The 114,023-nt window shown below is 71.7% G+C and carries 100 protein-coding genes, 1 tRNA gene and 1 pseudogene (1 of these 102 running past the window's edge); 53 read left to right on the top strand and 49 right to left on the bottom strand.

Annotation, left to right across the window (positions count from 1 at the left end; all coding sequences use genetic code 11):
* The 3 genes from ABZ848_RS19160 to ABZ848_RS19150 form a co-directional block, all read left to right on the top strand.
* Positions 1 to 4 carry the 3' end of an ABC transporter ATP-binding protein gene (locus ABZ848_RS19160; protein ID WP_360833164.1) on the top strand. It extends 722 nt beyond the left edge of the window, so the window shows 4 of its 726 coding nt (coding positions 723-726); its start codon lies beyond the left edge, outside the window; its stop codon occupies positions 2 to 4.
* Between the two features lie 115 nt (positions 5 to 119).
* On the top strand, positions 120 to 1,466 hold the full coding sequence (locus ABZ848_RS19155) for an LLM class flavin-dependent oxidoreductase (RefSeq protein WP_360833162.1): 1,347 nt from the start codon (positions 120 to 122) through the stop codon (positions 1,464 to 1,466).
* 12 nt (positions 1,467 to 1,478) lie between these two features.
* The gene (locus tag ABZ848_RS19150; protein WP_360833160.1) at positions 1,479 to 2,375 is read left to right on the top strand and encodes a TauD/TfdA family dioxygenase; all 897 of its coding nucleotides are present in this window, start codon (positions 1,479 to 1,481) and stop codon (positions 2,373 to 2,375) included.
* 110 nt (positions 2,376 to 2,485) lie between these two features.
* Here the strand turns inward: ABZ848_RS19150 and ABZ848_RS19145 are convergent, their stop codons facing one another.
* From ABZ848_RS19145 to ABZ848_RS19135, 3 genes are all read right to left on the bottom strand, one after another.
* Positions 2,486 to 3,262, bottom strand: a complete 777-nt coding sequence (locus ABZ848_RS19145) for an SAM-dependent methyltransferase (protein WP_360833158.1) — start codon at positions 3,260 to 3,262, stop codon at positions 2,486 to 2,488.
* A gap of 12 nt (positions 3,263 to 3,274) precedes the next feature.
* Positions 3,275 to 3,898, bottom strand: a complete 624-nt coding sequence (locus ABZ848_RS19140; protein WP_360833156.1) for a histidine phosphatase family protein — start codon at positions 3,896 to 3,898, stop codon at positions 3,275 to 3,277.
* 213 nt (positions 3,899 to 4,111) lie between these two features.
* A complete protein-coding gene (locus ABZ848_RS19135) occupies positions 4,112 to 5,626 on the bottom strand; it encodes an FGGY family carbohydrate kinase (RefSeq protein WP_360833154.1) in 1,515 nt (504 codons plus the stop codon).
* Positions 5,627 to 5,748: 122 nt separating this feature from the next.
* Here ABZ848_RS19135 and ABZ848_RS19130 point away from each other — a divergent pair, with 122 nt between their 5' ends.
* The 4 genes from ABZ848_RS19130 to ABZ848_RS19115 all read left to right on the top strand — a co-directional run bounded on the left by ABZ848_RS19130 (position 5,749) and on the right by ABZ848_RS19115 (position 9,518).
* Complete coding sequence (locus ABZ848_RS19130; RefSeq protein WP_360833152.1) at positions 5,749 to 6,561, top strand: DeoR/GlpR family DNA-binding transcription regulator; 813 nt, start codon at positions 5,749 to 5,751, stop codon at positions 6,559 to 6,561.
* A gap of 121 nt (positions 6,562 to 6,682) precedes the next feature.
* Positions 6,683 to 7,729, top strand: coding sequence for a 2-hydroxyacid dehydrogenase (locus ABZ848_RS19125; RefSeq protein WP_360833150.1), 1,047 nt, complete (start codon positions 6,683 to 6,685; stop codon positions 7,727 to 7,729).
* 13 nt (positions 7,730 to 7,742) lie between these two features.
* Positions 7,743 to 9,164, top strand: a complete 1,422-nt coding sequence (locus ABZ848_RS19120) for an FGGY-family carbohydrate kinase (RefSeq protein WP_360833148.1) — start codon at positions 7,743 to 7,745, stop codon at positions 9,162 to 9,164.
* Between the two features lie 132 nt (positions 9,165 to 9,296).
* Complete coding sequence (locus ABZ848_RS19115) at positions 9,297 to 9,518, top strand: hypothetical protein (RefSeq protein WP_360833146.1); 222 nt, start codon at positions 9,297 to 9,299, stop codon at positions 9,516 to 9,518.
* Between the two features lie 9 nt (positions 9,519 to 9,527).
* Here the strand turns inward: ABZ848_RS19115 and ABZ848_RS19110 are convergent, their stop codons facing one another.
* Positions 9,528 to 10,190 carry a DsbA family protein gene (locus tag ABZ848_RS19110; RefSeq protein ID WP_360833144.1) on the bottom strand — a complete coding sequence of 221 codons (663 nt, stop codon included), beginning with the start codon at positions 10,188 to 10,190 and terminating at the stop codon, positions 9,528 to 9,530.
* A gap of 139 nt (positions 10,191 to 10,329) precedes the next feature.
* On the opposite strand from ABZ848_RS19110, the gene pepN (ABZ848_RS19105) reads away from it, so the two are divergent.
* On the top strand, positions 10,330 to 12,906 hold the full coding sequence (gene pepN / locus ABZ848_RS19105) for an aminopeptidase N (RefSeq protein WP_360833142.1): 2,577 nt from the start codon (positions 10,330 to 10,332) through the stop codon (positions 12,904 to 12,906).
* 188 nt (positions 12,907 to 13,094) lie between these two features.
* Positions 13,095 to 14,141, top strand: a complete 1,047-nt coding sequence (locus tag ABZ848_RS19100; protein ID WP_360833140.1) for a hypothetical protein — start codon at positions 13,095 to 13,097, stop codon at positions 14,139 to 14,141.
* A gap of 86 nt (positions 14,142 to 14,227) precedes the next feature.
* Here ABZ848_RS19100 and ABZ848_RS19095 read toward each other — a convergent pair whose 3' ends face one another.
* From ABZ848_RS19095 to ABZ848_RS19065, 7 genes are all read right to left on the bottom strand, one after another.
* The gene (locus ABZ848_RS19095) at positions 14,228 to 15,415 is read right to left on the bottom strand and encodes a glycosyltransferase (RefSeq protein ID WP_360833530.1); all 1,188 of its coding nucleotides are present in this window, start codon (positions 15,413 to 15,415) and stop codon (positions 14,228 to 14,230) included.
* Positions 15,416 to 15,797: 382 nt separating this feature from the next.
* Entirely contained in the window at positions 15,798 to 17,558 is a 1,761-nt protein-coding gene (locus ABZ848_RS19090) for a TIGR03767 family metallophosphoesterase (protein WP_360833138.1), read from the bottom strand.
* A gap of 211 nt (positions 17,559 to 17,769) precedes the next feature.
* Complete coding sequence (locus ABZ848_RS19085; protein ID WP_360833136.1) at positions 17,770 to 18,609, bottom strand: hypothetical protein; 840 nt, start codon at positions 18,607 to 18,609, stop codon at positions 17,770 to 17,772.
* A 53-nt stretch (positions 18,610 to 18,662) separates the two neighbouring features.
* Positions 18,663 to 19,040, bottom strand: coding sequence for a hypothetical protein (locus ABZ848_RS19080; protein ID WP_360833134.1), 378 nt, complete (start codon positions 19,038 to 19,040; stop codon positions 18,663 to 18,665).
* A gap of 112 nt (positions 19,041 to 19,152) precedes the next feature.
* Positions 19,153 to 19,608: an NUDIX hydrolase gene (locus ABZ848_RS19075; protein ID WP_360833132.1), complete on the bottom strand. Its 456-nt coding sequence runs from the start codon at positions 19,606 to 19,608 to the stop codon at positions 19,153 to 19,155.
* A 9-nt stretch (positions 19,609 to 19,617) separates the two neighbouring features.
* Entirely contained in the window at positions 19,618 to 20,505 is an 888-nt protein-coding gene (locus ABZ848_RS19070; RefSeq protein WP_360833130.1) for a pyridoxamine 5'-phosphate oxidase family protein, read from the bottom strand.
* A gap of 2 nt (positions 20,506 to 20,507) precedes the next feature.
* Positions 20,508 to 20,951, bottom strand: a complete 444-nt coding sequence (locus ABZ848_RS19065) for a VOC family protein (RefSeq protein ID WP_360833128.1) — start codon at positions 20,949 to 20,951, stop codon at positions 20,508 to 20,510.
* 118 nt (positions 20,952 to 21,069) lie between these two features.
* Here ABZ848_RS19065 and ABZ848_RS19060 point away from each other — a divergent pair, with 118 nt between their 5' ends.
* Both ABZ848_RS19060 and ABZ848_RS19055 read left to right on the top strand, forming a co-directional pair.
* Entirely contained in the window at positions 21,070 to 21,612 is a 543-nt protein-coding gene (locus ABZ848_RS19060) for a CGNR zinc finger domain-containing protein (RefSeq protein WP_360833126.1), read from the top strand.
* A 174-nt stretch (positions 21,613 to 21,786) separates the two neighbouring features.
* Positions 21,787 to 25,068 (top strand): S8 family serine peptidase, encoded by a 3,282-nt coding sequence (locus ABZ848_RS19055; RefSeq protein ID WP_360833124.1) that lies wholly within the window; start codon positions 21,787 to 21,789, stop codon positions 25,066 to 25,068.
* A 52-nt stretch (positions 25,069 to 25,120) separates the two neighbouring features.
* Here the strand turns inward: ABZ848_RS19055 and ABZ848_RS19050 are convergent, their stop codons facing one another.
* Positions 25,121 to 25,891, bottom strand: coding sequence for a hypothetical protein (locus tag ABZ848_RS19050; protein ID WP_360833122.1), 771 nt, complete (start codon positions 25,889 to 25,891; stop codon positions 25,121 to 25,123).
* 1 nt (position 25,892) lies between these two features.
* Complete coding sequence (locus tag ABZ848_RS19045) at positions 25,893 to 26,420, bottom strand: sigma-70 family RNA polymerase sigma factor (protein ID WP_360833119.1); 528 nt, start codon at positions 26,418 to 26,420, stop codon at positions 25,893 to 25,895.
* A gap of 209 nt (positions 26,421 to 26,629) precedes the next feature.
* On the opposite strand from ABZ848_RS19045, the gene ABZ848_RS19040 reads away from it, so the two are divergent.
* Positions 26,630 to 27,649, top strand: coding sequence for an aspartate-semialdehyde dehydrogenase (locus ABZ848_RS19040; protein WP_360833117.1), 1,020 nt, complete (start codon positions 26,630 to 26,632; stop codon positions 27,647 to 27,649).
* On the opposite strand, the gene ABZ848_RS19035 is transcribed toward ABZ848_RS19040, so the two are convergent.
* On the bottom strand, positions 27,646 to 28,119 hold the full coding sequence (locus tag ABZ848_RS19035) for a DUF1203 domain-containing protein (RefSeq protein ID WP_360833114.1): 474 nt from the start codon (positions 28,117 to 28,119) through the stop codon (positions 27,646 to 27,648). The two genes, ABZ848_RS19040 and ABZ848_RS19035, sit on opposite strands and share 4 nt — an antisense overlap.
* Positions 28,120 to 28,277: 158 nt before the next feature.
* Here ABZ848_RS19035 and pepN (ABZ848_RS19030) point away from each other — a divergent pair, with 158 nt between their 5' ends.
* Positions 28,278 to 30,848: an aminopeptidase N gene (gene pepN, locus ABZ848_RS19030; RefSeq protein WP_360833111.1), complete on the top strand. Its 2,571-nt coding sequence runs from the start codon at positions 28,278 to 28,280 to the stop codon at positions 30,846 to 30,848.
* Between the two features lie 61 nt (positions 30,849 to 30,909).
* Here pepN (ABZ848_RS19030) and ABZ848_RS19025 read toward each other — a convergent pair whose 3' ends face one another.
* The 3 genes from ABZ848_RS19025 to ABZ848_RS19015 all read right to left on the bottom strand — a co-directional run bounded on the left by ABZ848_RS19025 (position 30,910) and on the right by ABZ848_RS19015 (position 34,036).
* Positions 30,910 to 31,668 carry an SDR family oxidoreductase gene (locus ABZ848_RS19025; RefSeq protein WP_360833108.1) on the bottom strand — a complete coding sequence of 253 codons (759 nt, stop codon included), beginning with the start codon at positions 31,666 to 31,668 and terminating at the stop codon, positions 30,910 to 30,912.
* A 75-nt stretch (positions 31,669 to 31,743) separates the two neighbouring features.
* On the bottom strand, positions 31,744 to 33,090 hold the full coding sequence (locus tag ABZ848_RS19020; protein ID WP_360833105.1) for a sigma-70 family RNA polymerase sigma factor: 1,347 nt from the start codon (positions 33,088 to 33,090) through the stop codon (positions 31,744 to 31,746).
* A gap of 58 nt (positions 33,091 to 33,148) precedes the next feature.
* Entirely contained in the window at positions 33,149 to 34,036 is an 888-nt protein-coding gene (locus ABZ848_RS19015) for a LysR substrate-binding domain-containing protein (protein WP_360833102.1), read from the bottom strand.
* Between the two features lie 134 nt (positions 34,037 to 34,170).
* Here ABZ848_RS19015 and ABZ848_RS19010 point away from each other — a divergent pair, with 134 nt between their 5' ends.
* Positions 34,171 to 35,076, top strand: coding sequence for an SDR family oxidoreductase (locus ABZ848_RS19010; protein ID WP_360833099.1), 906 nt, complete (start codon positions 34,171 to 34,173; stop codon positions 35,074 to 35,076).
* 139 nt (positions 35,077 to 35,215) lie between these two features.
* On the opposite strand, the gene ABZ848_RS19005 is transcribed toward ABZ848_RS19010, so the two are convergent.
* The 3 genes from ABZ848_RS19005 to ABZ848_RS18995 form a co-directional block, all read right to left on the bottom strand.
* Entirely contained in the window at positions 35,216 to 36,337 is a 1,122-nt protein-coding gene (locus ABZ848_RS19005) for a LysR family transcriptional regulator (RefSeq protein ID WP_360833096.1), read from the bottom strand.
* A gap of 94 nt (positions 36,338 to 36,431) precedes the next feature.
* Complete coding sequence (locus ABZ848_RS19000; RefSeq protein WP_360833528.1) at positions 36,432 to 37,301, bottom strand: DMT family transporter; 870 nt, start codon at positions 37,299 to 37,301, stop codon at positions 36,432 to 36,434.
* Between the two features lie 94 nt (positions 37,302 to 37,395).
* On the bottom strand, positions 37,396 to 38,349 hold the full coding sequence (locus tag ABZ848_RS18995) for an EamA family transporter (protein WP_360833093.1): 954 nt from the start codon (positions 38,347 to 38,349) through the stop codon (positions 37,396 to 37,398).
* 153 nt (positions 38,350 to 38,502) lie between these two features.
* On the opposite strand from ABZ848_RS18995, the gene ABZ848_RS18990 reads away from it, so the two are divergent.
* The gene (locus ABZ848_RS18990; protein ID WP_360833090.1) at positions 38,503 to 39,012 is read left to right on the top strand and encodes a MarR family transcriptional regulator; all 510 of its coding nucleotides are present in this window, start codon (positions 38,503 to 38,505) and stop codon (positions 39,010 to 39,012) included.
* Between the two features lie 32 nt (positions 39,013 to 39,044).
* Here the strand turns inward: ABZ848_RS18990 and ABZ848_RS18985 are convergent, their stop codons facing one another.
* Positions 39,045 to 40,502 (bottom strand): FAD-dependent monooxygenase, encoded by a 1,458-nt coding sequence (locus ABZ848_RS18985; protein WP_360833087.1) that lies wholly within the window; start codon positions 40,500 to 40,502, stop codon positions 39,045 to 39,047.
* A 161-nt stretch (positions 40,503 to 40,663) separates the two neighbouring features.
* Between ABZ848_RS18985 and ABZ848_RS18980 the strand changes: the two genes are divergently transcribed.
* Complete coding sequence (locus ABZ848_RS18980) at positions 40,664 to 41,293, top strand: TetR family transcriptional regulator (RefSeq protein ID WP_360833084.1); 630 nt, start codon at positions 40,664 to 40,666, stop codon at positions 41,291 to 41,293.
* 83 nt (positions 41,294 to 41,376) lie between these two features.
* Here the strand turns inward: ABZ848_RS18980 and ABZ848_RS18975 are convergent, their stop codons facing one another.
* The 3 genes from ABZ848_RS18975 to ABZ848_RS18965 all read right to left on the bottom strand — a co-directional run bounded on the left by ABZ848_RS18975 (position 41,377) and on the right by ABZ848_RS18965 (position 44,012).
* Entirely contained in the window at positions 41,377 to 41,628 is a 252-nt protein-coding gene (locus tag ABZ848_RS18975; protein WP_360833081.1) for a hypothetical protein, read from the bottom strand.
* Positions 41,629 to 41,738: 110 nt separating this feature from the next.
* Positions 41,739 to 43,823 carry a 4-alpha-glucanotransferase gene (gene malQ, locus ABZ848_RS18970; RefSeq protein WP_360833078.1) on the bottom strand — a complete coding sequence of 695 codons (2,085 nt, stop codon included), beginning with the start codon at positions 43,821 to 43,823 and terminating at the stop codon, positions 41,739 to 41,741.
* On the bottom strand, positions 43,824 to 44,012 hold the full coding sequence (locus ABZ848_RS18965; RefSeq protein ID WP_360833526.1) for a hypothetical protein: 189 nt from the start codon (positions 44,010 to 44,012) through the stop codon (positions 43,824 to 43,826).
* Positions 44,013 to 44,238: 226 nt separating this feature from the next.
* Here ABZ848_RS18965 and ABZ848_RS18960 point away from each other — a divergent pair, with 226 nt between their 5' ends.
* From ABZ848_RS18960 to ABZ848_RS18950, 3 genes are read left to right on the top strand one after another with little or no spacing between them, the layout of a single operon-like run.
* Positions 44,239 to 44,772, top strand: a complete 534-nt coding sequence (locus tag ABZ848_RS18960) for a PadR family transcriptional regulator (protein ID WP_242758989.1) — start codon at positions 44,239 to 44,241, stop codon at positions 44,770 to 44,772.
* Positions 44,769 to 45,467, top strand: a complete 699-nt coding sequence (locus tag ABZ848_RS18955) for an ABC transporter ATP-binding protein (protein ID WP_360833074.1) — start codon at positions 44,769 to 44,771, stop codon at positions 45,465 to 45,467. Before ABZ848_RS18960 ends, ABZ848_RS18955 begins: the two co-directional genes overlap by 4 nt.
* Positions 45,464 to 46,888 (top strand): FtsX-like permease family protein, encoded by a 1,425-nt coding sequence (locus ABZ848_RS18950; protein WP_360833071.1) that lies wholly within the window; start codon positions 45,464 to 45,466, stop codon positions 46,886 to 46,888. The genes ABZ848_RS18955 and ABZ848_RS18950 overlap by 4 nt, the downstream gene beginning before the upstream one ends.
* A 91-nt stretch (positions 46,889 to 46,979) precedes the next feature.
* Here ABZ848_RS18950 and ABZ848_RS18945 read toward each other — a convergent pair whose 3' ends face one another.
* Complete coding sequence (locus ABZ848_RS18945) at positions 46,980 to 47,516, bottom strand: HNH endonuclease (RefSeq protein WP_030609777.1); 537 nt, start codon at positions 47,514 to 47,516, stop codon at positions 46,980 to 46,982.
* A 332-nt stretch (positions 47,517 to 47,848) separates the two neighbouring features.
* Here ABZ848_RS18945 and ABZ848_RS18940 point away from each other — a divergent pair, with 332 nt between their 5' ends.
* Entirely contained in the window at positions 47,849 to 48,955 is a 1,107-nt protein-coding gene (locus tag ABZ848_RS18940) for a mechanosensitive ion channel family protein (protein ID WP_360833068.1), read from the top strand.
* 134 nt (positions 48,956 to 49,089) lie between these two features.
* Entirely contained in the window at positions 49,090 to 49,713 is a 624-nt protein-coding gene (locus ABZ848_RS18935; RefSeq protein WP_360833065.1) for a Uma2 family endonuclease, read from the top strand.
* A gap of 7 nt (positions 49,714 to 49,720) precedes the next feature.
* On the opposite strand, the gene ABZ848_RS18930 is transcribed toward ABZ848_RS18935, so the two are convergent.
* Positions 49,721 to 50,329, bottom strand: coding sequence for a hypothetical protein (locus ABZ848_RS18930; protein WP_360833062.1), 609 nt, complete (start codon positions 50,327 to 50,329; stop codon positions 49,721 to 49,723).
* A gap of 147 nt (positions 50,330 to 50,476) precedes the next feature.
* On the opposite strand from ABZ848_RS18930, the gene ABZ848_RS18925 reads away from it, so the two are divergent.
* The 14 genes from ABZ848_RS18925 (at position 50,477) to ABZ848_RS18860 (ending at position 69,358) form a co-directional block, all read left to right on the top strand.
* On the top strand, positions 50,477 to 51,331 hold the full coding sequence (locus ABZ848_RS18925; protein WP_360833059.1) for a hypothetical protein: 855 nt from the start codon (positions 50,477 to 50,479) through the stop codon (positions 51,329 to 51,331).
* A gap of 214 nt (positions 51,332 to 51,545) precedes the next feature.
* Positions 51,546 to 52,757, top strand: a complete 1,212-nt coding sequence (locus tag ABZ848_RS18920) for an ROK family transcriptional regulator (protein ID WP_360833056.1) — start codon at positions 51,546 to 51,548, stop codon at positions 52,755 to 52,757.
* A gap of 163 nt (positions 52,758 to 52,920) precedes the next feature.
* Positions 52,921 to 54,282 (top strand): ABC transporter substrate-binding protein, encoded by a 1,362-nt coding sequence (locus tag ABZ848_RS18915; RefSeq protein ID WP_360833053.1) that lies wholly within the window; start codon positions 52,921 to 52,923, stop codon positions 54,280 to 54,282.
* 7 nt (positions 54,283 to 54,289) lie between these two features.
* Complete coding sequence (locus tag ABZ848_RS18910) at positions 54,290 to 55,231, top strand: sugar ABC transporter permease (protein WP_360833050.1); 942 nt, start codon at positions 54,290 to 54,292, stop codon at positions 55,229 to 55,231.
* Positions 55,232 to 55,233: 2 nt separating this feature from the next.
* Positions 55,234 to 56,127 (top strand): carbohydrate ABC transporter permease, encoded by an 894-nt coding sequence (locus tag ABZ848_RS18905; protein WP_360833047.1) that lies wholly within the window; start codon positions 55,234 to 55,236, stop codon positions 56,125 to 56,127.
* 6 nt (positions 56,128 to 56,133) lie between these two features.
* Positions 56,134 to 57,399, top strand: coding sequence for a 6-phospho-beta-glucosidase (locus ABZ848_RS18900; protein WP_360833044.1), 1,266 nt, complete (start codon positions 56,134 to 56,136; stop codon positions 57,397 to 57,399).
* Entirely contained in the window at positions 57,390 to 58,361 is a 972-nt protein-coding gene (locus ABZ848_RS18895; protein ID WP_360833041.1) for a BadF/BadG/BcrA/BcrD ATPase family protein, read from the top strand. The genes ABZ848_RS18900 and ABZ848_RS18895 overlap by 10 nt, the downstream gene beginning before the upstream one ends.
* A 207-nt stretch (positions 58,362 to 58,568) precedes the next feature.
* On the top strand, positions 58,569 to 60,023 hold the full coding sequence (locus ABZ848_RS18890) for a hypothetical protein (protein ID WP_360833038.1): 1,455 nt from the start codon (positions 58,569 to 58,571) through the stop codon (positions 60,021 to 60,023).
* 14 nt (positions 60,024 to 60,037) lie between these two features.
* A complete protein-coding gene (locus ABZ848_RS18885; protein WP_360833035.1) occupies positions 60,038 to 61,075 on the top strand; it encodes a glutamate ABC transporter substrate-binding protein in 1,038 nt (345 codons plus the stop codon).
* A 55-nt stretch (positions 61,076 to 61,130) separates the two neighbouring features.
* Positions 61,131 to 62,465 carry a hypothetical protein gene (locus ABZ848_RS18880; RefSeq protein WP_242758972.1) on the top strand — a complete coding sequence of 445 codons (1,335 nt, stop codon included), beginning with the start codon at positions 61,131 to 61,133 and terminating at the stop codon, positions 62,463 to 62,465.
* Between the two features lie 22 nt (positions 62,466 to 62,487).
* Positions 62,488 to 64,992, top strand: a complete 2,505-nt coding sequence (locus tag ABZ848_RS18875) for a tetratricopeptide repeat protein (RefSeq protein ID WP_360833031.1) — start codon at positions 62,488 to 62,490, stop codon at positions 64,990 to 64,992.
* Complete coding sequence (locus ABZ848_RS18870) at positions 64,993 to 66,312, top strand: PP2C family serine/threonine-protein phosphatase (RefSeq protein ID WP_360833028.1); 1,320 nt, start codon at positions 64,993 to 64,995, stop codon at positions 66,310 to 66,312.
* 101 nt (positions 66,313 to 66,413) lie between these two features.
* Positions 66,414 to 67,760 carry a VWA domain-containing protein gene (locus ABZ848_RS18865; RefSeq protein WP_360833026.1) on the top strand — a complete coding sequence of 449 codons (1,347 nt, stop codon included), beginning with the start codon at positions 66,414 to 66,416 and terminating at the stop codon, positions 67,758 to 67,760.
* 50 nt (positions 67,761 to 67,810) lie between these two features.
* The gene (locus ABZ848_RS18860) at positions 67,811 to 69,358 is read left to right on the top strand and encodes an FHA domain-containing protein (protein ID WP_360833023.1); all 1,548 of its coding nucleotides are present in this window, start codon (positions 67,811 to 67,813) and stop codon (positions 69,356 to 69,358) included.
* A 26-nt stretch (positions 69,359 to 69,384) separates the two neighbouring features.
* Here ABZ848_RS18860 and ABZ848_RS18855 read toward each other — a convergent pair whose 3' ends face one another.
* Positions 69,385 to 70,368 (bottom strand): methyltransferase domain-containing protein, encoded by a 984-nt coding sequence (locus tag ABZ848_RS18855; RefSeq protein WP_360833020.1) that lies wholly within the window; start codon positions 70,366 to 70,368, stop codon positions 69,385 to 69,387.
* Positions 70,369 to 70,489: 121 nt separating this feature from the next.
* Here ABZ848_RS18855 and ABZ848_RS18850 point away from each other — a divergent pair, with 121 nt between their 5' ends.
* The 4 genes from ABZ848_RS18850 (at position 70,490) to ABZ848_RS18835 (ending at position 78,049) form a co-directional block, all read left to right on the top strand.
* Positions 70,490 to 70,903 (top strand): globin, encoded by a 414-nt coding sequence (locus ABZ848_RS18850; RefSeq protein WP_360833017.1) that lies wholly within the window; start codon positions 70,490 to 70,492, stop codon positions 70,901 to 70,903.
* A gap of 172 nt (positions 70,904 to 71,075) precedes the next feature.
* Positions 71,076 to 74,324 (top strand): FtsX-like permease family protein, encoded by a 3,249-nt coding sequence (locus tag ABZ848_RS18845; protein ID WP_360833014.1) that lies wholly within the window; start codon positions 71,076 to 71,078, stop codon positions 74,322 to 74,324.
* 1 nt (position 74,325) lies between these two features.
* Positions 74,326 to 77,031 carry an ABC transporter permease gene (locus ABZ848_RS18840; RefSeq protein WP_360833011.1) on the top strand — a complete coding sequence of 902 codons (2,706 nt, stop codon included), beginning with the start codon at positions 74,326 to 74,328 and terminating at the stop codon, positions 77,029 to 77,031.
* A 40-nt stretch (positions 77,032 to 77,071) separates the two neighbouring features.
* Positions 77,072 to 78,049, top strand: a complete 978-nt coding sequence (locus tag ABZ848_RS18835) for an ABC transporter ATP-binding protein (protein WP_360833008.1) — start codon at positions 77,072 to 77,074, stop codon at positions 78,047 to 78,049.
* A 31-nt stretch (positions 78,050 to 78,080) separates the two neighbouring features.
* Here the strand turns inward: ABZ848_RS18835 and ABZ848_RS18830 are convergent, their stop codons facing one another.
* From ABZ848_RS18830 to ABZ848_RS18805, 6 genes are all read right to left on the bottom strand, one after another.
* Positions 78,081 to 78,746 carry a hypothetical protein gene (locus tag ABZ848_RS18830; protein ID WP_360833005.1) on the bottom strand — a complete coding sequence of 222 codons (666 nt, stop codon included), beginning with the start codon at positions 78,744 to 78,746 and terminating at the stop codon, positions 78,081 to 78,083.
* Complete coding sequence (locus tag ABZ848_RS18825) at positions 78,743 to 79,156, bottom strand: thioesterase family protein (protein ID WP_360833002.1); 414 nt, start codon at positions 79,154 to 79,156, stop codon at positions 78,743 to 78,745. The genes ABZ848_RS18830 and ABZ848_RS18825 overlap by 4 nt, the downstream gene beginning before the upstream one ends.
* A gap of 2 nt (positions 79,157 to 79,158) precedes the next feature.
* Positions 79,159 to 80,823: an energy-dependent translational throttle protein EttA gene (ettA, locus tag ABZ848_RS18820; RefSeq protein WP_360832999.1), complete on the bottom strand. Its 1,665-nt coding sequence runs from the start codon at positions 80,821 to 80,823 to the stop codon at positions 79,159 to 79,161.
* Between the two features lie 145 nt (positions 80,824 to 80,968).
* Positions 80,969 to 81,283: a hypothetical protein gene (locus ABZ848_RS18815; RefSeq protein ID WP_360832996.1), complete on the bottom strand. Its 315-nt coding sequence runs from the start codon at positions 81,281 to 81,283 to the stop codon at positions 80,969 to 80,971.
* A 232-nt stretch (positions 81,284 to 81,515) separates the two neighbouring features.
* A complete protein-coding gene (locus ABZ848_RS18810) occupies positions 81,516 to 82,349 on the bottom strand; it encodes a helix-turn-helix domain-containing protein (RefSeq protein WP_360832993.1) in 834 nt (277 codons plus the stop codon).
* Positions 82,350 to 82,353: 4 nt separating this feature from the next.
* A complete protein-coding gene (locus ABZ848_RS18805; protein ID WP_360832990.1) occupies positions 82,354 to 83,052 on the bottom strand; it encodes a TetR/AcrR family transcriptional regulator C-terminal domain-containing protein in 699 nt (232 codons plus the stop codon).
* 133 nt (positions 83,053 to 83,185) lie between these two features.
* Between ABZ848_RS18805 and ABZ848_RS18800 the strand changes: the two genes are divergently transcribed.
* Positions 83,186 to 84,349, top strand: coding sequence for an NAD(P)/FAD-dependent oxidoreductase (locus ABZ848_RS18800; RefSeq protein WP_360832986.1), 1,164 nt, complete (start codon positions 83,186 to 83,188; stop codon positions 84,347 to 84,349).
* Positions 84,350 to 84,445: 96 nt separating this feature from the next.
* On the opposite strand, the gene ABZ848_RS18795 is transcribed toward ABZ848_RS18800, so the two are convergent.
* The 5 genes from ABZ848_RS18795 to ABZ848_RS18775 form a co-directional block, all read right to left on the bottom strand.
* Positions 84,446 to 84,817, bottom strand: coding sequence for a hypothetical protein (locus tag ABZ848_RS18795; protein WP_360832983.1), 372 nt, complete (start codon positions 84,815 to 84,817; stop codon positions 84,446 to 84,448).
* A gap of 106 nt (positions 84,818 to 84,923) precedes the next feature.
* Complete coding sequence (locus ABZ848_RS18790) at positions 84,924 to 86,357, bottom strand: Cys-Gln thioester bond-forming surface protein (RefSeq protein WP_360833524.1); 1,434 nt, start codon at positions 86,355 to 86,357, stop codon at positions 84,924 to 84,926.
* A gap of 320 nt (positions 86,358 to 86,677) precedes the next feature.
* On the bottom strand, positions 86,678 to 87,151 hold the full coding sequence (locus ABZ848_RS18785) for a single-stranded DNA-binding protein (protein WP_360832980.1): 474 nt from the start codon (positions 87,149 to 87,151) through the stop codon (positions 86,678 to 86,680).
* Positions 87,152 to 87,352: 201 nt separating this feature from the next.
* Entirely contained in the window at positions 87,353 to 89,389 is a 2,037-nt protein-coding gene (locus ABZ848_RS18780; protein ID WP_360832973.1) for a YfjP family GTPase, read from the bottom strand.
* Between the two features lie 3 nt (positions 89,390 to 89,392).
* A complete protein-coding gene (locus ABZ848_RS18775; RefSeq protein WP_360832970.1) occupies positions 89,393 to 91,000 on the bottom strand; it encodes a dynamin family protein in 1,608 nt (535 codons plus the stop codon).
* Between the two features lie 321 nt (positions 91,001 to 91,321).
* On the opposite strand from ABZ848_RS18775, the gene ABZ848_RS18770 reads away from it, so the two are divergent.
* Positions 91,322 to 91,394 (top strand) — tRNA-Arg (locus tag ABZ848_RS18770).
* Here the strand turns inward: ABZ848_RS18770 and ABZ848_RS18765 are convergent.
* The 6 genes and pseudogenes from ABZ848_RS18765 to ABZ848_RS18740 all read right to left on the bottom strand — a co-directional run bounded on the left by ABZ848_RS18765 (position 91,356) and on the right by ABZ848_RS18740 (position 96,513).
* Complete coding sequence (locus ABZ848_RS18765) at positions 91,356 to 92,684, bottom strand: recombinase family protein (RefSeq protein ID WP_360833522.1); 1,329 nt, start codon at positions 92,682 to 92,684, stop codon at positions 91,356 to 91,358. The two genes, ABZ848_RS18770 and ABZ848_RS18765, sit on opposite strands and share 39 nt — an antisense overlap.
* Before the next feature lie 582 nt (positions 92,685 to 93,266).
* Complete coding sequence (locus tag ABZ848_RS18760) at positions 93,267 to 93,563, bottom strand: hypothetical protein (RefSeq protein ID WP_360832967.1); 297 nt, start codon at positions 93,561 to 93,563, stop codon at positions 93,267 to 93,269.
* 253 nt (positions 93,564 to 93,816) lie between these two features.
* Positions 93,817 to 94,266: a hypothetical protein gene (locus tag ABZ848_RS18755; RefSeq protein ID WP_360832964.1), complete on the bottom strand. Its 450-nt coding sequence runs from the start codon at positions 94,264 to 94,266 to the stop codon at positions 93,817 to 93,819.
* Between the two features lie 91 nt (positions 94,267 to 94,357).
* Positions 94,358 to 94,864 (bottom strand): annotated as a pseudogene (locus ABZ848_RS18750) (DNA cytosine methyltransferase); the annotation flags it as partial.
* Positions 94,851 to 95,819 (bottom strand): DNA methyltransferase, encoded by a 969-nt coding sequence (locus ABZ848_RS18745; protein ID WP_360832961.1) that lies wholly within the window; start codon positions 95,817 to 95,819, stop codon positions 94,851 to 94,853. The gene ABZ848_RS18745 and the pseudogene ABZ848_RS18750, both read right to left, overlap by 14 nt.
* Before the next feature lie 22 nt (positions 95,820 to 95,841).
* Positions 95,842 to 96,513 carry a hypothetical protein gene (locus ABZ848_RS18740; RefSeq protein WP_360832958.1) on the bottom strand — a complete coding sequence of 224 codons (672 nt, stop codon included), beginning with the start codon at positions 96,511 to 96,513 and terminating at the stop codon, positions 95,842 to 95,844.
* Positions 96,514 to 96,981: 468 nt separating this feature from the next.
* Here ABZ848_RS18740 and ABZ848_RS18735 point away from each other — a divergent pair, with 468 nt between their 5' ends.
* The 10 genes from ABZ848_RS18735 to ABZ848_RS18690 all read left to right on the top strand — a co-directional run bounded on the left by ABZ848_RS18735 (position 96,982) and on the right by ABZ848_RS18690 (position 109,747).
* Positions 96,982 to 97,770, top strand: coding sequence for a hypothetical protein (locus ABZ848_RS18735; RefSeq protein WP_360832955.1), 789 nt, complete (start codon positions 96,982 to 96,984; stop codon positions 97,768 to 97,770).
* A 334-nt stretch (positions 97,771 to 98,104) separates the two neighbouring features.
* A complete protein-coding gene (locus ABZ848_RS18730; RefSeq protein WP_360832952.1) occupies positions 98,105 to 98,470 on the top strand; it encodes a pilin in 366 nt (121 codons plus the stop codon).
* A gap of 314 nt (positions 98,471 to 98,784) precedes the next feature.
* Positions 98,785 to 100,395 carry a hypothetical protein gene (locus tag ABZ848_RS18725; RefSeq protein ID WP_360832949.1) on the top strand — a complete coding sequence of 537 codons (1,611 nt, stop codon included), beginning with the start codon at positions 98,785 to 98,787 and terminating at the stop codon, positions 100,393 to 100,395.
* A 6-nt stretch (positions 100,396 to 100,401) separates the two neighbouring features.
* The gene (locus ABZ848_RS18720) at positions 100,402 to 101,352 is read left to right on the top strand and encodes a PrgI family protein (RefSeq protein WP_360832946.1); all 951 of its coding nucleotides are present in this window, start codon (positions 100,402 to 100,404) and stop codon (positions 101,350 to 101,352) included.
* Complete coding sequence (locus tag ABZ848_RS18715) at positions 101,349 to 103,205, top strand: conjugal transfer protein TraC (protein WP_360832944.1); 1,857 nt, start codon at positions 101,349 to 101,351, stop codon at positions 103,203 to 103,205. The genes ABZ848_RS18720 and ABZ848_RS18715 overlap by 4 nt, the downstream gene beginning before the upstream one ends.
* Positions 103,193 to 105,607 carry a DUF87 domain-containing protein gene (locus tag ABZ848_RS18710; protein WP_360832941.1) on the top strand — a complete coding sequence of 805 codons (2,415 nt, stop codon included), beginning with the start codon at positions 103,193 to 103,195 and terminating at the stop codon, positions 105,605 to 105,607. Before ABZ848_RS18715 ends, ABZ848_RS18710 begins: the two co-directional genes overlap by 13 nt.
* 45 nt (positions 105,608 to 105,652) lie before the next feature.
* The gene (locus tag ABZ848_RS18705; RefSeq protein WP_360832938.1) at positions 105,653 to 106,642 is read left to right on the top strand and encodes a replication-relaxation family protein; all 990 of its coding nucleotides are present in this window, start codon (positions 105,653 to 105,655) and stop codon (positions 106,640 to 106,642) included.
* The gene (locus tag ABZ848_RS18700) at positions 106,639 to 107,577 is read left to right on the top strand and encodes a bifunctional lytic transglycosylase/C40 family peptidase (RefSeq protein WP_360832935.1); all 939 of its coding nucleotides are present in this window, start codon (positions 106,639 to 106,641) and stop codon (positions 107,575 to 107,577) included. Before ABZ848_RS18705 ends, ABZ848_RS18700 begins: the two co-directional genes overlap by 4 nt.
* Positions 107,574 to 108,458 carry an extensin gene (locus ABZ848_RS18695; RefSeq protein ID WP_360832932.1) on the top strand — a complete coding sequence of 295 codons (885 nt, stop codon included), beginning with the start codon at positions 107,574 to 107,576 and terminating at the stop codon, positions 108,456 to 108,458. Before ABZ848_RS18700 ends, ABZ848_RS18695 begins: the two co-directional genes overlap by 4 nt.
* A gap of 416 nt (positions 108,459 to 108,874) precedes the next feature.
* Positions 108,875 to 109,747, top strand: a complete 873-nt coding sequence (locus ABZ848_RS18690) for a helix-turn-helix domain-containing protein (RefSeq protein WP_360832929.1) — start codon at positions 108,875 to 108,877, stop codon at positions 109,745 to 109,747.
* Positions 109,748 to 110,006: 259 nt separating this feature from the next.
* Here ABZ848_RS18690 and ABZ848_RS18685 read toward each other — a convergent pair whose 3' ends face one another.
* A complete protein-coding gene (locus ABZ848_RS18685; protein ID WP_360832926.1) occupies positions 110,007 to 110,363 on the bottom strand; it encodes an SH3 domain-containing protein in 357 nt (118 codons plus the stop codon).
* 417 nt (positions 110,364 to 110,780) lie between these two features.
* On the opposite strand from ABZ848_RS18685, the gene ABZ848_RS18680 reads away from it, so the two are divergent.
* Both ABZ848_RS18680 and ABZ848_RS18675 read left to right on the top strand, forming a co-directional pair.
* Positions 110,781 to 110,999 (top strand): hypothetical protein, encoded by a 219-nt coding sequence (locus ABZ848_RS18680; protein ID WP_360832922.1) that lies wholly within the window; start codon positions 110,781 to 110,783, stop codon positions 110,997 to 110,999.
* A 213-nt stretch (positions 111,000 to 111,212) separates the two neighbouring features.
* Positions 111,213 to 111,575, top strand: a complete 363-nt coding sequence (locus ABZ848_RS18675) for a hypothetical protein (protein WP_360832919.1) — start codon at positions 111,213 to 111,215, stop codon at positions 111,573 to 111,575.
* Between the two features lie 39 nt (positions 111,576 to 111,614).
* Here ABZ848_RS18675 and ABZ848_RS18670 read toward each other — a convergent pair whose 3' ends face one another.
* The 4 genes from ABZ848_RS18670 to ABZ848_RS18655 form a co-directional block, all read right to left on the bottom strand.
* On the bottom strand, positions 111,615 to 112,016 hold the full coding sequence (locus ABZ848_RS18670) for a hypothetical protein (RefSeq protein ID WP_360832916.1): 402 nt from the start codon (positions 112,014 to 112,016) through the stop codon (positions 111,615 to 111,617).
* A complete protein-coding gene (locus ABZ848_RS18665; RefSeq protein ID WP_360832913.1) occupies positions 112,013 to 112,384 on the bottom strand; it encodes a hypothetical protein in 372 nt (123 codons plus the stop codon). The genes ABZ848_RS18670 and ABZ848_RS18665 overlap by 4 nt, the downstream gene beginning before the upstream one ends.
* 590 nt (positions 112,385 to 112,974) lie before the next feature.
* Positions 112,975 to 113,370: a hypothetical protein gene (locus ABZ848_RS18660; protein ID WP_360832910.1), complete on the bottom strand. Its 396-nt coding sequence runs from the start codon at positions 113,368 to 113,370 to the stop codon at positions 112,975 to 112,977.
* A gap of 41 nt (positions 113,371 to 113,411) precedes the next feature.
* The gene (locus ABZ848_RS18655; protein WP_360832907.1) at positions 113,412 to 113,888 is read right to left on the bottom strand and encodes a hypothetical protein; all 477 of its coding nucleotides are present in this window, start codon (positions 113,886 to 113,888) and stop codon (positions 113,412 to 113,414) included.
* Positions 113,889 to 114,023 lie beyond the last annotated feature (135 nt).

The following is a 114,023-nucleotide window of genomic DNA, read 5'->3' as shown; positions in this document are numbered from 1 at the left end:
GTGACCGCGCCCCTGGGGGCTGCCGCCCCCAGACCCCCGCTTCGGCCTGAACGGCCTCGTCCTCAAACGCCGGACGGGCTGAGTTGCCCGAACCGACGCCCGGAAGCAAAGGACCACGCATGACCCGCCGGCTGCACCTCAACGCCTTCCTCATGAACACCGGTCACCACGAGGCCTCCTGGCGGCTCCCCGAGAGTGACCCCTACGCCCATGTCGAGCTCGGTCACTACGTCAAGCTCGCCCGGACCGCCGAACGCGGCACCTTCGACTCGCTGTTCCTCGCCGACGGGCCCCAGCTGTGGGGCAGTGTCGCGCAGCGGCCCGCCGGTGCCCTCGAACCGCTCACCCTGCTGACCGCGCTGGCGACCGCCACCGAGCACATCGGTCTCATCGCCACCGCGTCGACCTCCTACAACTCCCCCTACAACCTGGCCCGCAAGTTCGCCTCGCTGGACATCATCAGCGGTGGCCGGGCCGGCTGGAACATCGTCACCACGGCGGGCGCGGAGGCCGCCCGGAACTTCGGTCTCGACGCCGAGCCCGCGCACGCCGAGCGGTACGCCCGGGCCGGCGAGTTCCTGGACGTCGCCCTCAAGCTCTGGGACAGCTGGGAGGACGACGCGATCCTCGGCGACAAGGAGACCGGCGTCTGGGGCGACGACACGAAGATCCACCCGCCCCGGCACCGGGGGACGTACTTCAGTGTCGAGGGCGCCCTCAACGTGCCCCGCTCACCGCAGGGTTACCCGCTGCTCGTGCAGGCCGGCTCCAGCGAGGACGGCAGGAACTTCGCCGCCCGGTACGCGGAGGCCGTCTTCACCGCCCAGCAGACCCTCGCCGACGCGCAGGCCTTCTACACCGACCTCAAGTCCCGTACGGCGGCGGCCGGTCGGGACCCCGGGCACATCAAGGTGCTGCCCGGGATCGTGCCGGTCGTCGGGTCGACCGAGGCCGAGGCGCGGGCGAACGAGCAGGTGCTGGAGGACCACATCGTGCACCGGCACGGGGTGGCCAACCTGGAGCGGCTGCTGCAACTGCCGCCGGGGACCCTGGAGTTGGATGCCGGGCTTCCCGCCGACCTGCCGCCGGAGAGCGCCGTCGAGGGCGCCAAGAGCCGGTACACGCTGATCGTGGAGCTGGCCCGGCGCGAGCGCCTCACCGTCCGGCAGCTCATCGGGCGGCTCGGCGGCGGGCGCGGCCATCTCACCTTCGCCGGTACGCCCGAGCAGGTCGCCGACGCCATCGAGACCTGGTTCACCCAGGGCGCCGCCGACGGCTTCAACATCATGCCCGCCGTGCTCCCTTCGGGCCTGGAGACCTTCGTCGACCAGGTCGTGCCGATCCTGCGCCGCCGGGGTCTGCTCCGCACGGAGTACGGACCCCGCCAGACCCTGCGGGAGCGCTACGGCCTTCCCCGCCCCGCCAACCAGTACGTCCCGTCCGCCGATCAGCCCGCCCTCGTCTGAAAGGACCCGCACATGTCCGGCATCGAGATCCAGAAGGTCACCGCCAACATCGGCGCCCGCGTCTCGGGCGTCGACATCTCCAAGCCGCTCGGCGAGGAGACCGCCGCCGCGATCCGGGAGGCGCTCAACGTCCACAAGGCGCTCGTCTTCGACGACGTGAACCTGGACGACGAGTCCCAGCAGGCCTTCGTCCGCCACTTCGGCGACGTCACCACCGCCCACCCCACCGTCTCCTCCGTCGACGGCGTCCCGAACGTGCTGCCCGTCGACAGCGAGCGCGGCCGGGCCGCCAACCACTGGCACACCGACGTCACGTTCATCCTCAACCCGCCGCAGGCCAGCACCCTGCGCTCGATCACGATCCCGCCGTACGGCGGCGAGACCCTGATCGCCAGCTCGGCCGCCGCCTACCGCCAACTCCCTGAGTCCCTGCGCTCGTTGGCGGACACGCTGTGGGCCGAGCACACCAACGACTACGACTACGCCGTACCGGACGAGGAGGTCGACGAGGAACAGGCCGCCCAGCGGGCCCAGTTCACGTCCATCAGGTACCGCACGGTCCACCCGGTCGTGCGGGTGCATCCGCTGACCGGGGAACGCGGGCTGTTCATCGGCGGGTTCGCGCAGCGGATCGTGGGGCTGTCGCCGGGCGAGGGGCGGAAGATCCTCGACCTTCTCCAGGCGTACGTCACCCGGCCGGAGAACATCCTGCGCCACCGCTGGTCGGAGAACCAGCTCGTGCTGTTCGACAACCGCATCACCCAGCACTACGCCGTCGACAACTACGACGGCCTGGCGCGCCGGCTGCACCGGGTGACCGTCGCCGGTGACATCCCGGTCGGCATCGAGGGCAAGGAGAGCTACTCCATCGAGGGGGACGCCTCGCACTACACGACGGTGGCCGCGTAGCCGCACGGCCACGGTTCGTTCACGGCCTCTCCTGACACAGGGCGGCCTCTCCCGCTGCGCGGAGAGGCCGCCCTGCCCTTGACTTCGCCGGGCGGGCGGAATGACGGAAGCTACGGCTTGCGGGCCAGGCCGCCGTGCTGGCCGATCGGGATTGTGTCCGCGCCTGGTGCCGGGCGCCACCGGGGGACCGAGACCACGCCCGGTTCCACCAGGTCGAGGCCGTCGAAGAACGCCGCGATCTGGTCGACCGGGCGCAGGAAATACGGCACCGCGCCCGTCTCGTTGTACGCGTCCTGCGCCTGTTCGTAGGCCTGGTCCGTGCCACGGGAGCCGTCGTTGACGGAGAGGTAGCTGCCCGAGGGCAGGCCCGCGACCAGGCTGCGGACCAGGGCGCGGGCCTTTTCGTAGTCGGCCACGTGGCCGAGGATGCCGCTGAGGATCAGGGCCGTGGGCTGGGTGAGGTCGAGTGTCTTCGCGGCTGCCTGGAGGATGGCGTCCGGGTCGTGCAGGTTCAGGTCCTCGTACGCGGTCACGCCCTCCGGCGTGGACGTGAGCAGCGCGCGGGCGTGGGCCAGGACCAGCGGGTCGTTGTCGACGTAGACGATCTTCGCCTCGGGGGCGCTGCGCTGGGCGACCTCGTGGGTGTTGTCGACGGTGGGCAGGCCGGTGCCGACGTCCAGGAACTGACGTACGCCCGCCTCCTCCACCAGGTACCGGATGCTGCGGCCGAGGAAGGCGCGGCTGCTGCGGGCGATGGTGACGATGCCGGGGAAGACGGCGGTGTAGGCGTCGCCGGCCGCCTCGTCCACGGGGTAGTTGTCCTTGCCGCCCAGCCAGTAGTTCCAGATGCGGGCCGAGTGGGGTACCGAGGTGTCGATCTCCGTCATGTGCCCATGGTGCTACGGCATGTCGGGGTCGCAGGGCACATTGAGGGAGAGAAGTGCGGCGGATCCTCGCTCGTCGAGGCGGAGTTCGGTGATCGCCGCGTTCCGCAGTCGCGGGAACACTCTCCGGTACTCCGCGACCGGGATCCCGAGAAGGGTGCACAGCACCAGCCGCAGCAGGGTGTTGTGGGCGACGACCAGCACCCGCCCGCCGGAGTGTGCGGCGGCGATCCGGCGCAGCGCCCGGGTCCCCCGGGCGGCGGCGTCGAGGGGATTCTCGGCACGGGGGAAGGGATATGCCACCGGGTCCGCCCGGAACGCCTCGGCGGCGTCGGGGACATCGGCCGCGAACTCGGCGAGGGTACGACCCTCCATCACCCCGAAGTCGCACTCCCTGAGGCCGGGTTCGCGGTGCGCTTCGAGGCGCAGGGCGCGGCAGGCCGGGTCCGCGGTGGCGACCGCCCGCGAGAGGGGGGACGTCCACACCGCGTCGGGCCTCTGTGCGGCGGCCCACCGCCCGAGCGCCTGCGCCTGCTCCCTTCCCTCGTCGGTGAGCCCGATGTCGCTCACGCCGGCGTAGCGGTTCTCGGCGTGCCAGATGGTTTGGCCGTGGCGGGTCAGGAGGAGGGTGGTGGTCATCGCGCGGTCCGTTCGGGGGTGGGTCGGGGTCGGGGCGGTACGGCGAACCCGCCGCCTACGGTCTTGCCGTTTCTTCGAGGGGTGGGCCTGTCCTAATGCCATGTACGCGGCGGGTTGCGCCGTACCGCCCCGACCCGCTCCCGTGGTCCGGCGGGTGCGGGCCCGTGGCTCCGACCCACTCTGGCTCCGACCGGCCGCACGGCAAGTCCTCTGTCATGTCTCTGTGTCCCTGCTCAGGCGGGCGTGGGCGTGGGCCGCCACGGGGGGTGGTAGCCAGCCTCGGGTTGTGAGTTCGTCGATCAGGCGGGTGTATGGCTCGGCGAACAGGGCCGTGCGGTGGGGGTCGGGGGTGAGGGTGGTGGTGATGTGGACCATGCGTTCGGCCAGCTCGGGGAGGGGGCCTGCGCCCGTGCCGTGGGCGGCCAGGGCTGCCATGCCCAGGGCGGGGTCGGTTTGTTCTGGTACGTGGGCCTCGCGGGCCAGGATGTCCGTGCGCAGTTGGTTCCAGTACTCGCTGCGGGTCGCGCCGCCGGTGAAGGTGAGGGGGCCGTCCAGGGGGGCGCCCAGGTGGTCGAGGTAGTCCAGGCAGAGGCGTTCGGCGAAGGCCACGCCCTGGAGGAGGGCGGCCCACAGGTCGGCGTCGTTGTCTGTTTCACCGAGGAGGAGGGCGGACGCCGTCGGTGCGTGGAAGGGGAAGCGTTCCCCCGGTGAGAGGAGGGGGTACGTCACCGCGCCGGACGGCTCGTAGGACGCGGCGCGGGTGTCCATGGTGGCCGGGTCCGCGCCCGCGAAGGCCGCTGTGAGTACGCCGGCGCCCACGCTGGACGCGCCGCCGGGCAGCCAACTCCCGTCCGGTGCGCGGTGGTTGTAGACCACGCCCGTGGGGTCGTGGACGGGGGTCGTGGCCGCGCCCTTGAGGACCAGGGTCGTGCCGAGTACGGAGTTCCAGGAGCCGGGGCGCAGGGCCGCGGAGGCGATCTGGGCCGCGCAGCCGTCGGTCATGCCGGCGACGACCGGGGTGCGGGCCGGGATGCCGGTCGCCTCGGCGGCCTCCGGGGTGACCTCGCCGAGCGGGGTGCCGGGGCGTACGACATTGGGCAACAGGCCGTCGGGCAGGCCCAGTTGGGCGAGGGGTCCGTAGGGCCAGGTGCCGTGCTCCAGGTCGTAGCCCGTCTTGAGGGCGTGGCTGGAGTCGGTGGGTGGGACCTCGCCGGTGAGGCGGGCGACGATCACGTCGGGCTGGTGGGCCAGGCGGAAGGGGGTGGCGCGGACCAGGTGCAGATGGGGGCGGTGTGTGCGGGGGGTGGGGGCGGGGCGGTCGTATTCCTCCATCAGCCACAGTGCCTTCGGCAGTGCCCATGTGTTCTGGACCCGTAGGCCTGCGGCCCGGGCCTGTGCGGCCTCGTCCGAGGCGCGGCCGTCGTCGTACATGAGGGCGGGGCTCATCGGGCGGCCCAGCGTGTCCGTCAGGAGGACCGTGCCTGAGGTGCCGCACACGGCCAGGCCGCCGATCCGTGCGTGGTGCGGACCTTGGAGGGCTTGGCGGGTCGCCGTACAGACCCTGTCCCACCACTCACCCGGGTCCTGCTCGTGACGGTTCCCCTCGCGGCGGCTGGTGAGGGGGGCCGATCCGCGGCCCAGGATCGTTCCGTCGGCGGTTACCAGCAGGGCTCGGACGCTCTGGGTGCCCAGGTCGATCCCCAACCACGCCTCCCGCTCGTCCAGCATCCGCGCCTCCCGGGTATCGGTCGGGAATGAGAACTTCACAGTCCTTATTGATATTGACTCGCGGATATCGCCCGCGCGAGGGGTTGACGCGCAACTTCCGCCGTTACACCCTCGGCCACACGATGAACAGCAACGGTGGGGGTGTGCAGCAGGGGCCCGCGGTCCGTCGCGCCGCCATGGCCGAGAAGGTGCTGGCCGACGGTTCGGCCACCGCGGCGGAGCTCGCCGGGCGGTTCGGGGTGAGTCTGATGACCGTGCACCGGGATCTCGACGAGCTCGAACGGCAGGGGATCGTACGGAAGTTCAGAGGCGGGGTGACCGCGCAGCCGTCCGGGGTCTTCGAGTCCAACGTCCAGTACCGGCTGAAGACCATGCGGGCCGAGAAGGCCGCCGTCGCCGAGGAGGCGCTGAAGCTGATCGAGCCCGGCATGGCGGTCATGCTGGACGATTCGACGTCCGCGCTGGAGATAGCGCGCCGGCTGCGGCTGGGTGACGTGAGCCCGTTGACGGTCGTCACCAATTTCCTTGAAGCCATCAACCTCCTCGCCGACCAGCGGGGCATCCACCTGATCGCCCTCGGCGGCGACTACGACCCGCTGCACTCGTCCTTCCTCGGGGTCTCCTGCGTCGAGGCGATCGAGCAGCTGCGGGTGGACCTGTGCTTCGCGTCGACTTCGGCCGTGCGCGGGGGGTATGCGTACCACCAGGAACAGCACATCGTGTCGGTGAAGCGGGCGATGCTCGACGCCGCCGCCCGCAGCGTGCTGCTGATCGACCACACCAAGCTCGCCCGGACCGCCCTGCACCGGGTCGTCCCGCTCTCCCGCTTCGACCTGCTCCTCGTCGACGACGGGGCGTCGGCGGCGGCCCTGCGCGACCTGGACGAGCAGAACGTCGACTACCGCGTCTGCGTGACTTCGGCGAGCGAGCCATAGGAGCCATAAGGGTTATAGGGCCAGAGGAGGAGGGATCGCCGGTGACCCAGCTGGAGCATCGTGAGATCGCCGGGCGCGTCGGCCGCGTCGCCCTTCTCGTCGGGACGGGAGACTTCCTGCGATGAGCGAGATGCTGCGGATCGTGGCCGCCGGCGACCACTTCGTCCGGCCGAGGATGATCTCGGAGGCGATCTCCGGGGTCTGGCCCCGGGAGGGGTCCGGACGGGCCTTTCTGGTGCGGGAGTTGACGCTGGGCTGGCCGCTGGAACCCTTCGGGCCGGTCGCCGAGGTCGACGAGGCCAGCGGCACGGAGGACGAGCTGATCACCGCCCTCGCCGACGACCGCGAGGTCCTGGTCACCCAGATGGCCCCCGTGACCGAGCGCGTCCTGGAGGCCTCCCCCGCCCTGCGTCTGGTCGTCGTCTGCCGGGGTGGGCCCGTCAACGTCAACCTGGACGCGGCCAAGGTCAACGACGTGCGCGTCTGCTACGCGCCCGGGCGCAACGCCGCCGCCACCGCCGAGTTCACCGTCGGGCTGCTGCTCGCCGCGCTCCGCCGCATCCCGCAGGCCCACAACCTCCTCGCCGGGCAACGGAGTTGGCAGGGGGCGAGCTACTACACGTACGAACACAGCGGTCTGGAGCTGGAGGATCTGCCGGTCGGGCTCGTCGGGTACGGCGCGGTCGGCAGTCGGGTCGCCCGCGCGCTCTGTGCGTTCGGGGCGCAGGTGATGGTGTACGACCCCTATGTGCGCGGCGAGATCCACGGGCTGCGGGTCTCCTCGCTCGACGAGCTCCTGCGGCGGTCGCGGGTGGTCAGTCTGCACGCCCGGCTCACTCCGGAGACGCGGGGGCTCATCGGGTCCCGGGAGCTGGCGCTGTTGCCGGAGGGCGCGGTGGTGGTGAACGTGGCGCGGGGGCCGCTGCTGGACGAGGACGCGTTGTGCGACGCGCTGGAGAGCGGGCGGTTGTCGGGGGCGGCGCTGGACACGTACGAGCGGGAGCCGGTGCCGGCGGGGTCGAGGCTGTTCGCCCTGGCCGACCGGGTGGTGATGACACCGCATCTGGGGGGCGCCTCGCGGGCCGTCGCGGAGAAGGCGGCGCGGATCGCGGCGGAGGAAGTGGGGCGCTGGGCGCGCGGGGAGACGTTGGCGCACTGTCTGACCTGAGCCGGGAGGCGAGATGTACGTCGGTATCGATGTGGGCACGTCCACGGTGAAGGCCGCCGCGTTCGACGCCGGCGGCCGTGAACTCGCCGTGGCGGCACGGCCGGTGGGGCTCGCGCTGCACGGGGGTGTCGTCGAGCAGGACATGGAGGAGGTGTACTCGGCCGTCGTCGCCGTGCTCGGGGAGCTGACCACCCGGGTTCCGGGGCCCGTCGAGCTCGCCGGGCTGACCGGGCAGGGGGACGGGGTCTGGCTCGTCGACAAGGACGGGCTGCCGGTGCGGGCCGCGGCCTCCTGGATGGACGGGCGGGCCCACGAACTGCTCGACCAGTGGCTGGAGGACGGGACCTTCGAGGCGGTGTTCCGGCGGACCGGGAGCGCCATGTTCCCGGGGTGTCCGGGGCCGCTGCTCGCCTGGTTCGACCGCTACGAGCCGAAGGCCCTCGACGCCGCCGCGACCGCCCTGTACTGCAAGGACATGGTCTTCCGGCGGCTGACGGGGGCGCCCGCGACGACGGATGTGTCGGACGCGTCGATGCCGTTCCTGGATCCGCGGACACGGACGTACGACAACCGGGTGGTGGAGCTGCTGGGCCTCACCCACCGGCGCGGTCTGCTCGCGCCGATCGGGGATCCGGTCGCCGTCGCCGAGGCGCGCGGGGAGGGGCTGCCGGCCGGTACGCGGGTGGCGAACGGGCCGTACGACCTGCCGGCCTGCGCGCTCGGTGCCGGGGTGACCGTGCCGGGTGACGGTCTGCTGATCGTCGGGACCTGTCTCGCGAGTCTCGTCGCGACCACCGACCTCGATCTGAGCGGGGAGCCGGCCGGGCTGTACATCTCCACCGACCGGCCCGGGCACCGGCTGCGCGCGATGCCCGCGATGGTCGGCACGGCGGCCCTGGACTGGGTGCTGTCGACGACCGGCGTCCACCACGAGGAGGTCGACGCGCTGCTCGCCGACACCCCGCCCGGCGCGAACGGCGTGCGTGTGCTGCCGTACTTCGCGCCCTCCGGCGAGCGCGCGCCCTTCGTCGAACCCCGGCTGCGCGCCCAACTCACCGGTGTCTCCCTGGAGTCGACGAAGGGCGACCTGGTCCGCGCGACCTGCGAGGGCATCGGCTTCGCGGCCCGGCACTGTCTGGCGGCGGCGGGGCTGACGGGTTCGCTCGCGGTGTGCGGGGGCGGGACGCGGAGTCCGGTGTGGATGCGGCTGCTGGCCGATGTGCTGGGGCGTCCGCTGAGGGTCGTCGAGGGTGAAGTCGGGGCGCGGGGCGCGGTGTTGGCGGCTGCGGAGCGGTACGGGGTGCCGCTGGACGCGGGCGTGTGGACGAAGCCGACAACGGTGGTGGAGCCGGACGCGGCACGGGCGGCGTACTACACGAAGGCGTACGAGGACCATCTGGCCCGGCTGGCGCAGGCCCGCGAGCGGGCTCGATGAGGAAGGAAGCAGGCCGGCGGGCGGTGACGACCGGAATCCGCCCCGGCGGGACGGATTCCGGGCTCACGGCGTGAGCGCGCTGCACCTATGCTCCCGGTTCCGGCCATTTCGCGGCCCGGACGGGAGGTCCACATGTCCGACGAACTGCACTGTCCCAACTGCCCCAAGGGGAAGCTGTATCCGTTCCGCCGGGTGAACGCGGCGGAGGAGCGGCACATCGCGTCGGTCTACAAGAAGAAGGGCGCGCACGGCTTCTGGCGCTGCCAGGGCAAGACCGCGCTGGGGCAGTGCCTCTGGGTGCAGCCCTACTTCAACCAGTCGGACGGCTTCTCCCTGCCCGCGTCCTTCAGCTGACCGGCACGGTCACAGGTTGCTGAAGTCCGGCCCCTTGGTGCGGGTGCGCTTGATCTCGTAGAAGCCCGGGACCGAGGCGACCGCGACCGTGCCGTCCCAGAGGCGGGCCGCTTCCTCGCCCTTGGGGGCCGGGGTGACGACCGGGCCGAAGAAGGCGATCTGCTCGCCGTCGGGGCCGGGGACCGCGATGACCGGGGTGCCGACGTCCTGGCCGACCTTGTCGATGCCCTCCTTGTGGGAGGCACGCAGCTCGGCGTCGAACTCGAAGTCCTTCTGGTCGAAGTACTCGATCAGCTCGGCGGGCAGGCCGACGTCCGCCAGGGCGCCCTCGACGGCCTCGCGGGTGGGGCCCTGGCCCTCGTTGTGGATACGGGTGCCGAGCGCGGTGTACAGCGGGCCGAGGATGTCGGAGCCGTGCTTCTGCCAGGCCGCGGTGACCACCCGGATCGGCTGCCAGGCCTTGGTCTCAAGCAGCTCGCGGTACTGCTCGGGCAGCTCGTCGATCTTCGGCTCGTTGAGCACCGCGAGGCTCATGATGTGCCAGCGCACCTCGATGTTCCGGACCTTCTCCACTTCCAGGACCCAGCGGGAGGTCATCCAGGCCCAGGGGCACAGCGGGTCGAACCAGAAGTCGACGGGGGTCTTGCCGGAGGCGTTCGCGGTCTCGGACATGGGTCTCCTAGGAAAAGTGTTCGTTTCAACCGGCAACACCGGGCACCGCCGTCCCCATTCCCGGCTGCCCGATGTCAGGGGCACATGGCAGGATCGGGCCTGTCCAGACACCGAAACGCCAGCCGAGGGAGCATCGCCCGTGCCCGGTGAGAATCTGACCCGTGACGAGGCCCGGGAGCGGGCCGCCCTGCTGTCCGTCGACGGGTACGAGGTCTCCCTCGACCTGCGCTCGGCGGTCGGCGACGAGTCCGGGGACGGTCCGCGCACCTTCCGGTCCGTGACCACGATCCGCTTCCGGTGCAACGAACCGGGGGCGGCCAGCTTCGCGGACCTGATCGCGCCGAGCGTCACGGCGCTCTCGCTGAACGGCCGGGACCTCGACCCGGGCGCGGTCTTCGACGGCTCCCGGATCGCCCTGGAGGACCTGGCCGCCGACAACGAACTGATCGTCGACGCCCAGTGCGCCTACTCCCGCACCGGCGAGGGCATGCACCGCTTCGTCGACCCGGAGGACGGCGAGGTCTACCTCTACACCCAGTACGAGCCGGCCGACTCCCGCCGGGTCTTCGCCAACTTCGAGCAGCCGGACCTCAAGGCCCCGTTCCGCTTCGAGGTGCGCGCGCCGGAGGGCTGGACGGTGTGGAGCAACGGCGTCGGCGACCTGGCCGACGGCGTCTGGCGGTTCGCGGAGACGAAGCCGATCTCGACGTACATCACATGCGTCGTCGCGGGCCCGTACCACTACGTGACGGACTCGTACGAGCGTGTCCTCGACGACGGCGGCAAGCTGGAGATCCCGCTCGGCGCCCTGTGCCGCAAGGGTCTCGCGCCCTACTTCGACGCCGACGACGTCTTCCTCGTCACCAAGCAGGGCCTGGACTTCTTCCACGACAACTTCGACTACCCGTACCCCTTCGGGAAGTACGACCAGGCGTTCGTGCCGGAGTACAACCTCGGCGCGATGGAGAACCCGGGCCTGGTCACCTTCCGCGAGGAGTTCATCTTCCGCGGCAAGGTGACGCAGGCGTCCTACGAGGGCCGCGCCAACGTGATCCTGCACGAGATGGCGCACATGTGGTTCGGCGACCTGGTCACCATGGTGTGGTGGGACGACCTGTGGCTGAAGGAGTCCTTCGCGGACTTCATGGGCACCTTCGCGAACGTCGGCGCGACCCGCTTCAAGGACTCCTGGATCACCTTCGCCAACCGCCGCAAGGCCTGGGCGTACCGCGCCGACCAGTTGCCGTCGACGCATCCGATCACGGCCGACATCCGCGACCTCCAGGACGCCAAGCTCAACTTCGACGGCATCACGTACGCCAAGGGCGCGTCCGTACTGAAACAACTCGTCGCGTACGTCGGCCAGGACGCGTTCCTCGAAGGCGCGCGGCGCTACTTCAAGCGGCACGCTTACGGCAACACGCGCCTCGGTGACCTGCTGTCGGTCCTGGAGGAGACCAGCGGGCGGGACATGGGCGCGTGGTCCCGGTCGTGGCTCCAGACGGCCGGCGTCAACTCCCTCACCCCGCAGGTGCTGTTGGACGCGGACGGCAAGGTCGACGAGCTGGCCGTCGTACAGGAGGCGCCCGAGTCGCATCCTGAACTGCGGCCGCACCGGGTGGCGGTGGGCCTGTACCGGCGTACGCCCGAGGGCGCGCTGGAGCGGTACGCGCGGGCCGAGGCCGACGTCGACGGTCCCCGTACGGTGGTGGAGCAGCTGTCGGGCGCCGAGGCTCCGGAGCTGGTGCTGGTCAACGACGACGACCTCACGTACTGCAAGATCCGCTTCGACGCGGGTTCCCTGGAGACGCTGAAGGCGGCCCTCGGCGACATCACCGACCCGCTCGCCCGCGCGCTGTGCTGGTCGGCGCTGTGGAACATGACACGGGACGCGCTGCTGCCGGCGTCCGACTTCCTGGACCTGGTGATGCGTTTCGCGGGGCGCGAGACCAGCATCGGGGTACTGCAGATGGTGCACGCGTGGGCCGAGTCGGCGCTCGTGCACTACGCGACGCCCGAGTGGCGCGACCACGGCGCGGCGCTGCTCGCCGAGTGCGCCGAGCGGGAGCTGCTGGAGCGGGCCGAGCCGGGCAGCGAGCACCAGCTGGCGTGGGCCCGCTTCTTCGCGCGTACGGCCGAGGACCAGGCCGGCTTCGACACGCTGCGGGGTCTGCTGGACGGTACGACGGTCATCTCCGGCCTGGAGGTCGACCAGGAGCTGCGGTGGGCGTTCCTGGAGCCGCTCGTCGTGCACGGACTGGCGGACGAGGCGGAGCTGGCGGCCGAACTGGCCCGTGACGACACCGCGTCCGGCAAGCGGCACCAGGTCCGCTGCCTCGCCGGGCGGCTGTCGGCGGCGGTGAAGGCGCAGGGCTGGGCCCAGGTGGTGGAGTCGGACGCGCTGTCCAACGCGCTCGCGGAGGCGACGATCGCCGGGTGGGGACAGCCGACCCAGCGGGAGCTGCTGGCGCCGTACACGGAGAAGTATTTCGAGGCGATCGAGCGGGTGTGGTCGACGAGGTCGATCCAGACCGCGATGAACATCGTCTCGGGGCTGTTCCCCTCGCTGCAGGCCTCGCAGACGACCCTGGACGCGGCGGACGCGTGGCTCGCGGCCCACGAGGACGCGGCGCCGGCGCTGCGGCGGCTGGTCCTGGAGGGGCGGGACGACCTCGCGCGGGCGCTCCGGGCCCAGGCAGCCATGGCCAAGGCTTGATCGGTCGGTGACCGTTACGAAATTCGGTCAACAACACCCGTAACCCCTGGTCCAACCCGATCGGACCAGGGGTTTTCGGCGCCCTATCGGCACCCGAACACCCGTCCTTTAGTGCTGCCTTGTCCGTATTTGTCGACGGGCGTGTAACAGCGGTTAGGGGCCGCTCCGGGCGCGGAAAACCCCTCGACATGAACCACAACACCCCGCTCCCCCCGGCCTCTCCCCGCCCCCTGCGCCACCTCGCCGAGGTCCACCGCCGCGTGCTGACCACGGCCCAGCTCCGCTCGCACGGTGTCTCGTCGTCGGAGATGAACGAGCAGTGCCGCCCCGGCGGCCCCTGGCAGCAGATCCTCCCGGGCGTGTTCCTGCTCCACCCGGGACCGCCGACCAGCGAGGAGCGGCTGCACGCGGTGCTGATGTACGCGGCCAGGGAGTCGACGCCGGGTGTACCGGTCCAGCCCTCCGCGGACTCCCCGCACCGCGCGGTGTACGCGGAGGCGATGATCACGGGCCTCGCGGCTCTCACCCTCCACGGCTTCACTTCCGCACCCCCGCTCCTGTCCATCGAGAAGATCGACGTCCTGGTCCCGCGCCTGCGCCGCCTCCGCTCGACAGGCTGCGCCAGAATCGTCCGCACACCGGCGCTCCCGACTCCCCAGCAGGTGACGGGAGTTCCGATCGCCCCGGTGCCGCGCGCGCTGGCCGACGCGGTCGCCGAGCTCTCCGACGCGGGGGCGGTACGCCGGCTGCTGACCGAGGCGGTACGCGGCGGCCACTGCGAACCGGCTTCGGTGGTACGGGAGTTGAACGCGGCGAAACTGCTCAGCCGCCCGCACGTCGTGGACGCCGTCGACTCCCTCCTCGCCGAGGGCCGCGCGATCGCCGAGGACCGCCTCTACCGCATGGTCCACGACCACGGCCTGCCCGACCCGGTCTGGAACGTCGACCTGCGCCTGCCCGGCGGTCCCCACCTCGGCGGCCTCGACGCGTACTGGCCCGAACAGGCGGTGGCCGTGGAACTCGACACCCGCGCCCCCCGCCAGGACGAGGACGCGATGTGGTCGGAGTACGCCCGCAAGCGGGAGACCTTGGAGCGGCTCGGCATCACGGTCGTCTACATCACCCCGAAGAAGCTCCGCGACGGAATGGAGCAACAGGCGGCGGTCGTACGTACGGCACTCATGGCGTCCGGGGACCGCGACCCGGCCGCGTACGTCGTGGTGCTGCCCCGGTAGTGACGGACCGGGACGGACACCAGGAGGGGAGAGGAGGGACCGCCGGTCGGAGGGGGACCGGCGGTCCCTCCTCGCGTGCCCGGGGGCTACAGCGGCTCGGGCAGCGCCGGGGGCATGGTCGTGCGGAGGTGGATGCCGTCGATCAGGGCGGCGTAGGCCGCGATCATTCTCGTACGGCTGAAGCGTTCGCGGCTTGCTTCCAGGGCGGGGGCGAAGTCCGTGCGGGAGGCGACCGCCTCCGACCAGGCCGTCGCGATGGGCTCCGGGTCGGGCGGGGTGAGGAAGCCGTGGCCCGCGACGATCGCCGCGCTGTCGCCGACGTCCGTGGCCACCGGTACCGCGCCGCACATCATGCCCTCGACCAGGCAGAGCGGGGCCGCCTCGCCCCAGGAGGAGGTGAGGGCGACCACGTCGGCGGCGGCGTAGACGTGCTCCATGTCGTGGCGGACGCCGAGGCGGTGGAGACGGGACGTGAGGTGGCCGTGGTCGGGACCGAACGCGGCCTCGATGTCGGCGTCCAGGCCCGGGTTCGCGGCCGTCATGCCGGCGCCGCACATCAGGACGTGGCCCTCCGGCTCCCGCTCCAGCCAGGCCCGGGCGGAGCGCAGGAACAGCGGGACGTTCTTCATCGCGTCGTAGCGGGCGGCGAAGACGACCACCGGGGCGTCGGCGGGGATGCCGAGGGAGGTGCGCAGGGCCAGCCGGCGGGCCGGGTCGGGGTGGAACCGCTCCAGGTCGACGCCGTTCGGGATGACGTGCAGCAGCTCGGCCGGGATGCCGGCGGCCTGGTACGCGGCCCGGGTGGACTCGGCGCAGCACACGCACGCGACGACCGTGCCGTCGGCGATGGCCGCCTTGAGCTCGTCGAGGGCGCTGCCCTGGTTCTCCGGGTCGGAGCGGTGCAGGCAGACCACGACCGGGCGGCGCGGCAGACCCGACTGGTTGAGCAGCCGGAGGGGCTGTTCCTTGAGGGAGAGGATGACGTCCGCGTCGGCCGTGGCCCGCGCGGTATCGGCCAGCTCCGGGCCGGTGAAGACGGCCGGATCACCGCTTGCGGGGAAGACCCTCCCCAGGGAAGCGACACCCACCCCGGCCGCGGTCAGCGACCGGTAGCAGGCGTCGCTCTCCATGCGCTGCCGGGTGGCCTCCCGGTGCACCTCGCTGTGGATGCTCAGCACGCGATGATGCTGGCCACCCTCCTGAAGTCCCAGTACGACATCGCTATGGACGATCCGGGCCCCGCCGGAGAAGAAGCCCTCGTAGACCGAGAGCACGTGCAGTCCGCGCCTCGCACGCACACGACCACCCGCCTTGCACAAATCGAGCCATCCCCGTGAAGTGCGGGTTAGCCGATATGAGGCGGCATGAATATTGCGTACGGATTAACTCGGCGCTTCGTGTCGGAGTCTCCTCGATTACAGGCGCTACCCGGTGGTCATTTACCGCAGAATTCCGCCTCCATCACCGCCGCGTCATCCCCCGTCCAGTCCCCGTTGAAGTTGAACGCGAGGGGAGAGGAGTTGGCGGACGGCGATCCGGCCGCCGTCGTGGCCGTCGCTGCCGGTCCGGGAGGGGACAGACCGGGCCCACAGTGCCGGGGTTGAGACACTGTGGGCCCGTTGAGCGGGAATCAGGCTTTTCTGATCACCCTTTTGATCAGCCCTTTTTGAGGACCAGTTCCGTGTTGCGGTCATTGGCGTCGCCGCCGAGGACCTTGCTGGCGCCGGGCGCGTTGTAGGAGAGCTCCCGGTAGAGGGCGGCGAGGCCCGTCTGGGTGAGGTCGGAGAAGTCGGTGCGGTGCGGGGCCGCGGACTCGACCAGGGTGGTGAACAGGGACAGCGTGCCGTCCTTGTTGTCGGTGATCTCGATGACGCGCGCGAGCTGCGGGTAGTCGACGTGCGAGGCGGTGGAGATCTCCCAGAAGGAGCGGCCGTCGGGGGCCGAGTGCGGGGTGATGTCGTTGCGGTGGATGTGGCCGTTCACCCACGCGAGGACGTTGGCGTGGCTGCCGAGGAGGGCGACGACCTCCTCGCCGCCGTGCCGCCGCTCGTTCGGGCGGGCCGGGTCCACGTGGTTGGTGTTGTCCATCGTCTTGCTGGTGTGGTGGCTGAAGACGATGGCGTACGAGTCCTTGTTGTCCCGCAGCTGCTTGTCGAGCCACTTCAGCTGGGCGGTGCCGATGGAGCCCTCGTAGTGGCCGCCCGGGTCGGTGGTGTCGAGGCTGATGCCGATGACGTCGTCGGCGATGCGGAAGGTGTAGTACTGGGTGCCCGCGTCGAGGTTGGCGCTGGAGTAACCGTGGCCGACGGGGCCGACACCGCGGTAGGCCGGGTCGAGGTGGGCCTTGAGGTAGTCGGCCGGGGTGTACGGGGCGCGCTTGTCGTCCGGCGTGACCGAGCGCATGTCCCGGCTGTGCGCCTTGAGGAAGTCCCGGAAGGCGAGGCCCTTGGGGTCGTCGCCGGCGCTGATGTGGGCCTGGAGCTTCTTCGACTCGGCCGCGGAGACGGACATCAGCTTCCTGCCGCCGACGGCGTACTCGGCGAGCCAGGAGTCGCCGTGGCCGTAGCAGCCGAGGGGCATGGCGTCGTGGTTGCCGACGGTGGAGTACCAGGGCAGGTTGAGGCCGGGGCTGCGGACCTCGCGGATGGCGGCGGCGAGGAAGCCGTGCAGGTGCGGGAAGCCGAGCTGCTTGTCGCCGTCGCGGACGGCGGAGTCGGCCTGCCAGTAGAGCTTGAGCCCGCTGTTCTGGACACCTTCGTAGTGCCGAGGATCACCGGAGTTGGGCTGGATCCTTCCCCCGCTCATGATCTTCAGGAACCACTCCAGCTCGGACTTGGCGTTGTTGTCCGTGTTGTCGCCGGTGGTCATGGCGAAGTGGAGCGGGGAGCCGGTGACGGGGGCGCCGCGCAGGGCGTTGATCCGCTCGACCAGCGACACGGCGCCCTGCACGGTGAGCGCCTCGTGCGGGCGCCAGGAGTGCGGGTTGGTGGCGCGCAGGTACTCCAGGCGCATCGGGTGCTGGGCGTCGATCAGGTGCATGTCGGTGAGCTGCACGAAGGCCGCGAGTGCGGTACGGCGGCCGGCGCGGCCCGTCTTGGGGGCGGCGAGCTCGCTGCGCACGACGCGGGACCAGCCGGGGCCGTCGCCGAGCCGGCGGTACGGCGCGCTGGTGCGCGGGGCGGCGACCGTGGCGAGGGTGGTGCCCTTGGTGTACGGCGCGAGCGGGGCCGACTCGACCTGGCGGGAGTGCGCCACGGTGGCCTCGTGGGCCTCGCCGGCGGTGGTTGCGGCCTGGCTGTCGGTGGGCCGCAGCGCGTAGCCGATGCCTGCGGAGACGGCTGCGGCGCCGGTGGCGGCGAGGACGGTACGGCGGTTGATCGCCGGGGTGGCGGCGACGACAGAGCGTATGCGCGACATGGCGCGATCTCCCCGAGTGCGAACGCGTCGGCAGTGGGTCACGGGTCGTCGCTGTCGCGAACTTCCCGCTCGTACTGGATGCTTGGCACCGGGAATGACCTGCGCGTGAACGAGACGGCAACGCGCAGCGCCGATCACCGTACGTGGATCTAGGAGGCCCCTGTGCGCCCATGAGCGTGCTTCGGCCGGACGGGGGGCGGTTACGGAGTGTTCATTTTCGGGGGTAGGGGAGGGGTTCCGCGCCGGATTCGGCAAGATCACGGGACGGGCACTCCGCGTCCACCGGGCAGAAGGACTTCACCGCCACGTCGAGCGGTTCGCGCAACATCATGGAGGGCAACGACGCCGGGCCGCTGACCCGGATCGCGTGAAGGGTGCCGTCGACTGCCTCGAAACGGTGGTCGATCACTTCGCGGGGGCCCTTGTCCTCATCGTCGTAGCGATAGACGAGTTCGACCCAGGTGCTGCCCGAGTTGCGTTCCAGGACGCGGTAGCCGGGCTGCATTGCGAAACCGAAGCCGGGGTCGTTCTCGGCGACGTCCAGGGACTCGGCCGGAGTACTCTCGGCGACTTCGAAGATTTGCAGTTGGCGACCGTCGCCCGGGGCGTCGAAGTAGACCACCGCGCTTGCTTGTGCCTGCTTCTCCGAGCGGGCCCAGCCGTCGGGGACGACGATTGTGTATCGGGCTGTGTCCTTCGCCCTGTGGTAGCCGGCCACTGCCGGGCTGCCCGGAACCGGATCGGCCAGCCAGCCCGAGGTGCCGAGGGAGACACCCAGCGCCGTGGCCATCACGAGCACGGCCGCGAGGGCGAAGACCGCACTCCGCTGCCAACGCCCGGGTCCTGGTGGGGCTGCCGTGACATCGACCGTCGTGTCTAGGTCATAGAAGACCGTCGACACCGAGGGAACCTCCGCAACCCGCTGCTCCTCCTCGACAGCCTCACGGCGCCCCGGCACGGGAGCGGTCAGCGGCACATCGAGCAGGGAAGCCAGGTACCTCCGCCACAGTGTTCCGTCCCGACGTCGCCCCTGCTCGACCAGCCGGTCCAAGGACTCGGTGTCGGCGTCCGTCAGGGAGGCCCAGTACCGCCGTCCGAGCCCGCTCACGACTCGGTCGCCTCGGCTGTGACGTCCGCCTGCTCGGCGCCTTGGGATCCCCCGCCTGCCAGAGCTTGCAGAGTACGGGCGTTGCCCAACTGCTTCAGCAGTGTCGGAGCCGACGCACCCACCGCGACCGTGGCCAGTGCTCCGCTCAGCTGAGGGTGGAAGATGCAGCCGGCCCCCGCGCCGAGCGACAGACGCGTCAGGGCCGCCAGCAGGTCGGACAGGGGATCGACGAATTTGTCGAGCCGCGGTAACTCGTCCGGCGGCTTCCGGCCCTCCAGAGCACGGTGCCGTGCCGTCTGCCAGGCCGCGATACGCCCGTAGAAGACCAGGAACTCCACGACCAGGCCGCCCAGCGCACCGTATGCGATGGACATCGTCCACTCCATGGCCGTCCCCCTCGGCGATGGCGTCGTTCAGATCGACTCAGCATCCCAGATGGGCGATTGATCCGGGAGGGAGACGGCATGGAACCCATGAACCCCTTTGTCATTCTTCGACGGCCACCCGCCCGGTCACCGGCCGCTCCCGCCACAACGCCAGCGCCACGTCCACCAGCCCCACCCGGTTCAGGCTCTCCACCTCCCCCAGCGGATGCCACGCCGCCATGTCCGTCGAGCCGCCCACCTCGTGGCGGAGTTCGCCGCCCGTCACCCGGCCCTCGTAGACGAGCCGTACGCCATGGCGGTCGACCTCGCGGCCGAAGCGGTGGCGGGTGGTGAAGCGGATCGAGTTCACGCCGAGGAGGCCGGTGATCTCCACGTCATAGCCCGTCTCCTCCTTCAGCTCGCGAAGGACCGTGTCGTACGGGTCCTCCCCGTGCTCCATCCCGCCCCCCGGCAGGGTCCACTCCGGTCTGCCCTCGTCGTCGAACCCGCGGGCCAGCAGGAGTTGGTCGTCACGAACGCATACGGCGTAGGCCGCCACCCTCAATTTCCTTCGCACACGCGGACGTTAGTCCGCCGGGACCGGATTGGCAGGCGAGTATTCCGGAGCCGACCAGCGCAGCGGGAGCGCCGAGGGTGTCTCCAGCGCCTCCGTGAGAGTGAAGTGCACCCTTCGTGAGCCGTCCGCGCCGAACAGCGTCCTTGCCTCGCCGGTCAGCTGGAGCGTCGTACCCGTCGTCCAGTCCAGGAACAGCAGACCCGCCCGGGAGTCGGAGCGGATGTTGCCGAGGGTGAGGAACATGGAGTTGCCCGGGTAGTCCCGCCAGCTCAGGGTCCGGGATGAATCGACCCGTACGAAGCCCGGGTTGCCGCCCCTGTGGCTCACCTCCGCGCCACCCTCGTGCACCGTCGCGATGAAGAACGTGTCGGACGATGCCATGAACTCCCTTTGGCCTTGGGCCAGTTCAGTGCTGCGGCGGCCGGCTTCCACTCCCCTGCCCGGCACCATCTCGTACGACTGTCTCCTCTGGATGTACTTCGGGCAGTTCGAGAAGACCCTGTCCGCCGATATCGCCAATCCCCTTTCCGTCGGGCGGAGTCGGCCGTTCAGGCGCATGCGGCGGCGGGTGCGTGGGTCCAGTGCGATCGTGCCGATCTGCGTGCCGTCCGCCGTCAGCGCCGGCGCCAAGGGGTCGCCCGGCCGGACTCCGCCTGTCACCGACATCTGGTGCGATGTCGTCGCCCGCGCGAAGCCCGGCGGTCCCGTCATCGGCGACGCCCACACGCGTCCCGTCTCCGGATCCGCCGCGCCCAGTACCAGCAGCGGCTGGAGTTCCAGGAACGCCGCCGCGATCGGCTTGATCCCGTCTCCCATCGCCCTGCCCACATGGTCGGCCGCCTCGCGGACGCCCACCCGGTCCTGCAGCGCACGGGAACCCTCGTGATACACGGACATGGCTAGAAGAAACCGCAGGTCGGGGCCGACTCGTTCGGCACCGGCGCGCCCTCCGCACCGCTCGGCACCGAGATCTCCAGCCGCGTCCCGTCGGGGTCGTGGAAGAAGATGCCGCCCGACGCCGCGCCCTCCCGGTGGGCCACCACCCCCTCGTACGCGAAGTCGACGCCGTACGCCCGCAGCGCCTCCTCGTACCGCCGGACCCGGTCCATCGAGTCCGCCTCCAGGGCCAGGTGGTGCAGGCCGGCCCGGCCGCCGTCGTATCCACTCGTCGCCTGCTGCCAGAGCGTGAGGACCAGTCGCTCACCGTCGCCCAGGAACGCGTACCGCCGGCCCTCCTCCTTGCCCTCCCCCACGAGCACGAAGCCCAGGACGTCCCGGTAGAAGGCGAGCGAGCGGTCGAGGTCGGTGACGTTCAGGCCTGTGTGGCCGGTGCGCAAGGTCATGGGGATCCCTCTGTCGGATCGACGGTGCATGTAACCCTTAAAGTGAATATTAACGGTTAGCATTCGAGTGCGTCAACCGGTCACGTACCCTTGAGCGGTTAGCCGGAAGGAGATCCCCATGCCCGCCGCCCCCGACCCGCGCCCCCTCACCGGTGAGCCGCTCGCGCTCGACCTGCTCAACACGCGGTGGATGCAGGAGGGGGTCGTACAGGATCTGCTCCGTGACGTCGACGGGCTGGCCGTGTGGCTCGACGCCAATGGACTGGGGGGCGACCACACCCCGGACGAGCGGATGCTGCGGCACGCCCTCCAGGCGCGGGACGCGTTGAAGAAGGCCGTGGACGGGCCTCGGGTGGAGGGCGCCCGCGCCGTCGACGCCGTGCTCGGGCATGGCCGGATCCGGGCCACGCTCACCGTCGACGGGCCCGGCGAGCTGCCCGAGTTCGGCGACCCCGCCTGGGGGCCCGCCTGGCTCGCCGCCCGCAGCTATCTGGAGCTGCTCACCACGGCCCCGGACCGCATCCGCGGCTGCGCCCACGACTCCTGCATCCTGCACTTCTTCGACACGTCACGGAACGGCACGCGCCGCTGGTGCTCCATGGCCGCCTGCGGGAACCGGGCCAAGGCGTCCCGGCATTACGCGCGCTCGAAGGATGCGTGAACCAGCCCGCAACTGACGGGTGATTTGCCGGATTTCCCGCCCGATAACACCAAAGAGCACCGGGGGTTTTCCCCATACATCCATATCGTTTCGGTCAACACTTCCCAAACAACTGTCCCTTACGTAAAGCTGTGCGGTCGTTCACGCACGTTCCTTTACCTACAAGGGATGCCGATGACCCTCACCCCCCAGAGACGCGTGGCCCGAATAGCCGTGGCCGCCGGTCTCGTCGCCGCGCTCTCCGCGGCCGGGCCGATACCCATGGCCTTCTCCGCCGACGGCCCGTCCACCGCCGCCCCCACCGACGGCGGCGTCAAGTCCGCGCAGGACAAGCTCGGTTCGGACGACGCCGACCTGCTCGCCGAGGCCAAGGCCGCCGGCGACAAGAACGTCACGATGATGATCGCCACCGCCCCCGGCCAGACCGAGCAGGTCGCCGAGAAGCTGGACGCGGTCAAGGGCGGCTCGGTCGGCCGTACGTACGACAAGCTCGGTTACGTCCGTGCCACCGTCCCGACCGCGAAGGCGGACTCGGCCATCGCAGCCGCCGCGAAGCTCTCCTCCGTGCACGGCATCGACCTGCGGGAAGAGATACCCCTCGACGACCCGAGCGCCGCGAGCACCGCCAAGTCGGGCTCGACGACCGCGACTTACCCGGCTCCCGGCAAGAAGACGCCCGCCGCGAACCCGTACAACCCGTCCTTCGAGACGGGCGCCGTGGACTTCGTCGAGGACCACCCGAAGGCGGACGGCCGCGGTGTCACCATCGGCATCCTCGACTCCGGCGTGGACCTCGGGCACCCGGCCCTGCAGAAGACCACCACCGGTGAGCGGAAGATCGTCGACTGGGTGACGTCGACCGACCCGATCCTCGACGGCGACGCCACCTGGCGGCCGATGGTCACGAGCGTCTCCGGTCCGACCTTCACCTACGGCGGAAGGACCTGGACGGCGCCCGCCGGGTCGTACCAGGTCAGCACCTTCAGCGAGTCCGCCACCACGGGCGGCGACGCGAAGGGTGACGCCAACCGGGACGGCGACACGACCGACAAGTGGGGTGTCCTCTACGACGCCGCCGCCGGGACCGTCACCGTCGACCTCAACAACAACTACGACTTCTCCGACGACACGCCGATGAAGCCGTACAAGGACGGTTACCAGGTCGGCTACTTCGGCACCGACGACCCGTCCACCGACGTCGTGGAGCGCCAGCCGTTCGTCGTGCAGATCCGCAAGGACGTGCCGATGGACCCGTACGGCGGCGACTGGGTCGGCCAGAAGCGGGACTTCGTCAACATCGGCGTCATCGAGTCCGAGCACGGCACGCACGTCGCAGGCATCACCTCCGCCAACGGCCTGTTCGGCGGCAGGATGAACGGCGCGGCCCCGGGCGCGAAGATCGTCTCGTCCCGTGCCTGCACCTGGACCGGCGGCTGCACCAACGTCGCGCTCACCGAGGGCATGATCGACCTGGTCGTCAACCGCGGTGTCGACATCGTCAACATGTCGATCGGCGGTCTGCCGGCGCTGAACGACGGCAACAACGCGCGCGCCGAGCTCTACACGCGGCTCATCGACACCTACGGCGTGCAGCTGGTGATCTCGGCGGGCAACTCCGGCCCGGGTGCGAACACCATCGGCGACCCCGGTCTGGCCGACAAGGTGATCTCGGTCGGCGCCACCATCTCCAAGCAGACCTGGGCGTCCAACTACGGCTCGGTCGTGGAGAAGAAGTACGCGATGATGCCCTTCTCCTCGCGCGGTCCGCGTGAGGACGGCGGCTTCACGCCGACCCTGTCCGCGCCGGGCGCCGCGATCAACACCACCCAGACCTGGCTGCCGGGCTCCCCGGTCGCCGAGGCGGGCTACACGCTGCCGGCCGGCTACTCGATGCTCCAGGGCACCTCGATGGCGTCCCCGCAGGCCGCGGGCGCGAGCGCGCTGCTGCTCTCCGCCGCCAAGCAGAAGCACATCGAGCTGACGCCCGCCACCCTGCGCACGGCTCTCACCTCGACCGCCAAGCACATCAAGGGTGTTCAGGCGTACGAGGAGGGCGCGGGCCTCATCGACATCGTCGACGCCTGGGACTCGATCCGTGACGGCGCGACCGCCCACGACTACACCGTGAAGGCGCCGGTCGACACCGCGATCGACTACGCGCTGAAGACGCCGGGCTTCGGCACGGGCCTGTACGACCGCGAGGGCGGCCTCAAGTCCGGTGACAAGAAGACGTACGACGTCACCATCACCCGGACCTCCGGTTCGGACAAGGCCGTCTGGCACGAGCTGGGCTTCGAGAACAACGCCGGTGACACCTTCCGGATCGTCGGCAAGGGCTGGGTGAAGCTGCCGCTGAACCAGCCGGTCACCGTCAAGGTGCAGGCGAACCCCAGGTCTGCGGGCATCAAGAGCGCGATCCTCGATGTCGACGACCCGAGCACCGAGGGCGTCGACAAGCAGATCCTCACCACCGTCGTGGTCTCGGCGCCGGTGAAGTACACCTGGTCCGCGTCCGACTCCGTGCAGCGCAACAGCACGCAGTCGTACTTCGTGACCGTGCCGGAGGGCGCCAAGTCCCTGGAGGTCGCGATCAGCGGGCTCAAGGACAAGAGCCAGACCCGGTTCATCGCGATCCACCCGTACGGCGTCCCGGTCGACAACTCCGGTACCCCGTACTGCTACCCGAACTACCTGGACGGCAACGGCTGCCGCCCCGACGTGCGTTCGTACGCGGACCCGCAGGCCGGCGTCTGGGAGATCGAGGTCGAGTCGCGCCGCACCTCGCCGCTGCTCGACAACCCGTACAAGCTGAACCTCGCCGTCTACGGCGCGGCCTTCGACCCGGAGACCGTGACCGTCCCGGAGGCCAAGGTCGGCACCCCGGCCGCCGTCTCCTGGAAGGTGACGAACACGCTCGCCGCGATCGACGGCAAGCTGGCCGGCGGCCCGCTGGGCTCCGCCAAGTCGGCCCGCCCGACCATCAAGGAGGGCGAGACCCAGGTCACCACCGTCGAGGTGCCCGCGGGCGCCAAGTCCCTGGACGTCGCCATCGGCAACGTCTCGGACACCTCCGCCGACCTCGACCTGACGGTGAAGAACGCCGCCGGCACGGTCGTCGGCTCCTCCGCCGACGGCGACTCGGAGGAGGCGGTCTCCATCGCCTCGCCCGCCGCCGGTACGTACACCATCGAGGTCGCGGGCTACGCGGTCCCGGCCGGCTCCACCGCGTACGACTACCAGGACGTGTTCTTCTCCGCCGCCCTGGGCACCGTCACGGTCGACGAGTCGACCCCGGTGAAGCTCGGCACGGGCGCCTCGGCGACCGTCTCCGCGAACGTCACCGCCGCGGCGGCCGCTCCGGAGGGCCGTGAGTTCTTCGGCCAGGTCCAGCTGGTCAACGCGAACGGCACGGTCGCGGGCCTGGGCAGCGTGAAGATCGAGAAGGTCACGCCGTAGCGGATGGTGGTACGGCGATGAGGGCGGGCGTCCACAGGGCGCCCGCCCTTTCTCATTCGCAGGGCACGGAGGCCGCCTCGGGCAACGCCCGTGTCAGCGCGGCCCGTTCACGGGCGATGGGCTTCTCTCCGGTGAGGACGTAGTCCGGGGTGGACGCGTGGCGCGGTACGGCGACCAGGATGTGGTCGCCCTTGCGCAGGGGGGCGGCCAGGGCCTCCTCGTCGATCATCAGGGTCAGGTCCGGCTTCGTCTTCTCCGGCTTGTACGAGCGGGTCACGTGCAGGGTGATCCGTTCCTGGCCGGCGTCTCCCGCCATCTGCTCCACGGCCGTGACGTCCCCCTCCGCGACCAGGCGGGTGCAGGCGAGGTAGCCGGGGCTGGAGAAGGGCGAGCCCTGCGCGGAGTCCGCCGCCTTGCCACCCGCTTCCGCGCTGCTCGCGCTGGAGTCGTTGGCGCCCCCTCCGGCCTGGCCGACCAGCCAGATCATCCCGGAGAACACTCCCCCGACGGCGGCGACGGCCAGGCCCGCGAAGGCGAAGCGGCGCACGGCGCGCCGGTTGCGGGGCGCCCGGGGGGCCGTCCGCCGCGGATGCCGGCCGCGTGGCCGCCGTACCGGAGCCGTCGCCTCCAGCGCCCGCTCCTCGGCCAGCGCGTCACCGATGAGCCCGAGCTGCTCCCGCAGCAGCGCCACGTCGGCCTCGGCGGCGCGGTGTTCGGCGCGGAACGCCGCGTCGGCGCCGTCCGGCAGCGGCTCCCCCGTGATCGCGGCCATCAGCGCGTCGGGGCCGTCGTACTCCCCGTGGGTCTCGTGTCCGGCGGTCATCTCACACCACCTCGTCCTCGTGCAGGCGGGCGCGCAGGGCCCGTACCGCGGTGTGCAGCCTGCTCTTGACCGTGCCCTCGGGGACGCCCAGCTCCTCGGCGATCGAGCGGACCGGCAGATCGGCGTAGAAGCGCAGGACGAGGACCTGGCGCTGGGCGTCGGGCAGCTCGTCCAGGCCCTGGGCGACCGCCAGCGAGAGCACGCTGCTGTCCTCGCCCGACGGGTGCTCCAGCTGCCTCAGCGCCGCCAGGCGCTCGCCGATCCGCTCCTGGCGGCGCTTGGCGCGGTGCCAGTCCATGGCCAGGTTGGAGGCGACGACGGCCGCCCAGGCGGAGACGTCGCGCGGCGCCTCGTACCCCTTGGCCGCCCGCTCCAGGAGCCGCAGCCGGACCTGCTGCACCCCGTCCGGCAGGTCCGTCTGCGGCACCCCGCCCAGTGCGAGCACCGCCCGCACCCGGCGTTCCTGAGCCGCGTCCAGAGGATCCCCGTGATCGTCCTCCTGGGCCCGGCGGGCCTTTCTGCGCAGCACAAGCCACCCCCCTCACCGCGTTTCCTCTACGACGCTCCGGCGCACGGAAACGTTCGGCGATCACACCGGGAGTTTCACCGAGGCGTACGTCACACCCTCCGGCGTCCCATTCCTCGGGCATGGAGCGCAAAGAATTGGACAGGCGGACCCGGGTCGGCCGCATGATGGAAAAGCCGCAGACATACAGGGAACACCCAGAGGGAGTCGCCGTGAAGGTCGGAATCGTCGGAGCCACCGGTCAGGTCGGCACGGTCATGCGCAGGATCCTGGCCGAGCGGAACTTCCCGGTCACCGAGCTGCGTCTGTTCGCCTCGGCCCGTTCGGCGGGGACGGTCCTGGACGGCGTGACCGTCGAGGACGCGGCGACGGCCGACTACTCCGATCTGGACATCGTGCTCTTCTCCGCGGGCGGCGCGACCTCGAAGGCGCTGGCCGAGAAGGTCGCCGCGCAGGGTGCCGTCGTGATCGACAACTCCTCCGCCTGGCGCAAGGACCCCGAGGTCCCGCTGGTCGTCTCCGAGGTGAACCCGCACGCGATCGCCGACCGCCCCAAGGGCATCATCGCCAACCCGAACTGCACGACCATGGCCGCGATGCCGGTCCTGAAGGTCCTGCACGCCGAGGCCGGCCTCGAAGCGCTGGTCGCCACCACCTACCAGGCGGTGTCCGGCTCCGGCCTCGCGGGCGTGGCCGAGCTGCACGGCCAGGTGCAGAAGGTCGTCGCCGACGCGGACAAGCTGACGCACGACGGCGGCGCGGTCGACTTCCCCGAGCCCGGCGTCTACAAGCGCCCCATCGCCTTCAACGTGCTGCCCTTCGCGGGCAACCTCGTCGACGACGGTCTGAACGAGACCGACGAGGAGCAGAAGCTGCGCAACGAGTCCCGCAAGATCCTGGAGATCCCCGAGCTCAAGGTCTCCGGCACCTGCGTGCGCGTCCCGGTCTTCTCCGGGCACTCCCTCCAGATCAACGCCCGTTTCGTCCGCCCGATCTCCCCGGAGCGCGCGACCGAGCTGCTCGCGGAGGCCCCCGGCGTCGAGCTGTCCGACATCCCGACCCCGCTGCAGGCCGCCGGCCGGGACCCGTCCTACGTCGGCCGCATCCGCCGCGACGAGACGGTCGAGAACGGCCTCGCGCTGTTCGTCTCCAACGACAACCTCCGCAAGGGCGCGGCGCTGAACGCCGTACAGATCGCGGAGCTGGTGGCGGCCGAGCTGAAGCAGGCCTAGGGCCGGCGCACCTCGTAGAGGAAACAGCCGTACTCGACGGCCCGGACGTGGACGAGAGCCACATCCGGGTCGTCGAAGGCGTTCTTGAAGGCCGCGTCATCGGCCGCGTCGACCAGCTCGCCGCCGAGGATGCGGCCGTCGGCGGAGTAGCGGCGGACGGTGCGGTGGGCGTCGGGGAAGGGGTAGCCGTCGAGGTCGGGGCCCGGGCACTCGTCCGCGTGGACGAAGACGGGGCCCCGCTCGTCGTACGCCCCGGGCTCGGCACCCGTCTCGGCCGCCCACCGCCGCAGCGGCGCGTACGAGACGAGGGCGATCCGCTCGCCGGGCTCGCTGCGGCGCAGGCAGCAGCGGAGCGGGGCGCCGCCCTCGTCGTCGGCGAACGCGGCGAGCGGGCGGCCCGCGTCGTCGGCGGTGCGCAGTTCCTCGAGGGCGGACGGGGCGATGGGCCGTGCGGTGTAGGTCGTCGTCATGTGTTCCAGGCTGGCGCGTGCGGGCCCGGAGGACCGGCGGGAATCGGACATGGCGCTCCGGCCGCGCCGTTCGGTGATCCATCGGGAAAACCCTCGTCGCCCTCCCCACGGTCACGTGGAAGGATGGCCGAACCCACCCATAACGAGGAGATGACCGCGTGCCTGGCACAAACCTGACTCGCGAAGAGGCGCAGCAGCGGGCGAAGCTGCTCACCGTTGACTCGTACGAGATCGATCTCGACCTCTCCGGCGCGCAGGAGGGCGGTACCTACCGGTCCGTGACCACGGTGCGCTTCGACGTCACGGAGACCGGCGTCGAGTCCTTCATCGACCTGGTCGCGCCCACCGTCCACGAGGTGACCCTCAACGGCGACCCGCTCGACCCCGCCGAGGTCTTCGAGGACTCGCGGATCGCGCTGCCCGGCCTGCTGGAGGGCCGTAACGTCCTGCGGGTCGTCGCGGACTGCGCGTACACCAACACCGGTGAGGGACTGCACCGCTTCGTCGACCCGGTCGACCAACAGGCCTATCTCTACACCCAGTTCGAGGTCCCGGACGCCCGCCGCGTGTTCGCGTCCTTCGAGCAGCCGGATCTCAAGGCCACCTTCCAGTTCACCGTGAAGGCGCCGAGCGGCTGGACCGTCATCTCCAACTCGCCGACGCCCGAACCCAAGGACGACACCTGGGTCTTCGAGCCGACGCCGAGGATCTCCTCGTACATCACCGCGCTGATCGTGGGGCCGTACCACTCGGTCCACAGCGTGTACGAGAAGGACGGGCAGTCCGTGCCGCTCGGCATCTACTGCCGGCCCTCGCTCGCCGAGTACCTCGACTCGGACGCGATCTTCGAGGTCACGCGGCAGGGCTTCGAGTGGTTCCAGGAGAAGTTCGACTACGCGTACCCGTTCAAGAAGTACGACCAGCTGTTCGTGCCGGAGTTCAACGCGGGCGCGATGGAGAACGCGGGCGCGGTGACCATCCGCGACCAGTACGTCTTCCGCTCGAAGGTGACGGACGCGGCGTACGAGGTGCGCGCCGAGACCATCCTGCACGAGCTGGCGCACATGTGGTTCGGCGACCTGGTCACCATGGAGTGGTGGAACGACCTGTGGCTGAACGAGTCGTTCGCCACGTACACGTCGATCGCCTGCCAGTCGTACCACCCCGAGTCCCGCTGGCCGCACTCCTGGACGACGTTCGCCAACTCCATGAAGACGTGGGCCTACCGGCAGGACCAACTGCCCTCCACCCACCCGATCATGGCCGAGATCAACGACCTCGACGACGTCCTCGTCAACTTCGACGGCATCACGTACGCCAAGGGCGCGAGCGTCCTCAAGCAGCTCGTCGCGTACGTCGGCATGGACGAGTTCTTCGCGGGCGTGCAGGCCTACTTCAAGCGCCACGCGTTCGGCAACACGCGCCTGTCCGACCTGCTCGGCGCGCTGGAGGAGACCTCCGGGCGCGACCTGAAGAACTGGTCCGAGAAGTGGCTGCAGACGGCCGGCATCAACATCCTGCGCCCGGAGATCGAGACGGACGCGGACGGCGTCATCACCTCCTTCGCCATCCGCCAGGAGGCCCCGGCGCTTCCGGCGGGCGCGAAGGGCCAGCCGACTCTGCGCCCCCACCGCATCGCGGTCGGCCTGTACGAACTCGACGACGAGACCGGCAAGTTGGTGCGCGACGAGCGCGTCGAGCTGGACGTCGACGGTGAACTCACCGCCGTGGCCCAGCTGGTGGGCAAGCGGCGCCCGGCGGTCGTGCTCCTCAACGACGACGACCTGTCGTACGCCAAGGTCCGCCTGGACGAGCAGTCGCTGGCCTTCGTGACGGAGCACCTGGGCGACTTCGAGTCGTCCCTTCCCCGCGCCCTGTGCTGGGCCTCGGCCTGGGACATGACCCGGGACGCCGAACTCGCCACCCGCGACTACCTGTCCCTCGTCCTGTCGGGCATCGGCAAGGAGTCCGACATCGGTGTCGTGCAGTCGCTGCACCGCCAGGTCAAGCTCGCGATCGACCTGTACGCCGACCCGGCCGCCCGCGAGGCCCTGCTGACCCGCTGGACCGACGCGACGCTCGCGCACCTGCGCTCGGCCGAGGCCGGCAGCGACCACCAGCTGGCGTGGGCGCGGGCGTTCGCGGCGACGGCTCGTACGCCGGAGCAACTGGACCTGCTGGAGGCCCTGTTGGACGGGTCGCAGACGGTCGAGGGTCTGGCCGTCGACACCGAGCTGCGCTGGGCGTTCGTGCTGCGGCTCGCCGCTGTGGGCCGCTTCGACGAGGCGGAGATCGCCGCCGAGTACGAGCGGGACAAGACGGCCGCGGGTGAGCGGCACGCGGCCGGCGCCCGTGCCGCCCGCCCGACCGAGGAGGCGAAGGCGGAGGCCTGGGCCTCGGTCGTGGAGTCCGACAAGCTCCCGAACTCCCTCCAGGAGGCGGTCATCGGCGGCTTCGTCCAGACCGACCAGCGCGAGCTGCTCGCGCCGTACACGGACAAGTACTTCGCGGCGGTCAAGGGCATCTGGGACTCGCGCTCGCACGAGATGGCCCAGCAGATCGCCGTCGGCCTCTACCCGTCGATCCAGGTCTCCCAGGAGGTCCTCGACAAGACGGACGCCTGGCTGTCCGAGACCGACCCCAGCGCGGCCCTGCGCCGCCTGGTCTCGGAGTCCCGCGCGGGCGTGGAGCGCGCGCTGAAGGCCCAGGCGGCGGACGCACAGCAGTAGCCAGTCGTCCGTACGACGGCGAAGGGCGCCCGGAGTCACTCCGGGCGCCCTTCGTGCGTCCTCACCGCACGACCATCCCGCCGGTCACGTTGACGAACGTGCCGGTCAGGCCGGCCGCGTGGTCGGAGGCGGCGAAGACCGCGGTGGCGGCGACCTCGGCGAGGGTGGGGTTGCGGCGGGTCATGCGCATCGTGGCGAGCCCCTCGACGATGCCCTGGACGGCGGCCTCGTCGATCGCCGGGTTGACCGCGGACAGCTTCTCGACGGTGAACGTCTCGGGCACCCCGGCCGCCCACAGCCCCACGGCCCGCACCCCGCGCGGCCCCAGCTCGATCGCCAGATTCCGTACGAGGGTGTCGATCGCGGCATCGGCGGGCCCCGTCCCGCCCATCATCGGACTCCCGTGCGCGGAGCCGCTGTTGAGGGTGAGGATCACGCCGGAACCGCGCTCGGCCATGCGGCGGCCGGCGGCCCGGGCGGTGATGAAGTTGGCGCGGGCGCCGTTGATCACGGGCCGCAGGAAGTCGTCCACCGCCATGTCGGTGAGCGGGGCACCCTGCACATCGCCGCGGGTGACCAGGTTGAACGAGATGTCGACGTCCCCGACCCCGGCGAGGTGCTCCTCCATGGCCGTCTCGTCGAGCGCGTCGACGACCGCCACCTCGGCGTCCTTGATGTCCGCGGCCACCACGTCCAGCGTCTCGCGGGTGCGTCCGACGAGGTGGACGCGGGCACCCTCGGCGGCGAAGGCACGGGCGACCGCACCGCCGATCGAGCCGCCGGCGCCGTACACGATCGCGGTCTTGTCGGTGAGCAGCATGGTGTTCTCCTCAGTAGGGGTGTTCCGTGTCGGTCGGTCATACAGACGCACGGCACCCCGGTCACTCATCGGTGCTCACAGCCGCAGCGGCAGCCCGAAGGCCGGGAACAGGTGCGGCTCGAAGGACGTGATCTCCACGATCCGGTCGTCCGCGTCGAAGCGGAGCACGTCGAGGACCTGCGCGCGGTAGACGTTCGTACCGGGCCTGCGGACGTAACCCCCGGCCGCCAACTGGCCGTTGGCGCGGGCGGGCAGGTGGCGCCAGTGGCCGAAGAACATGGGGGACGCCGGGTCGAGGGTGGGCCGCAGGAACTCGACGAGGGCGTCCCGGCCGGTGAACCAGAAGGGGTTGGGCGGCATGGTGAGCCGGACGTCCTTGCCGAGCAGCTCGGTCATCGCGTCGAAGTCGAGCCGCTCGGCCGCGGTCATGTAGCCCTGCAGGACGGCCCGTTGGGCCTGGGTGGGTTCCCCGGCACTCCAGTCGGCGCGCTGCCCGGGCAGGTGGTCGCGCAGGGTGGGGCGGGCCCGCTGCAGGGCGCTGTTGGCGGAGGCCACGGTCAGGCCGAGGGCCTCGGCGGTCTCGGCGGCGCTCAGGCCGAGCACGTCCCGCAGGATCAGCACGGCGCGCTGGCGGGGCGGGAGATGCTGGATGGCGGCGAGGAAGACCAGCTCCAGGGTCTCCCGCGAGACGGCGGCGCTCTCCGGCTGCTCCTCCGCGGAGGGCAGTTCGTCGTCGGGGTAGGGCTGGAGCCAGGTGAGGCGGGCGGGGGGCTCGCCGGTGCCGTGGTTCATGCCGGGGATCGGCTCGTAGCGCTGGGGGCGGCGGGCGGTGCGGCGCTGGAAGTCGAGGCAGGCGTTGGTGGCGATGCGGTACAGCCAGGTACGGGCGCCGGCCCGCCCCTCGAACCCGTCCCGGCCCCGCCAGGCCCGCAGGAAGGTCTCCTGCACCAGGTCCTCGGCGTCGTCGTAGGAGCCGGTCATGCGGTAGCAGTGGACCTGGATCTCGCGGCGGTGGGACTCGGTGAGGGCGGCGAAGTCGGCTTCGGTGAGGGGGTTTGCCGTAACGGGTTTTCCTGTATCGGGGTTTTCCGTAACGGGTGTCGGCGTGACGGAATCGTTCGCACTGTCACGGGCGACCCGGGCGACCCTTCGCAGCCGGGCGACGGCGGCCGAGAGCTCGTTCACCCCGGAGTAGAGGACGGAGGCCGGCTGCGGCACGAGTTCCTTCACGCGCCTGCCGATGTCCTCGATGAGCCCCTCCACGCCGGACCCGGTCCCCTGCCGCTCCCGGTACGCCTTCTGCCGGCAGGCGGCCGAGCAGTACAGGGAGCTGCGGCCCTTGCGGCCGGTCCGCTCGGGGAGCGGTTTGCCGCAGCTGGCACAGACGTCGGCGACCACGGGCACCTCCGGAGGTCCGGGCATTGCGTCACGCGGGAACGGAGTGACGCTATCGCGGCACGGAGGCGGAGGGGAGCTCCGGTCAGGCCCGTTCGGACGGCCGGGTGAGGTGGGTGCGGGCGACCCTGCGGAACGCGGAGACCAGGCGGCTGCGGTCACCCGCGCGGGTGGCCAGGGCGACCTGGCTGGGCTCCACGCCGTGCAGCGGTACGGAGGTGAGGTCGGGGCGCAGCCGGGCGCCGGTCGGATCGGCCGTGATGACCAGGGCCTCCCCGGCGGCGACGACCTCGAACTTGTCCTCCAGGTCCCGGATCTCGGGGCCGTCGGGCACGGGTCGGCCGTCCGGCCGGGGCTCGATCCGCCAGAAGGCGGCCCAGGCGGGGTCGGCGCCGATGATCCGGGGCATCGGCTCGTCGGCGATGTCGTCGATGGTGACGGACTCCTTGCCGGCCAGGCGGTGATCGACGGGGACGACGACGGCCCGGGGCTCGTCGTAGAGGACGGTCACGTCCAACTGGTCGGTGGCGAAGGGGAGTCGGGTCACCGCGGCGTCCACGCGGCGTTCGAGCAGCGCGGTGCGGGCCTCGTCCCAGCGCAGGTGCATGCTGCGTACGTCGGCCTCCGGATGGCGGCGCCGCAGCTCGCGCACGGCCGCGGTGACGAACAGGCCGCTGGTGAAGCCGACGGTGAAGCGGCTGGGCTCGGCGGCGGCGCGGGCCTCGGCGGCGGCCTGCTCGGCGGAGCGCAGCAGGGCGCGGGCGCGGGGCAGGAAGGCCTCGCCGGCCTCGGTGAGCCGGGTGCCGCGCGGGGTGCGGTCCAGCAGCCGGGCGCCGACCTGCTGCTCCAGGCCGGCGATCTGCCGGCTCAGGGAGGGCTGGGTGATGTGCAGGGACTCGGCGGCGCGGCCGAAGTGCCGGTGCTCGGCGACGGCGGTGAAGTACCGGACCAGACGGAGGTCGAGGTCAGCCATGCCTCCAGGGTACTCACCCACCTGCGGTGATGCCTGAACCGTATTGCGGCATGCGGAAGAGGCTTTGGACGCGTCGACATCTGTCTCCGGATGATGGAGGCACACCCGATCCCCCTCCCTCGAAGGGCTTCACCATGCGTGTTTTCGTCACGGGCGCGACCGGTTTCATCGGTTCCGCCGTGGTCCGCGAACTTCTCGACGCCGGGCACCAGGTGACCGGTCTGGCCCGCTCCGACACGTCCGCGGCGGCGCTGACGGCCGCCGGGGTGGAGGTGCGGCGCGGGGATCTCGCCGATCCGGCCGGGCTCGCCGAGGGGGCGGCCGCGGCCGACGCCGTCGCCCATCTCGCCTTCATCCACGACTTCTCGGAGGACTTCGACTTCGCCGCCTCCGTCGCGGCCGACCTGCGGGCCATCGAGGCGATCGGGGCGGCGCTGGAGGGCTCGGACAAGCCCTTCGTGATCTCCTCGGGGGCGGCACTGCTCCAGGGTGGCGGACGGCTCGGCACCGAGGAGGACACGTCCGTGCCGGGGACCTTCGGGGCGGTCCGGGGGCGGAACGAGGATGTGGCCATCGCGCTGGCCGACCGCGGGGTGCGGTCGGCGGTGGTCCGCTTCGCGCCGACGGTGCACGGCCGGGGTGACCACGGCTTCATCCACATGCTGATCGGCATCGCCTGGGAGAAGGGCTTCGCGGCGTACGTCGGCGACGGCGCCAACCGCTGGCCGGCCGTACACCGCTCCGACGCGGCACGCCTGGTCCGGCTGGCCCTGGAGAACGCCCCGGCGGGCACCCGCCTGCACGCGGTGGGCGAGGAGGGCATCGCCTTCCGCGACATCGCCACAACCATCGGCAACCACCTCGGCCTGCCGACCCGCTCGATCACCCCCGAGGAGGCCCCACCCCACTTCGGCTGGCTGGCCCACGTGGCCGCCCTCGACGTCCCCACGTCCAACACCCTGACCCGCAAGTGGCTGAACTGGGACCCGACGGGCCCGGGCCTGCTGGAGGACTTGGAGGAGGGGCACTACTTCGGGTGACGCGGGCTCCGGCTGACGCGGGCTTCGGCTGACGCCGGCTGCGACTGACGTGGACTGCGGCTGGCCCGGCGCTTGTCCGACTCGGACTTCCGCTGCCCGGCGCTCGTCCGACCCGGACTTCCGCTCCCCGAATCGGGCGTTACGACGATCGACTCGCCGTCCCGACCCCCGCCGAGGCGACCGTCCGCAGCGCCTCCAGCACCCGCCCCACCGCCGCCCCTTCCTCGGCCCCCTTCCGCACGGCGGCCACGACATGCCGCCGGGGCCGGTCCACGGCCAGCTCCCGCATCACCACACCGCCTGCCCCGCGCGCCGCCTCGCCCGTCGGCCGCGGTGACCGGCCCTCCCCCGGCTCCCGGACGACCGCGTCCTCCCGCGACCAGCTCTTCCCCGGCTCCCGCCCGGCCGCGACCTCCCGCGACCAACCCTCGCCCGGCTCCCGCCCGGCCGCGGCCTCCCGCGACCAACCCTCGCCCAGCTCCCGCCCGGCCGCCCCCTCCCTCCCCGCCCCCACCATCCGCGGCACCAGCGCCACCCCCATCCCCGCCTCCACCATCGCCAGGATCGCCGTCCAGCCCGCCGCCGAGTGACCCTGTACGGGGCTGAAGCCCGCCGCCTCGCAAGCCGCGCGCGTGATGTCGGACCAGGGGCCGCTGCCGCCGAAGATCCACGGTTCCCCGGCGAGGTCGGCCAGGCGGAGCCCGTCGGCGCCGGCCAGGGCGTGGTCGTGGGGCAGCGCGACGTCGAGCGGGTCGGCCAGGAGCGGGACGCGCGTGAAGCGGGGGTCGGTGGCGGTGGGGGCCTGCGCGGCGAGGGAGAGCGCGAGGTCGACATCGCCCGCGGCGAGCAGCTCGTACGCCTCGCCGGCCTCCGCCTCCCGTACCCGCACGGTCACCCCCGGATGCGCCGCACGCAAGGCCCGTACCGCAGGAACCACCAGCACCGGTACGGCCGTCGAGAACGCACCGACCCGCACCTCCCCCACCTCACCCCGCGCATACGCCGCCAACTCCGCGTCCGCCCGCTCCAGTTGCTCGAACACGGCCTCCGCATGCCGCAGCACCAGCCGCGCCGCATCCGTCAACCGCACCCGCCGCCCCTGCGCCTCCAGCAACGGCACCCCGAGCTGCCGGGCAAGGTTGCTCAACTGCTGCGACACCGCCGAGGGCGTCATCCGCAGCGCCTCCGCGGTCGCGGTCACGGTCCCCCGCTCCCTGAGCGTCCGCAGAATCAGCAACTTCCGGATGTCCCACTCGACCATGGCGGCAACCTATACGGCGATCAACGGGCGGCCGTGGCAGGACCGCGACGGCGACCACGACCGCGGCCAAGACGGCGAATGTACGGCGGCCCGCTCACGCCCTCCCCGCCGCCCCCAACCCCACCCCGCCCAGAATCAGCCCCATGCACAGCGCCTGCCTCCACCCGACGCCCTCCCCCAGCACCGCCCACGACAGCAGCGCCACGCACACCGGCTGGAGGTAGTAGACGACTCCCGCGCGGGTCGGGCCGATCAGGGCGATCGCCTTGTTCCAGGCGAAGAACGCGACCGCCGAGGAGGCGACGCCGACGTAGAGGAGCGGCAGGACCGTGCCGGGCGTCGGGGTGAAGCCGCCCTGGGCCGTGAGGCTCACGGCCTGGGCCGGCAGCAGCAGGGCCGTGCCGAGGAGGAACGTCGTGAACAGGAAGGCCGTACCGCCGAGCTCGGCCGGCCGGCGCCGCAGCAGCGCGCTGTACGACCCGAAGCAGCAGGCCGCCGCGATCATCCACAGGTCGCCCGCCGCGAAGCCGGCCCCGCCGCCCACCAGCAGTACCACCCCCGCGCAGGCCGTCAGCAGCCCGGCCAACCGGCGCCCACCCAGCCGTACCCCCGCCGCCCGCTCGAAGCCGGCCATCAGCACCGGCGAAGCGGCCATGATCATGCCCATGTTGGCGGCGGGAGTCGTCAACCCCGCCTGATTCACCAGGGTGTTGTAGACAGTCACCCCGAGAAGCGAGGCGAGCATGACGAACCCGAGGTGACGCCGTATCAACTTCCGTTGCCGCCACGCCTGTCGGGCCCCGAACGGCGAAACCGCCACCAGCGCCACCACCCACCGCCAGAAGGCCTGCTGCACCGGCGGCACGCTGTCGTGCAGGGCCCGGGACGTGACGAAGCTGCCGGACCAGACGACGGTCGCGAAGGCGGCGAGGGCGAGTCCGAGGAGGGGTGCGTTGCGGGCGATGGCGTTGCGTGGGGCGGTGGCGGTCCGGTCGAGGACGGCGGTCACTTAGGTCCTTTCGGTGGGTGATCCCGGGGATCTCGGCATCCCGGTTCACCTACCGTCGCAGCGCCCCACCTGTCACGTCCATCGAATCTTTTCGACCATTCCTTTCAGCTGAACTGAACAGTCGACGGTGACCACCAGCCGCACCCGCCGCAGCCCCCGCCCTCAACTGCCCGGCCACCGTCGCCCCGAACGCCAGCCCCATGCCCACCAGTTGGACGGGCGTGAGCGACTGGCCGAGGGCCGCCCAGCCGACGACCGCCGCGGTCAGCGGGGAGAGCGGGCCGAGGAAGGTGACCTGCGTGGCGGTGAGACGGCCGATGCCGCGGAACCAGAGCCAGTAGGCGACGGCCGTGTTCGCGAGGGCGAGGTAGAGGTAGCCACCGAGGGCCCTGGCGTCCAGCGTGGGCGGCGCGCCCTCGGCCAGCAGGGCCAGCGGGGCGATGAGCAGGCCGCCCGCGGTCAGCTGCCAGCCGGTGAGGGCGAGGGGGCCCACGCCCTCGGGGCGGCCCCACTTCTTCGTCAGCACCGTGCCGGTCGACATCGAGGCGGCCGAGGCGAGCGCGGCCAGGACGCCGACGGGATCGAGCGCGCCGGCCGCCTTCAGTACGACGAGACTGACGCCGAACGCCGCCACGACCCCGGCGACCACCGCCCGCGCCGTCGGCCACTGCCCCAGCAGCAGCGCGGAGAGACCGACCACGAACAGCGGCCCGACCGAGCCGACGACGGCCGCCATCCCGCCGGGCAGGCGGTACGCGGACAGGAACAGCAGCGGGAAGAAGGCGCCGATGTTCAGCGCGCCGAGGACGGCCGACTTCCACCACCAGGCGCCCCGCGGCAGCACCCGGGCCACCGCCAGCAGCAGGAGCCCGGCGGGAAGTGCCCTGGTCAGCGCGGTGAACAGCGGACGGTCGGCCGGGAGGAACTCGGTCGTGACCGCGTAGGTGGTGCCCCAGGAGACGGGGGCGAGGGCGGTGAGCAGGACGGTCGCGGACCGGTTCATGACGGGCCCCTTCGAGAGAAAGCTTGGCGATAATTAGCTTAGCTCTAAGCTAATCAGCGTCAAGCCACTCAACACATAGCTACTCACCACCAAGCTGCTTACCGCCAAGCTGCTTTCTTGCAAGCGACCGGTCTCCGGGCGGATACTCGCCCCATGACCGCACACCCCAAGGACCCCGTCGACGCGATCGTGGAACAGTGGGCCGAGGTGCGGCCCGACCTCGACACGAAGGCGATGGAGGTCTTCGGGCGGATCTTCCGCCTCTCCCGCGCCATGGGCGACCGCATGGAGAAGGCGTACGCGCCCTTCGGGATCTCGCGCGGCGAGTTCGACGTCCTCGCCACCCTGCGCCGCTCCGGCGAGCCCTACACCCTCTCGCCCCGCCAGCTCTCGGCGACCCTGATGCTCACGACGGGCGGCATGACGGGCCGCCTGGACAAGCTGGAACGTGCGGACCTCCTCCGCCGCTCCCCCGACCCGCACGACCGCCGCGGCCTCCAAGTCACCCTCACCGAAAAGGGACTGCGCCTCATCGACGAGTCGGTCGGCGCCGGCCTGTCCGCCGAGACGGAGGCCCTGTCGGCCCTGAACGCCGAACAGGCCGACCAACTGGCCGACCTGTTGCGGGAGTTGCTGGCAAGCACCCAAAAGCCGCTGCACTAGGGCCCGTTCGGCACGCCAGGGCCTGTTCAGGTTCAGCCCACGTGCGTGGCCAGCGCCCTCTCGATCGTCGCATCGTCCGCCGAGTCCGCCGCCCAGGCCACGTATCCGTCGGGGCGGACCAGGACGGCGGTGCGGCGGGTGCTCGCCCACTGTTCCACCGTCAGGCGGTCCTTGCGGACGCTCTGGTCCTGGGGCGGCTCGGGGGTGATCAGGACGAAGCGGCCGCCGCGCAGGGCCTCGTACAGACGGCCGCTCTTCAGTGCGACGTCCGGGACGCGCGTGCCCGTGAGGCGGTGGGCGCCGCGCGGGGCCGGGTAGCGGTAGCCGATGCCGGTGATCTGCTCGGCCATCCTGCGGCGGGCCGGCGTGACCGTGTTGAGGACGGTGGTGAGCAGTGCCCGCTGCGCCAGCGTCCAGGGGCGCTTGGCCATGGCCATGCGGACGATGCCGCCGCTGCTGCGCAGGACCGAACGGCCGACGGGGTGGCGCTCGGCCTGGTAGCTGTCGAGGAGGCCCGCGCCCGCGTGCCCCTGGACCACCGCGGCCAGCTTCCAGCCGAGGTTGGCCGCGTCCTGCAGGCCGGTGTTCATGCCCTGGCCGCCGGCCGGGGTGTGCACGTGCGCGGCGTCGCCGGCGAGGAAGACGCGGCCCACGCGGTAGGCGGGCGCCTGGCGTTCGTCGCTGTGGAAGCGGGAGAGCCAGCGGGCGTCGTACATGCCGTAGTCGCGGCCGAGGGCGAGCCGGGTGACCTCCTTGACCTCCTCCAGGTCGAGGGGCGCACTGTCGGGGACGTCGTGGGCGCGGTTCCACGCGATGACGCGGTAGTAGCCGTCGCCGAAGGGCGCGAGGAAGGCGAAGGCGTCGCCGACGGTGTCGACGGTGAGCAGCGACTCCGGCTCCTCGGCCAGCCGGACGTCCGCGAGCACGACGGAACGGATCACCGACCGGCCGGGGAACGGCAGACCGATGGCCGTGCGTACGGCGCTGCGCAGGCCGTCGGTGCCGACCACGTACTCCGCGCGCAGGCTCTCCGCCGCGCCGCCGGGGCCGCTGACCTCGACCGTGACGCCGTCCGCGTCCTGGGCCAGTCCGGTCAGCTCGGCCTCGTACCGGAAGTCCACCCCCGCCTCGACGGCCCGCCGCTCCAGGGCCTGCTCCACCTCGTACTGCGGGATGACCAGGAGGTGGTTGAAGCGGGAGGGGAGGGTGGTGAGGTCGACCTCCAGGCGGGTGAAGAGGCGGAGGCGGTCGAGGGGGCGGCCGACGGCTTCGAGTCCGTCGGCGAGGCCGCGGGCGTCGAGCTGTTCGAGGGTGCGGGCGTGCAGGACGAAGGCGCGGGAGAGGTTGCTGATCTTGTGGGGGCGCTTTTCGAGGAGGGTGACGGGGACGCCGGCGGTGGCGAGGTCACCCGCGAGCAGGAGACCGGCGGGGCCGGCGCCGACGACGATCACGGGGGCGGGAGCGGGGGCGGGGGTCGGGGCGGCGTTCATGCGGGGGCCTCCTCCTGATGCCGACGACCGTTGGCCAACAAGTGTTTGCCAACGCTTGTTGACGACGTTAGCGCCGCCATGGCGGCAGAGTCAACACCTGTTGGCAAACGTTTGTTGGCAACCACTTGTTGGCAAACGTGTGTTGGCCTACGCTCGTTGGCATGAACGGGAGCGACAGCAGCCACAACAACGGCAACAGCGACAGCAGCAGCACCGACCGATCCAGCTCCGGCGGCCCCCGCCGCCGCTCCGACACCACCCGCAACGCCATCCTGGCCGCGGCCCGCGAGCGCTTCGCGGCCGACGGGTACGAGCGGGCCACCATCCGCGCCATCGCCAAGGACGCGAACATCGACCCGTCCATGGTCATGCGCTACTACGGCAACAAGGAGGGCCTGTTCGCGGCGGCCGTCACCGTCGAGCTGAAACTTCCCGATCTGGCCTCACTCCCCCGCGACGAGGTCGGCCGGGCGCTCGTCTCCCACTTCCTCGACGTGTGGGAGCACAACGACGAGCTCACCGCGCTGCTCCGGGTCGGCGCGACCAGCCGGGCGGGGGCGGAGCGGATGCAGCGGGTCTTCCGGGACCAGTTGCTGCCGGTGACACGGCAGGTGTGCCCGGACCCGGAGCAGGTACCGACGCGGGCCGCGCTCGCGGCGACGCAGATACTGGGGCTGGCGCTGACCCGTTACGTGCTGCAGCTGCAGCCGGTCCGGGCGCTGGGGCGGGGCGAGATCGTGGCGTGGCTGGGCCCCACGATCCAGCGGTACCTGACGGCGCCGAGCCCCTGAAGCACGCCGAGGGCGCCCACCTCACCGACGTACACGAGAACCGGTACGTACGGCGGGGTCGGCGCCCTCGGGAAAAGGTGAGGTCAGGCCTTCGCCTTGGCCTTCGGCTGGCGGTCCTTCGACCTGTCCAGGACCAGCACGAGGCCGGCGATGACGCCGAACAGCGCGAGCGGGATCACGACGTAGAGGCCGAGCGTCTCGACGACGCTGAGGCCCTTGCCGGGGTCGTCGCCGTCGTCGCGGGTGAGGGCGAGCGCGGGGGACGTCATGAGCAGCATCATCAGCGTCGTACCGGCGGCCAGGGCGCCGGCGCGCAGGGCGTTCTTCTTGTCCACGGGGCCAAAGTATCCAACGCCGGTTCGGGCCGCTCGTCCGGGGGTGCGTAAGAGGGTGCCCCGCACAGCCATCGGCTGCCGCGGCTCCGCCCGGCTACGTCCCCGCCCCGCTATGTCGCCGACCGCCGCAGCACCTCCACCAGCGCGTGCAGCCGTGGCGACCCCGCGAGCTCCTCCAGCGTCACCGGTCTCCCCTCCGCGTCCGCGATGGGCAGCCGCCAGTTCGGGTACTGGTCCCAGGTGCCGGGGAGGTTCTGCGGGCGGCGGTCGCCCACCGTGTCCGGGAGCCAGATGCCGAGCAGCCGGGACGGGGTCCCGAGCAGGAAGCGGTGGACCGCCTGGATCTCGGCCTCCTCCGTCGAGGTGCCGTGCCCGCCGCCCGTGCCGTGCAGCAGGCCGAGGCGGGCGAGCAGGGCCAGCCACTCCCCCGTGTCCGCCGCCGCCTCCGCCCGCTCCTCCTCCAGCGGACGGGTCAACAGGCCCAGCCGGTCGCGGAGTTCGACGTGTTCGCCGGTGAGGCGGGCCGCGGTGGACGGCAGGTCGTGGGTGGTGGCGGTGGCGAGGCAGTCGGCACGCCAGGACTCCGGCGGCAGCGGGCGGCCGTCGCCCTCCCAGTCGCGTTCGAACCACAGCACGGAGGTGCCGAGCACCCCGCGCTCGCGCAGCTTCTCCCGTACGCCGGGCTCCACCGTGCCGAGGTCCTCGCCGATGACGACCGTCCCGGCGCGCGCGGCCTCCAGCACAAGGATGGCGAGCATGGCCTCGGCGTCGTAACGGACGTACGTACCCTCGGTGGGCGGATGCCCCTGTGGCACCCACCAGAGCCGGAACAGGCCCATGACGTGGTCGATGCGCAGGGCGCCGGCGTACCGGAACAGGGCGCGCAGGAGTCGGCAGTACGGCTCGTAGCCCGAGGCGGCCAGGCGGTCGGGGCGCCACGGTGGCAGGCCCCAGTCCTGGCCGCGTGCGTTGAAGGCGTCCGGCGGGGCGCCCACCGACATCCCGGCGGCGAAGTACTCCTGCTGCGCCCAGGCGTCGGCGCCCTCCGGATGCACGCCGACCGCGAGGTCGTGCACGATCCCGACCGGCATCCCGGCCTCGCGGGCGACCCGCTGGGCGTCGGCGAGTTGGGCGTCCGTGAGCCAGGCGAGCCGGCAGTGGAAGTCGACCCGGTCCATCAACTCGCCGCGCGCACGGGCGGTTTCGGCCGAGCGGGGGTCCCGGAGACCCTCCGGCCACCGGCTCCAGTCGGAGCCGTGGACCTCCGCGAGCGCGTACCAGGTCGCGTGGTCCTCCAGCGCCTCGCCCTCCCGGGCGAGGAAGTCGACGTAGGCGGCGCGCCGCCCGGGTCCGAGCGGCACCTCGCGGATCAGCTCCAGCGCCTCCCGCTTGAGCTCCCACACCGCGTCCCGGTCGATCAACGCGCCCTTGTCCAGGACCGATTCGCGCAGCCGGTCGGCGCGTTCGAGCAGGGCCCGCACCTTCTCCGGCTCCCTGACGTACGCGTACTCGGGCACGTCCTCGACGCGCAGGTGCACGGGGTCGGGGAAGCGGCGGGAGGAGGGGCGGTAGGGGGACGGGTCGGTGGGGGCGCCGGGGACGGCCGCGTGCAGCGGGTTGACCTGGACGAAGCCGGCGCCGAGGTCGCGCCCGGCCCAGGCGGCGAGTTCGCCCAGGTCGCCCAAGTCGCCCATGCCCCAGGAGCGTTGGGACAGGAGGGAGTAGAGCTGGACGAGGAGTCCGTACGAGCGTGCTGTGGGCGTGGGCAGCCGGGCGGGGGCGACGACCAGGTGGGCGGCGGCGGTACGGCCGTCGGGGGCGGCGGCCGTCAACCGGTGGACGCCGGGCGGGAGTTGCTCGGCGGACGCGCGTGACTCGCCCTGCTCGGTCTCGATGTGCAGGCGGGTGCCGGCCGGGAGGGCGTCGAGGGCGGGGGACGTGTCGCCGCTCCAGAGCACCACGGTCGGCGGCAGCAGCCGCTCGGCCGACTCGCGCTCGCGGGCGGCGAGCGCGGCGCGGGCCTTCTCCGCGGTGCCCGCGTCGACGCCGAGGGCGGCCAGCGCGAGGGTGACGGCGGTGGCCGAGGCCGCGACCGTGCGGTCCGGGGAGGGGCTGTAGGAGGTGGCGACGCCGTGCAGCTCGGCGAGGCGGGTCAGTTCCTCGGAGGGCGGTCCGGCCGGCCCCTGCGCCATCATCTACGGCACCGACGGGTCCGGCTCGGGGGCCGCCGACTCGCTGGTGAGCGGGGCCGCGTCGGCGAGCGGCGGCTCACTGGTGAGGGGCTCCGCGTCGGGCAGCGGCGGCTCACTGGTCAGGGGGATCTCGGCGCAGGCGCCCTCGGAGCTGAAGACACAGAAGTGCGGCTCGGGTTCGAGGGGCGGCAACTGCGCCTCGCGTTTGGAGAGGGGGTGTGCCGGTGCGGCCACGAGGGGCCTCCTTCGTGAGTACGGCGACCTTGAGGGTTACCGCAGCCCTACCCAGCGGGCGCGGAGGCAGACGTACCGAATGGGACTACGTGCCTCTCGTCACATTCTGCGCCACCTTCCGACCTCGTAGGGTCCCCCAGTCCACTATTCACTCAGTACATGTAGCCAGTGCATAATGCTCCGCATGAGCACCCGCCACATCCTGCTGGGGCTGCTCGCCTCGGGGCCGAGCCATGGCTACGACCTGAAGCGGCGGCACGACGAACGGTTCCCGCAGGCCCGTCCGCTGGCCTACGGGCAGGTCTACACGACCCTGCAGCGCCTGGTCCGGGACGGTCTCGCGCTGGTCGAGGGCACCGACTCGGACGGCGGCCCGGAGCGCACGACGTACCGCTCGACCGAGGACGGCTCGCGCGAACTGGCGCGCTGGGCCGGGGAGATCGCCCCGCCGGCGCCGTTCGTGACGAACGAGATCTTCGCCAAGGTCGTCGTCTCGATCCTGTCCGGCGGCGACCCGGCCGCCTATCTGGCCGCCCAGCGCGCCGCGCACATGGAGCGGATGCGCGAGCTCACGGCGGTCAAGACCGCCAAGGGCGCCGATCTGGCCACCGTGCTCTCGGCGGACTACGCCCTCAACCATCTCGACGCCGACCTCCGTTGGATGACCACCACGGCGGCCCGGCTCACCACCCTGACCGCGGAGGTCGACGCAGCATGAGCAACGGGGACAGCACGGTGCCGCTTCTTGCGGCCCGTGACCTCACCAAGGCGCACGGCAGGACCGAGGCGCTGCGCGGCGCCTCCGTGGAGCTGGCGGCGGGCGAGATCCTCGCCGTGACCGGCGCGAGCGGCAGCGGGAAGTCGACGCTGCTGCACTGCCTCGCCGGGATCGTCCGGCCGGACGCGGGCTCGGTGAGCTACGCCGGCGAGCGCCTCGACGCGCTGCCGGAGAAGCGGCTGAGCGAGCTGCGGCGGACCGAGTTCGGGGTGGTGTTCCAGTTCGGGCAGCTGATCCCCGAGCTGACCGCGCTCGACAACGTCGCCCTGCCGCTGATGCTCGCGGGCACCTCCCGCACCGACGCCCAGGCCCGGGCCGGCGAGTGGCTGGAACGGTTCGGTGTACGGGGGCAGGAGGCGCTGCGGCCCGGCGAGATGAGCGGCGGCCAGGCCCAGCGCACGGCACTGGCGCGGGCCCTGGTCACCGGCCCGAGGATCGTCTTCGCGGACGAGCCGACGGGCGCCCTGGACTCCCTCGCCGGCGAGCAGGTCATGACGGCTCTCGCGCACACGGCCCGCGAGCAGGGCACGGCGGTGCTGCTGATCACCCACGACGCGCAGGTGGCGGCGTACGCGGACCGGGAGGTGCGGCTCAGCGACGGGACCGTGGTGCCGCAGGGGGTGACGGCGGCATGACGCTCACCACCAGGACGACGTACAAGACGTACCGGAAGTCCCTGCGGGCGGCGGTCCGCGGCACGCGGGCCGATCTGCGGCTGGCCTGGCTGCTCACGCGCGGCTCCGACCGGCGGGAGTGGTGGCGGGTGCTGCTGACCGCGGTGGGGGCGGCGCTGGCGACGGGGCTGGGGCTGGTCGTGGCCACACTGCTGCCGCTGGAGGGGTACCACCATGTCACCGTCGGTTCCGGGCTGCTCGACGAGCCAGGGACGCGTGCCGGGGTGATCGTGGCGCTGACGCTGCTGTTCATTCCGGTGGCCGGGTTCCTCGGGCAGTGCGCACGGATCGGCGCGGTGCACCGGGACCGGCGGATGGCCGGGCTGCGGCTCGCGGGGGCGACGCCGGGGCAGGTGCGGCGGATCGCGGCGCTGGAGTCGGGGCTTGCGTGCCTGGCGGGTTCGGGGGCGGCCACGGTGGTCTCCGTACCGGCCCTGCTCGCGCTCTGGCAGCACCCCGACCCGCTGGCGTGGGCGGGCATGGCTCTCGTGGGTGTACTGGTGCCGGTCCTTGGCGCGGTCGTCAGCGCGGTGGCGCTGCGCCGGGTGGTGGCCTCGCCGCTGGGCTGGATACGACGGGTGCGGCCGGCGGCGGGTCCGGGCCGGCTCTTCCGGGTGGCGACCGGGCTGCTCGCGCTGCTGGCCCTGTATCTCGCGACGACCCCCGTCTTCGGCAGCCCCTTCGACTTCGCGCTCGGCCCGATCACGGTCCTCGCCCTGTGCCTGCTGGCCGGCGCGGTGTCGGTGTGGCTGGCCGGCGCCTCGGCCCGGCAGCTGGGCGAGGGCTTCGCCGCCCGCGCCAGGCGCCCCGAGCTGCTGATCGCCACGGAACGGCTGCGCGACGACCCGTGGGCGCTGGCCCGTACGCACGCGGCGGTGCTGCTGGTGACGGTCGTCGCCTCGGGCTTCGTGGGGGTACGGCAGGTGCTGCTCGCGGACCTGCGCAGGTCGAGCCGCGAGGGCTCGCTGGCGATGGGCCTCTCCTACTACACGAGCGGCCTCGACCTGACCGGCGCCGCCGTCCTCGTCGCCCTCGCCCTGGTCCTGACCGCGCTCGCGGTCGGCACCGCCGAGTCGCTGGCCACCCGGCGCCGGGGCCTGGCCGCGCAGGCCGCCGCCGGGGTGCCGCACGGCGTACTGGCCCGGGCGATGCTGCTGGAGACCGCGCTGCCGCTGGCGCCCGCGGTCGCGGTGGCGGGCATGGGCGGTCTGACGATCGGCGTCTGGTACGGCTCGGCCACCTCGGAGCACATGTCAGTGCCGGTGCCCTTCGCCGCGCTCCTGGTCCCGCTGGCCGTCTACGCGGCCTGTCTGCTGGCGGCGGCCACCTCGCTCCCGCTGCTGCGCCGCTCGGTCCGCCCGGCGGAACTGCGCTACGCATGACGGTCCGGCTCCGGGAGCACGGGGGGCTCCCGGAGCCGGACGCCGTACGACCGCAGGCCCCGTCCCCCGGGGTGTGCGAAGGCCCGGATCGTCAGGCGGAAATGCCGTCGATCCGGGCCATGGCGTCCTCCGCGCCGTACGGCTGCAGGTACGGCAGCCAGCGCGGGTCCCTATGGCCGGTGCCGATGATGCGCCAGGCCAGGCCGGAGGGTGGAGCGGGTTTGTGGCGCAGCCGCCAGCCGATCTCGAACAGATGTCGGTCGGCCTTCACGTGGTTGCAGCGGCGGCACGAGGCCACCACGTTGTCCCAGACGTGCTTGCCCCCGCGGCTGCGCGGAATGACATGGTCGACGCTGGTTGCGACGCCACCGCAGTACATGCACCGGCCCCCGTCGCGCGCGAAGAGCGCCCGCCGGGTAAGAGGAACGGGCCCCCGATAGGGAACCCGGACGAATCGCTTGAGCCGGACCACGCTTGGTGCGGGGACTGTGACGGTTGCGCTGTGCATGAAGGCGCCCGATTCCTCCAGGGAGACAGCCTTGTTCTCCAGGACGAGGACGAGCGCGCGGCGGAGCGGTACGACGCCGAGTGGCTCGTACGACGCGTTGAGGACCAGGACATGCGGCACGGATGCCTCCTTGGGCGTCGGCGGCGCGTGGCTCGCGCCGGGACGATCTGTGGCCAGTCTCCCCTCTTGCCTGGTGGAAGCGCCACCATGTCCCGGTAACGGGCTGGGAGTGTTTTCGACCACATCTGATTCATCCCCCGGAGGGGCTTCGGTTTATCCCTCCTGCTCATCGCAGGGTGCGCACGGGCTCTCCTCAGAAGATGGCAAGGATTCGCACACCGTGCCCCGATAGTGTGGTGGACCTGCCCGTCCGGTGACCTTTTCGTGACCTGACCGAGTCGGACCATCTCGGCATCCCGGACGGCGGACCGCTGCACCTGGAGGTACCTGCCGTGTCCTTGCCCGCCGTCCTACTGGCCGCCGGTTCGTCGCCGTCGCCGTCTCCGTCCCCCTCGGAGTCGACGCCGACGGTCCCGTCGCTCCAAGACGCCCAGGAGAGCGCGACCAACGCCGCGAGCTGGGTCGAGCAGAACTGGTCGACCTGGCTGGCGATCGGGCTGCGGGTGCTGCTGATCCTGGTGATCGCCGGGGTGCTCAGAGCGGTCGTGCAGCGGGCGATCACCAAGCTGATAGACCGGATGACCCGCACGGTCGAGGCGGTCGACGGCACCACGCTGGGCGGTCTGCTGGTCAACAACGAGCGCCGCCGCCAGCGCTCGCAGGCGATCGGCTCGGTGCTGCGCTCGGTGGCGTCCTTCGTGATCCTGGGCACGGCGGCCCTGATGATCCTTTCCGCCTTCGAGATCAACCTGGCCCCGCTGCTGGCCTCCGCCGGTGTCGCGGGCGTCGCGATCGGTTTCGGCGCGCGCAACCTCGTGACGGACTTCCTCTCCGGCGTCTTCATGATCCTGGAGGACCAGTACGGCGTCGGCGACACGATCGACGCGGGGGTCGCCTCCGGCGAGGTCATCGAGGTGGGCCTGCGCGTGACGAAGCTGCGCGGCGACAACGGTGAGATCTGGTACGTCCGCAACGGCGAGGTCAAGCGCATCGGCAACCTCTCCCAGGGCTGGGCGACGGCCGGCGTCGACGTCACGGTGAAGGCGAACGAGGACCTGGACAGGGTCAAGGCCACGCTGGACGAGGTGGCGGAGAAGATGAGCGCGGAGGAACCCTGGAACGAGCTCCTGTGGAGCCCGATCGAGGTCCTGGGCCTGGACAGCGTCCTGCTGGACTCGATGGTGGTCCGGATCTCGGCCAAGACGATGCCGGGCAAGTCCCTCACGGTGGAACGCGAACTCCGCTGGCGCGTCAAGCGAGCCTTCGACGAGGCGAACATCCGCATCGTGGGCGGCGCGACGGCCCCCCTCGACGAGGAGGAGCCCACCGACCCCACGGCCACGATCGCGTCCCCGTCGGCCCACTCCAACCCGGACTCGCCGCAGTCGGCGGCGGCGGCCCCGATAGTGCAGCCCCGCGCGTCGACCCCCGGTAAGTAGCGGAACGGTTCAGCACACTCGTTCGAGTGAACGGGAGGGGCATTCCGGCGTCGCGAGCGCGCCGGGTGCCCCATCGTTCTGCCGGGGCACCCCACACGGGCTTAGCCTGGAATCAGCGTGAAGGAGAACCAGCGATGAGCGCCGAACCGATCATGGAGCCGGTGATGACGCAGGTGGACCCCATCGAACTGTTGAGCGCGTTCGAGAAGGCGGCATCACCGATGCCGATTCGAGCGGAGTACATCGAGGGGACGGGCATCTTGCCACCTCAGCCGGAACACCGACACAACGCTGGCGCCGTAAAGCTGATCGTCCAGTTGCACCTCGCCGGGCTGGAATTGGCCGGTGTGAATGACGGCTTCCGTGTCGCCCATCCGGACGGACGCACGTGGGCATTGGTCGTTCCAGATTTCTATGTGTGCCGCCGCGAGCCCACCGAACTCGACGAGTCCTACCGCGCGACACACCGAGGCTGGTACCCCATCGACCTGCTCGCCCTCGTCGGCGAAGTCACCTCCACCAACCACGAAACGGACACCGGCCCCAAATTCCGCACCTACGCCGCCGCCGGCATCCCCGTCTACGTCCTCATCGACCGCCACTCCAAGACGGCCCACTGCTACACGGACCCGGTCCTCCCTGGCGAGGACCCCACCGAGGCCTATTACGACACCGACACCAAGGTCGACCTCGGCGCACCTCTCCCCCTCCCCGCGCCCTACCCGACCCTGGACACCGCACCGTTCCTGGAGGGCTGAAGCGCGGTCAGGCCTGGCCGCAGGTCAGTTCGTAGGCCTCCTTCATCCAGGCGGCCCTGCCGGGGCTCACCCCGCACTGGAGCGAGCCGCTGCCGGTGCCGTACCAGGCCGTCACGCTGCCGTAGACCGGAGTCGCTGTGCCAGGGCAGGCGACCGTGAAGCTCGACCGGAGGACCTGGACCGCCGCCGCCTCGACGAAACGGCCCCCGCCGTCGCTGTCCGCTCTCACCCCCTTCTTCAGCCGATCGGCCATCACCTCGTCCGGCTTCGCCAACACCGACGCGTCCATGTCGACCCGCTCGGCCAGCGCCGCGTATACCCGCCGCGCGGACACGCTCGGCTCGCTCACCTCGACCCGGGGCTCGAAGGTCCGTACGGGGATGAGGGGGTACGTCACCCAGCCGTCCGATTTGCTCACCTTCACGACCGGGGACACCGCCACCAGTTGCCACTCCCGCGTGGAGCCGCCCCAGTGGATGGCGCCCTCGGCGCACGAAGCCGCCGTCGCGGGAGGCGACTTCACCGTCCGGGTCTCGCCGCGATCACCCACGTCGCACGCCCCCACCGTCGCGCAGATCAGCAAAGCCAGCGCCGCACCCCGTACCGCCCTGCTCATCCACCCCACCCGTGTCCGAACCTTCATCGTTTTCACAGGATGATCGCATTCCGGCCACCCCTCCCCACCACCTAGGGTCACCCTCACAGCGGGCCCTTGTTCTGGAGCGCATACGCCCAGGGGCCCGTTTCGAATGTGGGGAAACGCATGAGAAAGCTCGCCATAGGCGCCGCCCTGTCCGGCGCCCTGGCTCTCACCGGCCTGGCCGCGCCCGTCGCGTCGGCCGCCGCCAGCCCTGACCTGACCTTCTCCGACGTGGTCGTGAACAAGGGCAAGGCGATCGTCGTCGGCACGACCGCCACCGTGAAGGTCCCGGTGACGTACACATGGACCCGGCCCGCCGACTTCACCGTCGACTACAAGACGAACTTCGCCGGCGTCACGATCTACCGCGGCACGCTCAAGAACATGAGCAACGGCATCGACCCCGACGCCGCGCCCACCTGCACCACCACCGCCACGACCGACACCACGGTCACCGAAGCCTGCACCGAGACGCTGGTCATCGACCCCCAGGACAGCCTGTACGAGGCCGCCGACGCCACCACCTGGAAGGCCGCCGGCTTCTACGCCCACGTCGACCAGGACAGCGACGACTCCGACGGCCACATCAGCTTCGACTACGGCTACGACCTGTGGGGCCCCCTCGGCACCGCCCAGATCAAGCGCGCCGCCAAGCTCACCACCAACGCCACCCCGGAGCCGGCCGTCCAGGGCAAGACCCTCACCGTCAAGGGCAAGCTCACCCGCGCCGACTGGGAGAACATCAAGTACACGGGCTACAAGGGGCAGTCCGTGCTGCTGCAGTTCCGGGCGCGGAACAGTGACACCTACACCACCGTCAAGACCGTCACGTCCGGTACCGGCGGTGCGCTGTCCACCACCGTCAAGGCTTCCAAGGACGGGTACTACCGGTACAAGTTCGCCGGCACCTCCACCACCGGCGCGAAGACCTCCGCCGGTGACTACGTCGAGGTCGACCCCCCGAAGTTCGAGGGTTAGTCAGCCTTACTGACAGCCCGGCCCCCGCCGCCCCCGAGGTAACGAGTCTGTTGCCTCGGGGGCGGTTTCTATTGACGCCCGCTTCGCCCCGGGCTTACGTTCCTTTCCAGCCAATAGGAAACTTTCCTAACAGTGATCGACCGGTGATCGCCGGATGGACTGGCGTCCCTGGTCACTGAGAAGCTGGGCAGTCGAAAGGCAGGTGTCGACCCACATGGCAGGAACCGCCGGTACGCCGGGCACCCCGCGCGTCCTGCGCGCCATGAACGACCGCGCCGCCCTGGACCTCCTCCTGGAGCACGGGCCGCTGTCCCGCACGCGGATCGGCAAGCTCACCGGCCTCTCCAAGCCGACCGCCTCCCAGCTCCTGGCCCGCCTGGAGGCCGCCGGGCTCGTGCTCGCCACCGGTACCACCGAGGGACGGCCCGGCCCCAACGCCCAGCTGTACGAGGTCAACCCGAAGGCCGCGTACGCCGCCGGGCTCGACGTCACCCCGGAGCGGATCCTCGCCGCCGTCGCCGACGTCACCGGCCGCACGGTGGGGTCGTTCGAGCTCCAGACCCCCGGAAGGCGGCCCACCCAGCCCGTCGTCCGCCAGGTCACCGACGCCCTCGACGGCGCCGTGAAGGCCGCGGGCCTCGCCCGGGACGACGTCCACCGGATCGTCATCGGCACCCCCGGCGCCTTCGACCCCAACACCGGCCGGCTGCGCTACGCCTCCCACCTCCCGGGCTGGCACACCCCGGCCCTGCTCGACGAACTCGCCGCCGCGCTGCCGATGCCGGTGGAGTACGAGAACGACGTCAACCTCGCCGCCGTCGCCGAACAACGGCTCGGCGCGGCCCGCGGCCACGAGGACTTCGTGCTGCTGTGGAACGAGGGCGGCCTCGGTGCCGCCCTGGTCCTCGGTGGCCGGCTGCACCGCGGCTGGACCGGCGGCGCGGGAGAGGTAGGTTTCCTGCCTGTTCCCGGCGCGCCGCTCGTGCGGCAGGTGACCAAAGCCAACAGTGGCGGCTACCAGGAGCTGGCCGGCTCCCAGGCCGTCCCGCACCTCGCCCGTGAACTCGGCATCGGGAACATCCCCTCCGGCCCGTACGCCGAGGTCGCCGCCGCCCTCGTGGCGCGGGCCGCCGCCGAGGACACCGTCCTGGGCCGCAAGCTGCTGGAGCTGTACGCGACCCGGCTCGCGACCGGTCTCGCCGCCCTCGTCTCCGTCCTCGACCCCGAACTCGTCGTCCTCAGCGGCGCCTCCCTGACGGCCGGCGGCGAGCTGCTGCGCGCCCTCGTCCAGGCCGAACTGGAGGAGCTGGCCGCCGCCCGGCCCCGGCTCGTCGTCGGTGACGTCCGTGAACACCCCGTGCTGCGCGGCGCGTTGGAGAGCGCCCTCGCGGCCACCCGCGACGAGGTCTTCGACACCTCGCGCTGAGACCTCCGTAACCGCCGAACCACCGCAACCACCGCGTCCCGCACCCCAAAGCTCCACCCGTACAGCCCCACCCCTCAGTCACACCCGCACAGCCCCACTCCACAGCCCCACCCCCCGCCTGCTTCCCTCGCCATCCCCTGCCGTGTACCTGGGAGACCTTGTCATGCCCGAAAAGTCCTGGAAAGTCGCGCCCGGAGTGTCCCGGCGAGCGGCCGTCGCTCTCGCCGCCTCCGCCTCTCTCGCCCTGCTCGCCACCGCCTGTACCGGCCAGTCCTCCTCCGGTGCCTCCGACGACGCGTCCAAGGACGTGACGATCAACTTCTGGCACGCCTGGAGCGCGGCCTCGGAGACCAAGGCGGTCAACGACCTGGTCGCCGGTTTCGAGAAGGCCCACCCCAACATCCACGTGAACGTCGTCGCCAACATGACCGACGACAAGATCAACCAGGCGCTGCGCACCGGCGGCGACAAGGCCCCGGACGTCATCTCCTCCTTCACCACCAACAACGTCGGCAAGTTCTGCTCGTCGGGCGCCCTGGTCGACCTCAACCCCTTCTTCAAGAAGGACGGCATCGACCCGGAGACGACGTTCCCGAAGGCGATGAACGAGTACACCCAGTTCGACGGCGACCGCTGCTCGGTGCCGCTGCTCGGTGACGCGTACGGGCTCTACTACAACAAGACGGCGTTCGCGAAGGCCGGCATCAAGAGCCCGCCGAAGACCTGGTCGGAGTTCGAGGCGGACGCGAAGAAGCTGACGATCACCCAGGGCGACACGTACAAGCAGCTCGGGTTCATGCCGAACTACCACGGCTGGGAGACGACGACCGAGCACTACTTCGCGCAGTTCTCGCCGACGTACTTCGACAAGGCCGGCAAGTCGGAACTCGCCACCGACCCGGCGTTCACCGCGGGCTTCGAGCTGCAGAAGAAGCTCGTCGACGAGCTCGGCGGCTACAAGAAGCTGGAGACCTACCGCTCCACCCTCGGCGACGAGTGGGGCGCCAAGCACCCCTTCCACACCGGTCAGGTCGCCATGCAGCTGGACGGCGAGTGGCGCCTGGGCATGGCGCTCGCGGCCAATCCGAAGTTCGAGATCGGCGTCGCCCCGCTGCCCGTCCCCGACGACCAGGTCAGCCAGTACGGCAAGGGCTACATCACCGGCACCATCGCGGGCATCGCCGCCAACAGCAAGAAGCAGAACGCGGCCTGGGAGTTCGTCAAGTACATCACCACGGACACGGACGCGGTGGTCGGCTTCTCCAACGCCATCCACAACGTGCCGTCCACGCTGGCCGCGCTGAAGTCCCCGAAGCTGAAGTACGACCCGCGCTTCAAGACCTTCCTGGACATCGCCGCGGACCCGAACTCCACCACCTCCCCCGCCTCCATCAACGGCGGTGTGTACCTCGCGACCATCCAGAACTTCGGCTACGACTACGAGAGCGGCAAGGTCACCGACCTCAAGGCGGGCCTGAAGAAGACGGCCGCGCAGATCGACACGGACATCGAGCAGGCGAAGTAGTCCGCCGATGAGCACCATCACGCTGGCGTCGAAGCGCCGTAAATCGGCGCTTCGCACTCTCGCCTTCATGTCGCCCTGGCTGATCGGCTTCGCGGTCTTCTTCGCGTACCCGCTGATCTCGACGGTCTACTTCTCCTTCATGCACTACGACGGCTTCAAGCCGCCGACGTGGAGCGGGACGAAGAACTGGACCTACGTCTTCGAGCACTACCCCTACTTCTGGCCCGCCCTGCGCAACACCCTGTGGCTGGTGCTGGTCATGGTGAGCCTGAGGGTCGTCTTCGGGCTCGGCGTCGGCCTCCTGATCACCAAGATCAAGACCGGTACGGGAGTGTTCCGCACCCTGTTCTACCTGCCCTACCTCGCCCCGCCGGTGGCCGCGACGATGGCCTTCGCCTTCCTGCTCAACCCCGGTACGGGACCGGTCAACTCGATCCTGGAGAAGGTGGGCATCCCGGCCCCGGGCTGGTTCAACGACCCCACCTGGTCCAAGCCGGCCCTCACCCTGCTCGCCCTGTGGGGCATCGGCGACCTGATGGTCATCTTCATGGCCGCGCTGCTCGACGTGCCCCAGGAGCAGTACGAGGCGGCCGAGCTGGACGGCGCCTCGGCCTGGCAGCGGTTCCGGTTCGTAACCCTTCCCAACATTTCGCCGATCGTGATGTTCGCGGTCGTGACCGGCGTGATCCAGACGATGCAGTACTACACACAGCCGCTCATCGCGGGGAAGGTCGCCTCGGGCGTGATCCAGGGCGCCGGCACCCAGTTCGAGCCCGGCTACCCGGAGAAGTCGACGCTGACGCTTCCGCAGCTCGTCTACAACCTCGGCTTCCAGCGCTTCGACTACGGCTCGGCGTGTGTCGTCGCCCTCGTCCTCTTCGTCCTGTCCATGGTGTTCACCGCGTTCCTGATGCGGCGCCGGGGCGGCCTCAACCTGGCAGGTGACTGACCATGGCCCAAGTCCTGGACAAGCCCGTGCAGTTGAAGGCACCGGTCTCCCCCGCCGAGCGCACGGCACGCCGCAAGTCGCTCCTGGAGTGGGTCGCGATCCACTCCCTCGGCGTCGCGGCAGCGCTCTTCTTCGTCCTGCCCTTCGTGTTCGTGTTCCTGACCTCGCTGATGAGCGACAGCCAGGCGCTCAGCCGCGACCTGATCCCGCACACCTGGGAATGGGGCAACTACAAGAAGGTCTTCGACACCCCGGGCTTCCTGACCTGGTGGAAGAACACGCTGATCTACGCGGGACTGGGAACAGTCCTTACGGTCGTGTCGTCGATCCCGGTGGCGTACGCGCTCGCCAAGTTCCGCTTCCCGGGCCGCAATCTCTCCCTGATGCTGGTCATCTCGATGATGATGCTGCCGCCACAGGTGATCATCATCCCGATGTACCTGTTCTGGGCGAAGCAGCTGGACCTGTCGGGCACGCTGTGGCCGCTGATCATCCCGATGGCGTTCGGGGACGCGTTCTCCATCTTCCTGCTGCGCCAGTTCCTGCTGACCATCCCGAACGAGTACATCGACGCGGCGAAGGTGGACGGCTGCGGTGAGCTGCGCACGCTTCTGAAGGTCGTCCTGCCGATGGCCAAGCCGGGCATCGCGGCCGTGGGCCTGTTCCAGTTCTTCTACGCCTGGAACGACTACTTCGGCCCGCAGATCTACGCGTCGGAGAACCCCGGCGCCTGGACCCTGAGTTACGGCCTGGAGTCGTTCAAGGGCGCGCACCACACCGACTGGAACCTCACCATGGCCGCGACCGTGCTGGTCATGGCCCCCGTGATCCTCGTGTTCTTCTTCGCCCAGAAGGCGTTCGTCGAAGGTGTCACGCTCACCGGAGTGAAGGGTTAACCGTTCATGAAACTGACTGTGGTCGGCGGAGGCTCGACCTACACCCCCGAACTCATCGACGGCTTCGCCCGTCTGCGCGACACCCTGCCCGTCGAGGAGCTGGTGCTGGTCGATCCGGCGCACGAGCGCCTGGAGCTGGTCGGCGGGCTCGCCCGGCGCATCTTCACCAAGCAGGGGCACCCGGGCCGGATCGTGACGACGGACGACCTGGACGCCGGCGTGGACGGCGCCGACGCCGTGCTGCTCCAGCTGCGCGTCGGCGGGCAGGCGGCGCGCGAGCAGGACGAGACCTGGCCGCTGGAGTGCGGCTGCGTCGGCCAGGAGACGACCGGCGCGGGCGGGCTCGCCAAGGCGCTGCGCACGGTGCCGGTGGTGCTCGACATCGCGGAACGGGTGCGCCGTACCAACCCGGACGCCTGGATCATCGACTTCACCAACCCCGTCGGCATCGTCACGCGCGCGCTGCTGCAGGCGGGCCACAAGGCGGTCGGTCTGTGCAACGTGGCGATCGGCTTCCAGCGCAAGTTCGCGAACCTGCTGGGCGTCTCGCCCGCCGACGTCCACCTGGACCACGTCGGCCTCAACCACCTCACCTGGGAGACCGGCGCCCGCCTCGGCGGCCCCGAGGGCGAGAACGTACTGCCCAAGCTGCTGGCCGAGCACGGTGACGCGATCGCCGCCGACCTGCGCCTGCCGCGCGAGATCCTCGACCGGCTGGGTGTCGTTCCCTCGTACTACCTGCGGTACTTCTACGCCCACGACGAGGTCGTACGGGAGCTGCGCACCAAGCCGTCCCGGGCCGCCGAAGTGGCGGAGATGGAGCGGGAGTTGCTGAAGATGTACGGCGACCCGGAGCTCGACGAGAAGCCGGCGCTGCTCGGCAAGCGGGGCGGCGCCTACTACTCGGAGGCCGCCGTCGACCTCGCGGCCTCGCTGCTGGGCGGGGGAGGGTCGCCGTACCAGGTGGTCAACACCTACAACCACGGCACGCTGCCCTTCCTGCCCGACGACGCGGTGATCGAGGTGCAGGCCGCGGTGGGTGCGAAGGGGGCGACCCCGCTGCCGGTGCCCGCCGTGGACCCGCTGTACGCGGGCCTGATGGCGAACGTCACCGCCTACGAGGACCTGGCCCTGGAGGCGGCCCTGCGGGGCGGCCGGGACCGGGTGTTCCGGGCGCTGCTGGCCCATCCGCTGATCGGCCAGTACGAGTACGCCGAGACCCTCACCGACCGACTGATCGCGCACAACCAGGAGCATCTCGCGTGGGCATGACCGCACGTGTCCTCGCCGTCGACGCGGGCAACAGCAAGACCGACGTCGCGGTCGTGGCCGCCGACGGCACCGTCCTCGCCACGGCCCGCGGCGGTGGCTTCCGGCCGCCGGTGGTGGGCGTGCGGGCGGCGGTGGACGCGCTCGCCGAGGCCGTGGACAGGGCCTTCGCCGCCGCGGGCGTGGACTCGGCCGAGCACGTCTCGGCCTGTCTCGCCAACGCCGACTTCCCCGTGGAGGAGGAGCAGTTGGCGGCCGCGCTGCACGCGCGCGCGTGGGGCGCGGGTGTCGAGGTCCGCAACGACACCTTCGCCATCCTGCGCGCGGGCATCACCGAGCCCCGGGGTGTCGCCGTGGTGTGCGGTGCCGGCATCAACTGCGTCGGCATGCGCCCCGACGGCCGCACCGCCCGCTTCCCGGCGCTCGGCCGCATCTCCGGTGACTGGGGCGGCGGCTGGGGCCTGGCGGAGGAGGCGCTGTGGCACGCGGCGCGCGCGGAGGACGGGCGCGGGGAGGGTACGGCCCTTGCCCGCACCCTGCCGGCCCACTTCGGCCACGACACCATGCTCGCGCTGATCGAGGCGCTGCATCTGGAGGAGGTGGAGCCGGTCCGCCGGCACGAGTTGACGCCGGTGCTGTTCGAAACGGCGGCCGACGGCGACCCGGTCGCCCGCGCGATCGTGGACCGGCTGGCGGACGAGGTGGTGACGATGGCGACGGTCGCGCTGACCCGCCTCGACCTGCTGGAGGAGGAGACTCCGGTCCTCCTCGGCGGTGGTGTGCTGGCCGCCCGGCATCCCCAACTCGACGACCGTATAAGGGAGTTGCTGGCCGTGCGCGCACCGAAGGCGGTCGCGCGAGTGGTGACGGCGAGCCCGGTGCTGGGGGCGGCGCTGCTGGGGCTCGACCGGGTGGGCGCGGGGGCGGAGGTGCACGAGAGGCTGCGGGCCCACTTCGAAGGGTGACCTCACGGGAACCGAACGGATTCCCATGGCGTATTCATGGGCAGGGGGGTGCTGCGGGCGTCGCGTCGTGCCGGTATACCGGCTACGGCACCGCGCTCCGTACCGGCCGCCGCGCTGCGATCGGATCAAGATCCAGCGAAGGCCGGTGCGGATGTCGGTGCCGGGCGCGATACTTGCGGCGACGGATGACCATGGGGGAGGTCAACAGTGACACACCCGCCGAAGAGCAGCGCGGCGCCACCGGGTTCGAGCGTGCCCACGGTGCCCGCCGTCCCGCACCGGCCCGGCCCGCCCGCTCCCCCCACACCACCGGGCCCCGCAGCTGTTCCCGAGGCCGGACCCGGGCGCCGTACCGCTTTCGCCGAGGGCGTCGACCAGTTGCGCGCGGCCGCCACCACGGAGCCCGGTCGGCTGCGCATCATCGGTGCCCTGCTCGCCCTGCTCGTCGTCGGCTTCGGCGCGGTCGCCGCCTGGCAGATGACCGACCGGGCCTCGGCCGCCGACGACGTCCTCAACAGCAGCCAGCCGCTCAGCTCGGCCGCCGCCGACATCTACAGCTCGCTGGCCGACGCCAACACCCAGGCGGCCAGCGGCTATCTCGCGGGCCCGCAGGAGAAGCCCGCGATGCGGGAGCAGTACCAGAAGGACATCGACAACGCCGCGGCCAAGCTGGTCACGGCCGCCGCCAACTCCAAGTCGGGCTCCGAGTCGGCGAAGACGATCGCCGACCTGAACAAGCTGCTGCCGACGTACAAGGGCCTGGTCGAGACGGCCCGCGCCAACAACCGGCTGGGCTATCCGGTGGGCGGCGCCTATCTGCGGCTGGCGAACGAGACGATGCAGCAGGAGATGCTGCCGAAGGCCGAGCGCCTCTACGAGCGTGAGAACCAGCGGCTGAACTCCGACTACGCGGACGCCAAGTCCTTCCCGTGGGCGGCGGCCGGCCTGGGCGTCCTCGCCCTGGCCGCCCTGGTCTGGGCCCAGCGGCGCAACTACCTGCGCACCAACCGGGTGCTCAACCACGGCCTGGTCACCGCCTCCGCGGTCTCCGTGGTGGTGCTGCTGTGGATCACGGTCGGCCACACCGTCGCGCGCGTGGGCCTCAACGACTCCTACGACCACGGCGTCCGCTCGCTGAACGTCCTGCACGACGCCCGGATCGCCTCCCTGACCGCCCGCAGCGACGAGAACCTCGCCCTGATCCGCCGCGGCGCCGACACCACCAAGGTCGGCGAGGAGCAGAAGGACGCCTACGCCGTCGGCTACGACACCCAGATCGCCGACCTCGCCGCCAAGCTCGACCAGGCCGGCTCCCTCGCCGACGACTCGGCGGGGAGGAAGCCGGTGACGGAGGCGAACGGCTTCATGAAGGTGTGGAAGCAGCGGCACACCGTCGCCCAGGACAAGAGCGACGCAGGCGAGTACCAGGTGGCCCGCGACAAGGTCATCGGCGTCGGCCCGGACCCGACCAGCGTGTGCTTCGAGAACGTCGACGCGGCCCTGGTGAAGGCCCTCGGCCATGAGCAGACCGAGTTCCAGCAGGCGGCGACCGGCGGCCGGGACGCGCTGACCGGACTGCCGTACGGCGCCGCGATCCTCGCGGTGCTGGGCGCTTCGGGCGCGGTCCTCGGCATCGGGCGCAGGCTGTCGGAGTACCGGTGAGAGGGGGCGGGAGGATGAACGCACCACGTCTGGCACACCGTCTGCGGGGCTGGGGAGGTGTGGGCGCGATGGCGGTCGTGTGCGCCCTCGCGCTGGCCTTCGTCCTGCTGCTGCCCCGGACCGGGGCGAGCGGGGCGGGCGGCACCACGGGCAGCGGCGGCGGGCGCCTCACGCACGCCCTCCAGGCCGCCACCGAGGAGAAGTGCAAGAACGGCCAGTACCCGCAGGACCAGAGCCTGTCGCCGTCCGGCGGCGGCAGCACCTCGAACGTCGACGCCATCAAGAAGCGCGGCCGGCTGACCGTCGGCGTGGACACCAACAGCTACCGCTGGGGCTACCTCGACCCCAACAACGCCAAGGGCGAGCTGGAGGGCTTCGACATCGACCTCGCGCACCGGATCGCCTACGACATCCTCGGCGACGCGGACAAGGTCACGTTCAAGGCCATCCCCACCAGCCGCCGTATCGACGCCATCCAGCACGGCGAGGTCGACATGGTGGTGCGCACCATGACGATCACCTGCGACCGGCTCAATGAGGTGGCGTTCTCCGCGCCCTACTTCAAGACCGGCCAGCAGGTCCTCGCGCTCAAGAACTCGACGATCACCGGATACGACAAGTCGCTCGCCGGAAAGCGGGTCTGCTCGGCGCAGACCTCCACGGCCCTCTTGAAGCTGGTCGCGGACAAGGGTCACAAGATCCCCGCCTCCACCGACATCCGCACCGTCGTCCCCAACCAGCTCGACTGCCTGGTGAAGTTGCAGCTCGGCGAGGTCGACGCGGTGGTGACGGACGGCGCGCTCGCCGCGAGCCAGGCCGCGCAGGACCCGACAGTGGCGCTCAAGGGCGGTGTGTTCACCGACGAGTACTACGGCGTGGCGATGAAGAAGAGCTCCACGGATCTGGTACGCCAGGTCAACCGGACCCTGGAGGACTACATCGCGGATCCCCAGGGCTGGCAGGCGTCGTACGCGAAGTGGCTGCACCCCACCATGGACCAGGGCGGCAAGAAGTCGGCCTCGGCGACCCCTCCCGAAGCCCACTACAAGTGACCGATCATCGACTGATGGACAACTGACGGAACACGACTGCAGCGAGAGGTGATCGATGGGCGTCACGGACCCCGCCGGGCCGGTGATGGACCGGGACGAGGTGGACCGTGCGCTGGCGCGGCTCGGCGCGGAGCACGAGGCGATCGAGACCTCACTCCTCGCCCTGCAGGACCACGCGGGCCGCAGACTCCTCGAAGGCGCCGAGCTCACCGGGACCACCAAGGAGCGCTGGACGGCCGCGGAGGCGTCGATCACGCTGCTGTGGGCGTACTTCGACGCGTACACGGACGCCTTGCGCGCCGCCCGGGAGATCCGCTCCCGGCGCCGCTGGTCCAGCCGCGAGGACCTGGTGGAGCTGACCGAGCTGCTGCGCGGGGCGTCCGTGACGGTCGCCGGTTCGACGACCGCGACAGCGAACGCGCCTACGCTGCACGGCCCTTCGGGCAAGCTCAGCGAGCAGTTCTCGCTGGCCGCCCTGGTCGACCGGATGAACGAGCTGTACGCGACGAGCCTGGACATGGTCGTCGCCGCCGACGCGGTCTGGTCGGCGCTGCCCGCCAGGATCGATTTACTGGCCGCAGAGCTCCAGCGCACCCGCAAGCTCGCCCACTCGGTCGGCGTACGCCCCGGCGAGCACCCGGCCGGCGACGACCTGGAGCGCATCACGCGCACCCTGACGAACCTGCGCGAGCAGGTGGTCTCCGACCCGCTCGCCTACTGGATTCCCGCGCAGGGCAGTTCGGCGCCCGGCGGCGGCCGCCCGGACACCACGGTGTACGACCGTGAGGCGCGCGCCCTGGAGGACGTGCGGCGGGAGATCGACGCCGTGCTGACCGTGCGGCAGGACGCCGAGCAGCGGCTGGTGAAGCTGCGGGACGTGCTCTCCCGCGCGGACCGCACGCTCGCCGAGGCGCGCACCGCGCGCGGCGAGGTCCTCGCGAAGATCGCCGCGACGGAGGTGCCGGTGGTCAGCGGCCCGCCGACCGTGCTGCAGGAGCAGCTGGCGACGGCCGCCGAGTACCGCAGACACGCCCAGTGGCACCGCCTGTCCCCGCTCCTGGAGTCCCTGGAGCAGAAGGCGGAGGACGAACTGCTGCGCGCCCGCGAGTCGTTGACCGCGGTCACCGCGCCGCTCGCGGTCCGCGCGGAGCTGCGCGGCCGCCTCGACGCGTACAAGGCGAAGGTGGCCCGGCTCGGGCACGCCGAGGACCCGTTCCTGATCGAGCGGTACGACGCGGCGCGCCGGATGCTGTGGAGCGCGCCCTGCGATCTGCGCGTCGCCGAACAGGCCGTACTGCGCTACCAGCAGGCGGCCGCCGAGGTGCTCGGCGGCGGCCCGCGGGTGCCGGGGCAGGCCGGGCCCGAGGACCGCAGGGGGCCCGGAGCGTGAGCGACAAGGGGGGTAGAGCGTCATGAGTCAGGCGGAGCAGCCCTGTCAGCGGCCCGGCTGCGAGGGTTCGTACGAGGACATGGGCGGCGGCGAGCTGTACTGCGACACCTGTGGCCTGGCGCCGGTGGTGTCGGCCAACGGCGCGGTGGGCTCGGCGTCCACCGGCGGCAAGGACTCGGCGGGCAGCGGCAGTTCGCGCTCGGCCGGCCGCGGCAGCTCTCGTACGTCCTCGCAGTCGTCGAAGTCGCGGCGCTCGGTGTCGGGACGGCTGTCGCGGTCCCTGTCGGGCAAGTCGACGGGCCGCTCGGTGTCGGTGCGCAGCTCCGGTTCCAGCACCAACACCAGCTCCCGCGGGCGGCTGGGCGCCGGTCTGGTGCAGGTGCCGGACGTGCCGCGGCCCGACCCGCGCGCGATGGTGCTGGAGAACCCGGAGGTGCCCGAGCGCAAGCGGTTCTGCTCGCGCTCCGACTGCGGTGCGCCGGTGGGGCGTTCACGTGGTGAGAAGACGGGCCGTACGGAGGGCTTCTGCACCAAGTGCGGGCACCCGTACTCCTTCGTGCCGAAGCTGAAGGCCGGGGACGTGGTGCACGGCCAGTACGAGGTCGCGGGCTGTCTCGCGCACGGCGGGCTCGGCTGGATCTATCTCGCCGTGGACCGCGCGGTCGCCGACCGCTGGGTGGTCCTCAAGGGCCTGCTCGACACCGGCGACCAGGACGCGATGGCGGCGGCGATCTCCGAGCGGCGCTTCCTGGCGGAGATCGAGCACGCCAACATCGTGCGGATCTACAACTTCGTGGAGCACCTCGACCAGCGCACCGGCTCCCTCGACGGCTACATCGTCATGGAGTACGTCGGCGGCAAGTCGCTGAAGGAGATCGCCAACGACCGCCGTACGAGCGCCGGGAAGCGCGACCCGCTGCCGGTGGAGCAGGCCTGCGCGTACGGCATCGAGGCCCTTGAAGCCCTCGGCCACCTGCACAGCCGCAACCTGCTGTACTGCGACTTCAAGGTCGACAACGCCATCCAGACCGAGGACCAGCTCAAGCTCATCGACATGGGCGCGGTGCGCAGAATGGACGACGAGGAGTCGGCCATCTACGGCACGGTGGGCTACCAGGCGCCGGAGGTCGCCGAGGTCGGCCCGTCGGTGGCGTCCGACCTGTACACGGTCGCGCGCACGCTGGCCGTCATGACCTTCGACTTCCAGGGCTACACGAACGTCTTCGTGGACTCGCTGCCCGACCCGGACAACATCGAGGTCTTCCGCCGGTACGAGTCCTTCTACCGTCTGCTGGTCCGCGCCACCGACCCCGACCCGGCCCGCCGGTTCGCCTCCGCGCAGGAGATGGCGGAGCAGCTGACGGGTGTGCTGCGCGAGGTGGTCTCGCTGCAGACGGGCCGGGCGCGGCCCGCCCTGTCGACCCTGTTCGGGCCCGAACTGCGGGTCACGGACGCGGAGTTGTTCCCGAAGCTGGAGGGGGACGTGTCCCGGCTGGGCGCCAGGTACGCGCGCAGGCGGACGCTCACCGCGGATCCCACCGCCGCGCCGCCCGCGGCCGACCCGGTCGCCCTGAACGGCAGCCCGGCCCTCGTCAAGCACGTCAACTCCCCCGCCGCGGCCCTCGCGCTGCCCGTCCCCCGCGTCGACCCCAGCGACCCCAACGCCGGTTTCCTCGCGGGCCTGATGACCACCGCGCCGGCCGAGCTGCTCGGGGCGCTCTCGGCGGCTCCCTCGCCCTCGGTCGAGACGCGGCTGCGGCAGATCCGGGCCTGGCTGGAGAACGGCGACTCCGAGGCCGCGCTGACCTCGCTCGCCAAGCTGGAGGACGAACGGCCGGACGACTGGCGGGTGGTCTGGTACCGCGGTGTGGCCGCGCTGGTCACCGGCGACCACGAGAACGCGGCGCTCGCCTTCGACGCGATCTACGACGCCTTCCCGGGCGAGATGGCGCCCAAGCTGGCGCTCGGCCTGTGCGCGGAGGTGCTGGGCCAGCTGGACAACGCGGCCGAGTACTACCGCCTGGTCTGGTCGACCGACCCGAGCTATGTGAGCACCGCCTTCGGGCTGGCCCGCGTCCAGCTCGCGGCCGGGGACCGGCGGGGCGCCGTACAGACGCTGGAGTCGGTGCCGGAGTCGTCGATCCACTACACGGCCGCGCGGGTGGCCGCCGTGCGAGCGCGGCTGCGGCAGCGCACCGCGGCGCCCTCGGACGCGCCGTTCCTGGAGGATCTGACGGCGGCCGCCGGGCAGGTCGAGGCGCTGGACTCGTACGGTCTGGACCCGGCTCGCCGGGAGCAGTTGTCGGCCGAGGTCCTCGGCTGCGCGCTGGACTGGATACTCTCCGGGGGCCAGGGTTCCGCGCCCGCCGGGCAGCGGGCGCTGCTCGGCAGCGACCTGGACGAGCGGGGACTCCGCTTCGGCCTGGAGCGTTCGTACCGCACGCTGGCCCGGCTGGCGCGGGGCGGCGAGGAGAGGATCGACCTGGTGGAACGTGCCAACCGTTACCGCCCCCGGACGTGGGTGTAGTTGATGTCGCAGATGCCCCAGTTGTCCGCCTGCCCGAGCTGCGAATGGCCGCTCGAGTCGGGTGACCGTTTCTGCGGTGCGTGCGGATACGACCTGTCCGCGGTGCCGCCACGGCCGGACGACCACCCGACGATCGCGCTGAACGGCGCGGACCTGGCGCCGGACCCCGACGGCGTGGCCTGGCCCGTCGCGCCCCGGCCCGACAGTGCCCCGGCGGCCGCGCATCTGCCGACCGACCTGGCCGGCACCGATTCCGGCGGGATCCCGCTGCCGCCGGAGCAGCCGCCCACCGGATCGCCGGTCTCCCCGGCCTCCGGCGTGCGCTTCGACCGGCCGCCGGAGCCCGACGAGTACCCCTTGCAGGCCCCGGATCCGCGCGTCGCCGACCTGTCCGCGTCCGAGGGCGCGGGGCTCTGCGTGGCCTGCCGCGCGGGCCGGGTCGACACCGACGGCTACTGCGAGAACTGCGGGCACGCCCAACCGCGGGAGCGCGACCACATGGAGCAGGAATGCGGCCCGCTGGCCGCCGTCAGCGACCGCGGCCTGCGGCACCACCGCAACGAGGACGCCTTCGGCATCGGCACCGCCACCCTTCCGGACGGCTCCCCCGCGTCGGTGGCGATCGTCTGCGACGGCGTCTCCTCGGCGACCCGCCCCGACGACGCCTCGCTCGCCGCCGCCCGGGCCGCCAACGAGTCGGTGCTGGCCGCCCTGCCGCGCGGCACCCACCCGCAGCAGGCGCTTCACGACGCGATCGTGGCCGCCTCGCAGGCCGTCAACGCGCTGGCCGTCGAACCCGCCACGGCCCGCGAGCACGCCCCGCACCAGAACGCCCCGGCCTGCACCATCGTCGGCGCCGTGGTCACCACCGGCCTGCTGGTCGTCGGCTGGGTCGGCGACAGCCGCGCCTACTGGGTCCCGGTCGACCGCAACTCGCCCCCGGCCCGGCTCACCGAGGACGACTCCTGGGCCGCCCAGATGGTCGCCGCGGGCCTGATGAACGAGGCCGAGGCGTACGCCGACGAGCGCGCCCACGCGATCACCGGCTGGCTCGGCGCGGACGCCTACGAACTGGAGCCGCACACCGCTTCCTTCAAGCCGGACCGGCCGGGTGTAGTGGTGGTGTGCACGGACGGGCTGTGGAACTACGCGGAGGCGGCCGAGGAGATGGCCGAGGTCGTACCCGCGGACGCGGCCGTACGTCCGCTGCACAGCGCCCGCGTCCTGGTCGGCCACGCCCTGGACGGCGGGGGCCACGACAACGTAACAGTGGCCGTCGTGCCGTTCCCGGCCGTGCCTCAGGGGGCAGGATCGGCCTGAGGCCGGATACGACGGGGAGGCCTCGGCGGACCGGAGGGGACCGGTCCGCACACAGTCGTCACCTCGCGATCGTGAGGTTCTTGAGGGGGATTTGAGTAGGCATGGCCAATTTCTCGAAGTCCAACGTGCCGCAGTTCTCGATGGACGTGTACCAGAACGAGTACCTGCCCGAGGGCGGCTGCGAGGTCAACGCGATCGTGACGGTGACCGCCACCGGGGGCGGCACGATCGGCGGCGCGGTCACCGCGCCGCACCTGTACGGGCGCGGCCAGGGGCCGTCCGCGGCGGTGGCGGTCATGGTCGACTGCTCCGGCTCGATGGACTACCCGCCGACCAAGATGCGCAACGCCCGCGACGCTACGGCCGCCGCGATCGACACCCTGCGCGACGGCGTGCACTTCGCGGTGATCGGCGGGACGCACGTGGCCAAGGAGGTCTATCCGGGCAGCGGGCGGCTCGCGGTCGCCGACGCCACCACCCGGGAGCAGGCCAAGCAGGCCCTGCGCAAGCTCAGCGCGGGCGGCGGCACCGCCATCGGCACCTGGCTGCGCCTGGCCGACCGGCTGCTGTCCTCCGCGGACGTCGCCATCCGGCACGGCATCCTGCTCACCGACGGCCGTAACGAGCACGAGTCGCCGACCGACCTCAAGGCGGCCCTGGACTCCTGTGCCGGGCGGTTCACCTGTGACGCACGGGGCGTGGGCACCGACTGGGAAGTGAAAGAAGTCACAGGGATCGCCTCGGCCCTGCTCGGCACCGCCGACATCGTCGCCGACCCGGCCGGCCTGGCCGCCGACTTCACGCAGATGATGGAGACGGCGATGGGCAAGGAGGTCTCCGACGTCGCCCTGCGGGTGTGGACGCCGGTCGGCACGACCATCAAGTTCGTCAAGCAAGTCGCGCCCACCGTCGAGGAGTTGACCGACCGCCGCACCGAGGCCGGGCCGCGCGCCGGGGACTACCCCACCGGGTCCTGGGGCGACGAGTCCCGCGACTACCACGTGTGCGTCGAGGTCCCCTCCGCCGGCCTCGGCCAGGAGATGCTCGCCGCCCGGGTCTCCCTCGTCGTCCCGCAACCCGACGGAGGCGTCCAGAACCTGGGCGCGCAGGGGCTCGTACGGGCCGTGTGGACCGACGACATGGTGGCCTCGACATCGATCAACCCCCAAGTCGCGCACTACACGGGTCAGGCCGAACTCGCGCAAGCGATCCAACAAGGTCTCGATCTACGCAAAGCGGGCGATATCGATGGAGCGACGGCCAAACTGGGCCGGGCCGTCCAGCTCGCGAACGACTCGGGGAACGCGGATACTGCGAAACTGCTTTCGAAGGTGGTCGACGTGGTCGACGCCGCGACAGGTACTGTGCGACTGAAGGCGAAGGTCGAGGAGGCCGACGAGATGACTCTCGAAACCCGGTCGACAAAGACTGTTCGTGTAAAGAAGTGACGTAGCGCAGCAACGAGAAGTTCCCTGACACGAGAGGGGGAAGCGCCGACATGCCGACCTGCCCGAACGGACACCAGTCGGGTTCCGACGACTGGTGCGAGGTCTGCGGTCACCGCATGGCCGGTGCCGTACCCCCGCCCCCTCCGCCGCCCCCGCCCGGCGGTGGCTACGGCTTCCCGCCGCCCGGCCCCGGTGGCCAGGGCGGCCGTCCGCACCTGTCCTCGGTGCCGGACCCGGAGCCCGAGCTGTGCCCGCAGTGCCGCACACCCCGCGAGGGCGGTGCGCCGTTCTGCGAGGAGTGCCGGTGGAACTTCCTCACCAACACGGCCACCTCGTACACCCCGGCCGCCCCGCGCCCGCCGGCCCCCGGGCCGAACGTGCGCTACCAGCAGCAGCCGCCCGGTCCGTCGTACGGCGGCGGTGACTCGTACGAGTACCAGAGCTCCCGCCCCTCGCAGGTGAACCGTCCCGCCGAGCCGATCCCGCCCTTCGGCAACGACCCCTCCGCTTCCGGCCCGCCCCCCTTCGGCGGCGACCCCGGGGGCCGCGGCGGCCCGTACGGCAACGACCCGCGCCCCGGCGGCCCGCCCCAGGGCTACGGCAACGACCCCCGTCCCGGCGGCCAGCCCGGCTACGGCAACGACCCGCGCCCGGGCGGCGGCCAGCAGGGCTTCGGCAACGAGTCCCGTCAGGGCGGTCAGCAGGGCTTCGGCAACGACCCCCGCCCCGGTGGCCAGCCGCAGGGCTTCGGCAGCGACCCGCGCCCCGGAGGCGGCCCGCCCGGCTTCGGCGCGGACCCGTCCCGCCCGGTCCCGCCCCCGCCCGGCCCGACACCGACGGCCGGCGGCCCCGGTGGACCCGGCGGCCCGGGCGCAGGCCCCAACGGGCCCGGCGGCGGTCCCGGCGGCCCCGGTGGTGGTCCCGGTGGCGGGCTCCCGCAGGCGTTCCAGCAGGCCGGCCCTCCGGCCCCGCCCGCCTTCCCGCAGGAGACCCAGCGGCCCGCGCAGGGCGGCCCGTCCTTCGGCGGCGGCGAGGACGACTGGGTGATCTCCCCGCCGTCGTCCGGCCCCGGTGCGCCCGGAGGTCCCGGCGGTCCCGGCGGTCCCGGTCAGGGCGGTGGTTACGGCTACCCGCAGCCCGGCTCCACACAGGCGCCGCCCGGTGGCGGGTTCCCGCAGGCGCCGGCCGGCCCGGCGACCTGGACGGCGACGATCGGTCCGGACCGCGAGTACTTCATGGCGATGATGCAGCGGTCGGGGCCCGAGGCCGCGGGGCTCAACCTGCCCGCGTACTCGCCCGAGCAGCAGCGGACGCTCTCCGGCAACCAGATCACCATCGGCCGCCGCCGGCACTCCACCGGTGACACCCCGGACATCGACCTGTCGGTGCCGCCGGAGGACCCGGGCGTCTCGCACCAGCACGCGGTGCTGGTCCAGCAGCCGGACGGCAGCTGGGCGGTCGTCGACCAGAACTCGACGAACGGCACGACGGTGAACGGCTCCGAGGACCCGATCCAGCCGTTCGTCCCGGTGCCGCTGCAGGACGGCGACCGGGTACATGTCGGGGCGTGGACGACGATCACGATCCGGCGGGGCTAGACAAACCTCCGGCTCTCAGCCGGCTCTCATCGGAGGGGCCAGATGTACGGCCCCTCCGGATCGTCCAGCCAGGCCCACTCCCGGTCGGCGCCGACTGTGATGCCGTAACGCTCCCGGGTCGGCTGTCCCTCCCTCTCCCACAGGGCGTACGCCTCCTGTGGTTCCAGGCTGCCCCGGGTGAGGGTCAGCAGGAAGCGGAAGAGTTCGTTGTCCCTGGCCGGGCGCGGTATCGCGCCCAGGTGGGCCGGTTCGGGCTCGGGGCGGGTGTCGCCGCGCAGCGGGACGAAGTACGCCGGTGTGTGCAGGAAGCGGCCCTCGGCGCAGCCGGTGTCGTCGACGGTCAGCGCGAGCAGGCCCGTGGCGAACGGGGTCAGGATGCGCGCGCCGGGGTTGCACTGGGCGATCCAGGCCGGCGGGACCGAGGTCAGGGTGCAGGTCGCGATGATCCGGTCGAAGGGGGCGCGTTCGGGGACACCGCGGGCGCCGTCGCCGGTGATGACGGCCGGGTGGTAGCCGGCGTCGGCGAGATGCCGCCGGGCGGCCTCGGTGATGTCCGGATACAGGTCGATCGTCGTGACGAGGTCGTCGTCGCGGAGCCGGTGGGCGAGCAGCGCGGCGTTGTATCCCGTACCGGCCCCGATCTCCAGCACCCGGTCGCCGTCCTTCACCTCCAGCTCGACCAGCATCTTCGCCATCAGCGAGGGCTGGCTGCTGGAGGAGACCAGTTCGCCGTCGCGCAGCCGGGTGGCGAGCGGCGCGTCGGCGTAGGCCCCCCGCAGCCACCGCTCCCGCGTCCGCGGATCCGGGCTCTCTCCCCACCGCCGCTCGTAGCCGCCCCTGACGCCGACGTAGTAGTACGGCACGAACAGATGCCGCGGCACGGCCTCGAACGCCTGACGCCACACGGGGTCGGCGTCCCACACCCCGCTCGCCCCGATCTCCCGCACGAGCCCCGCTCGCGCCGAGGCGGCGAGCCCGTCCAGATCCTTGCCGAGAACGTGCGCGCCCATAGGTCCACTGTGCTGCGGGACGGGTCGCGGTGCGAGTACTGGAACCACCCGATCCGGAATCCGGCCTTCGGAGGGGTGCACCGTCCTAGGTCTCAAGTCCTCGTTCCCGCGGTCTGACACCATGGAGGGCGTGAATGAGATTCGGCGCGGCACGCTTCAGGAGCAGACCTTCTACGAGCAGGTCGGCGGGGAGGAGACCTTCCGCCGGCTCGTCCACCGTTTCTACGAGGGCGTGGCCGAGGACCCGGTCCTGCGGCCGATGTACCCCGAGGAGGACCTCGGACCGGCCGAGGAGCGGCTCACGCTGTTCCTGATCCAGTACTGGGGCGGCCCGACGACGTACAGCGACAACCGCGGCCACCCCCGCCTGCGGATGCGGCACGCCCCCTTCACCGTGAACCGCGAGGCGCACGACGCCTGGCTGAGGCACATGCGCGACGCCGTGGACGAGCTCGGCCTGTCCGAGGAGCACGAGGAACAGCTGTGGCGCTATCTGACGTACGCAGCGGCCTCGATGGTGAACACCCCGGACTGACCCGGACCGACCCCGGATCGCCCGGCCTGACGCTCGGATTCCGGTCGTACGACGCCGGATTCCGGTCACAATCCGGTCAAGGCCGGTCCACAAGCGCTTACAAGTCGCCCCTCACCTCTGACAACATCGCCCGGAGGTCTGGACAACATCTGGACGACCACGGGGGGTCGGGGTGTCAGCGTTCGGTGGGGTGGCGAGGTTCGTGCTGCTCCGTGCCCGCGCGCACAGACTGCTGCTGGCCGCCGCCCTGCTCACCGTCCTGCTGACCACGGCCGTCCTCGCGACCCTCACCGCCTACTCCGGCGCGATCGGCGACGCCTCCCTGCGCCACTCCCTGCGCGACGACGAGAACGCCGCCGACAGCTCCCTCATCGTCAAGGCCGACGTGCCCGCCGACCGAAGAAAGGCCGCGGACACCGCCGTACGACGGGAAGCGCGCCGGGCCTTCGACGGGCTGCCGGTCTCCGTGCGGACGCTGGTGCGCTCCGGCCCGTACGCCCTGCCGCGTTCGCTGCAGCCGCCCGCCCAGCGCTCCGGTGACCCCGATCTGACCTACCTCGCGGCGCTGGACCCGGCGCAGGTGCGCATCGTCGCCGGGCGCATGCCTACGGCCGCCGCGGGACGGATCGAGGCGGCCCTCCCGCAGAACGCCGCCCGGCGCCTCGGTCTCGAACCCGGCGCCCGTCTCACCCTCACCGACCGCCTCGACGGCCCGAAGGTGCAGGTCACGCTGGTCGGCCTGTACCGCACGACGGCCCCGAACGACCCGTACTGGCGCCTCGACGACCTGGGCGGCCGGGGTGTGCGGACACTCAGTTTCACGACGTACGGCCCCCTGCTCGCCGCCCCGAGTGTGGTGGCCGGAGACCGGGTGAGCGCCGGGCAGTCGGCCTGGCTGGCCTCGGGCGACTTCTCGGCGCTGACGACCGGGCGGATCGACGGGCTGCGCGACGCGGCCCGCGCCGGCGCCGCCGCCCTGCGCAAGGAGCCCGCGCTGAGCGGCTCGACGGCCGTGACCACCGGGCTGCCCGGCGTCCTGGACCGCGTCCAGCGCTCACTGCTCGTCTCCCGCTCGACCCTGCTGATCGTCGCCCTCCAGCTCGCCCTCCTCGCCTGCTGCGCGCTGCTCCTGGTGGCCCGGCTGCTGAGCGCCGAACGCACCGGTGAGACACGGGTGTTGCGGGCGCGCGGCGCCTCCCGTTCCCGTATCGCCGCGCTCGCCGCCCTGGAGGCGCTGTTCCTCGCCGTGCCCGCCGTGGTGTGCGCACCGCTGCTCGCGGGCCCGCTGACCCGGCTGCCAGCCGGGCACGGGGCGCTGGCCCGGATCGGGCTGCACCTGGACGTGCCGACCGGCGGGCGGCTCGGGGTGTGGCTGGTGGCGGCGGGCGTGGCCCTGGGCTGCGCGCTGGCGGTGACGCTGCCCGCGCTGACCGTCGAGGGCTTCCGGCCGGGCCGGGCCCGTGCGCTGCCCGGTTCGGTGCGGGCGGGCGCGGACCTGGGCCTGCTGGCGGTGGCCGCGGTCGCGTACTGGCAGCTGAACAGCCACACCTCCGGCGCGGTGAGCGACGACCGGTCCGGCGCCCTCGGCGTCGACCCGCTGCTCGTAGCGGCCCCCGCCCTGGCGCTGCTCGCCGGGACGGTGCTGACCCTGCGGCTGCTGCCGCTGGTGGCGCGGCTCGCCGAGCGCCGGGCGGCCGGCGGGCGCGGGCTCACGGCGGCCCTGGCGGGCTGGCAGCTCAGCCGGCGTCCGATGCGCGGGGCGGGCCCGGTGCTGCTGCTGGTCCTCGCGGTCGCCCTCGGCATGCTCGCGATCGGCCAGGGCGCCTCCTGGGAGCGTTCGCAGGACGACCAGGCCGACTTCACCGCGGGCGCGCCCGTCCGCGTCCTGGGCGCGGGTGATGGCGGGATCGGGCGCACTCAGACGTACGCTGCCGTCCCGCACGTCCGGCAGACCGCGCCCGCGGTCCGCGCCGAACTCCCGCTCTCCGGCAGCCGTACGGCCACCCTGCTGGCCCTGGACACGGCGCACGCGACGGACACCGTGCTGATGCGCCGGGACCTGGCGTCCGAGCCGGTACGCCCGCTGCTCGCGTCGCTGGGCCCCAAGGCACAGGCGTCCGGGGCGGCCGTCCCAGGACACACGGCCCGGCTGCGGCTGACGGCCACCCTGCACAGCTCCACCGGCCCGGGGACGACGGCGAACGTGACGGTCACCCTGGAGGACTCGTACGGCACCCCGTACGAGCTGCGCGCGGGCGAACTCCCCGCCGACGGACGGCCGCACACGCTCACCGTGCCCGTCGCGGGCGGCCCGCTCACCCTCACCGGCCTCCAGCTGGTCATGGCCCAGCCGGTCGACCGCGCCGAACAACACCGGCTGAACCTGGGCGAGTTGACGGCGGTCGACACCCAAGGGGCGGTACGGCGGCTGCAGTTGCCGGCCGACTGGACGGCGGCCTCGCACGTCGACGGGACGGTGTCCTCGCCGGACCCCAACACTCGCGCGACCAAGCCGAAGGTGAGCACCTCCGGGCCGCTGACGGTGTCGTACGGCACGGGGTTCAAGCCGGCCGGGGACACCTGGACCATCTCCTCGGTGACGGTGCGGGTGCAGGTCGCCCAGCCGAAGCCGCCCGAGATCACCGGCCTCGCCACCGACCGCTTCCTCACCTCGGCCGCCGCCCGCGTCGGCGACCGGGTGGACGTGACGGTCGGCGGGCAGATCGTGCCCGTGCGGATCCTGCGGGCGGTACGGCAGCTGCCGACGACGAGCGACTCCGACGGGGGCGCGCTGCTGGTCGATCTGCGGTCCGTGAACCGGGTGCTGGAGGCGCGCTACGGCATGGGTGTCACGCCGACCGAGTGGTGGCTGCGGCCGGCGCCCGGCAGGGCGGCGTCCGTCGCGGCGGCGCTGCGGGCGCTGCCCGACGTGGATCCCGAGCAGGTGCTGGTGCGGGACGAGACGGCGGCGCAGCTGCGGGACGATCCGTTCGGCGCGGGCCCGGAGGCGGCGTTCGCCGCGGCGGCCGGCGTGGCGGCGGCGCTGGCCGCGGTGGGCTTCGCGGTGAGCGCGGCGGGGTCGCTGCGGGAGCGGAGCGCCGAACTCGCGGTGCTGCGCGCCCTGGGCGCCCCGCGCCGCCGGCTGGCCCGGATGATCGCCGTCGAGCAGGGCGTGCTGGTGGCGCTGGCGCTGCTGGTGGGCGCGGCCCTCGGCACGGTCCTCACCCGGGCGGTGATCCCGCTGATCGTCCTGACCGCCCAGGCCACCCGCCCGGTCCCGACGGTACTGGTCGAACTCCCGGTCTCCACGGCCGCCGTACTCCTGGCGGCGGTGGCCCTGACACCGCTGGCCGTGACGGTGGGGCTGGCGGTGCGGCGCGGGGATCCGGTGGTTTCGCTGCGGGAACAGGGAGGCGAGTGACGTGAACCGGATACCCGCGCCCTGGATCCGCACCCGGCTGCGCACCGCGCCGGCCGCCGCGGCCGCGCTCGCGCTGCTCGTGGCGCTGACCGCGTGCCTCGCGGGGGCGTTCCCACGGGCGGTCGACCGGTACGAGGACGCGGGGCTGCGGCAGGCCGTGGAGCGGGCGCACCCCCTCAACACCAGCGTGACCGTGTACGCCCAGCAGCCCGACGCGCTGCTGTCCCAGCGGCAGCGGGAGGACGCCCTGCGCCCCGCCGCGCTCAACGCGCGCTACGCCGCGGTCCTCGCCGCTCTCCAGCGCCCGTTCGTCGCCGACCGCGCCCAGTCGACGTACGGAGTGCGCACCGCCAACCCCCAGAAGGCACCCGACCCCTTTCTGCCCCAGCCGTACGGACTGCCCGCGCAGATCGAGCTGACCGCCCAGGAGGGGCTGGCCGCGCACGCGACCGTCAAGGCCGGCCGGCTGCCCCGCGCCGACGGCCTGGTGACCGCGTCGACACCCGAGGTGGAGGCGGCCGTCAGCGCCGAGACCGCCAAGTCGCTCCACATCAAGGTCGGTTCGGTGATCCACGTACCGGGCTCGGGCCGCGCCCCGCTCGCCGTCCGCGTCACCGGCATCGTCGTCCCGCGCGACCCCGGCGGCGCCTACTGGGCCACCCACGAGCTCCTGCACACCCCCAACCTGATCCCGGTCCCGAACACCGACTTCTACTACTGGCTCGGCGCCCTCCTGCTCTCGCCCGACGCGGCCCCCGCGCTGCTGGGCACGGCCGGAGACGCGCAGCGCTACTGGCAGTTGGCCCCCTCCGTCCCCGCCCTGCGCTCCCACCAGCTGGACGACCTGAAGTCCGCCGTGGCCTCCATGGAGACCGGCCCCGACAACCGCAGGCTCCGCGCGGCCACCGACCCGTCCACCAACGTCACCACCTACCTCGACGACGTGCTGGACAGCTACGGCGCGCTGCGCGGAAAGGTCCGTCCGCTGGTCGCCGTCGCCGCCTTCGGCACCGGCACGGTCGCGGCCGTCGTCCTCCTGATGGCGGCCGGACTCGCCGCCGACCGCCGCGCCGCCGAACTGACCCTGCTCCGCGCCCGCGGCGCGTCCCTGCGCGGCCTCGGGGCCCGCCTGTTCGCCGAGACGGCGGTGGTCGCCGTCCCCGCCTGGGCGGTGGGCCTCACCGTCGCCCTGCTCGCGGTCCCCACGGACCGCGCCGCCTACGCGACCGCGGCGGCCACCGCGGTCACCCTGATCGCCTGCGCGGCCCTGCCCGTCCGCGCCATGGCCGTGCACCGGACGGTCCGGGTGCACGCCGCCCGCGCGGACGTCTCGACGGTACGACCGTCCCGGCGCCGTACGGTCGCGGAGCTGACCCTGGTCGTGGTCGCCCTCGGCGCGGTGGAGACCCTGCGCCGAGCAGGCACCTCGGGAGGCCAACTCTCCTCGCTCGCCCCCGTGTTGGTGGCGACGGTCGCGGCCCTCCTCCTCATCCGCCTCTACCCGCTTCCCCTGCGCGCCCTGGCCCGCCCGGCGGCCCGTCTGCGCGGCACGGTGACCCATATGTCGCTCGCCCGCGCCGGCCGCACCTCCGCCTCCGCGGTCCTGCCCCTGCTGGCCCTGCTGACCGCGCTCACCACGGCGGCCTTCGGCGGCTCGGTCCTGGCCGGCGTCCACGCGGCCCGCGACCACGCGGCCTACCTCGCCGTCGGCGCCGACGCCCGCGTCGAGACGCCGACACCGCTGCCGGCGGACCTGCCCGACCGGATCCGCCGGGCGCCGGGCGTGCAGGCCCTGTCGGCGGTGAGCCTCTCGTACGAGTCGAAGCCGGACGACGGCGAGCACACGGTCCCGGTGGCGGGCGTGAACCCGGAGGACTACGCGGAGTTGGCGGCGCGGACGAGCCTCGGGCGGTTCGGCGCGGGCGAGTTGGCGAAGCGCCCGGCCGCCGAGCCCCAACCGGCCCTGGCCTCCCCGTCCGTGGCCACCCGCTACGGCACGCGCTCCTTCCCGGTGCGCCTGGAGGACGGCAGCACGATCACGGTCCGCGTCGCGGCGGTGGTGGACCGCACTCCGGCGGTGATCGGCGCGGACTTCCTGGTGGTGAACCGCGCGATCCTGGACGCGCGTGCGGCGCGCCCGTCGGCCCTGCTCCTCACGGGCTCCGGCATCCAGGCCTCCACCCTGCGCAAGGCGGCAGGCTCCTCGGCCCAGATCCAGTTCCGCTCCAAAGAGCGAGCCGAGTACGGCGACTCGCCCCTCCAGTCGGGTGCGGAACGGGTCTACGCGGCGGCGGTGGCGGCGGGCGCGGGCTATGCCGTACTGGCTCTGCTGCTGTCGCTGCTCAGAGCGGCCCCGGAACGCACGGCCCTCCTGGCCCGTCTGCGCACCATGGGCCTGACCCGCGCCCAGGGCCGCCGTCTGCTGATCCTGGAGTCCCTGCCCCAGGCGGCGCTGGCGGCAGCGGGCGGCGCGCTGACGGGCTGGGCGACGATCCGTCTGCTCTCCCCGGGCGTGGACCTGACGACGATCGCCCTGGCCACACATGAAACGGCGGGTGGGGAGGCCGTGTTGAGGACGGACGCGATGTCGCTGGTGCTGCCGGCGGCGGCGGTTCTGCTGGTGACGGTGGGAGTCGCGGGGGCCCAGGCATGGTGGACGGGGCGCCAGGGGGCGGTCGCGGAACTGAGGGTGGGGGATGCGCGATGAGCCGGCACGGCCAGTCACTCAGCTGTCCAGGAGGGTCCCGATGACCACGACCAACCCCACCCTCGCCGACCTGGCGGCCCGCGTCACCACGGCCCGGAACCGTCCCAGCTACGGCCACGACGCCCTCATCACCTGCGACCGCCTCGTCCGCATCTTCACCACGGACGGCATCGAGGTCCAGGCCCTCCAGGGCCTCGACCTCCTCGTCCGCGAGGGCGAACTCATGGCGCTGGTGGGCGCGTCCGGCAGCGGCAAGTCCACGCTCATGAATATCCTCGCCGGCCTGGACACCCCCACCGCCGGCGCGGCCCGGGTGGCCGGCCGCGACCTCCTGACGATGACCGCGAAGGACCGCCTGGCCTACCGCCGCACCACCGTCGGCTTCGTCTGGCAGCAAACCTCCCGCAACCTCCTCCCCTACCTCACCGCGGCCCAGAACATCGCCCTCCCGATGCAGCTCACCGGCGTCGGCGGGATCCGCGGCGCCCGCAAGGCCCGCCGCGCCCAGACCGAACGCGCCCTGGAACTCCTGGAGTTGCTGGAAATAGCCGACTGCCGCGACCGCCGCCCGCACCAGATGTCCGGCGGCCAGCAGCAGCGCGTCGCGATCGCCGTGGCCCTCGCCAACAACCCCGCGGTCCTCCTCGCCGACGAACCCACCGGCGAACTCGACTCGCACACCGCGGAACAGGTCTTCGCCGCCTTCCGCACCGCGAACGAACGCCTGGGCACCACGATCGTGATCGTCACCCACGACCAGGCCGTCGCCGGCGAGGTCCGCCGCACGGTCGCCATCCGGGACGGCCGCACCTCCACGGAGGTCCTGCGCCGCAGCGAGGTCGACGAGACGACCGGCCACGAGACGATGGTCGCCCGCGAGTACGCCATGCTCGACCGGGCCGGCCGCCTCCAACTCCCCGCCGAGTACACGGAGGCACTGGGCATGCGGGACCGCGTCGCGCTGGAACTGGAGCCGGACCACATCGCCGTATGGCCGGACGACAGCGAGAAAGGGTGAGCCCGGTCGGTGCGAGCAGGGGTGAGCCGGGTCAGCGCACGCTGACGTCCAAGGCCCCGAGTCCCGCCCGCCGTACGGCGATCGACCCGTAGGCCGTACGCAACCGCAGCCACGCCCCCGACGAGTACAGCGCCAACTCCCCGCCCCGCAGGAACCCGAGGGACTGCGCCGCGTGCAGGGCCCGCACCGGAAGGTGGGTGTCCCCGACCGTCCGGGACCAGATCTCCCGTCCGATCCGGTCGAGTTCGGCCCGGGTACGACCCTCGGGCGCCAACTCCTGTGTACGGGACCGGAATTCGGCGACGGCGGCGCTGACGGTGGTGCGCAGCGCGTCCGGTGCCGGCAGTCCGGGCTCGGGCCGCCAGCCGCCCCGCGGCGGCAGCACCCCCGCCCACGGCGGCCCGGTCACCGCCGCCGGCACGGAGGCCGTGGCGGCCGACTCGTCGACCGTTTCGAGGAGTTCACCGGCGGACACGGTCACGTCGAGTGTGACGTCGAGACCGTCCTCGTACGGCTTCGCCAGCCGCACCGCGCGGATCGCCAGCACCTCGAAGGACGGCGGCCGCCCGAAGACGGCGAGCGCGGTGCCGGCCCCCTGGAGGCGCACCGCGGCTCCACGGTCGTAGTGGAGCAGCCGGGAGAGGAAGGCCGCGAGGTCCGCCGCCTCCCCCTCGTCGGCGAGGTGGAGCACCGTCATGCGGCGACGGCCTCCTCCTCGGCGTCGTCCCGGTACTCCTCCAGGAACTCCCGCTCCTCGGAGGTGATCCGGCGCGGCCGCTGGGCCTCGAAGTCGAACGGCACGACCACCGTCGAGGCCCGTACGTAGACCAGGTCGTCGTCCTTCACCTCGTAACTGATGGTGAAGGACGCGGCCTTTATCTGCGAGACCCACAGCTCGATGTCGACCGGGTGGTGCCGGTGGACGAGCTGCCGCTTGTAGTCGATCTCATGGCGCGCCACCACGGACCCCTGCTGGAAGTCCTTCTCCGGCCGGAAGAGGAAGTCGATACGGGCTTCCTCCAGGTAGCGCACGAAGACGGCGTTGTTGACATGGCCGTACGCGTCCATGTCCGACCAGCGCAGGGGGCAGCGGTAGATGTGGCGCAAGATCAGCCCCGGGTCAGCTTCTTGTAGGTGGCGCGGTGCGGACGCGCGGCGTCCGGGCCGAGCCGTTCGATCTTGTTCTTCTCGTACGACTCGAAGTTGCCCTCGAACCAGAACCACTTGGAGTCGCCCTCGTAGGCGAGGATGTGGGTCGCGACCCGGTCGAGGAACCAGCGGTCGTGGGAGACGACGACGGCACAGCCCGGGAACTCCAGCAGCGCGTTCTCCAGGCTGCTGAGGGTCTCCACGTCGAGGTCGTTGGTCGGCTCGTCGAGGAGCAGCAGGTTGCCGCCCTGCTTGAGGGTGAGCGCGAGGTTGAGGCGGTTGCGCTCACCGCCGGAGAGGACGCCGGCGGGCTTCTGCTGGTCGGGCCCCTTGAAGCCGAAGGCGGACACGTAGGCCCGGCTGGGCATCTCGACCTGGCCGACATTGATGTAGTCGAGCTCGTCGGAGACCACGGCCCACAGGGTCTTCTTCGGATCGATGTTCTCGCGGCTCTGGTCGACGTACGAGATCTTGACGGTCTCGCCGACCTTGATGGTGCCGGAGTCCGGGGTCTCCAGACCCTGGATCATCTTGAAGAGGGTGGTCTTGCCGGCGCCGTTCGGGCCGATGACACCGACGATGCCGTTACGCGGCAGCGTGAAGGAGAGGTCCTCGATGAGGACCTTCTCGCCGAAGGCCTTGTTGAGGTTGTTGACCTCGACGACGATACTGCCGAGCCGCGGGCCCGGCGGGATCTGGATCTCCTCGAAGTCCAGCTTCCGCATCTTCTCGGCCTCGGCGGCCATCTCCTCGTACCGCGCGAGACGGGCCTTGGACTTGGCCTGCCGCCCCTTGGCGTTGGACCGCACCCACTCGAGCTCTTCCTTGAGGCGCTTGGCCCGCTTGGCGTCCTTCTGCCCCTCGACCTTGAGACGGGTCTGCTTGGTCTCCAGGTACGTGGAGTAGTTGCCCTCGTACGGGTAGGCGCGCCCGCGGTCGAGCTCGAGGATCCACTCGGCGACGTTGTCGAGGAAGTACCGGTCGTGGGTGATGGCCACGACGGTGCCCGCGTACTTGGCGAGGTGCTGCTCCAGCCAGTTCACCGACTCGGCGTCGAGGTGGTTGGTGGGCTCGTCGAGAAGCAGCAGGTCAGGAGCTTCGAGCAGCAGCTTGCAGAGCGCGACGCGACGCTTCTCACCACCGGAGAGCTTGGTGACGGCCCAGTCGCCCGGGGGGCACCCGAGCGCGTCCATGGCCTGCTCCAGCTGAGCGTCGAGATCCCACGCGTTGGCGTGGTCGAGCTCTTCCTGCAGCTTGCCCATCTCGTCAAGCAGCGCATCGCTGTAGTCGGTGGCCATCAGCTCGGCGATCTCATTGAACCGGTCGAGCTTGCCCTTGATCTCGGCGACACCCTCCTGGACGTTCTCCAGGACGGTCTTCTCCTCGTTCAGCGGGGGTTCCTGCAGCAGGATGCCGACGCTGTAGCCCGGCGACAGGAAGGCGTCACCGTTGCTCGGCTGCTCGAGCCCCGCCATGATCTTCAGAACGGTGGACTTACCCGCACCGTTCGGTCCGACCACACCGATCTTCGCGCCGGGGAGGAAGTTCAGCGTCACGTCGTCAAGGATCACCTTGTCACCGTGCGCCTTGCGCGTCTTGCGCATGGTGTAAATGAACTCAGCCAAGAGAAACCGTCCGGCAGCTTGAAATCTGGCAGTGGGCAGATACACCCCATCTTGCCCGACCGCCACCCCTGGGGGGAAACGGGTATGGTCGGGCGGCTCTGACCTGCGACTCCGTCGCACGGCCCAGAGACGGCCCGGGGAACGATCACTCGGCAGACATCCGCCACTCATCCAGCCGGACCCTGACCTGGTGGTTGTGGGCGTGCCAGAGGACTTCCCCCTCGATGGAGGCTCCGAGAGCAGGTAGCTCCATCCCCGGCGGCATGGCGGTGATCTCAGCCGGCGCCACGGCAGCGGGCACACCGTCCATGCGTATGAAGACGCCGAAGGGCTGGCGGCCGATGACTTCTCCGGTGATGCGGGTCCCGACTGGCAGAGCTGCGACGGTTGCCGCCCAGGTCCCGAGAACCACGTCTGCGGCCGGCAGGTCGGGGCCCGTGGGCCACGCGTACTCGTCCATCGACAGATCATGACGCAACGTGGTGAGTGCGCCTGGGCTGCACCGTGTCCTAACCCTGCGGCGTGGAGCGTGATGGTCACCGACGCCGGGGGCGAGAGCTGGTGGGCTGTTTGTGCGGAGCATGCTGCTGCATCGGCCGTGTTGTCCGCCGAGGCTACGGCCAACTGGCACACGGCTCCGGAGGGTGCTTCGGTCTTGGGGGCGGCTGCACCTGGTTCCCGCTGAGGCAGAGTCAGATGTGGGCTCTGATCTGCTTCACCGGGTGCCCGAGTGTGTCGCCGACAGTGGCCAGTTCCTCATCGCCGAACCAGTCACGTTCGGGGTTCCAGATGGCAATCTCGAAGCGGGCGAAGCCGCACGGCCAGTCGTAGTCCAACACGTCGAGCGACGTGGCGGCTCCGCAGCAGGGCACTTCCACGGCCAAGGTGGCGAAGCCGTCCTCACCGTGGCTTTCCAGCAGGTCGGCGTACCACTCGGTGTCGATCGCGGCACCGCAGTGCGGGCAGCCGATCCGTTCCAGGTTGTCGCCGCAGTCGATGGGGGTGAGGGTGTCGTGCCAGGTGACATCGATCTCGGCCTCCGCGCCATCGGGCAGGCCGGGAGCCAGGTCCGCAGCGAGCGCGGCAGTCCGCTCGGCCGCCGCCCGGTCGGGCTGCCACTGGGGATCGGTCGGAATGATCGACAGCACGTCGTCGCTCATGGGCTCACTCAATTCGTCGGGCACAAGCATTCGGCGGGGTGCCGCGATCGTAGGGCCACGTGGCAGGGTTGCCGACCTCTCGCTTGAGGCCGGGCAGTCGATGACGCCGCCGCGTGCCAGGACCTGGGCCGCGCCGAGCTTGGGCCGTCCAGGCGCGCCTGCGGACATCAGTCCCAACCCGCCCTGCTCCCGCCAAGCCCGGCGCCATCGCTCAACCGAACGTTCACCGACCCGCAGGGCGGCGGCGATTTCCCGGTTCTTCTCCCTGCGTTCGAAGCGTTCCACGGCCTGCAGCCTGACCGCTTGACCCGCTCCCCGGGCGGCCCTTCCCGCGGCGGTCAACCCGCCGCCCTGCGCGTATCTCACGCCGTTATGCGGACGAACGCGGGTCCGCGGTCGTGTTCAAGCCGTGCAGGAGCATGTCGAGTCCGGCGATGAACTGGTCGCGGTCGTCGTGGTCGCGCAGGTCCTTGGCGGCGTGGGCGAGAAAGGGATAGTCGGCGGCGTCGAGTCGTTCCCAGCGTTCGGCGGTCTGGGCGAGGTAGGCGTCGCGACCGGCGGGCGCATCGACGGGGATGCGCGGAGCGATGATCTTGGCGCTGACTCCTGTGATGTAGAAGGAAATCGCGGTGGCGGCCACGAACAGCCGTTCGGCGGGCAGCCCGGTTCGTGCGACCAGGGTGCCGATACGGTCGAGCAGGCGCAGCGCGTTCACCAGCATGGGCGGCGCGTTGACATGGGGTGCCGCCCACCTGTGCCGGTCGAGTGCGTCGAAGACGGCCATGGCGAGCGCGTGCAGCGCGGCGCGGGGGTCCTCCTCGCGGTGCTGGTCCCCGGCGAGGGCGTGGCCGAGGACCTGATCGGCGGCCAGGACGACGAGTTCGTCCTTGTTCGCCACGTGCCAGTACAGCGCGCCTGTGCCGGTGTTCAGCCGCTCGGCCAGCAGCCGGAGGGTGAGTCCCCGCTCGCCGCGCTCGTCCAACAGCGCGATGGCCGCGCCGACGATCACCTCTTGGGAGAGGGCGTCGGCACGCCCCCCGGCGGGCGTTCTTCCTCGCGTCCGTGGCATGACCTCATTTTGACACACGCTGGATCGGCGTTCCATATTGATTATGGAACATCGGTCCATATGGGTGTCCGGGTGGAGGCTCGGCGCTCTGCCGCACAGATCGGCGGCCTGCCGCACAGAAACGAGGAAACCCATGAACACCACCCACCACCCGATCGCCATCGTCGGCGCCGGTCTCGGCGGCTTGACCCTCGCCCGGGTCCTGCACGTCCACGGCATCCCCGCGACGGTCTACGAGGCCGACCCGTCGGCCGCGCACCGCACGCAGGGCGGTCAGCTCGACATCCACCAGGACGACGGACAGCGCGCGCTCGCCGACGCCGGCCTCACCGAGGAATTCCGCGCGATCATCCACGAGGGCGCCGAGGCCACACGCATCCTCGACCAGCACGGCAAGGTGCTCTACGACGAGCCCGACGACGGCATCTCACGACGTCCTGAAGTGCTGCGCGGAGACCTGCGCCGCATCCTGCTCGACTCCCTGCCCGACCAGGCCGTCCAGTGGGGGCACAAGGTCACCGGTATCCGGCCCCTCGGCGACGGCCGGCACGAGCTGGCCTTCTCCGACGGCACGTCCACGACCAGCGCTCTCCTCGTCGGTGCCGACGGCGCCTGGTCCAAGGTCCGCCCGCTGCTCTCCGACGCCACGCCCCAGTACACCGGCACGACCTTCATCGAGACCTACCTCTACGACGCCGACGAGCGGCACGCCGCGACGGCCGAGGCGGTCGGTCCTGGCGCGATGTGCGCACTGGCACCAGGCATGGGCATCGCCGCGCACCGCGAGGCGGGGAACGTCCTGCACACCTACGTCGAGCTGAACCGTTCCGCCGAGTGGATCTCCGCCATCGACTTCACCGACGCCGCCGCCGCGACCGCCCGGGTCGCAGCCGAGTTCGACCAGTGGGCGCCGCAACTCACCGCGCTGATCACCGACGGCGAGACCGCGCCGGTCGCCCGCATGATCTACACCCTCCCCGACGGGCACCGCTGGGAACGCGTACCGGGAGCCACGCTCCTCGGTGACGCCGCGCACCTGATGCCGCCCTCCGGTGACGGCGCGAACCTGGCGATGTTCGACGGCGCCGAACTCGGCAAGGCCATCGCCGCTCGCCCCGACGACTTCGAAGCGGCCCTCACCGCCTACGAAGAGGCGCTGTTCTCGCGCACCGAACCCTTCTACGCCCAGGCACACAGCATGCTGGACCTCATGCTCGGCGACCGCGCCCCCTTCGGATTCATCGACTTCTTCACCGGTGCCGCCCAGGGCCAGGGGACAGCAGGAGAGCAGCCCTGAGCCACCGAGTCCACCGGCGCGGGCACGGTGTGGCCGGAGGGGAGCCCGAGTACGGCGGGAGACTTTATCGCCCCCGCAGTAGCGGGGCCGCCGCTGTCAGTCGTGGCCACCCGGCGTGCGGCGGGCCAGCATCAGAGCCGTCACCGCCAACGCACCCGCGGCACCCACCGCCCCCATCGACCGAAACGCCCGCGACGAACGCCACGACAGGATCGACCACTGGGAGTGGGCGGAGAGCACCGAGCCCTTGCTCAGCCAGGAGCCGGCCGAGATGAGGGAGAGGGCCGAGCCGATCGAGCCGACGGAGAGGGCGCTGCCGATCGAGCCGATCGACAGGGCCGAACCGACGGAGCCGATGGACAGGACCGAGCCCACCGAGCCGATCGACAGCACCGAGTCGTGCGACCAGAGGGACAGGATGGAGGGGACAGCGGTCGTGTCCGCCGACGGCACGGGTGACTTGGTCATGCGCTCATCCTGCCCGGCGCCGGCTCCGGCGGACACCCCGCGCGCTCCCGCAGACACCCCGCGTTTCCTCCGATGTCCCGCGCTTCCTCCGACGACCCGCAGCAGCTCACTCCTCCGTCGGCGACTGCTTCTTCCCCGTGAGTACCAGCACCGCTCCCCCGATCACCACCAGCCCGATGGCCACGCCCGCGATCAGCGGGGTCGTGCTGGAGCCGCCGGTCGCCGCGAGGTTGGTGTCGTCGACGCTGCCGCCCACCGTGGCCGGGCTCGGCTCGCTCAGCGTCTGGACCGCGTCGCCGTCCTCGCTCGCCTGCGCCTCCGTCTTGCAGTCGAGGATCCCCGTGAACCGCTTGTCCAGCCCGCCCGGCCCCGTGATCGTGAAGTCGTACGGCTGGTCCTCCTGGAGGGGAATCGTCACCGTGCGCGACTCGCCCGCCGGGATGCTGTACTCGGTCTCCATCAGCGAGAAGGTGAACGCCTCGTCGCCCTGGTTGGCCGCGGTGATGTCCACCCCGCCCTTGGCGCAGTTCCGCACCGCGGACAGAGCTGGTATCGCCCCCTTCTTCGCCCAGGCCGCGCTCGCCGTCGCCGAGACCGTCGACTCGCTGGAGCCGGCCAGGATCTGGGTCTGACTACGGCTCTCGGAGGCGAAGGCCCGGCCGACGGGCACGGTGGTCGAGGCCTGCACGGTCAGCTCGGCCGAACCGGCCGCGGCGTCCTCGGGCACGTCGAAGAAGACCTGGCTGCCGTCGACGGCCGAGGTGAGCGGCTTGCCGTCCTTGCCGACGATCCGTACGCCCGTCATGGCCGCGTCGGCCGGCGGGGTGAGCGTCGCACCTGCCGCGTTGGTGTGCACGGTCACCGGGCCGAGCAGTTCGCCGGGGTGGCCGGAGACCGCGGGCGGGTCGAGGGTCAGCGAGGCCTTGGGCTCCGCCACGTCGACGGCGCTCTTCTGGAGGTAGTCCGCGAGCTTCTCGGCCTGCGGGTCGACGGCGTCGACGTCCGCCCCGTCCGAGTAGCGCCAGATCGCCACCTGGGTGCCGGCCGCCGCGTCCTGCTCGGTCAGGCCGCCCTGCACACCCGCCTTGGCGGCGAGCGCGGCGAGGTCGTTGACCTGCGGGTAGGAGTTCTCCAGGATCCAACGGATCTTGCCGGCGCCCTTGTTGGCGCCCAACGAGGTCCCGCTCCAGGGCGTCTCGTGGTACTTGGCGTCCCGCTGCGTGGGGTTGTGCAGGTCGACGCAGTACGTCTGCAGCGTGCCGCCCCCGTCGACGGACATCTCGAACAGGCCCGCCGAGACCTGCTGGTCGCCGGAGTCGCCGTGGATCACGGCCTCCCCGTACGTCTTGAGGCCGCCTATCGTGGCGGTCGCCCCGCCCTGGCTCTGTGTCGTCTCCTCGGCGACGGCCGACCCGGCCCCGGTGAGCACACCGGCGGCGACGAGCCCGGACACCCAGGCCACGGCGGCGAGGCGGACCGCCCCACGCCTGCGCGGCGACGGCGAAGAGAACGCGGAGAACGCGGAGAACGCGGAGGACACAGAGAACGCAGCAAACACCAAATTCCCCTTCTAGCAGGACCCGTTGACGTGGGGGGGGTGAGGTCCCACCAGCAGAATCAGAAGCCCCGGCAGCCACGAGAGCCTTGTCCGGCATCCTAGGGACGCGCGCGCACCGCTCTTCCCGGTCATACCGTCGGACAATGGATCCGACTCGGAATCGTTATCGCCAACACGGCCTGTGAGCAGGGCTTATCGACAAATCCACCGGGTCGTTCGGAGCGCATTCGCCGATAAGCCGCAGTCCGGTCAGCTCGGGGCACTGTCTGACATCGCACCGTCTGACATGACACCGTCTGACATCACGTCACCGCAGCGGGCACCGGCTCCTGTTGGGACGCCGCGGCATCCGGATCCCCGGGCGGTGTCTCCCAGTTGGGCTCGGGCTGCGCCGCCTGCACGGCCGTACCCCCGTCCGACTTGTTCGCCCGGCGGAAGGCCGAGGTGCCCCTCGCCATGTCGTGGCCGATCGTGATCGCGTCGAGGTCGGCCGAGGTCCAGGTCTGTCCCTCCCGGATCTCCGAGCGCACCTTGAGCCGGCCCTGCACGATCACGGGATCGCCCACGTCGAGCGAGGCCGCCGCGTTCACCGCGAGCTGCCGGTTGGCCCACACCGTGAAGAAGTTGGTGTGGCCGTCGGTCCACTCGTTCTTCTCCCGGTCCCAGTAGCGCGGGGTCACCGCCAGCCGGAACCGTGCGGACGGTCCCGAGGCCAGCTCCCGGTACACCGGTCGTGTCGCCACGTTCCCCACGGCACAGACGATCGTCTCGTTCATCACGAACCCCTCCCTAGCCCGGCCGCCGGGGCCGGGCGGACATGCGTACGGGCCCGTCCCGTACGGCTGCGTCTGCCGCGGCGACCACGTGCTGCGTGATCGCCGCACCGCCAGACTGCCTCCGTCGGGCCGAGCCCGCTGAGCCCTGTGGACCACCGCCCACCTGTGGAAAACTCCATCACCCGGACGAGTGAGCCACCGTCACCCCGACGTGGCGCCCACCCCCACAACCCGCCCGTACTGCTCCCGCACTTCCCGATACCGCAGCAGCTCCGCCGCCACCGGATCCAGCACCCGGGCCCGCCCGCAGCCGGCGGCCGCCTCCCGCAATCGGCGTTCCGCGTCCATGCCGTACCGCCGGGCGGGCCCGCGCGCCGCCATCCGGCAGCTCCACTCGACCAGCGGGCCGCCGACGATCCCGGTCACCATCAGCAGCACCGGCACACCCAGGTTGGGCGCCATGAACCCGATGATCTGCCCCAACAGCCACAGCCCGCCGACGACTTGGAGGATCGTCATGGCCGCCTGGGCGAGTACGGCGGCCGGCCACCAGCCCGGTCGCGGCGGCCGCCCCGGCGGCAGTCCCGCGCGCGCCGCCAGCTGGTCGAGCGCCTCGGGCAGCCCCTGCGATCCCCTTACGGCGGCCTCGCGCACCGCCTGCGCCCAGGGCGCGGGCAGTCCCGCCGAGGCCCGGTCGGACAGGGTCCGTACCGCCTGCTCGACGCGCTGGCGCGCGGTGGCCTCCTCGTCGGCCTGCGCGCGCAACGGCAGCCGTCCGGTGGCCGGTTCGTACCGGTCCTGGTACCAGCGCCACAGCCGCAGCCAGGGCGTCCCGCAGGCCTTGTTGGCGTTGCGCAGCCACGCGCGCTCGGCCGCCTCGCCGGCCGCCGTGGCGCCCACCGCGTCCGCGAGCCGGGCGGCGAACTCGTCGCGCGCCTCCTCGTTGAGGCCGGTCCGCCGCCGGGTGGCGTACACGGGCCACAGCCCGGCCGCGGCCGCGTCCAGGTCGGCCGAGATCCGGCGCGCCGGGGCACCCCGCTCCCCCACGAACTGGCCGAGCAGCTCGCGCAGTTCACCGACGCCGTCCCCGGTGAGAGCGGACAGCGCGAGCACGGTGGCGCCCGGTTCGCCGTACTCGCCGAGCGCGATCCCGTCCTCGTCGAGCAGCCGCCGCAGGTCGTCGAGGACCTGCTCGGTGGCCTCGCCGGGCAGTCGGTCGGTCTGGTTGAGGACGACGAACATGACCTCGGCGTGCCCCGCCATGGGCCGCAGATAGCGCTCGTGGAGGACGGCGTCGGCGTACTTCTCCGGGTCGACGACCCAGATGACGGCGTCGACGAGCGCCAGGATGCGGTCGACATGCTCGCGGTGCTGTACGGCGGCGGAGTCGTGGTCCGGCAGGTCGATCAGGACGAGCCCGCGCAGCTGCGCCTCGCTCTCGGCGCTCTGCAGTGGGCGTCTGCGCAGCCGGGGTGGGATGCCGAGCCGCTCGATGAGGCTCGCGGAGCCGTCGCTCCAGCTGCACGCGATGGGCGCGGCCGTGGTGGGCCGTCGTACTCCCGTCTCCGAAATGGTCACCCCGGCGAGCGCGTTGAAGAGCTGCGACTTGCCGCTGCCGGTCGCGCCCGCGATGGCGACCACGGTGTGCTGCCCGGACAGCCGGCGCCGCGCCGCCGCCTCGTCGAGCACCCGTCCGGCCTCGGCGAGCGTGCGGCTGTCGAGCCGGGTGCGGGAGAGCCCGACCAGTTCGCGCAGAGCGTCCAGGCGCGAGCGCAAGGGGCCGTCGTACGCCAGTGGGGCCGCGGGGGGCGCGTTGTGGCCCCGCGCCTCCACCATGGCCGCGTGCTCGGCGGCGGCCCCTTCGATGACGCGCCGCGCGATGAGCCCGTCGTCCCAGGCGTCTCCGGATTCCGTACGACCGGAGGGGTCCGTGGATTCCGTACGGCCGGACACGTCCGCGCCCGCCACGCGCGCGTGGTCGTCGCGTTCACGGTCCGCGGGGGCCTGCGCGGCATCCGGCTCGTCGGTGCCGCCGCCCTTGGAAGTGCGCTCCCTATAGGGGCCGTTGCCGGAAATCGCGGCCGTGTCGAAAATCGCGTCCTTGAGGAGGCCGTTTTCGCTGTCGTCGTCCTTGTTGTCGTTGTTCTCGTCGTTGTCGTTGTTCTCGTTGTCCTCGTTCACCGCGTCCCCCGTGTGATCGGCGTGCTCGGTGTGGTCCTGGTCAGTGACGGCGGTCACCGGTCACCTCTCCTTCTGCAGTACGGACAGCGCGGCGATGAGTTCGGCCTGGGGTTCGGGGTGGACGTCGAGCGCGTCCAGGGGCGCGAGCCGGCGTTCGCGCTCGGCGTGCATCACCTGGTCGAGGTGCTCGTTGAGCAGCCGCCCGCCCCTGTCGCGCAGCCGCAGCGCCCCGTGCGCGCCGATGCGCTCCGCGAGCCCCTCGCCGGCCGAACGCGCCCGGCGTCCGCCGAGCAGCGCGGTGGCCACCAGGGCGGCGACCGCCTCGGGGTCGGGCGCGACGCTGCGTTCGAGCTCGCGGACCTCCTCCTCGGCGTACTCCTCGAGCTCCCGCCGCCACCGCCGTACGGCCAGCCCGATACGGTGCTCGGCGCTGTCCAGCGACGCGTCGCGCCCGGCGAGCTCCGGGGCGGACGCGGCGGGTTCGCGCCGCCAGGCCTCGTCCACGCGCTCGTCGGCGGCGGTCACGGCGCACAGCAGCAGCGCGGCCAGGCTCTCCACAAGGGCGTCGAGGAGCTCGCCGGCGTTGCAGTCGAGCGGAAACGCGCGCCACCGCTTCAACGCGTCCCCGGCGAGTACGGCGCCTGCCTGCAACCGCCCACGCACGCGCGCGTGCTCACTGTCGTACGCGCCGTCGACGGCGGAGGTGAGCCGGAGGGCGGCCGCGTACTGGGCGGCGGCGGCGCCGGCGAGTTCGGGCATGCGCGCCTTGAGGGAGTTGAGCACTCCGTGGGCCGTACGGGCCATGGCGTGCTGCCGCGCCGCCGGATCCTGCGCCAGGTGGACGAGCCAGGTGCGCAGCGGCGCCACAGCGGTGGCCGGCAGCAGCCCGCCGCCCCAGGCGGACTCGGGGAGTTCGGGCACGGTGAAGCGGGGCACGTCGCCCAGGCCGGCCTTGGTGAGCAGGGCGCCGTACTGCCGCGAGACCTCGGAGACGACCTGGTGGGGCACGCGGTCGAGGACCGTCACGAGGGTGGCGTCGTACTCCTTGGCGGTGCGCAGGAGGTGCCAGGGCACGGCGTCGGCGTACCGGGCCGCCGTGGTGACCATGACCCAGATGTCGGCCGCGCAGACGAGTTCGGCGGCGAGAACGCGGTTGTCGGCGACCAGGGAGTCGATGTCGGGGGCGTCGAGGAGGGCGAGGCCGCGCGGGAGGGTGTCGGCGGTCTCGACGCGCAGCACGCGCGCGGGGTCCTCGCCGGGCAGCAGGAGGTCGTCCGCGCCGTCCTGGTGGGGCACCCAGACGCGGGTGAGATCGGGCAGCACTCTCATCCCGCTGAACCAGTGATGGTCCTCCGGATGGCAGACCAGTACGGGCGTCCGCGTGGTGGGGCGAAGCACACCGGCCTCGCTCACCCTGCGCCCCACAAGGGAGTTGACGAGGGTCGACTTGCCGGCCCCCGTCGAACCCCCGATCACGGCCAGCAAGGGCGCTTCGGGCTCCCTCAACCGGGGCACCAAGTAGTCGTCGAGCTGCGCGAGGAGTTCGTCGCGGTTGGCACGCGCGCGTGGAGCCCCCGCCAGGGGCAGCGGGAAGCGTGCGGCGGCGACACGGTCGCGCAGGGCGGAGAGTGCGTCGAGCAGCTGAGGCCGTACGTCCAAGGTCACCACATGCGAAGAATGCCCAATTTTAGGGGAATTCTGAAGCATATGAGCATGTCTGCGCGCCGACAGGACACAAGGGACGGAAGGGATGACTGGGACGGAGGCACAGTCCAGGCATAACGAGTGCACAACACCCGGTGCGTGAGCGGCCAAAAGCGATGCACGATTCGTACCTGCCTGCGATTATCAGGACCGCTTCACCGAACCTCCACATCGAGCCACGGAGGCGAAGCAACAGGGACATGGACGCGGGAGCCCTATCCTTGTCCCCGGCAACGTCACGGACCGGCCCACACCCGGGCACCCAAGACAGAGGCCACACACCCGGCCCCCGTAGCTCAGTGGATAGAGCAGGCGCCTTCTAAGCGCTTGGCCGCAGGTTCGAGTCCTGCCGGGGGCGCCCAAAACATGGCTGGTCTTCTCCGGTGCGAGCCGCCGTGAGCGGGGCGACCACTTGCCGCGTCAAGCGGCCCAGCTCTTCGGCCGTCGCGGCCGGGACGATCACCTGGAGCTGGACCTCACGCCGGGGCCGCAGGTAGCGGACCTCTAGCTGGAATGCGTCGTAGAGTCGCCGCTGCTCGGCTTCCGGGAGCGTCGCGAAGCTCGTGCCGAGTCGGGGCAGCAAGTCGATGAGGTCGGCGTTCTGTTCTTCCCTGCCGCTCCCGCTTTGTTCATGCTGGTGGAGCCGGGCGAGGAGTTCACGGCGCTTGCGTTCGTGGCGGTCGAAGCGTTCACGGATGCTGCGGCGGAATTCACGAGTGGTTTCTGGGTCGCCCGCGTCTTCGTGTTCGTCGAGTTCGTCGAGGAGACGTTCTTTGCGGCGTTCGATGGCCTTGATCTCCTCACGGAGCTGTTCGGCCTTCTGCGCGTCACCGGCGCCGGGTGTGGAGGCGGCCAGCTGGGCGTGGAGGAGCTCGGTGCGGCGGGGGCCAAGAACGCGCTCGCCGAAGAACCAGTGAACTGCGTTGACGAGGATCTTCTCACTGACCCACAGGGCCTTGGGGTGCTGATCGAACCAGTCGGCGTTGCGGTGGTGGACGTCGTCGCGGTAGCACACGTAGTGCGGGCGGCCCTTGCTGGTCTTGCCGAACATACGGCGCTCGCACAGCGTGCAGCGGACGTAGGAGCGCAGGGGGTAGGTGCGCTGGGTGTCGGGGTGGGTGTTGGGCTCGGCGCCGCCGCGGGAGCCCTGGCCGGATCTCTTGTTGGTCCAGACGGAGTTGAAGATCTCGCGCGTGACGAGGGGCTCATGGACAGGCTGCGGAGACCAGATCCATTCTGAGACAGGGTTGCGTTTGTTGCCGCGCTTCTTGCGGGCCTTGCGATTCCAGACCTGGTAGCCGGTGTACTTCGGGTTTTCGAGAATGCCGCGGACGGATTGCACGGTCCACAGGCCGATGGTGGCCTCGGCCCGGTTGGCGACGGGCGGCGGGTACTTCGCGAGGTCCAGGTTGAGGCGGTCGGCGATCGCTTGGTAGCCGAGTTTCTCCAGCGCGCGGAGCTGGAAGATCTCGGTGACGACCGGACCACGAAGGGGGTCGGGGAGGAGGCGATGTTTGGTGCGGCCCTCGGCGCGGCGTGCGGGGACCGGGTGGGGAACCTTGTCGGCAAGGTAGCCGTATGGGGGTTTGCCGATGTTCCAGCCCTGTTTGGTGTGCTCAATGAAGCCGTCCCAGGACAGCTCCAGCATCTGCAGCACGTACCACTCCGCCACGGCCTGCTTGACCCGGCGGGTGAGGGTAGGGGTGGCACGCTTGGCGGTGTTGCTGGTGAGGATCGGCTCGTCGGCAGCGCACAGAGCGACACCGCACTGCTCCAGTTCGTGCTCGATCTTCGTACCGAAGTAGGTGCGGCGCGCGACGCGCTCGATGGACTCGCAGATCACGGCCGCGAAGCGGCGGGACGGGCTATGGGCCTCGTCCAGGAGGTCGCTGATGCCTCCGTCACGGGGGATGGGGATGGCGAAGCGTTCGTGCGCGGTGCTGTGGCCTCGGGCGTCGAGGTCCTTGCGGCCGGATTCGACGTCGTAGAAGTGAGCCACGATGACCCACCCCGGAGGCAGTGCGGCGCGGGCGTTGCGCAGCTGGCGCGGCAGCGAAAGGGTGGGGTCCTGGGAATCCTCAGTAGAGGTGCGCCCCAGCCAGGCAACCGGGACAGTAGCCTGGACGGTGTGCGGTTCAGGCGGGGACGGATCCCAAGGCATCCCCGGGACTGGTGCCCCGAAAGATGCTGTGGGCGATGTGGTCACTGGCGTCCTTCCCGCCGCCCCCGATTACTGGTCAGAGCGGCCCTTGCGCGTGGTCGAGGCGCCGTTCTCGTCCGTGCCATCAGAATGGGCGGCCAGCCAGGCCAGCACCTGACGGATCGCGGCGGCTTGGCGCTGCGCGAGCGCTTCACCGTCGGGCCCGTCGACGACGACGTACCGCACGGTCACCGTCGGCGCGCCATCCGCGCCCGCCATTCGCGGGGCGGGCGACGCGCCGACCGACGACCATGGACGCTCCGTCTCGGCCGCGTCGTCAAGGCCGCGATCTTGCGCGTTGACGCGGGGCGGCGGAGGGCTGTTCACCACTCGACTCCCACTCGTGTGTCGCACCACCGCGAATGATCATGCGGTGGGATGCCATCGGGGAGCAGAAGGGCCATGGCGTGAGCGGCTTGTCGTCGTACGACGCTGTTGCCGAGGAGATGAAGCTGGGTGGCGCGGGACAAGCCCTCGGTCTGAGTGACCCAGCCTTCGGGGAGCGCCATCATCCACTCGACGAATTCGGCGGAGAGGCGGCGCGTGCCGATCACGGTGGGCCTCGGCGCCGCGCGTTGGGTCAGGTGCTCCCATCTGCGGATGGCGGGCAGATAGGCGCCCCACCAGCTGGCAGGCGAGTCACGGCCGTTCTCAGGTTCATGCCGCCCTTGCGTTTCGGGGTCGTGCCCGCGCCACCGTTCCCGTCCGAGGACGTCGGGGTGGGGAGGAGGTACTCGGCCCCCTCGGCCGGAGCAGGGTGCTGGGCTGTGGGCTCCCGTGCGGCGGAGCGCAGCTCCGTGGCCTCGGTCGGGGTGGTTGGCACGGCGAGCGTTGCCGCGGTGGAGGCAAGGGTGAGGCTGCCGTTGCCGTGGCGTTGGTTCGGGGAGCCCTTGGCACCGTCGCTGGCCTTCGGGGTGGGCAGGAGGTGTTCGATCTCGTCGGCCAGGGTCGGGCCGTGGCCTCCGGCCTTGCGCCTGGCCGGGTGCTGGGAGCCGCCGTTGCTGCCCAGGTTCGCCGTAGGCGTCTTCAACAAAGGTCCGTTGTGCGGGTGTTGCCGGCCAGGCGGTGAGGAAGGCTCTCTCCCGACGGTGTGGGGCTCCGACGTCAGAGGCGCGTACGCATGTCCAGTTCGCGTCGTACCTGAGGTCGGCCAGGTCCGCGAGTAGCACGCCCAGTGCCCGCATGCGGGGTTGATCGGGTGGGTCTCCCAGACACCGCGGGCAGGGTTCCACGTGGCGAAGGGCGTGGGTTCCGGCTCGGGTGGAGAGCAGGCCTCGGACATTCTCGATCACCACCAGGCAGGGGTTGAGGGCGTCGATGGCGTCGACGACGTGGCGCCACAGGCCGGAGCGGGTGCCGGTGGCCAGTCCGGTGCGGGGGCCGGCGACGGAGAGGTCCTGGCAGGGGAATCCGGCGGTGAGGACGCACACGGGCTCGGTCCGGTGCCAGTCGATGGCCTGGACATCGCCCAGGTTGGGCACCTGCCAGTGGCGGGCGAGGACCTGACCAGCGTGTGGGTCGGACTCGGCGTGCCAGGCGATGTGGCCGCCGAGTGCGGCCTGGATTCCGAGGTCCAGGCCGCCGACTCCGGAGAACAGGCTGCCGATCGGAAGGTCAGTGGCCGCCACAGCGGCCCCTTCGGGCGCAGGTGCGGGAGCGGACGGCGGCCGGGGTCGCCGGTCTGCAAGCCGCTGTGGCTGCGCGCCGCGGCTCGTCCGTCGTTGCTTTCGGACCGGTGTGTTGTCCGGGCCGGGTGAAGACGAGGACGTCCTCGTGCTGGACCACCGCGAGGGGGAGGCCCCGGCGGCGGGCGTCACGGACGTTCTTCATCTGGAAGAACGACGGGCGCGAGATCAGGCGGCTGTCGCGGATGCCGGCGAGGAGCGCGACGCAGCGCTCGGCGGGGGTCAGCCCGGCAGCCTGTCCGGCGGCGAGGACGGCGGAGGGCAGGTCGATGAGTTCGCCGCCCTCGCGCCAGGGGCGGGTGGTGACGACCACGGTGCCGCCGGGGCGAAGGACGCGTCGGCACTGGGTGAGGATCTCGGTGAAGGCCTCCAGGAGCCGGTCGGTGGAGACGTGGGCGAGGTTGGAGGGGTCGTGGCTGTAGCGGAAGTCCTTCTTGACCACGCCGCGTTCGCCGGTCTCGCGGGTGGAGCGGACCTGTCCGTGCACCGAGTTCCCGTACGGCGGTGACGTGATGACGAGAGCGATCTTGCCGTGGTGGCGTTCGTCGACGAGGTCGGTGAGGCGGCGGGCGTCGCCGCACGCGACCTGTCCACTGGCGCCTCCGGTTGTCTGCAGGGTGTGGGCGACGTTGGCGCGGGCCAGGTCGGCCCAGCGGGGTTCGTACTCGGTGCCGAGGGCGTGGCGGCCGAGGCGGATGGCCTCGACGAGGGTGGTGCCGATGCCGCACATGGGGTCCAGGACCAGTTCGCCGGGGAGGGTGTAGGCGGCGATGGCGTGGGCGGCGATCTGCGGGAGCATCTTGGCCGGGTGGGCGGCAGAGCCAGGCACGTAGCGGTCGGCGCGCTGGGCGGGGGCGGAGGTCGGGGCGGTGTTCCACACCGAGAGCGGGGACGGCACAGCGGTACTCCTGTTCCTCTGCCTAGGCATGGGTGATCGCGGACAGGGCGATCACGTCGCAGTGCGCGACGCCACGAGACGCGTCCGGGGGCAGCACGGGCACCAGGCGGTCGCCGACCGGGTGGCCGTAGACGACCACGATGTGCTGGAGGTAGCGAAAGCCGGCGGTGCGGGCGGAAGCGATCAGCGCGCCGAGCGGGTCAGTGAGGCGTCCGGAGTCCCGGCGCTGGCGGGTGGCCAGCAGCAGGAAGCCGTTGGCCGGGAGGAGCCGGTGGGCGCGGTGGAAGAAGCCGGGCCAGCCGTCCTCCAGCGCGCCAGCCATCTCGCTGCTGCTGGCCGGCAGGTCATCCGTGGGGGCGGGGAGAGCATCGGGGTGAAGCTCGGCGAGCAGGATGGACGGCTTGCCCGTGGCGCCTTCGTCGTCGGCCGTGGTGGAGATGGGCGTGCGCGGGATGCGGGCGGCCATGCCAGGCGCCGTGTCCCGGATGGCGATCTTGAGCAGCGGCGCGGGCCGGTGACCGGGGCGGCCGACGAACTCGGTGCGGACCTTGTCGATCGCCCAGGCGGGCAGCACCGCGCCGGGGATATGGGCGACGTTGGGCTCATCCGGGCCGGGGAACCAGATCGTCGTCGGCAGCGGGTTGGACGTACGCGGGCGGGAAGCGGTGGATCGGCGGGAGGGGGTCTTCGTCATGGGCTAGTTGGCGCCCGGGACCGTTGGTCCGGCCGTCTCGTGCTGACGTGAAGTAATAGGGACCCGGCGGCTGATCTTTGTCATCCCGCCAGTAGGTGTTCGATCCCCGGGCAGCTGCGGCCGCGCCCTCGGAGGCATCCCCGGTCACCTCACGGTGCACCGTATCTGCGCAGCTCATTGCGCATGCGAGCCAGTCGCGCGCCAGCTCCGAGCCACCGCTGGGCCACCTCGACTCATCGCACGGAGACAACTGAAACCGGAGCCGAGAAATTCTGTGTTCGATTCGCGTTCCGGCGGCTGGGGCATCGCTCCAGGTCATCGGGGGCGGACCGGCGGCGGGCCATCGCACGCGCCGAACCATTCGACCGCAGCAGGCACGGCGCTGGTCTGCGGGTGGGCCGTTCGTGGCCCGAGGGCTTGGGAGGAGTGGCGGCGGAAGTTGTCCGCACCGCTCACGGGAGACGCACCATGCACCACCGTCACCACGACCACCGCCCCACCCCCCGTCAGGCCGGCGCCGTCCGCTCGCCGCTCGGGGAGCTGGAGCAGGCGTTCCTCGCCCTTAGCCACAAGGTGGAGCCGCTCACGCTGCCCGCGCACCTGGTGTGCGACGACCCGGACCGTGCGGCGTGGCCCGTCGACCGGGTGCGCACCCACCTCGCCCACCCCTCCACTCGCCCCGAACTGCGGGAACAGACCTGGCGCGAGGTGATCCGGCGCGCCCACGAACTGGGCGAGCCGTGGGACGTGGTCGCGGTGGCCATGACCGTTCCGGTCCTGCGCCGGATGCTCGCCCGGCTGGCCCGCCCCGTCCACCTGGAGCGTGCCGAGGTCGAGCAGGAAGCCCTGGCCGCCGTCGCCTCGGCCCTGCGCACGGTCGACGCCACCACGGAGCGGCTGGACCGGGAACTGTTCAGCGCCGCCGACCGGGCCGTGCACCGGCTGGTGTACGCCGCGCTCCGCCGCGCCACCCGCGAAACCGCCCCGGCGGCGGTGCACCTCGACCACGTCTGCTCCGCGCCGCAGGCAGGGAACGGTGAGCCGGCGGATGAGTTCACCGTGCTGGCCCGTGCCGTACAGGCCCGGGTGGTGGATGTGGCCGAGGCACGGTTGATCGCCCGTACCCGCCTCGACGGCGAGCCCATGCACCGTCTGGCGGCCGAGCGCGGCGTGAGTGTGCGTCAGCTCTACCGGCACCGTAGCGCTGCCGAGCAGCACCTCGCCGCCCATCTGCGACGCCAGCTGCAGAACCGGTAGTTCGCCCAGCAGGAGGACTTACGGCGGCGGGATGTCAATTCCCGCCGCCGGGGTCTCTATTCACGGTGACGGCGGCCCGCCCGGCTTCGGATCGGCCCGTCCGTCGAGGTCCGGGGCGGCGGCCGATGCCCCGGACCAGAGCTCCGCAGCGTGCGGGGTGAGCACGACCGTCTCGTGCTGACACCCGAGAACTGCCTGCCGCCGCACCCCCGCAAGGAGGTCGGCGCCCGGGCCAAGGGTCTGCTCACCCCGCGCCAACTGCCCTACGCCTCTACGACGTTCCTGTCCCGTCCTGCTCCCATCCGGCCGTGTGCCCCGATGAAGGTGTGCTGCCATGCCCGCAAGGCTCCGTCGGCCACGCCGACCACTGGTCCGCTGGTCCTTCCGGTTCGTTTTCACCAGCGCCCTGACCGCCTGCGCACTGCTAGCGGACGCGCCGCATGTCTGGGCGGTCGCCGACATCCCGACCGTCATCACGAATCTGCGGAACTGGATCGTCGGCCTCCTCGCCGGCCTTGCCACCTTGTTCCTCACCTTCGGCGGACTGCGCTATCTGATGGCCGGTGGCGATCCAGGGGAAGTCGAGGCCGCCAAGCGGGCGTTGAGGGCCGCGGCCATCGGCTACGGGCTGGCGGTCCTCGCCCCGGTGTTCGTGACCGTCTTGCAGGGCATCGTCGGCACGGGCGGAGGCGGGCAGTGACCCCCGACGGCCGACACTCACGCGCTGTGCCCCTGTTGTTCGCCCTGGCCGTCTTCGTCCTGGTACCGGTGGCGGTCTCCTTCGCCGCCCCGCACCCGGCATACGCCGCAGCGCAAGCGCCAGCGGCTCCGCAGCCGCCTGAACCTCAGCCCGCGCCGGGACCCACCGCTCCCCCACCCGATCCCGGAACTCAGCCAAAGCCCGACCCTTCTCCCGGACCGCCCCCGACGCCGGGGCGCCCCGCTCCCGCGCCGAAGCCCTCGCGGCCAGAACCGGCACCAGGCCCTATGCCCTCCGCATGCGAGGCGACCGGCGTGGGATGCGACAAGGACACCAGCTGGGACATCCTCGACATCCCCGGCATGATCGTGAACGCGATCACCTCGTTCCTCGGCATGCTGATCGAGCAGATCATGAAGCCGGTCCGCGAATTCCTCGCCGACACCCTGCTGGCCACGCCCGATGTCACCAAGCACGCCGACATCAAGCGGCTGTGGACCGCCATGCTGGGGATCACAGCCGGGATCTATGTGCTGTTCGTGACTGCGGGCGGCGTCACGGTCATGGGCTACGAGACCGTGCAGACCCGCTACGCCCTCCAGCAGATCGCCCCGCGCCTGCTGCTCGGCATCATCGCGGCGGCCACCTCCCTGACCGTGATGGGCAAGGCGATCAGCCTGTCCAACGCCCTCGCCCACGCGATCATGGCCACCGACATGGCGGACGCCGGGCAGGGCATGGTCGAACGCGTCCTGCCCTTCGCCCTGTTCGGCGTCGCGGGGCTGAAGCTGTACCTGCTGATCCTGGCGATCGTGATGATCGCGCTGGTGCTCGCGGTGCTGATCGGCTTCCTCGTGCGGGTGGCGGTGATGGCCCTGCTGGCCGTGGCCGCGCCGCTGATGCTGGCGTGTCACGCGCATCCGCTGACCGATCCCGTCGCCCGGCTGTGGTGGCGGGCCCTGGCAGGCTGCCTGGTCATCCAGGTCGGGCAGTCGATGACGTTCGTTCTCGCCCTGAAGCTGTTCTTCGCGCCCAGCGCCACCACCCTGGGCATCCCGAAGTCCGACCAGTTGGGCACGATGCTCGCCGGAGTGGCCCTGTTCTGGGTCCTGTTCAAGATTCCCGGCTGGAGCCTGCAGGTCGTCCTGCGCGGCACCCCCGTGCATCAGCCGCACGCTCCGAGCGGGGTGCGGATGCTCAAGCACCTGGCGATGTACCGGCTCATGGACCACTACCTGCCCGGCATGCGGCTGCCGCGGCGCCGTCCCGGCGGTGGTGGAGGTGGGGGGCTCGGTCCTGGTCGCGGCGGGCCGGGAGGCGGGGGCGGCCGTCCGGGGCGGCGCGGAGGCGGGCCCGGAGGGGGCCGCCCGCCCGCCGCCGGGCCCGGGCGCGGCGGGGGCGTGCGGGGCCGGGGCCGGGGCCGTGCGGCACTGGGCCGTCCGGGTGGCAGCCCCGCGGCAGCGGGCCCGGCCGCACCCGGTGCCCCGGGCAGGCCGGGCAGGCGCCGCGCGGGCGCCGCCGGCGCGGCCCCCGTAGCAGCCGGCGCTCCCGGCACCCGGGCCCGGGCAGGCCAGGTCCCCAGGCGCCGGGGCCCCGGGGCGGCTCCCCCTGTCCGTACGCCGAGAGGTCCACGCGCTGTGATCCATCCCGCCCGGGCCCGCCGCATGCGCCAACTGGCCCTGCCCATCGCCGCACAGCGTGCCCCCGCCCACCCCGCGAGGGCCACGCAGTTGTGGCTGCCAATCCGCGCCGAGCGCGTTCCCGCCCGGCCCCCGGCAGCCCGTGCCGCGCCCGCCGCACCGCCCCCGGCCCGCCCTGTGCCGCGTGCGCGCCAGTTGGCCCTGCCCATTCCCGCGCGCCGCGCCCGTGTTCGCCCACCGCGCCCCATGCAGCTGCGGCTGCCCCTCGAACCGCCCCGGAGGTAACCCCGTATGCACCCGACCGATGAGACATCAGATGGCTCGTACGCCACGCGCATCCCGGCCGACATCTCCCGCCCCGACCGCCTCCTCGGACCGTTCACGGCCCGGCAGACCGCCATCCTCGCCGTCGCCGCGCTCGTGCTGTACGGCGGCTGGTGGGCCAGCCGCGCCTTCATGGCACCGCTCGCGTACGCGGCTCTCGTGATCCCGATCGCCGGGGCGGTAGCCGCACTCGTCCTGGGCCAGCGCGAAGGAATCGGCCTGGACCGGTTCCTGGCCGCCGCCCTCCTGCACTCCCGCTCGCCCAAGCGCCGCGTGTACGCTCCCGAAGGCATCGCGCCGTTGCCCTCCGTCGTCCCCGACCGCTGGGCCAGGGCCGCCGGACCGCCCCCGGCCGCGATGGACATGCCGTACGACGGCATCACCGCCGATGGCGTGCTCGACCTGGGCACGGAGGGCAGGGCCGCCCTGGCGACATGCTCCACGGTCAACTTCGAGCTGCGCTCGGCGGCCGAACAGCAGGGCCTGACCGCGGCGTTCGCACGCTGGCTCAACTCCTTGACCGGCCCCACCCAGTTGCTGGTGCGCTGTCACCGGATCGATCTCGCCCCGCTCGCCGACCTCCTCCAGCAGGACGCCGCCGCGCTGCCGCATCCCGCGCTGGAGAGGGCGGCCCGCGCACACGCCGAGTTCCTCGGCGACCTCGCCACCGGCGACAACCTGCTCGGCCGACAGATCGTGCTGGTCGCCCGCGAGGAAAGCGCACCGCAGGGGATGCGTCGCACCGCGGGTGGGGGCCGGGCTCTGCAGCGTCTCGACGAGGCGGCCCGGGCCCTGGCTGCCGCCGAGATCACCGTCACGCCCCTGGATGCCGAACGCGGCGCCGACCTGGTCAGCGCGGCCTGCAACCCCGACACCCAACTCCCGCCCGCCACCAAACCGGAAGGTTCCCTCGGATGACCCGACTCCGCTTCGGCCAGCGTCCCCCCATCTCCCCCACTGCCAGCATCGACGGCGCCGAACTGCTCGACGTCACCGGGCCCGAGGCCGTCGAGGTGCACGCCCGCGCCCTGGCCGTCGGCGCCCATCTGGCCACCACGCTGGTGGTCACCGGCTATCCGGCCGAGGTCACCGCCGGCTGGCTCGCCCCGCTGCTGAACTTCCCCGGCCACCTCGACATCGCCCTGCACATCGAGCCCGTCCCCAACCCGGTCGCGGCCGCCGGGCTGAAGAAGCAGCGCGCCCGTCTTGAGTCCGGCCGCCGCACCGGCTTCGACAAGGGGCACCTGGACGATCCGGAGGTCGAGGCCGCCGCTGCGGACGCCGCCGATCTCGCGTACCGCATCGCCCGCGGCGAGGGCAAACTCTTCCACGTCGCCCTCTACCTGACCGTGCACGCCCCGGACGAGGAGAGCCTGGCTGAGCAGGCCGCAGCTGTCCGGGCGATCGCCGAGTCGCTGCTCATGACCGTCGCGCCGACCACCTACCGGGCCCTGCCCGGCTGGCTGGCCACCCTGCCGCTCGGCATCGACACGCTCAAGATCCGCCGCACCTTCGACACCGCCGCGCTGGCCGCCTGCTTCCCCTTCACCAGCCCCGACCTCCCCGTCGCCACCGGTGAGGACGGTACGGCGTCGGGGGTGTTGTACGGGCTGAACGCGGTCTCCGGCGCCCCGGTGCTGTGGGACCGCTTCGCGCAGGACAACTACAACTCCATCACCCTGGCCCGTTCCGGCGCCGGCAAGTCGTACCTGACCAAACTGGAGCTGCTCAGGCTGCTGTTCACCGGTGTCACGGCCTCGGTCATCGACCCGGAGGACGAGTACGTCCGCCTCGCCGAAACCGTCGGCGGACACGTCATCGCCCTCGGCGCGGACGGCGTACGCCTCAACCCCTTCGACCTCCCCGCGGCGACGGACACCCAGGAGGACGTGCTGACTCGGCGGGTGCTGTTCCTGCACACCTTCCTCGCCGTGCTGCTCGGCACCGACGTGACCGCGGCCGAGAAGGCGGTGCTCGACCGGGCAATCCTCGCCACATACGCACGAGCCGGGATCACCGGCGACGCACGCACGTGGAACCGTACGCCGCCCACACTCGACGACCTGGCTTCCGTCCTGGCCGAGGACGGCAGCGAGACGGCGGCAGATCTCGCCAACCGGCTGGTGCCATACACCACCGGCTCCCACGCCCAGCTGTTCAACGGCCCCAGCACCACCGCCGCCTCCGGTCACCTGGTGGTCTTCGCACTTCGTCAGCTCCCGGAAGAGGTCAAGGCGCCGGCCATGCTGGTGGCCCTCGACGCGATCTGGCGGCAAGTCACCTCCCGCCCCGGCTCCGGCCGCCACCTCGTGGTGGTCGACGAGGCGTGGCTGCTGATGCGCGACGGCGCCGGTGCCCGGTTCCTCTTCCGTCTGGCCAAGGCGGCCCGCAAATACTGGACCGGCCTGGCCGTGGTCACCCAGGACGCCGACGACGTCCTCACCTCCCCGCTCGGCCGGGCCATCGTGTCCAACGCGGCCACACAGATCCTGCTGCGCCAGGCCCCGCAGGCCATCGACTCGATCAGCGAGAACTTCCATCTCTGCCATGGGGAACGGGAGTTCTTGCTCTCCGCGACCCGTGGCGAGGCCCTGCTGCTGACCGGAGATCGCCGCCACAAGGTCGCTCTGATCAGTATCGCGGCTTCCGGCGAACATGAAGTGATCACCACGGACCCGAGTGAACTCGCGGCCCAGCACCCAGGCGGCGACGCCGAGTCGGATGGCTTCTACCTCGGTGAAGCGGTCGGAGACGAGGAGTGGCAGCTGTGACGGCGCACGGCCAGCTTGCCGCTGTCCAGCCGCACGGGTGGCTGGTGGACTTCCTCAACCATCCCGGAGCCTTCGGCGAGCTGGCGCTCACATCGGCCGTGGACTGGTGCGCCGCGTCCGCGCCTGTCCTGGCTCCCGCCGCCCTCGTATCCACAGCGTGTGGATACGCCGTCCGACGCCACCTGGTGCGCGTGCGGCAGCAGCGCCTCGCCGACGGCGCCCGCCTGGTGGAGGTCCTGGCTCCGCCCCAGGTCGCCGCCAAGGGCGGCGAAGTCCTGTGGGCCCAGCTGTCCGGACTCCTGCGCCCGTGGTGGCGCCGCATCACCACCGGCCAGCCCCATCTCGCCTTCGAATACGCCTGGTCCCACACCGGACTCTGTATCCGCCTGTGGGTTCCCGGCACGGTGCCCCTCGGCCTCGTGCGCCGTGCGGTGGAAGCTGCCTGGCCCGGTGCCCACACCCGCGTCACCGAGCCCGGCCCCCTGCTGCCGATCGGGCACGAAGTGACCGCCGGACGGCTGCGGCCGGCCCGCCCCGACGTCCTGCCGTTGCGCACCGACCACGCCAGCGACCCGCTGCGCGCACTTCTGCAGGCCGCGACCGGGATGTCGGAGGACGAGTCCGCCTGCGTGCAGTTCCTGGCCCGCCCGGCCACCGGCGGCGCGCTGCGCCGGGCCCGCCGCCAGGCACGTCGTCTCAAGGCAGGTCAGGCCCCCGCCCGGCTGCCGGCCCTGGCCGCTCTCCTTCTCCACCGCGCCCAGCCGGCCGCCACCGGACGGCAGGACCCCGAACACGCCACCGCCGTACGGCAGTCGGCTGGCAAACTCGCCGGATCCCAGTGGCAGTGCACTCTCACCTACGCCGCTACGTGCAGCCCCAAGGAGGAGCGTGCCCACGACGTGGCGCGCGGCCGGGCCCACTCGATCGCATCCGCCTTCGGCCTGTTCGCCGACCGCAACTACCTCGCCCGCACCCGTCTGCGGCACCCCGAACCGAACCTGAGTGCCCGGCAGTTCTCGTCTGGGCGCCCCGCCCTGCTGTCGGTGCCGGAACTCGCCGTCCTCGCTCATCTCCCCGCCGATGCGGACGCGCCGGGCGTCCAGCGGGCGGGCGCCCGCTCGGTCCTGCCGCCCCCGCTGGTCCCCGAGCCCTCACCCGGAAACGGGGTCAAGCCTCTCGGACGCTCCGACACCGGAGCGCGCCGCGGCGTTGGTCTCGCGGTCGCCGACGCCCGCCATCACCTCCATGTCATGGGCGCGACTGGCTCCGGCAAGTCCACCCTCATCGCGAACCTCGTCCTGGACGACGTACGCCACCATCGCGGCGTCATCGTCATCGACCCCAAAGGCGACCTGGTCACCGACCTGCTGGACCGGCTCCCGGACACCTGCGCCGACCGCCTGGTGCTCATCGACCCCGATGACCCGCACACCCCGCCCTGCCTGAACGTCCTGGACGGCGCGGACATCGACGTCGTCGTGGACAACATCACCGGCATCTTCCGGCGTATCTTCACCGCCTTCTGGGGCCCGCGCACCGACGACGTCATGCGCGCCGCCTGCCTGACCCTCCTCAAGCACCGCGACCGCACCCGCCAGCTGGTCACCCTCGCCGACGTCCCCCGCCTGCTCGGTGAGAGCGCCTACCGGCTGCGGATCATCCCCGCGCTCAAGGACCCGGTACTGCGGGGCTTCTGGGCCTGGTACGAGTCGATGTCCGAGCCCTCCCGCGCGGCCGTCGTCGGCCCGGTGATGAACAAGCTGCGCGCCTTCCTGCTGCGCGACTTTGCCCGCCGCGCCATCGCCGCCGGCCCCTCCACCTTCGACCTCGGCCAAGTCCTCGACGGCGGCATCCTGCTCGCCCGCCTTCCCAAAGGCGCCCTCGGCGAGGAGACCGCCCGGCTCCTGGGTTCGTTCATCGTCGCCGGCACCTGGCAGGCCGCTGCGGCCCGCGCCCGCCTGCCCGAGCACTCGCGCATCGACGCCACGCTGAGCATCGACGAGGCGCATAACTTCCTGACCTTGCCCTATCCGCTGGAGGACATGCTCGCCGAGGCACGCGGCTACCGCCTGTCCATGCTGCTGGCCCACCAGCACCTCGCGCAGCTCCCCCGCGACCTGCGCGAGGGCATCTCGGCCAACGCCCGCAACAAGGTCTTCTTCAACGCCTCCCCCGAGGACGCGAACGCACTGGAGCGGCACACGCTCCCGACTCTGGCCGCGCACGACCTGGCCCATCTCGGTCCCTACCAGGCCGCAGCCCACCTGCTGGCCGGCGGCGCGGAGACCGCCGCCTTCACCCTCACCACCCGGCCCCTGCCGCCCCAGGTGCCCGGCCGGGCCACAGACCTGCGCACGGCAGCGGGCTCCCGGACCGGCCCCCGACCGGCCACCCGCCCCTGAAACAACACCCCACTTCCCTGCGATTCCTGGTGGTGACGACCTGTCATGCCCGCACTCCCCCGCCCCGCCGCCGGTCCCGGCTCCCGCTACACCGCCCGTGCCTCCACCACCCGTCCGCGCCCTGCCCGGCACACCGACGTAGCCGCGCTCTCCCGTCACCTCACGACCCGTGATCTGTGGCTGGCCCGGATGCTCCACGAGCACCGCGTCCTGACCACCCACCAGGTCGCCAGCCTCGCCTACACCTCTCTCCGCTCCGCGCAGCGCCGCCTGCGCACCCTGCACCAGCACGCCGTCCTCGACTCCTTCCGCCCCCTGACCCAGACCGGGTCCGCCCCCGAGCACTACACCCTCGGTCCCGCCGGTGCCGCCGTGCTCGCCGCCCACGCCGGATGCGACCTCGCCGACCTCGGCTGGCGCCCGAGCCACACGGGCCGCATCGCCTATTCGCCGTCCCTGGGTCACGACCTCGGCGTCAACGAACTCCTCGCCCGCCTCGCCGCTCGCAGCCGCACCACGCCAGAAGCCGGGCTGCCGGTCTGGCTGTCCGAGCGCTCCTGCGCCCGCCGCTGGGGCGACATCGTCCGCCCCGACGCCTACGCCCACTGGCGCGACGGCGACCAGACGCTGCCGTTCTTCCTCGAATACGACACCGGCAGCCAGCCCTTGTCCCGCGTCGAGGCGAAACTCGCCGGCTACGCGGCCTTCACCACCGCCACCAGCACCCGGCCTGCCCTGCTCGTCCACACCCGCACCGCCTCCCGCGACCAGGCGCTCCGCCGTCGCCTCGCCGCTCCTGCACGCGAGTTGAGCCTGAACATCGCGACCTCCTCCGCGGACTTCACGACCTCCAGCCCCTGGGGCCCGTGGTGGAGCCCCCTCGGCCCCGGGGACACCCGCCGCACCACACTCACCAGCCTCGCCGCCCGCTGGACCCCGCTCGGCTCGGCCGCCGACCTGGAGCCCACCGACGCCGACACCGCCCTCACACTCCCCGTGCCCCCGCTCCCGCCCACGCCCGACGCAGGAACGTGAGTTCCCTGTTCACCAAAATCGCCGGAGGCATCGGCTGCACAGTCCTCGCCCTGCCACTCCTGGCCGTTGTCATCATCGCCGCGCTGCTGGGCGGGCTGTCCTCCGGCGGCAGCGTGGCGGCCTCGCCGAGCAAACAGGCGCTGGCGGACATCCCCGCGTACATGCTCGCCCTCTACCAGCGCGCCGCCCCCGAGTGCCCCGGCCTGTCCTGGACGATCCTCGCCGCGATCGGGAAGGTGGAAACCGATCACGGACGCAACCCCACCATGGTGTCCTCGGCAGGGGCCGTGGGGCCGATGCAGTTCCTGCCGTCCACATTCACGTCGTACGCGTATCCCGTACCGCCCGGCGGGAAGCAGCCGCCCACCCCCTGGGACCCGACCGACGCCGTCCACGCCGCAGCCCGGCTGCTGTGCGCCAACGGCGCCCGCAACGGCAAGAACCTCCGGCAGGCCCTCTGGCACTACAACCATGACTGGGCCTACGTGGATCACGTCCTTGCCGTGGCCGCCGACTACGCCGCCGCGCCTCTCGCCCCAAACAGCGCTACCGCCAAGGCCGTTGTCTTCGCCCGCGCCCAGCTCGGCACCCCGTACGTGTGGGGCGGCGACGGACCGGCCGACGGCGGCTTCGACTGCTCCGGACTGACCCAGGCCGCCTACCGCGCCGCGGGCCTCACCATCCCCCGCGTCGCCCAGGCCCAGTACGACGCCGGCCCCCGCCTCCCCAACGGCGCCCAACTGGCCCCAGGCGACCTGCTGTTCTTCGGGACCGGTCCCCGAAACGTCACCCACGTCTCGCTCTACACGGGAGGCGGCCAGGCCATCGACGCCCCGCACCCCGGAGCCGTCGTACGCCAGGGCCCTGCCCGCACCAACACCGCCTCTTTCCAGGGCGCGACACGGCCCTCGAACCGAGGAGCGGGTGCCCGGTGAAGCACATCGCCGCCCGCGAGGCCATCGGTCTGCTGCGCTCAATGACCTGGGTCCTGTGCACAGTCGCGCTCCTCGCCCTGGTCTTCACCACGGTCAACGTCACCCGCTTCGCCGCGAGCCGCGGTGTCCCCTGGCCCATCGCCATCCTTCTGGACCCGATGATCGGCACCGCGCTCGCCGGCGTCCTGTACGTGGACGCGCGCCTGGCCTCCTGGGGCATCCGCCCGCCGGCCTGGTCGACCGCTCTGCGCTGGGGCGCCGGCTGTACGGCCGCTCTCATGAATGCCTGGGAGAGCCTGTGGCCCGACGGGCAGATCGGGTTGCCCCGCAGGGCCGACCCGGCAGCTGTCCTGCTGCATCTGACCCCGGCCCTGCTTCTGATCGCCCTGACAGAAACGATCGCCGCCTACCGAAGGACCGTCACCGACCTGCTGGAGCAGATCGGCATCGCCGATCCCGTGGAGCAGCACCTCAGACACCCCGTCCTCACAGCTGGATCGGGCGGAGAGGAGTCCGACACGGATGCCACTGCCCCCGATCCGTCCGGCGATCGCCCGTCGCAGGGCAACCCCGATCACCGCCCAGCCATAGTCGGCACCCCGGTTCCCCGCAACAAGGGCCGTGCCGAGCCCCGTACGGGCGACCAGGTGCCCCATGGCCGTTCCCTTGCCGCCGGATCGCCGTCGGCCGAGAACCGGGCGACGGACGCCGACGTGTGGCCGCGCGCTGTCGCCCTGAACGATGCTGCCCGCTCTGCCTCAGGAAAGCCCGTGAGCATCTGGCGGCTGAGAACCGATCTGCGCATCGGGCCGCGCCGCGCCCGCCAGATCCGTGACCAACTCCTCGCCCATGAAGCCGATCGATCGCTCCCACCCGGATGAGCAGCAACCCGGCCACCGCTCGGTCCGTCCCGCCGAATCCGATCGGGCCCGCCGTTCCGCCTTCCCGCAGAGCGCCGACCGGGAGCTGGCGTGCGGGGCTGTCACACGTCCCTCGCCGACCGCTGCCCACCCATGCCAGCCGCAACGTCCGGCCCTTTCGGCACCCACTCTGATCTGGTCAGATCCGAGAGGGATCGGCCCGCTTGACTTCCTGACGGAGCGGAGCGTCCATGGTCGTGGCCGACGCGCCGGGCGGGCCGACGGAGATCCGCGAACCCGCCCGCGTCACAGCCACGTTCGCCCGGGAGACACGCGATGCGCACGCGCCCGCCGAACACCGCGGCCCGCCCACACGCGGTCCCGCACCCCGGCCGGGACCTCAACCGCCCAACGCCTCATGGAATCGAGGTTCCCTCATGTCCGACACCACGACTGACACCACGCATACGCTGCACGCCGTCCCCAGCCCCGAACCGCTGGCCGGTCTGGCCGGCGCGCCCGCCTCGATCTACGCCGAACTCGTCAAACTCACCGCCGACGGGGCCACGGCCGCCGAACTCGCCCTCGCCGCGGGCCTGGGCCGCTCCACCACCGGCAAGGCCCTGGTCACCCTGGAGGAGCACGGCCTGGCCGTACGCACCCCCGGCGGCCACGACGGCCCCCGCCGCACCCCCGACCGCTGGCGCGCCGCCCCCACCCCCGCAACCAGCAGCGATGGTCCCGCCAATCCGGAACCCGCAACCAGCATGCTGGAGACCGCCGTCACCAATGCCCCGGACGTGCACAGCCCCGAGCCGGACCACGACACCACGGACCACGAGAATGCCGCTACCGCCGAGACCGCACCGGACACCGCACCGGACAACGGCAACGTCGACACCGCCGACCCGGCAACCGAGGCGCCGCAGGACACCGAGCACAGCAACACCGACAGCGGCACCGAGGACGGCCCGCACGACAAGGACGACAGCGACTGCTCGGGGGACGCGAACACCCCAGCCCTGCACGCAGACGCCGGGCAGCAGACGGCTCCCGCTCCCGCGGAAGCGATCATCCTGCCGGGTGAGAACAAGCGGCTCGCCCCCGGAGCACTACGACAGATGGTCGTCGGCCACCTGCAAGCGCATCCCGGAGAGGCATTCACCGCCACCAAGATCAGCCGTGTGATCGAGAAGTCCTCGGGCGCGATCGCCAACGCCCTGGACAAGCTGGTCAAGCAGGGCATCGCCGAGCAGGTGAGCGACCGGCCACGCACCTATTGCCTGGCGGCACCCGAGACCAACCGATAACCCGCTGGCTGCGCCGAACCGGGCTGGTTCCCACGAGAGTTGGGAACCAGCCCGGCCGCGTGCGAGTCCCCCACACCACATAGGCGGCAGCCTGGCTGAGCACGGTCGTGCCGGAGGTGTCGGCGGCAGCCGCTACGGAACGGCCTACCGGACCGGGCGTTCCGCACGCGGCACCTTCGCGCACACGATCCCTGAGCTGGCGCGCTGGACACACCGCAGTCGCCGCCGCAGGCACAACCAGGGTGGCCTGGAGGGCCGGTCACGAGCCGGTGCTGACCAGTTCCTCCTTGCCCCATGCCACTCGGGACGAGTGCACGTACCCGGTGACGCCGGTTCGCTTCATCGTGACCTTCACCCATGTTCCGTCGCCCTCGGCCCAGCCGTGCGCGGTGCAGGAATCGCCCCTGTGCGCGGTGACGAGTCTGGCCGCACTCCTGCGGGGCTTGGAGCGCACCGCCGCCGTCGCTGCGGCGATGCGGCAGAAGTCGTTCTTGGCGGCGACCGCGGTGGCGGGCGCCTGTGCTGGCGCCGTGGCGGCGACCGCAGGAGCCGAGAGGGCGAGCATCGGGACGGTGAGCACGGTCGCGGTGAACAGCGAGACGCGGCGGAGAGACAACGGGCGTTCCTTATCTACGGGTTCAGCGGCATCGGCACTGAAGACTGCTGCGAAATCACACACCCGCAGTTCCTCTTTGCTCCATTTAGCAGCATGTTCCGCTAGTTCAGGTGATTCTGCACCGCTTCGCGCACACGCCGGTCGTTGCAAGGGGCAGCCGGCGGGGCGTTCCGCATACCCAGCCCGCCGGTCCAGGACGTCGATGCCCCCGGTGTCGCGTTGCGCATGAAATTGACCGAAGGAGCAGGAGATGGCCCTGTCTTGCGTCCACAGCCGTCTGCGTCCGACCGTAGCCGGTCTCCTGGGCTTGGCCGCCCTGTTCGGGGGTCTCGCATCGGCCGACCCGGCCTGGCCCAGTCCCAGAACCGGGCCAGGCCGACTCACTGCAAGGTCAAGATCACGGGTAGGAAAGTGGCCGTGCGCAGACCGGTGGGCGACGCTCCGGTTGCCCGAGCCGACTCCCCGGTGGTCCGCTACGTCCACCGCGGCGAGGTGATCCGGAACAACTTCTGCGTCATCGCGTTCGGTCGCAGCGACAGTGGGCCGCTCTACCGCGAGTGCGGCAAGCACGGCTACAACTGGTACATCGTCGTCGGCGGCCAGGTCCCCGTGACCTGCGCGCAGCGCGTCAGATAGGCGACCTCGGCCACCCGGCGGCCTGCCCGGGTGCGGCCACCGGGGCAGCGGCCGTCGCCATCGTCGGGCCAACAGTGCCGAGCGCCGCGGTCTACTCCCGCAATGTGGCACGGCCCACTGTGGCCCGTATCCCGCGCCCTTCCGTTTCTGATCCACCTGCCGGACGTCTCAACTGCCGGCCCGGCACTTCTCCTTGGATGAACCATGAAGCATATGACGACCGTTGCAGCGGCGTTCCTCTCCCTGGTCTGCGCGATTGCCCCCGCGCACGCGGACGCGACCGTCACGGACGGCAAAGTCGGACTGAGCGTCAAGGGCAAAGGCTTGTCAGTCAAGCGGGCCGGCGGATGGATGGACGGCCACGGCACCGGCGTCCGGGCCCGCCTGTACACGGTCTACAAGGGCGAGCGGACCGACATCACCAGATGGAAGGACGCGACTCCGGTCACCGCAGGAACGACGAAGTTCTCGGACGTCGACTGGAACCTCAAGGGCCGAAACTTCCCGGACGGCGCCTGGCTGTGCATTGAGTTCAACAGAGCGGACGGCACACCGTGCGCCAAGATCCACCGCTGACGTCGCGTAGCGGTCCGCCGGGGGCTGTCGGCCGCTCGGTCACGATGCCGCAGAGGCCGCCCGCGGCTTCGCCCCGGGCGCTGGGACGACGTCCTGGTAAATACCAAGGAGCCGGATCAGGGCCGTGTCCAGCACATCGCACCGCTCCAGCATCACCTCCAGCTCCCCAGCCGAAGAGCTGATTTCCTCTCTCAAGGCGTCGATCTCCTCAGGGTCTCCGACCAACCGACCGCGCAGAGCCCGCAGCTCGCGGCCAGCCTGTTGTACCCGTCCGTACGCGGTGTCCAGTTCGCCGGCGGTCTGGCACAAGGCGCGGGCGAGGCGGTGAAGGCGGTCGCCGGGTGGGTGGCGGGCAGTGAGGACGGTCAGCGGGTCGCCGAGAGCGAGTTGGTCGGCCAGCAGGCGGGTACCGGGTCCCGGCGGGTTCGGTGCGCTGGTCATGGCGGTGAGATCTCCCGGAGTGTGCCGAGCGCGCGGGCCAGGCGCAGGGCCAGGCTGCGGCCCTGGTCGGGTCCGTCGGCGAAGCCTCGGCAGATCGCCGGTGTCGCAGTGCCCAGGGTCGCGTGGCACACAATGTGCCCCTCTGCACGAGACGCCCGGGTGACCATGTCCGTGACGCGCCCGGGCTGCAGATCCATGAGGTTACCCGGGCGGAAAATGCATGTGCCGCAGCGGCGGGCGCACAGGCGGACGGTGCCGGTGAACGGGTCAGCGACCTCGTCGTACGGCTCACTACCCTCGGGCTCGACGCCGTCGACGTCGGGGGGACGCCGCACCTCGTCGTCGCCTCCGGTGGCATGCCGGCTCATCGCCGTCCTCCGCAGCCCGCGTGCCCGCAGCCACCGCAGAAGCCACCGCTGTTGCACGGACACGGGCAGGCCCCCATCCGACGCCCCCGGGCGGTCGTCTGCCCGCCTGAGGGCGGAATGCGCCTGACGGGCAGCTGGGTGCCGCGAGGGCCTGGGGTCGGGTGTCGGATGGCCCCGGTGAGCAGGCCGATGCGAGCCGTGCGGGGCAGTCGGTCGAGCGCTTGCAGGCAGTAGGGCACGTTCGGGTCCCCCGGGCCGATTGAAATCCGGCAGCGGGCGAGTAGCTGGCTGGCGGCTTCTGCCACGGCCCAGGCGAGTGCGGGCGGGTCCAGGTGTCCACGGTCCTCGGCTGACAAGCGGTCCGCCGCCCGGGTCAACAACTCGGTGAACGGCGGATCTTCCTCGTCCTCGGCAGCGAGGAGGAGGTCATGGGCGTGCTGAAGGATCTGGTGTACCAACGTGAGGTGCTGCGGCATGGCGCTACCAGGCATAAAGGATGTCCTTCCGGGACGGGCGGCGGCCGGTGCGGTCCGTGATCTGCGGGCGGGGCGGGGCCCGAGTGTGGGCCCCACAGGGTCAACGGCGGCAGGTCATGCCCGGGTGCGCCGCACGCAGGCCTCCAGCAGACGGAGGCGCTCGGGCAGCGGGAGGCGGTCCAGATCACCCAGCCGGGCGAGCAGGTCGTCGTCGAAGGCAGTGGCCACGCGCTGAGGCGTGGCCAGGTTCAGCAGACAGGCGGCGGCCTCGTCGACGACCCCACCCAGGGAGGGCGGGCAGCCACCGAGTTGGTCGCGGTCGAAGAGCCCGACGACGAGTCGGGCGAGGAGTTCGTGCAGGCTCGGGGCCGACGCGGGCGGTAGTGCGGTGAGACGCTGGTGCGCCTCGACAAGGAGGTCCTGAACGGCATACCGGTGCGAACTGAGCGGAGTGGAGGGGGTGTTGGTCTGAGGGGCGGTACCTCGGGTACGGCTGGCGGGGTCGGTCATGGCGGTGCGTGTCCTTCCTGCGTGGCGGGGTCGGCGGCCAGTCAGAGGGTTTCGCCGTAGCGGCAGGTGCTGGCGTGGCCTTCGTCGTCGGCGAAAGTGTCCGGCACCGTGTTCGCGCGCTCGACGTCCTCGGGCGTGAGCGGCGGGCGGGCGAGGTGGGTGCCGAGGTCGGCGAGGTGCCGGACGGTGGCGAGGGGGACCTGGCCGGAGCATTCGGGGCACGGACCGAGGAGTTCGAAGGCTTCGTCGTCGTAGATCGGGAAACGGGCGAGGAAGACGTACGTCTCGTTCGTGTCGGGGCAGGTGGCGGTGGCCAGGACCGGCTCGCCCGGGGTGGTGCGCCGTCGCAGCGAGTCCGGGGCGGTGGTGATCTGGTCCAGTCCGAGGCCGAGGGCGGCGGCCAGCCGTACGGCGGTGCGGGCGTGTTCCTCGCCCCGGTAGCGGCCGTGCGGGCTGACGGCGGTGTTGTGACGGATGAACACGGCGGCGGCGTGGGCGCGTTCGGCGAGTGACGTCATGGGAAGCGGGCTCCTTTGTATGAGGGGTGGTGTACGGCGGGGTGCAGCGCCACCACGACGCCCAGCGGCCACAGCAGCCGCCCGCGCTCCCGCTCGCCGGCGACGCCCAGCGGCCGTAGCGAAGGATCGCGCCAC

It is taken from the genome of Streptomyces sp. NPDC047081, assembly GCF_040643775.1.
Taxonomy (GTDB): domain Bacteria; phylum Actinomycetota; class Actinomycetes; order Streptomycetales; family Streptomycetaceae; genus Streptomyces.
This window is presented reverse-complemented; position numbering and strand designations above follow the sequence as displayed.

Excerpts from the sequence above, each read along its gene's own strand:
- ABZ848_RS18920 (WP_360833056.1), top strand. The coding sequence starts at position 51,546 with ATGGCAGGAACCGCCGGTACGCCGGGCACCCCGCGCGTCCTGCGCGCC.
- ABZ848_RS18690 (WP_360832929.1), top strand. The coding sequence starts at position 108,875 with ATGTCCGACACCACGACTGACACCACGCATACGCTGCACGCCGTCCCC.
- ABZ848_RS18675 (WP_360832919.1), top strand. The coding sequence starts at position 111,213 with ATGACGACCGTTGCAGCGGCGTTCCTCTCCCTGGTCTGCGCGATTGCC.
- ABZ848_RS18850 (WP_360833017.1), top strand. The coding sequence starts at position 70,490 with ATGGAGGGCGTGAATGAGATTCGGCGCGGCACGCTTCAGGAGCAGACC.
- ABZ848_RS18985 (WP_360833087.1), bottom strand. The coding sequence starts at position 40,502 with ATGAACGCCGCCCCGACCCCCGCCCCCGCTCCCGCCCCCGTGATCGTC.
- ABZ848_RS19055 (WP_360833124.1), top strand. The coding sequence starts at position 21,787 with ATGACCCTCACCCCCCAGAGACGCGTGGCCCGAATAGCCGTGGCCGCC.
- ABZ848_RS18915 (WP_360833053.1), top strand. The coding sequence starts at position 52,921 with ATGCCCGAAAAGTCCTGGAAAGTCGCGCCCGGAGTGTCCCGGCGAGCG.
- ABZ848_RS18835 (WP_360833008.1), top strand. The coding sequence starts at position 77,072 with ATGACCACGACCAACCCCACCCTCGCCGACCTGGCGGCCCGCGTCACC.
- ABZ848_RS18740 (WP_360832958.1), bottom strand. The coding sequence starts at position 96,513 with ATGACGAAGACCCCCTCCCGCCGATCCACCGCTTCCCGCCCGCGTACG.
- ABZ848_RS19135 (WP_360833154.1), bottom strand. The coding sequence starts at position 5,626 with ATGCTGGACGAGCGGGAGGCGTGGTTGGGGATCGACCTGGGCACCCAG.
- ABZ848_RS18800 (WP_360832986.1), top strand. The coding sequence starts at position 83,186 with ATGAACACCACCCACCACCCGATCGCCATCGTCGGCGCCGGTCTCGGC.
- ABZ848_RS18765 (WP_360833522.1), bottom strand. The coding sequence starts at position 92,684 with ATGCTGGAGCTGTCCTGGGACGGCTTCATTGAGCACACCAAACAGGGC.
- ABZ848_RS18735 (WP_360832955.1), top strand. The coding sequence starts at position 96,982 with ATGCACCACCGTCACCACGACCACCGCCCCACCCCCCGTCAGGCCGGC.
- ABZ848_RS19035 (WP_360833114.1), bottom strand. The coding sequence starts at position 28,119 with ATGACGACGACCTACACCGCACGGCCCATCGCCCCGTCCGCCCTCGAG.
- ABZ848_RS18880 (WP_242758972.1), top strand. The coding sequence starts at position 61,131 with ATGGGCGTCACGGACCCCGCCGGGCCGGTGATGGACCGGGACGAGGTG.
- ABZ848_RS19025 (WP_360833108.1), bottom strand. The coding sequence starts at position 31,668 with ATGCTGCTCACCGACAAGACCGCGATCGTGTACGGCGCCGGCGGCTCG.
- malQ (WP_360833078.1), bottom strand. The coding sequence starts at position 43,823 with ATGATGGCGCAGGGGCCGGCCGGACCGCCCTCCGAGGAACTGACCCGC.
- ABZ848_RS18860 (WP_360833023.1), top strand. The coding sequence starts at position 67,811 with ATGCCGACCTGCCCGAACGGACACCAGTCGGGTTCCGACGACTGGTGC.
- ABZ848_RS18665 (WP_360832913.1), bottom strand. The coding sequence starts at position 112,384 with ATGAGCCGGCATGCCACCGGAGGCGACGACGAGGTGCGGCGTCCCCCC.
- ABZ848_RS19115 (WP_360833146.1), top strand. The coding sequence starts at position 9,297 with ATGTCCGACGAACTGCACTGTCCCAACTGCCCCAAGGGGAAGCTGTAT.
- ABZ848_RS18805 (WP_360832990.1), bottom strand. The coding sequence starts at position 83,052 with ATGCCACGGACGCGAGGAAGAACGCCCGCCGGGGGGCGTGCCGACGCC.
- ABZ848_RS18885 (WP_360833035.1), top strand. The coding sequence starts at position 60,038 with ATGAACGCACCACGTCTGGCACACCGTCTGCGGGGCTGGGGAGGTGTG.
- ABZ848_RS18855 (WP_360833020.1), bottom strand. The coding sequence starts at position 70,368 with ATGGGCGCGCACGTTCTCGGCAAGGATCTGGACGGGCTCGCCGCCTCG.
- ABZ848_RS19080 (WP_360833134.1), bottom strand. The coding sequence starts at position 19,040 with ATGTCCATCGCATACGGTGCGCTGGGCGGCCTGGTCGTGGAGTTCCTG.
- ABZ848_RS18815 (WP_360832996.1), bottom strand. The coding sequence starts at position 81,283 with ATGGACGAGTACGCGTGGCCCACGGGCCCCGACCTGCCGGCCGCAGAC.
- ABZ848_RS19050 (WP_360833122.1), bottom strand. The coding sequence starts at position 25,891 with ATGACCGCCGGACACGAGACCCACGGGGAGTACGACGGCCCCGACGCG.
- ABZ848_RS18995 (WP_360833093.1), bottom strand. The coding sequence starts at position 38,349 with ATGAACCGGTCCGCGACCGTCCTGCTCACCGCCCTCGCCCCCGTCTCC.
- ABZ848_RS18950 (WP_360833071.1), top strand. The coding sequence starts at position 45,464 with ATGACGCTCACCACCAGGACGACGTACAAGACGTACCGGAAGTCCCTG.
- ABZ848_RS18830 (WP_360833005.1), bottom strand. The coding sequence starts at position 78,746 with ATGACGGTGCTCCACCTCGCCGACGAGGGGGAGGCGGCGGACCTCGCG.
- ABZ848_RS19155 (WP_360833162.1), top strand. The coding sequence starts at position 120 with ATGACCCGCCGGCTGCACCTCAACGCCTTCCTCATGAACACCGGTCAC.
- ABZ848_RS19125 (WP_360833150.1), top strand. The coding sequence starts at position 6,683 with ATGAGCGAGATGCTGCGGATCGTGGCCGCCGGCGACCACTTCGTCCGG.
- ABZ848_RS18990 (WP_360833090.1), top strand. The coding sequence starts at position 38,503 with ATGACCGCACACCCCAAGGACCCCGTCGACGCGATCGTGGAACAGTGG.
- ABZ848_RS18930 (WP_360833062.1), bottom strand. The coding sequence starts at position 50,329 with ATGAGCAGGGCGGTACGGGGTGCGGCGCTGGCTTTGCTGATCTGCGCG.
- ABZ848_RS19130 (WP_360833152.1), top strand. The coding sequence starts at position 5,749 with ATGAACAGCAACGGTGGGGGTGTGCAGCAGGGGCCCGCGGTCCGTCGC.
- ABZ848_RS18795 (WP_360832983.1), bottom strand. The coding sequence starts at position 84,817 with ATGACCAAGTCACCCGTGCCGTCGGCGGACACGACCGCTGTCCCCTCC.
- ABZ848_RS18905 (WP_360833047.1), top strand. The coding sequence starts at position 55,234 with ATGGCCCAAGTCCTGGACAAGCCCGTGCAGTTGAAGGCACCGGTCTCC.
- ABZ848_RS19020 (WP_360833105.1), bottom strand. The coding sequence starts at position 33,090 with ATGCCCGGACCTCCGGAGGTGCCCGTGGTCGCCGACGTCTGTGCCAGC.
- ABZ848_RS18670 (WP_360832916.1), bottom strand. The coding sequence starts at position 112,016 with ATGACCAGCGCACCGAACCCGCCGGGACCCGGTACCCGCCTGCTGGCC.
- ABZ848_RS18955 (WP_360833074.1), top strand. The coding sequence starts at position 44,769 with ATGAGCAACGGGGACAGCACGGTGCCGCTTCTTGCGGCCCGTGACCTC.
- ABZ848_RS19100 (WP_360833140.1), top strand. The coding sequence starts at position 13,095 with ATGAACCACAACACCCCGCTCCCCCCGGCCTCTCCCCGCCCCCTGCGC.
- ABZ848_RS19150 (WP_360833160.1), top strand. The coding sequence starts at position 1,479 with ATGTCCGGCATCGAGATCCAGAAGGTCACCGCCAACATCGGCGCCCGC.
- ABZ848_RS19060 (WP_360833126.1), top strand. The coding sequence starts at position 21,070 with ATGCCCGCCGCCCCCGACCCGCGCCCCCTCACCGGTGAGCCGCTCGCG.
- ABZ848_RS18875 (WP_360833031.1), top strand. The coding sequence starts at position 62,488 with ATGAGTCAGGCGGAGCAGCCCTGTCAGCGGCCCGGCTGCGAGGGTTCG.
- ABZ848_RS18730 (WP_360832952.1), top strand. The coding sequence starts at position 98,105 with ATGCCCGCAAGGCTCCGTCGGCCACGCCGACCACTGGTCCGCTGGTCC.
- ABZ848_RS18900 (WP_360833044.1), top strand. The coding sequence starts at position 56,134 with ATGAAACTGACTGTGGTCGGCGGAGGCTCGACCTACACCCCCGAACTC.
- ABZ848_RS18960 (WP_242758989.1), top strand. The coding sequence starts at position 44,239 with ATGAGCACCCGCCACATCCTGCTGGGGCTGCTCGCCTCGGGGCCGAGC.
- ABZ848_RS19140 (WP_360833156.1), bottom strand. The coding sequence starts at position 3,898 with ATGACCACCACCCTCCTCCTGACCCGCCACGGCCAAACCATCTGGCAC.
- ABZ848_RS19005 (WP_360833096.1), bottom strand. The coding sequence starts at position 36,337 with ATGGTCGAGTGGGACATCCGGAAGTTGCTGATTCTGCGGACGCTCAGG.
- ABZ848_RS19065 (WP_360833128.1), bottom strand. The coding sequence starts at position 20,951 with ATGACCTTGCGCACCGGCCACACAGGCCTGAACGTCACCGACCTCGAC.
- ABZ848_RS18785 (WP_360832980.1), bottom strand. The coding sequence starts at position 87,151 with ATGAACGAGACGATCGTCTGTGCCGTGGGGAACGTGGCGACACGACCG.
- ABZ848_RS19010 (WP_360833099.1), top strand. The coding sequence starts at position 34,171 with ATGCGTGTTTTCGTCACGGGCGCGACCGGTTTCATCGGTTCCGCCGTG.
- ABZ848_RS19070 (WP_360833130.1), bottom strand. The coding sequence starts at position 20,505 with ATGTCCGTGTATCACGAGGGTTCCCGTGCGCTGCAGGACCGGGTGGGC.
- ABZ848_RS18660 (WP_360832910.1), bottom strand. The coding sequence starts at position 113,370 with ATGACCGACCCCGCCAGCCGTACCCGAGGTACCGCCCCTCAGACCAAC.
- ABZ848_RS18655 (WP_360832907.1), bottom strand. The coding sequence starts at position 113,888 with ATGACGTCACTCGCCGAACGCGCCCACGCCGCCGCCGTGTTCATCCGT.
- ABZ848_RS19110 (WP_360833144.1), bottom strand. The coding sequence starts at position 10,190 with ATGTCCGAGACCGCGAACGCCTCCGGCAAGACCCCCGTCGACTTCTGG.
- ABZ848_RS18935 (WP_360833065.1), top strand. The coding sequence starts at position 49,090 with ATGAGCGCCGAACCGATCATGGAGCCGGTGATGACGCAGGTGGACCCC.
- ABZ848_RS18720 (WP_360832946.1), top strand. The coding sequence starts at position 100,402 with ATGCACCCGACCGATGAGACATCAGATGGCTCGTACGCCACGCGCATC.
- ABZ848_RS19145 (WP_360833158.1), bottom strand. The coding sequence starts at position 3,262 with ATGACGGAGATCGACACCTCGGTACCCCACTCGGCCCGCATCTGGAAC.
- ABZ848_RS19015 (WP_360833102.1), bottom strand. The coding sequence starts at position 34,036 with ATGGCTGACCTCGACCTCCGTCTGGTCCGGTACTTCACCGCCGTCGCC.
- ABZ848_RS18910 (WP_360833050.1), top strand. The coding sequence starts at position 54,290 with ATGAGCACCATCACGCTGGCGTCGAAGCGCCGTAAATCGGCGCTTCGC.
- ABZ848_RS18925 (WP_360833059.1), top strand. The coding sequence starts at position 50,477 with ATGAGAAAGCTCGCCATAGGCGCCGCCCTGTCCGGCGCCCTGGCTCTC.
- ABZ848_RS18865 (WP_360833026.1), top strand. The coding sequence starts at position 66,414 with ATGGCCAATTTCTCGAAGTCCAACGTGCCGCAGTTCTCGATGGACGTG.
- ABZ848_RS19120 (WP_360833148.1), top strand. The coding sequence starts at position 7,743 with ATGTACGTCGGTATCGATGTGGGCACGTCCACGGTGAAGGCCGCCGCG.
- ABZ848_RS18705 (WP_360832938.1), top strand. The coding sequence starts at position 105,653 with ATGCCCGCACTCCCCCGCCCCGCCGCCGGTCCCGGCTCCCGCTACACC.
- ABZ848_RS19090 (WP_360833138.1), bottom strand. The coding sequence starts at position 17,558 with ATGTCGCGCATACGCTCTGTCGTCGCCGCCACCCCGGCGATCAACCGC.
- ABZ848_RS18980 (WP_360833084.1), top strand. The coding sequence starts at position 40,664 with ATGAACGGGAGCGACAGCAGCCACAACAACGGCAACAGCGACAGCAGC.
- ABZ848_RS18715 (WP_360832944.1), top strand. The coding sequence starts at position 101,349 with ATGACCCGACTCCGCTTCGGCCAGCGTCCCCCCATCTCCCCCACTGCC.